General features: G+C 71.0%; 106 protein-coding genes (1 of these 106 cut by a window edge). 48 read left to right on the top strand and 58 right to left on the bottom strand.

Going from position 1 to position 113,425, the window contains the following annotated elements:
- The 3 genes from ACTWPW_RS15305 to sigE form a co-directional block, all read right to left on the bottom strand.
- Positions 1–1,541, bottom strand: partial view of a S1C family serine protease gene (locus tag ACTWPW_RS15305; RefSeq protein ID WP_375113431.1) — the 5' portion only. It extends 292 nt beyond the left edge of the window; 1,541 of the gene's 1,833 nt are visible here — the first part of the coding sequence; its start codon is at positions 1,539–1,541; the stop codon falls past the left edge of the window.
- Positions 1,542–1,706: 165 nt separating this feature from the next.
- Positions 1,707–2,234, bottom strand: coding sequence for an anti-sigma factor family protein (locus ACTWPW_RS15300; protein ID WP_375113430.1), 528 nt, complete (start codon positions 2,232–2,234; stop codon positions 1,707–1,709).
- Position 2,235: 1 nt separating this feature from the next.
- Complete coding sequence (gene sigE, locus ACTWPW_RS15295; RefSeq protein WP_364118717.1) at positions 2,236–2,868, bottom strand: RNA polymerase sigma factor SigE; 633 nt, start codon at positions 2,866–2,868, stop codon at positions 2,236–2,238.
- Between the two features lie 196 nt (positions 2,869–3,064).
- Between sigE and ACTWPW_RS15290 the strand changes: the two genes are divergently transcribed.
- Positions 3,065–3,703, top strand: a complete 639-nt coding sequence (locus ACTWPW_RS15290) for an O-methyltransferase (protein WP_375113429.1) — start codon at positions 3,065–3,067, stop codon at positions 3,701–3,703.
- A 40-nt stretch (positions 3,704–3,743) separates the two neighbouring features.
- On the opposite strand, the gene ACTWPW_RS15285 is transcribed toward ACTWPW_RS15290, so the two are convergent.
- Together ACTWPW_RS15285 and ACTWPW_RS15280 are read right to left on the bottom strand one after the other, a co-directional pair.
- Positions 3,744–5,147, bottom strand: coding sequence for a leucyl aminopeptidase (locus tag ACTWPW_RS15285; RefSeq protein WP_443169071.1), 1,404 nt, complete (start codon positions 5,145–5,147; stop codon positions 3,744–3,746).
- 77 nt (positions 5,148–5,224) lie between these two features.
- A complete protein-coding gene (locus ACTWPW_RS15280) occupies positions 5,225–5,392 on the bottom strand; it encodes a DUF3117 domain-containing protein (RefSeq protein WP_020545024.1) in 168 nt (55 codons plus the stop codon).
- 160 nt (positions 5,393–5,552) lie between these two features.
- Between ACTWPW_RS15280 and ACTWPW_RS15275 the strand changes: the two genes are divergently transcribed.
- Genes ACTWPW_RS15275 through ACTWPW_RS15265 form a run of 3 tightly spaced genes read left to right on the top strand, consistent with a single transcriptional unit; the run spans position 5,553 to position 9,418 of the window.
- Positions 5,553–6,350 (top strand): PaaX family transcriptional regulator, encoded by a 798-nt coding sequence (locus ACTWPW_RS15275; protein WP_375113427.1) that lies wholly within the window; start codon positions 5,553–5,555, stop codon positions 6,348–6,350.
- Positions 6,347–7,123 (top strand): enoyl-CoA hydratase-related protein, encoded by a 777-nt coding sequence (locus ACTWPW_RS15270; protein WP_375113426.1) that lies wholly within the window; start codon positions 6,347–6,349, stop codon positions 7,121–7,123. The genes ACTWPW_RS15275 and ACTWPW_RS15270 overlap by 4 nt, the downstream gene beginning before the upstream one ends.
- Positions 7,124–7,159: 36 nt before the next feature.
- Positions 7,160–9,418: a polysaccharide lyase 8 family protein gene (locus ACTWPW_RS15265; protein WP_443169070.1), complete on the top strand. Its 2,259-nt coding sequence runs from the start codon at positions 7,160–7,162 to the stop codon at positions 9,416–9,418.
- On the opposite strand, the gene ACTWPW_RS15260 is transcribed toward ACTWPW_RS15265, so the two are convergent.
- The 6 genes from ACTWPW_RS15260 to ACTWPW_RS15235 form a co-directional block, all read right to left on the bottom strand.
- Complete coding sequence (locus ACTWPW_RS15260; RefSeq protein ID WP_443169069.1) at positions 9,378–9,932, bottom strand: DNA-3-methyladenine glycosylase I; 555 nt, start codon at positions 9,930–9,932, stop codon at positions 9,378–9,380. The genes ACTWPW_RS15265 and ACTWPW_RS15260 overlap by 41 nt on opposite strands.
- Positions 9,929–10,561 carry a hypothetical protein gene (locus ACTWPW_RS15255; protein WP_375113423.1) on the bottom strand — a complete coding sequence of 211 codons (633 nt, stop codon included), beginning with the start codon at positions 10,559–10,561 and terminating at the stop codon, positions 9,929–9,931. The genes ACTWPW_RS15260 and ACTWPW_RS15255 overlap by 4 nt, the downstream gene beginning before the upstream one ends.
- 95 nt (positions 10,562–10,656) lie before the next feature.
- Positions 10,657–11,241 (bottom strand): LOG family protein, encoded by a 585-nt coding sequence (locus tag ACTWPW_RS15250; protein WP_375113422.1) that lies wholly within the window; start codon positions 11,239–11,241, stop codon positions 10,657–10,659.
- A gap of 11 nt (positions 11,242–11,252) precedes the next feature.
- Positions 11,253–12,050 (bottom strand): LOG family protein, encoded by a 798-nt coding sequence (locus tag ACTWPW_RS15245; protein ID WP_364118730.1) that lies wholly within the window; start codon positions 12,048–12,050, stop codon positions 11,253–11,255.
- A gap of 228 nt (positions 12,051–12,278) precedes the next feature.
- Positions 12,279–13,334, bottom strand: coding sequence for a succinyl-diaminopimelate desuccinylase (gene dapE / locus ACTWPW_RS15240; RefSeq protein ID WP_443169068.1), 1,056 nt, complete (start codon positions 13,332–13,334; stop codon positions 12,279–12,281).
- Positions 13,334–14,167, bottom strand: a complete 834-nt coding sequence (locus ACTWPW_RS15235) for a 2,3,4,5-tetrahydropyridine-2,6-dicarboxylate N-succinyltransferase (protein ID WP_443169067.1) — start codon at positions 14,165–14,167, stop codon at positions 13,334–13,336. The genes dapE and ACTWPW_RS15235 overlap by 1 nt, the downstream gene beginning before the upstream one ends.
- Between ACTWPW_RS15235 and ACTWPW_RS15230 the strand changes: the two genes are divergently transcribed.
- Complete coding sequence (locus tag ACTWPW_RS15230) at positions 14,166–15,017, top strand: hypothetical protein (RefSeq protein ID WP_443169066.1); 852 nt, start codon at positions 14,166–14,168, stop codon at positions 15,015–15,017. The genes ACTWPW_RS15235 and ACTWPW_RS15230 overlap by 2 nt on opposite strands.
- A 9-nt stretch (positions 15,018–15,026) precedes the next feature.
- Here the strand turns inward: ACTWPW_RS15230 and ACTWPW_RS15225 are convergent, their stop codons facing one another.
- The 3 genes from ACTWPW_RS15225 to fdxA all read right to left on the bottom strand — a co-directional run bounded on the left by ACTWPW_RS15225 (position 15,027) and on the right by fdxA (position 17,277).
- Positions 15,027–15,680, bottom strand: a complete 654-nt coding sequence (locus ACTWPW_RS15225) for a DUF4178 domain-containing protein (RefSeq protein WP_443169065.1) — start codon at positions 15,678–15,680, stop codon at positions 15,027–15,029.
- A gap of 92 nt (positions 15,681–15,772) precedes the next feature.
- Positions 15,773–16,843, bottom strand: coding sequence for a succinyldiaminopimelate transaminase (gene dapC / locus ACTWPW_RS15220; protein WP_443169064.1), 1,071 nt, complete (start codon positions 16,841–16,843; stop codon positions 15,773–15,775).
- 107 nt (positions 16,844–16,950) lie between these two features.
- Positions 16,951–17,277, bottom strand: a complete 327-nt coding sequence (gene fdxA / locus ACTWPW_RS15215; protein WP_354905819.1) for a ferredoxin — start codon at positions 17,275–17,277, stop codon at positions 16,951–16,953.
- Between the two features lie 105 nt (positions 17,278–17,382).
- On the opposite strand from fdxA, the gene ACTWPW_RS15210 reads away from it, so the two are divergent.
- The 9 genes from ACTWPW_RS15210 to ACTWPW_RS15170 all read left to right on the top strand — a co-directional run bounded on the left by ACTWPW_RS15210 (position 17,383) and on the right by ACTWPW_RS15170 (position 30,822).
- Positions 17,383–17,613, top strand: a complete 231-nt coding sequence (locus tag ACTWPW_RS15210; protein WP_443169063.1) for a putative acetyltransferase — start codon at positions 17,383–17,385, stop codon at positions 17,611–17,613.
- A 17-nt stretch (positions 17,614–17,630) separates the two neighbouring features.
- Complete coding sequence (locus ACTWPW_RS15205) at positions 17,631–18,701, top strand: ABC transporter substrate-binding protein (protein ID WP_375113416.1); 1,071 nt, start codon at positions 17,631–17,633, stop codon at positions 18,699–18,701.
- A 102-nt stretch (positions 18,702–18,803) separates the two neighbouring features.
- Positions 18,804–19,580, top strand: coding sequence for a class I SAM-dependent methyltransferase (locus ACTWPW_RS15200; protein ID WP_364118743.1), 777 nt, complete (start codon positions 18,804–18,806; stop codon positions 19,578–19,580).
- Between the two features lie 112 nt (positions 19,581–19,692).
- Positions 19,693–22,035, top strand: coding sequence for a hypothetical protein (locus tag ACTWPW_RS15195; RefSeq protein ID WP_443169062.1), 2,343 nt, complete (start codon positions 19,693–19,695; stop codon positions 22,033–22,035).
- 4 nt (positions 22,036–22,039) lie between these two features.
- The gene (locus tag ACTWPW_RS15190) at positions 22,040–23,860 is read left to right on the top strand and encodes a UvrD-helicase domain-containing protein (protein WP_443169061.1); all 1,821 of its coding nucleotides are present in this window, start codon (positions 22,040–22,042) and stop codon (positions 23,858–23,860) included.
- A 48-nt stretch (positions 23,861–23,908) separates the two neighbouring features.
- A complete protein-coding gene (locus ACTWPW_RS15185; protein ID WP_375113413.1) occupies positions 23,909–25,753 on the top strand; it encodes a sigma factor-like helix-turn-helix DNA-binding protein in 1,845 nt (614 codons plus the stop codon).
- Positions 25,754–25,773: 20 nt separating this feature from the next.
- Positions 25,774–27,144: a cysteine--tRNA ligase gene (cysS, locus tag ACTWPW_RS15180; protein WP_443169060.1), complete on the top strand. Its 1,371-nt coding sequence runs from the start codon at positions 25,774–25,776 to the stop codon at positions 27,142–27,144.
- An 81-nt stretch (positions 27,145–27,225) separates the two neighbouring features.
- On the top strand, positions 27,226–29,712 hold the full coding sequence (locus ACTWPW_RS15175) for a penicillin acylase family protein (protein ID WP_375113509.1): 2,487 nt from the start codon (positions 27,226–27,228) through the stop codon (positions 29,710–29,712).
- A 168-nt stretch (positions 29,713–29,880) separates the two neighbouring features.
- Complete coding sequence (locus ACTWPW_RS15170) at positions 29,881–30,822, top strand: hypothetical protein (protein ID WP_443169059.1); 942 nt, start codon at positions 29,881–29,883, stop codon at positions 30,820–30,822.
- On the opposite strand, the gene ACTWPW_RS15165 is transcribed toward ACTWPW_RS15170, so the two are convergent.
- Positions 30,774–31,196 carry a hypothetical protein gene (locus ACTWPW_RS15165; RefSeq protein WP_375113410.1) on the bottom strand — a complete coding sequence of 141 codons (423 nt, stop codon included), beginning with the start codon at positions 31,194–31,196 and terminating at the stop codon, positions 30,774–30,776. The genes ACTWPW_RS15170 and ACTWPW_RS15165 overlap by 49 nt on opposite strands.
- Before the next feature lie 75 nt (positions 31,197–31,271).
- Here ACTWPW_RS15165 and ACTWPW_RS15160 point away from each other — a divergent pair, with 75 nt between their 5' ends.
- On the top strand, positions 31,272–32,207 hold the full coding sequence (locus ACTWPW_RS15160; protein ID WP_443169058.1) for a hypothetical protein: 936 nt from the start codon (positions 31,272–31,274) through the stop codon (positions 32,205–32,207).
- Between the two features lie 179 nt (positions 32,208–32,386).
- On the opposite strand, the gene ACTWPW_RS15155 is transcribed toward ACTWPW_RS15160, so the two are convergent.
- From ACTWPW_RS15155 to mshB, 3 genes are read right to left on the bottom strand one after another with little or no spacing between them, the layout of a single operon-like run.
- Positions 32,387–32,881: a flavin reductase family protein gene (locus ACTWPW_RS15155; protein WP_375113408.1), complete on the bottom strand. Its 495-nt coding sequence runs from the start codon at positions 32,879–32,881 to the stop codon at positions 32,387–32,389.
- 17 nt (positions 32,882–32,898) lie between these two features.
- Positions 32,899–33,315 (bottom strand): DUF6113 family protein, encoded by a 417-nt coding sequence (locus tag ACTWPW_RS15150; RefSeq protein ID WP_375113407.1) that lies wholly within the window; start codon positions 33,313–33,315, stop codon positions 32,899–32,901.
- An 11-nt stretch (positions 33,316–33,326) separates the two neighbouring features.
- Positions 33,327–34,232, bottom strand: coding sequence for an N-acetyl-1-D-myo-inositol-2-amino-2-deoxy-alpha-D-glucopyranoside deacetylase (gene mshB / locus ACTWPW_RS15145; RefSeq protein WP_443169057.1), 906 nt, complete (start codon positions 34,230–34,232; stop codon positions 33,327–33,329).
- 33 nt (positions 34,233–34,265) lie between these two features.
- On the opposite strand from mshB, the gene ACTWPW_RS15140 reads away from it, so the two are divergent.
- On the top strand, positions 34,266–36,329 hold the full coding sequence (locus tag ACTWPW_RS15140) for a S9 family peptidase (RefSeq protein WP_375113405.1): 2,064 nt from the start codon (positions 34,266–34,268) through the stop codon (positions 36,327–36,329).
- 440 nt (positions 36,330–36,769) lie between these two features.
- A complete protein-coding gene (locus ACTWPW_RS15135) occupies positions 36,770–38,248 on the top strand; it encodes an alpha/beta fold hydrolase (RefSeq protein ID WP_443169056.1) in 1,479 nt (492 codons plus the stop codon).
- Positions 38,249–38,586: 338 nt separating this feature from the next.
- On the opposite strand, the gene ACTWPW_RS15130 is transcribed toward ACTWPW_RS15135, so the two are convergent.
- On the bottom strand, positions 38,587–39,030 hold the full coding sequence (locus ACTWPW_RS15130) for a MarR family winged helix-turn-helix transcriptional regulator (RefSeq protein ID WP_443169055.1): 444 nt from the start codon (positions 39,028–39,030) through the stop codon (positions 38,587–38,589).
- 177 nt (positions 39,031–39,207) lie between these two features.
- Between ACTWPW_RS15130 and ACTWPW_RS15125 the strand changes: the two genes are divergently transcribed.
- A complete protein-coding gene (locus ACTWPW_RS15125; RefSeq protein ID WP_443169054.1) occupies positions 39,208–39,972 on the top strand; it encodes an MBL fold metallo-hydrolase in 765 nt (254 codons plus the stop codon).
- A 204-nt stretch (positions 39,973–40,176) separates the two neighbouring features.
- On the opposite strand, the gene ACTWPW_RS15120 is transcribed toward ACTWPW_RS15125, so the two are convergent.
- From ACTWPW_RS15120 to ACTWPW_RS15105, 4 genes are all read right to left on the bottom strand, one after another.
- Positions 40,177–41,934: an ABC transporter ATP-binding protein gene (locus ACTWPW_RS15120; RefSeq protein ID WP_443169053.1), complete on the bottom strand. Its 1,758-nt coding sequence runs from the start codon at positions 41,932–41,934 to the stop codon at positions 40,177–40,179.
- A 7-nt stretch (positions 41,935–41,941) separates the two neighbouring features.
- Positions 41,942–42,214 carry a hypothetical protein gene (locus ACTWPW_RS15115; RefSeq protein ID WP_443169052.1) on the bottom strand — a complete coding sequence of 91 codons (273 nt, stop codon included), beginning with the start codon at positions 42,212–42,214 and terminating at the stop codon, positions 41,942–41,944.
- Positions 42,215–42,218: 4 nt separating this feature from the next.
- Positions 42,219–43,907, bottom strand: coding sequence for an ABC transporter transmembrane domain-containing protein (locus ACTWPW_RS15110; protein WP_443169051.1), 1,689 nt, complete (start codon positions 43,905–43,907; stop codon positions 42,219–42,221).
- Between the two features lie 66 nt (positions 43,908–43,973).
- Positions 43,974–45,140 (bottom strand): MFS transporter, encoded by a 1,167-nt coding sequence (locus ACTWPW_RS15105; RefSeq protein WP_443169050.1) that lies wholly within the window; start codon positions 45,138–45,140, stop codon positions 43,974–43,976.
- Positions 45,141–45,185: 45 nt separating this feature from the next.
- On the opposite strand from ACTWPW_RS15105, the gene ACTWPW_RS15100 reads away from it, so the two are divergent.
- The 6 genes from ACTWPW_RS15100 to ACTWPW_RS15075 all read left to right on the top strand — a co-directional run bounded on the left by ACTWPW_RS15100 (position 45,186) and on the right by ACTWPW_RS15075 (position 53,103).
- A complete protein-coding gene (locus ACTWPW_RS15100) occupies positions 45,186–48,677 on the top strand; it encodes a nitrate reductase subunit alpha (protein WP_443169049.1) in 3,492 nt (1,163 codons plus the stop codon).
- Positions 48,677–50,278 (top strand): nitrate reductase subunit beta, encoded by a 1,602-nt coding sequence (narH, locus tag ACTWPW_RS15095; protein ID WP_375113396.1) that lies wholly within the window; start codon positions 48,677–48,679, stop codon positions 50,276–50,278. Before ACTWPW_RS15100 ends, narH begins: the two co-directional genes overlap by 1 nt.
- Positions 50,275–50,829: a nitrate reductase molybdenum cofactor assembly chaperone gene (gene narJ / locus ACTWPW_RS15090; protein WP_375113395.1), complete on the top strand. Its 555-nt coding sequence runs from the start codon at positions 50,275–50,277 to the stop codon at positions 50,827–50,829. Before narH ends, narJ begins: the two co-directional genes overlap by 4 nt.
- Positions 50,826–51,557, top strand: a complete 732-nt coding sequence (gene narI / locus ACTWPW_RS15085) for a respiratory nitrate reductase subunit gamma (protein ID WP_375113394.1) — start codon at positions 50,826–50,828, stop codon at positions 51,555–51,557. The genes narJ and narI overlap by 4 nt, the downstream gene beginning before the upstream one ends.
- Positions 51,554–52,174 (top strand): phosphotransferase, encoded by a 621-nt coding sequence (locus ACTWPW_RS15080; RefSeq protein ID WP_364118787.1) that lies wholly within the window; start codon positions 51,554–51,556, stop codon positions 52,172–52,174. Before narI ends, ACTWPW_RS15080 begins: the two co-directional genes overlap by 4 nt.
- 125 nt (positions 52,175–52,299) lie before the next feature.
- On the top strand, positions 52,300–53,103 hold the full coding sequence (locus tag ACTWPW_RS15075; protein WP_443169048.1) for an SDR family oxidoreductase: 804 nt from the start codon (positions 52,300–52,302) through the stop codon (positions 53,101–53,103).
- Positions 53,104–53,192: 89 nt separating this feature from the next.
- Here ACTWPW_RS15075 and ACTWPW_RS15070 read toward each other — a convergent pair whose 3' ends face one another.
- From ACTWPW_RS15070 to ACTWPW_RS15045, 6 genes are all read right to left on the bottom strand, one after another.
- Entirely contained in the window at positions 53,193–53,861 is a 669-nt protein-coding gene (locus ACTWPW_RS15070; RefSeq protein WP_443169047.1) for a phosphotransferase, read from the bottom strand.
- Between the two features lie 9 nt (positions 53,862–53,870).
- Positions 53,871–54,407 (bottom strand): DUF305 domain-containing protein, encoded by a 537-nt coding sequence (locus ACTWPW_RS15065; RefSeq protein WP_443169046.1) that lies wholly within the window; start codon positions 54,405–54,407, stop codon positions 53,871–53,873.
- Positions 54,408–54,468: 61 nt separating this feature from the next.
- Positions 54,469–55,311, bottom strand: a complete 843-nt coding sequence (locus ACTWPW_RS15060; RefSeq protein WP_375113390.1) for a DUF1996 domain-containing protein — start codon at positions 55,309–55,311, stop codon at positions 54,469–54,471.
- A 17-nt stretch (positions 55,312–55,328) separates the two neighbouring features.
- Positions 55,329–57,038 (bottom strand): discoidin domain-containing protein, encoded by a 1,710-nt coding sequence (locus ACTWPW_RS15055; protein ID WP_443169045.1) that lies wholly within the window; start codon positions 57,036–57,038, stop codon positions 55,329–55,331.
- Between the two features lie 416 nt (positions 57,039–57,454).
- Complete coding sequence (locus ACTWPW_RS15050; RefSeq protein ID WP_443169044.1) at positions 57,455–58,642, bottom strand: RtcB family protein; 1,188 nt, start codon at positions 58,640–58,642, stop codon at positions 57,455–57,457.
- 184 nt (positions 58,643–58,826) lie between these two features.
- Positions 58,827–60,248 carry a DHA2 family efflux MFS transporter permease subunit gene (locus ACTWPW_RS15045; protein WP_443169043.1) on the bottom strand — a complete coding sequence of 474 codons (1,422 nt, stop codon included), beginning with the start codon at positions 60,246–60,248 and terminating at the stop codon, positions 58,827–58,829.
- Positions 60,249–60,328: 80 nt separating this feature from the next.
- On the opposite strand from ACTWPW_RS15045, the gene ACTWPW_RS15040 reads away from it, so the two are divergent.
- The 3 genes from ACTWPW_RS15040 (at position 60,329) to ACTWPW_RS15030 (ending at position 61,690) form a co-directional block, all read left to right on the top strand.
- A complete protein-coding gene (locus ACTWPW_RS15040) occupies positions 60,329–60,949 on the top strand; it encodes a TetR/AcrR family transcriptional regulator (protein WP_443169042.1) in 621 nt (206 codons plus the stop codon).
- Between the two features lie 88 nt (positions 60,950–61,037).
- On the top strand, positions 61,038–61,286 hold the full coding sequence (locus ACTWPW_RS15035) for a hypothetical protein (protein ID WP_375113385.1): 249 nt from the start codon (positions 61,038–61,040) through the stop codon (positions 61,284–61,286).
- Positions 61,283–61,690 carry a hypothetical protein gene (locus ACTWPW_RS15030; protein WP_364118813.1) on the top strand — a complete coding sequence of 136 codons (408 nt, stop codon included), beginning with the start codon at positions 61,283–61,285 and terminating at the stop codon, positions 61,688–61,690. Before ACTWPW_RS15035 ends, ACTWPW_RS15030 begins: the two co-directional genes overlap by 4 nt.
- Here ACTWPW_RS15030 and ACTWPW_RS15025 read toward each other — a convergent pair whose 3' ends face one another.
- The 3 genes from ACTWPW_RS15025 to ACTWPW_RS15015 form a co-directional block, all read right to left on the bottom strand.
- A complete protein-coding gene (locus ACTWPW_RS15025; RefSeq protein WP_443169041.1) occupies positions 61,691–62,872 on the bottom strand; it encodes a CU044_5270 family protein in 1,182 nt (393 codons plus the stop codon).
- Complete coding sequence (locus ACTWPW_RS15020; protein WP_443169040.1) at positions 62,869–63,483, bottom strand: RNA polymerase sigma factor; 615 nt, start codon at positions 63,481–63,483, stop codon at positions 62,869–62,871. The genes ACTWPW_RS15025 and ACTWPW_RS15020 overlap by 4 nt, the downstream gene beginning before the upstream one ends.
- Before the next feature lie 72 nt (positions 63,484–63,555).
- The gene (locus ACTWPW_RS15015) at positions 63,556–65,022 is read right to left on the bottom strand and encodes an AAA family ATPase (protein WP_443169039.1); all 1,467 of its coding nucleotides are present in this window, start codon (positions 65,020–65,022) and stop codon (positions 63,556–63,558) included.
- A 354-nt stretch (positions 65,023–65,376) separates the two neighbouring features.
- Between ACTWPW_RS15015 and ACTWPW_RS15010 the strand changes: the two genes are divergently transcribed.
- Positions 65,377–65,904 carry an NUDIX domain-containing protein gene (locus tag ACTWPW_RS15010; RefSeq protein WP_375113380.1) on the top strand — a complete coding sequence of 176 codons (528 nt, stop codon included), beginning with the start codon at positions 65,377–65,379 and terminating at the stop codon, positions 65,902–65,904.
- A 113-nt stretch (positions 65,905–66,017) separates the two neighbouring features.
- Here ACTWPW_RS15010 and ACTWPW_RS15005 read toward each other — a convergent pair whose 3' ends face one another.
- The 3 genes from ACTWPW_RS15005 to ACTWPW_RS14995 are packed head-to-tail and all read right to left on the bottom strand — an operon-like array spanning position 66,018 to position 69,435.
- Positions 66,018–66,758 (bottom strand): succinate dehydrogenase/fumarate reductase iron-sulfur subunit, encoded by a 741-nt coding sequence (locus tag ACTWPW_RS15005; RefSeq protein WP_375113379.1) that lies wholly within the window; start codon positions 66,756–66,758, stop codon positions 66,018–66,020.
- Positions 66,755–68,680, bottom strand: coding sequence for a fumarate reductase/succinate dehydrogenase flavoprotein subunit (locus ACTWPW_RS15000; protein WP_443169038.1), 1,926 nt, complete (start codon positions 68,678–68,680; stop codon positions 66,755–66,757). The genes ACTWPW_RS15005 and ACTWPW_RS15000 overlap by 4 nt, the downstream gene beginning before the upstream one ends.
- Positions 68,677–69,435 carry a succinate dehydrogenase cytochrome b subunit gene (locus ACTWPW_RS14995; RefSeq protein ID WP_364118834.1) on the bottom strand — a complete coding sequence of 253 codons (759 nt, stop codon included), beginning with the start codon at positions 69,433–69,435 and terminating at the stop codon, positions 68,677–68,679. Before ACTWPW_RS14995 ends, ACTWPW_RS15000 begins: the two co-directional genes overlap by 4 nt.
- Before the next feature lie 133 nt (positions 69,436–69,568).
- Here ACTWPW_RS14995 and ACTWPW_RS14990 point away from each other — a divergent pair, with 133 nt between their 5' ends.
- From ACTWPW_RS14990 to ACTWPW_RS14960, 7 genes are all read left to right on the top strand, one after another.
- Entirely contained in the window at positions 69,569–70,498 is a 930-nt protein-coding gene (locus ACTWPW_RS14990; RefSeq protein WP_443169037.1) for a LysR family transcriptional regulator, read from the top strand.
- Between the two features lie 30 nt (positions 70,499–70,528).
- Positions 70,529–71,665, top strand: a complete 1,137-nt coding sequence (locus ACTWPW_RS14985) for a PP2C family protein-serine/threonine phosphatase (RefSeq protein WP_375113376.1) — start codon at positions 70,529–70,531, stop codon at positions 71,663–71,665.
- Positions 71,662–72,804: a sensor histidine kinase gene (locus ACTWPW_RS14980; RefSeq protein WP_443169036.1), complete on the top strand. Its 1,143-nt coding sequence runs from the start codon at positions 71,662–71,664 to the stop codon at positions 72,802–72,804. The genes ACTWPW_RS14985 and ACTWPW_RS14980 overlap by 4 nt, the downstream gene beginning before the upstream one ends.
- Entirely contained in the window at positions 72,801–73,250 is a 450-nt protein-coding gene (locus tag ACTWPW_RS14975; protein WP_375113374.1) for a response regulator, read from the top strand. The genes ACTWPW_RS14980 and ACTWPW_RS14975 overlap by 4 nt, the downstream gene beginning before the upstream one ends.
- Before the next feature lie 191 nt (positions 73,251–73,441).
- Positions 73,442–74,227 (top strand): hypothetical protein, encoded by a 786-nt coding sequence (locus ACTWPW_RS14970; RefSeq protein WP_364118847.1) that lies wholly within the window; start codon positions 73,442–73,444, stop codon positions 74,225–74,227.
- A gap of 12 nt (positions 74,228–74,239) precedes the next feature.
- The gene (locus tag ACTWPW_RS14965; protein WP_364118850.1) at positions 74,240–76,141 is read left to right on the top strand and encodes a fumarate reductase/succinate dehydrogenase flavoprotein subunit; all 1,902 of its coding nucleotides are present in this window, start codon (positions 74,240–74,242) and stop codon (positions 76,139–76,141) included.
- Complete coding sequence (locus ACTWPW_RS14960) at positions 76,138–76,896, top strand: succinate dehydrogenase/fumarate reductase iron-sulfur subunit (RefSeq protein ID WP_364118853.1); 759 nt, start codon at positions 76,138–76,140, stop codon at positions 76,894–76,896. The genes ACTWPW_RS14965 and ACTWPW_RS14960 overlap by 4 nt, the downstream gene beginning before the upstream one ends.
- A gap of 53 nt (positions 76,897–76,949) precedes the next feature.
- On the opposite strand, the gene ACTWPW_RS14955 is transcribed toward ACTWPW_RS14960, so the two are convergent.
- The 11 genes from ACTWPW_RS14955 to ACTWPW_RS14905 form a co-directional block, all read right to left on the bottom strand.
- Complete coding sequence (locus tag ACTWPW_RS14955) at positions 76,950–78,293, bottom strand: hypothetical protein (RefSeq protein ID WP_443169035.1); 1,344 nt, start codon at positions 78,291–78,293, stop codon at positions 76,950–76,952.
- A gap of 98 nt (positions 78,294–78,391) precedes the next feature.
- Positions 78,392–79,735: a hypothetical protein gene (locus ACTWPW_RS14950; protein ID WP_443169034.1), complete on the bottom strand. Its 1,344-nt coding sequence runs from the start codon at positions 79,733–79,735 to the stop codon at positions 78,392–78,394.
- A gap of 64 nt (positions 79,736–79,799) precedes the next feature.
- Positions 79,800–80,195, bottom strand: a complete 396-nt coding sequence (locus ACTWPW_RS14945; protein ID WP_375113508.1) for a (deoxy)nucleoside triphosphate pyrophosphohydrolase — start codon at positions 80,193–80,195, stop codon at positions 79,800–79,802.
- Positions 80,196–80,200: 5 nt separating this feature from the next.
- Positions 80,201–81,295 carry a C40 family peptidase gene (locus ACTWPW_RS14940; protein ID WP_443169033.1) on the bottom strand — a complete coding sequence of 365 codons (1,095 nt, stop codon included), beginning with the start codon at positions 81,293–81,295 and terminating at the stop codon, positions 80,201–80,203.
- On the bottom strand, positions 81,292–81,918 hold the full coding sequence (locus tag ACTWPW_RS14935; RefSeq protein ID WP_375113370.1) for a hypothetical protein: 627 nt from the start codon (positions 81,916–81,918) through the stop codon (positions 81,292–81,294). Before ACTWPW_RS14935 ends, ACTWPW_RS14940 begins: the two co-directional genes overlap by 4 nt.
- A gap of 3 nt (positions 81,919–81,921) precedes the next feature.
- Positions 81,922–84,255 (bottom strand): type IV secretion system protein, encoded by a 2,334-nt coding sequence (locus ACTWPW_RS14930; protein WP_443169032.1) that lies wholly within the window; start codon positions 84,253–84,255, stop codon positions 81,922–81,924.
- The gene (locus ACTWPW_RS14925; RefSeq protein WP_375113368.1) at positions 84,252–86,729 is read right to left on the bottom strand and encodes an ATP-binding protein; all 2,478 of its coding nucleotides are present in this window, start codon (positions 86,727–86,729) and stop codon (positions 84,252–84,254) included. Before ACTWPW_RS14925 ends, ACTWPW_RS14930 begins: the two co-directional genes overlap by 4 nt.
- Positions 86,730–86,776: 47 nt before the next feature.
- Positions 86,777–89,815 (bottom strand): TcpE family conjugal transfer membrane protein, encoded by a 3,039-nt coding sequence (locus ACTWPW_RS14920; RefSeq protein ID WP_443169031.1) that lies wholly within the window; start codon positions 89,813–89,815, stop codon positions 86,777–86,779.
- A 54-nt stretch (positions 89,816–89,869) separates the two neighbouring features.
- Positions 89,870–90,115: a hypothetical protein gene (locus tag ACTWPW_RS14915; protein ID WP_245642445.1), complete on the bottom strand. Its 246-nt coding sequence runs from the start codon at positions 90,113–90,115 to the stop codon at positions 89,870–89,872.
- 81 nt (positions 90,116–90,196) lie between these two features.
- Complete coding sequence (locus ACTWPW_RS14910; RefSeq protein WP_375113366.1) at positions 90,197–90,964, bottom strand: conjugal transfer protein; 768 nt, start codon at positions 90,962–90,964, stop codon at positions 90,197–90,199.
- Positions 90,965–91,540: 576 nt separating this feature from the next.
- Positions 91,541–91,840 (bottom strand): hypothetical protein, encoded by a 300-nt coding sequence (locus ACTWPW_RS14905; RefSeq protein ID WP_375113365.1) that lies wholly within the window; start codon positions 91,838–91,840, stop codon positions 91,541–91,543.
- A 193-nt stretch (positions 91,841–92,033) separates the two neighbouring features.
- Here ACTWPW_RS14905 and ACTWPW_RS14900 point away from each other — a divergent pair, with 193 nt between their 5' ends.
- Positions 92,034–92,237, top strand: coding sequence for a hypothetical protein (locus ACTWPW_RS14900; RefSeq protein ID WP_375113364.1), 204 nt, complete (start codon positions 92,034–92,036; stop codon positions 92,235–92,237).
- A 64-nt stretch (positions 92,238–92,301) separates the two neighbouring features.
- On the opposite strand, the gene ychF is transcribed toward ACTWPW_RS14900, so the two are convergent.
- Both ychF and ACTWPW_RS14890 read right to left on the bottom strand, forming a co-directional pair.
- Entirely contained in the window at positions 92,302–93,378 is a 1,077-nt protein-coding gene (gene ychF / locus ACTWPW_RS14895; protein WP_364118885.1) for a redox-regulated ATPase YchF, read from the bottom strand.
- A gap of 11 nt (positions 93,379–93,389) precedes the next feature.
- Complete coding sequence (locus tag ACTWPW_RS14890) at positions 93,390–94,118, bottom strand: hypothetical protein (RefSeq protein ID WP_375113363.1); 729 nt, start codon at positions 94,116–94,118, stop codon at positions 93,390–93,392.
- Between the two features lie 96 nt (positions 94,119–94,214).
- Here ACTWPW_RS14890 and rmuC point away from each other — a divergent pair, with 96 nt between their 5' ends.
- Together rmuC and ACTWPW_RS14880 are read left to right on the top strand one after the other, a co-directional pair.
- Positions 94,215–95,471, top strand: coding sequence for a DNA recombination protein RmuC (gene rmuC / locus ACTWPW_RS14885; RefSeq protein ID WP_375113362.1), 1,257 nt, complete (start codon positions 94,215–94,217; stop codon positions 95,469–95,471).
- A gap of 14 nt (positions 95,472–95,485) precedes the next feature.
- Positions 95,486–95,998: a DUF6542 domain-containing protein gene (locus tag ACTWPW_RS14880; RefSeq protein WP_364118890.1), complete on the top strand. Its 513-nt coding sequence runs from the start codon at positions 95,486–95,488 to the stop codon at positions 95,996–95,998.
- Here the strand turns inward: ACTWPW_RS14880 and ACTWPW_RS14875 are convergent.
- Entirely contained in the window at positions 95,995–96,960 is a 966-nt protein-coding gene (locus tag ACTWPW_RS14875; RefSeq protein WP_364118893.1) for a 4-hydroxy-3-methylbut-2-enyl diphosphate reductase, read from the bottom strand. The genes ACTWPW_RS14880 and ACTWPW_RS14875 overlap by 4 nt on opposite strands.
- Before the next feature lie 101 nt (positions 96,961–97,061).
- On the opposite strand from ACTWPW_RS14875, the gene ACTWPW_RS14870 reads away from it, so the two are divergent.
- Genes ACTWPW_RS14870 through ACTWPW_RS14860 form a run of 3 tightly spaced genes read left to right on the top strand, consistent with a single transcriptional unit; the run spans position 97,062 to position 99,498 of the window.
- Positions 97,062–97,865, top strand: coding sequence for a hypothetical protein (locus tag ACTWPW_RS14870; protein WP_443169030.1), 804 nt, complete (start codon positions 97,062–97,064; stop codon positions 97,863–97,865).
- Positions 97,866–97,892: 27 nt separating this feature from the next.
- Positions 97,893–99,116 (top strand): exodeoxyribonuclease VII large subunit, encoded by a 1,224-nt coding sequence (xseA, locus tag ACTWPW_RS14865; protein WP_443169029.1) that lies wholly within the window; start codon positions 97,893–97,895, stop codon positions 99,114–99,116.
- Positions 99,117–99,141: 25 nt separating this feature from the next.
- On the top strand, positions 99,142–99,498 hold the full coding sequence (locus ACTWPW_RS14860; RefSeq protein WP_364118902.1) for a VOC family protein: 357 nt from the start codon (positions 99,142–99,144) through the stop codon (positions 99,496–99,498).
- Here the strand turns inward: ACTWPW_RS14860 and ACTWPW_RS14855 are convergent.
- Positions 99,495–100,094, bottom strand: coding sequence for a TetR/AcrR family transcriptional regulator (locus tag ACTWPW_RS14855; protein ID WP_443169028.1), 600 nt, complete (start codon positions 100,092–100,094; stop codon positions 99,495–99,497). The two genes, ACTWPW_RS14860 and ACTWPW_RS14855, sit on opposite strands and share 4 nt — an antisense overlap.
- 82 nt (positions 100,095–100,176) lie before the next feature.
- Here ACTWPW_RS14855 and ACTWPW_RS14850 point away from each other — a divergent pair, with 82 nt between their 5' ends.
- Positions 100,177–100,590, top strand: a complete 414-nt coding sequence (locus ACTWPW_RS14850) for a nitroreductase family deazaflavin-dependent oxidoreductase (protein WP_375113357.1) — start codon at positions 100,177–100,179, stop codon at positions 100,588–100,590.
- A gap of 44 nt (positions 100,591–100,634) precedes the next feature.
- Here the strand turns inward: ACTWPW_RS14850 and ACTWPW_RS14845 are convergent, their stop codons facing one another.
- From ACTWPW_RS14845 to ACTWPW_RS14835, 3 genes are all read right to left on the bottom strand, one after another.
- Positions 100,635–100,865, bottom strand: coding sequence for an exodeoxyribonuclease VII small subunit (locus ACTWPW_RS14845; protein WP_375113356.1), 231 nt, complete (start codon positions 100,863–100,865; stop codon positions 100,635–100,637).
- 129 nt (positions 100,866–100,994) lie between these two features.
- The gene (locus tag ACTWPW_RS14840; protein ID WP_375113355.1) at positions 100,995–101,525 is read right to left on the bottom strand and encodes a DUF4245 domain-containing protein; all 531 of its coding nucleotides are present in this window, start codon (positions 101,523–101,525) and stop codon (positions 100,995–100,997) included.
- A gap of 11 nt (positions 101,526–101,536) precedes the next feature.
- Complete coding sequence (locus tag ACTWPW_RS14835) at positions 101,537–102,145, bottom strand: TetR/AcrR family transcriptional regulator (protein WP_443169027.1); 609 nt, start codon at positions 102,143–102,145, stop codon at positions 101,537–101,539.
- A gap of 171 nt (positions 102,146–102,316) precedes the next feature.
- Between ACTWPW_RS14835 and glpX the strand changes: the two genes are divergently transcribed.
- A complete protein-coding gene (glpX, locus tag ACTWPW_RS14830; RefSeq protein WP_364118920.1) occupies positions 102,317–103,351 on the top strand; it encodes a class II fructose-bisphosphatase in 1,035 nt (344 codons plus the stop codon).
- Between the two features lie 40 nt (positions 103,352–103,391).
- On the opposite strand, the gene ACTWPW_RS14825 is transcribed toward glpX, so the two are convergent.
- A complete protein-coding gene (locus tag ACTWPW_RS14825) occupies positions 103,392–104,042 on the bottom strand; it encodes a DUF1707 SHOCT-like domain-containing protein (RefSeq protein WP_364118923.1) in 651 nt (216 codons plus the stop codon).
- 51 nt (positions 104,043–104,093) lie between these two features.
- On the opposite strand from ACTWPW_RS14825, the gene ACTWPW_RS14820 reads away from it, so the two are divergent.
- A complete protein-coding gene (locus ACTWPW_RS14820) occupies positions 104,094–104,306 on the top strand; it encodes a hypothetical protein (protein WP_443169026.1) in 213 nt (70 codons plus the stop codon).
- Between the two features lie 77 nt (positions 104,307–104,383).
- On the top strand, positions 104,384–105,052 hold the full coding sequence (locus ACTWPW_RS14815) for a DUF998 domain-containing protein (protein WP_375113353.1): 669 nt from the start codon (positions 104,384–104,386) through the stop codon (positions 105,050–105,052).
- Here ACTWPW_RS14815 and ACTWPW_RS14810 read toward each other — a convergent pair whose 3' ends face one another.
- On the bottom strand, positions 105,053–105,643 hold the full coding sequence (locus tag ACTWPW_RS14810; protein ID WP_443169025.1) for a TetR/AcrR family transcriptional regulator: 591 nt from the start codon (positions 105,641–105,643) through the stop codon (positions 105,053–105,055).
- A 93-nt stretch (positions 105,644–105,736) separates the two neighbouring features.
- Here ACTWPW_RS14810 and ACTWPW_RS14805 point away from each other — a divergent pair, with 93 nt between their 5' ends.
- The gene (locus tag ACTWPW_RS14805) at positions 105,737–106,909 is read left to right on the top strand and encodes an MFS transporter (RefSeq protein ID WP_443169024.1); all 1,173 of its coding nucleotides are present in this window, start codon (positions 105,737–105,739) and stop codon (positions 106,907–106,909) included.
- 34 nt (positions 106,910–106,943) lie between these two features.
- Here the strand turns inward: ACTWPW_RS14805 and ACTWPW_RS14800 are convergent, their stop codons facing one another.
- The 3 genes from ACTWPW_RS14800 to pdxR are packed head-to-tail and all read right to left on the bottom strand — an operon-like array spanning position 106,944 to position 110,242.
- Entirely contained in the window at positions 106,944–107,807 is an 864-nt protein-coding gene (locus tag ACTWPW_RS14800) for a Cgl0159 family (beta/alpha)8-fold protein (protein ID WP_375113350.1), read from the bottom strand.
- A 33-nt stretch (positions 107,808–107,840) separates the two neighbouring features.
- A complete protein-coding gene (locus ACTWPW_RS14795) occupies positions 107,841–108,779 on the bottom strand; it encodes a Gfo/Idh/MocA family protein (RefSeq protein ID WP_443169023.1) in 939 nt (312 codons plus the stop codon).
- A gap of 50 nt (positions 108,780–108,829) precedes the next feature.
- Positions 108,830–110,242, bottom strand: coding sequence for a MocR-like pyridoxine biosynthesis transcription factor PdxR (pdxR, locus tag ACTWPW_RS14790; protein ID WP_443169022.1), 1,413 nt, complete (start codon positions 110,240–110,242; stop codon positions 108,830–108,832).
- A 68-nt stretch (positions 110,243–110,310) separates the two neighbouring features.
- Here pdxR and ACTWPW_RS14785 point away from each other — a divergent pair, with 68 nt between their 5' ends.
- Both ACTWPW_RS14785 and ACTWPW_RS14780 read left to right on the top strand, forming a co-directional pair.
- Positions 110,311–111,186, top strand: a complete 876-nt coding sequence (locus ACTWPW_RS14785; RefSeq protein ID WP_375113347.1) for a DMT family transporter — start codon at positions 110,311–110,313, stop codon at positions 111,184–111,186.
- Between the two features lie 62 nt (positions 111,187–111,248).
- Positions 111,249–112,901 (top strand): fumarate hydratase, encoded by a 1,653-nt coding sequence (locus ACTWPW_RS14780; RefSeq protein WP_364118945.1) that lies wholly within the window; start codon positions 111,249–111,251, stop codon positions 112,899–112,901.
- Positions 112,902–113,425 lie beyond the last annotated feature (524 nt).

The following is a 113,425-nucleotide window of genomic DNA, read 5'->3' as shown; positions in this document are numbered from 1 at the left end:
ATGCCGATCTTGGGCCGCTTCGCCTTGCCGGTCGTGATCAGCTCCTCGGCCACCCGCCGCGTCTGGTTGACGGGGATCGCGAAGCCCAGGCCGATGCTGCCGCTCTGGCTGCTCATCGAGCGCCCGAGCGTGGCGATCGCCGAGTTCACCCCGACGACCTCGCCCCGGCCGTTCACCAGCGGCCCGCCGGAGTTGCCCGGGTTGATGGCGGCGTCCGTCTGGATGGCGCTGATGTAGGCGGGCTCCTCGGTGCTGGTGCCGGTGTCGTCGCCGGCGATGACCGGGCGGTTGAGCGAGCTGACGATGCCGGTCGTCACCGTGCCGGTCAGGCCCAGCGGGGAGCCGATGGCGATGACGGGGTCGCCGACCACGACCTGGTCGGAGTTGCCGAGGGTGATCTCCGGCGTGCCGAACGTCTCCTCCGGCTTCACCACGGCCAGGTCGGAGCCGGGGTCACGGCCGACGATGCGCGCCGAGGTGGTCTTGCGGTTGTTGAACATGATCCGGATCTCGCCGCCCTTGGCGGCCAGCGAGACCACGTGGTTGTTGGTGACCACGTAGCCGTTCTTGATCAGGAACCCGGAGCCCGACGCGCCCTCGGTGTTGCTGCCGTTGCCCACCTCCAGCGAGACCACGCTGGGCAGCACCCGCGAGGCCACGCCGGCCACCGAGTCGGGTGCCCGGTTGGTGGCGCCGGTCGGGAGCGGGCCGAGGCTGTAGGAGGGGTCGTTGCTGCCCGTCGGCTTCGTCAGCAGGTAGGTGCCGACGCTGCCGAGCAGCGAGGCCACCAGGGCGATGACCACGGCCATGGCGACCAGGAACCCGATGGAGGGCCCGCGCCTCAAAGCGCCCGAGCCCTGCGCGCCCGGAGGCGGCGGCGCCCAGCCCGCGCCCATGGGGAGGGCCTGGCGCGGCGGCGGTGGCGGCGGGGTCCCGCCGCCGTAGGAGGGCGGAGCGCCGAACGACGGCCCGTCGGAGGAGCCGCCGAGCGGCGGTCCCTCATAGGAGCGCGCCCCACCGTCCGGGGCGCCGAAGAACGGGCTGTCGTAGGAACGCGTGCCAGTGTCGGGCGGGCCGAACGACGGGCCGCTGTCGTACGAGCGCGGGCCCGTGTCGGAGGAACCGAACGACGGGCTGTTGTGGGAACGCGACCCCGTGTCGGGCGGGCCGAACGACGGGCCGCTGTCGAAGGAGCGCGGGCCCCCTTCCGGGGGGCCGAACGACGGGCTGTCGTAGGAGCGGGTCCCCGCCTCCGGCGAGCCGAAGGAGGGAGCGCCGTATTGGGGGCCGGTCTGGGCAGGATTGTCCTGGGCTCCGTACGAAGGGCCGCTCGGGGAGTCGTACGAACGCGGCTCGTACGGCGGCGTGCCGAAGACCTCGGGCCGGCCCGAAGGGTCGCCCCACGACGAGCCGAACGAGGCGGGCGGCTCGGGCCGCATGCCGTTCTGGTCGCCGTCCGCGGGCAGGAAGTCCGGCCGCCCCTGTGGCTCGGGGGAGTCCGACGTCGTGCGTCCTTCGGTGGGGCGCGTCTCGTCGGTCATCTAAGTCTCACCACTCCTTGGCTCGGCCACCGCAATCCTCGCTCTTGCGGCATACGAGGGCTATAAAGCTTTATCAGGACTTGTCTGTAACAATTCCCGAACCCAGATCGTATGCCCCGCGCGCCGCCGACTACGCCAACCGAGTGTCTCCGGCATACCGGGGGGTCAAGGCGTGGCGGTCGAAGGCGCGTTCGTAGGCGTAGTACGAGCCGGCTGCTGGAACAGTTCAACCGGTGGGGCCGGATTGTTCTGCCCCACGCCGCTCGCCGCGAAGAAGGTGCCGAGCGCCACGGCCGCGGAGACCATGCCGACCGCGACGTACGTCGTCCGCCGCCTAGCGCCACGACCAGGGCCCGAGGCTCCACCGATGGCGTCCCTGCGCGGGCGGTTGTCCAGCGGAGCGATGCTGTGCGGCCCAGGAATGGGCACTCCCCCGAACGTGCGCGTGGGGAAAGGGCGCTCCCTCGGCGGCAGCGGGCCCCCGGGCTCCGCCATCCGGAGCAGGGACATCGTCAGGTCCGCCGGCATCGCCGGTGTGTCGAGCGAGCGCAGGCGCGACTTCAGCGCCCGCACCGACTCGACCTCGCGCCTGCAGTCAGCGCAGAAAGTCAGATGGGCGAGCGCGCGCTCGCGTTCGGTGTGGTTGAGCTCTCCGTCGACGAGCGCGGAAACACGTTCTCCAAGATGAGCCATATCAGACTTCCTCCCCACGGATCACGGTCGGGGGGAGTTGGGTAGTACGGGGGGCCCGGTGGTCGAGCGCCTCCCGCAACTGCGCCCGGCCACGGTGAATACGGCTTCGGACCGTACCCAGCTTGACGCCGAGCGTGGCCGCGATCTCCTCGTAAGACAGGCCCTCGATGTCACACAGCACGATCGCGGCCCGGAACTCGGGGGCGAGTGCGTCGAGGGCGGCTTGGATGTCGGGCTCCAGGTGGGCGTCGTCGAACGCCTGCGCCGGAGAGGGCTCGCGGCCGCGAAGCCGCTCGGCGGCGTCGTCGGCGAGTCCCTCGAACCTGATGCGCTGCTTGCGCCGCGCCATGTCGAGGAACAGGTTCGTCGTGATCCGGTGCAGCCACCCCTCGAACGTGCCGGGGGTGTAGCTCGACAGCGACCTGAAAACCCGGACGAAGACCTCTTGGGTCAGGTCCTCGGCATCGTGGACATTGCCGGTCAGCCGGTAGGCCAGCCGATACACACGTGCGGAGTGTGTCCGCACCACTTCCTCCCATGTGGGAGGCGTCCAGTCGGACGACATCGGAGTATCGGTCTGGTGGTCGCTTTCGTCCACCAGAACTCCTCTCTCTGGGACCACCGCTACCGCCATAGTGCCTGGTTTCGTCCCTTCGTGCGCACTGCCTGCCTTCCGGACCGGCAAAGCCCGTTTAAACCTGCAACGCCTTAGGTCCCTCCTGAGTTCCCGTCCCGGCGTGTCTCCCCTAGGCTGCGATCGGTGGCAATGGCGTGTATGACGTGTTGCGACTGGTGCGAGCAACCAGAACGAAAGTGTGGGGAGGAGGCCGATGACCACTCCGGTGGAGGCCACTCTGGCCTATGCGGAGCAGTTCCATCACGAGGATGAGATCCTGCACGCGGCGCGGCAGCGCGGGCTGGAGATGGGGGCCACGCCCATCCTTCCCGGCGGCGGCGCGGCGTTGTGCTTCCTCGCCACCGCCGTCAACGCCAAGTCCGTCGTCGAGGTCGGCACGGGCTGCGGGGTCTCGGGGCTGTGGCTGCTGCGCGGCATGCGCGCGGACGGCACGCTGACGAGCGTCGACGTCGAGCCCGAGCACCAGCGGCTGGCCAGACAGGCGTTCGCGGAGGCCGGTTTCTCGGGCGGGCGGGTGCGCCTCATCTCGGGCCGCGCGCTCGACGTGCTGCCGCGGCTGTCGGACGGCGGCTACGACATGGTCTTCGCCGACGGCGCGAAGCAGGAATACGCCGACTACCTCGCCGAGGCAGTCCGCCTGCTGCGCGTGGGCGGCATCGTGGCCTTCGACAACATGTTGTGGCACCACCGCGTGGCCGACCCCACGCAGCGCGACACCGACACGGTGGCGCTGCGCGAGGTGGGCAAGCTGGTGCAGTCGGACGAGCGGCTGCGCTCGGTGCTCATGCCGCTCGGCGACGGCCTGCTGGCCGCGATCAAGGTCTCCGACTAGCGGCGGGGAGCCGGACGCGGGCGCGCCCAGCTCCCAGGGGCTAGCCGCGGGTGAGCCACTCCAGGAGCACGCGTACGCCGAACCCCGTGGCTCCCTTGCTCATCGTGCCCTCCTCCACGGTGCTGCGCCCGACGCCAGCGATGTCGAGGTGCGCCCACGGCCGATCCCCGGCGAACTCCCGCAGGAACAACGCCGCCGTGATCGACCCCGCCCCGAACCTGGACCCGGCCTCGACGTTGGCGAGGTCGGCGATCGACGACTCCAGCGCGGGCGTGTAGTCCTCGATCAGCGGCATCCGCCACAGCCGGTCGTCGGCGCTCTGCCCCGCCTCCACGAGCTGCTTGGCCAGCACGTCGTCGGAGGAGTAGACGGCGCCGACGTTGCGGCCGAGCGCCACCGTGATGGCCCCGGTGAGCGTGGCGATGTCCACGACGGCGTCGGGGCCGAGGACGGCGTCGGCGTAGGCCAGCGCGTCGGCCAGCACGAGCCGCCCCTCGGCGTCGGTGTTGAGCACCTCGACGGTGCGCCCGCCGTAGTGCTTGATGACGTCGCTGGGCCGCTGGGAGGTGCCCGAGGGCATGTTCTCGGCGGCGGCGATCAGCCCGGTGACGCGTACGGGCGCGCCCAGCGCCGCCAGCGCGCCCAGCACGGCGATGACGACCGCGCCGCCGGCCATGTCGGTCTTCTGGGTCTTCATGTTGTCGGTCGGCTTGAGCGACAGCCCGCCCGAGTCGAACGTGATGCCCTTGCCCACCAGCACCACGTGCCGGTCGGCCGGCTCGGCGGGTGTGTAGGAGAGCTGGATGAGCCGCGGCGGGCTGGCCGAGCCCCTGCCGACGGCGAGGATGCCGCCGAACCCGTCGGCCAGCAGCCGCTCCTCGTCCCAGACCTCCACCGGCAGGCCGACCTCGGCCGCGCGCTCGGCGAGCCAGGCCGGGTCCTTGACGGAGGACGGCGTGTTGGCCAGGTCACGGGCGAGCGCCACCGCGTGCGCGACGGTCTCCGCCCGCCGCACCTGCCCCTCGTCCGCCCCGGCGAACGCCAGCGCCCGCACGGCCTTCTTGCCGGCCTCGCCGATCCGGAACGTGTACGCGGCCAGCAGGGCGGCCTCCGCGAACGCGGTGACGTCGCCCTCGGGCACCGCCACGGTCAGCGTGTCCCGGCCCTTGGCCCGTCGGGTCAGCGCGGCGGCGGCCCTGCGCAGGGCACGCGGCGAGCCGTCGCCCACCCCGTACAGCAGGACCCGCCCGATGCCGCCGCCCCGCGCCACCGGGACCTCGACGATCTCTCCCGCCTCCCCCTTGGCCTCGTAGTGCGCGAGCAGGTCGGACACCGGCAGGTGCAGATCGACCGCGGGGCTGAGGTCGGAGGCGTAGGGTACGGCCAGCAGCTCGGCGTCGTCGGGAACCTCGGCGACCACCGACGCAGTGGTCTCAATGGGCACGGAACATCTCCTCAAACGTCAGCGACCCTGGCGCCGTGGTTACGCCAGGGTCGTGGATCAAGTTGTCTCGGGAGCTCTCAGCCGACGACGTTCTTCAACGCCTCGCCGAGCGCCTTTGCCTCGTCGGCGGAGATCTCCACGACGAGCCGGCCGCCACCCTCCAGGGGGACCCGCATGACAATGCCGCGCCCTTCCTTGGTGACCTCGAGCGGACCATCGCCGGTCCGCGGCTTCATCGCCGCCATGCGTGCATCCCTTCCTGCCTTGGGCTCCCGCGGCCCGCGATTTCCGACCTCCCGTGGGGGGTGGTCGGCGCATTCACGTCTTCTGTGATGTCCTATTCTCCCGCATCGAGAGCCCTCATGGGTAACGATCTCCTCCCAGAATGCGTTGTCGAGGCGTGCGATGACGTCCAAACTGGACTTCGTGCACGCTCGCGCCGCTCTGTTCGATCTCTATGGAGACCACCTGCGTTCGCGCGGTGGACAGGCGTCCGTCGCCTCTCTCGTACGCCTGATGAAGCCCCTCGAAATCGCCGCTCCGGCCGTCAGGACAGCGGTTTCACGCATGGTGCGGCAGGGGTGGTTGCGACCCGTGAGACTCCCTCAGGGAGCGGGTTACGGGCTGACGCCGAAATGCGTCAGGCGGCTGGATGAGGCCGCGCTGAGAATTTACCGAGCCGGAACGCTGACCTGGCACGGCCGCTGGCACGTGATCGTCTTCGAGCCGGTCAAGGAGCGGCCGCGCAGGGAGCGGCTCAGAGCCGATCTGACATTTCTCGGCTACGCGTCGTTGTCCGAAAGCACCTGGATCGGTCCACGCTCCTCGATCGAGCTGGACAACCTGCTGGAGAGCGAGGGCGTGCGGGCCGACAGGTTCGACGCGGCGCTGGAGGGCGACCCGCGCGAGCTGGTCGCCAGGGCATGGGATCTGACCGCCATCGGCGAGGCGTACGAGCACTGGCACGCCGAGGCTGTCACGCTGATCAGCACGCTGCCCGAGACGGCCCCGGCCGACCAGGTGTTCGCCACGCGGAGCCGGCTGGTGCACGGCTGGCGCAACTTCCTGTTCCGCGACCCCGGCCTGCCGCCCGAGCTGCTGCCCGCGGGCTGGCCGGGCGAGAAGGCCAGGGCCTACTTCGAGCAGGAGGCAGCCCGGCTGCTGCCCGCAGCCGCCGCGTTCGTCGACAGGGAGTTGATTTGATCCGCTATGACGTGGCCGACGCCGTCGCCACCATCACCCTCGACCGCCCCGACGCGATGAATTCGCTGACCGCCGAGACCAAGGAGGCCCTCTACGCCGCGCTGCGCCGGGCCGCGGCCGACCGCTCGGTCAGGGCCGTCCTGCTCACCGGCTCGGGCCGGGCCTTCTGCGCGGGCCAGGACCTGCGCGAGCACGCCGCGAACCTGGAGGCGGGCCGCGGCCTGGCCAACACCGTGCGCCAGCACTACAACCCGATCGTGGAGCTGATCAGCACCATGGCCAAGCCGGTGGTGGCCGCGGTCAACGGCGTGGCCGCGGGCGCGGGCGCGTCCCTGGCCTTCGCCTGCGACCTGCGGGTGGCCTCGGAGAAGGCCAAGTTCGCGCTGGCGTTCGCCGGCATCGGCCTGTCGCCCGACTCGGGCGCGTCGTGGACGCTGCAGCGCCTGGTGGGGCACGGCCGCGCCGCCGAGCTGATGCTGCTCGGCGAGCCGCTCGACGCGGCCCGCGCCCTGGAGCTGGGCCTGGTCACGCGCGTGGTGCCCGCCGACGACCTGCTGAAGACCGCCCACGACCTCGCCGTACGTCTCGCGCAGGGCCCGACCCTGGCCTACGCGGCCACCAAGCGGGCCCTGGCCTACGCCGCGACGCACGCGCTGCCCGACGCGCTGGCCCTCGAAGCCGACCTACAAGATGAATGCGTCGCGACCCATGACCACCAGAACGCCACCCGAGCGTTCCTGGCGAAAGAACTGCCAACCTTCGACGCTGAGTAACTGATCCATCACATCCGTATGGGTAAAGCTAGCGCCATGCGCCCATCCGACGCCCCGCGCCCGCCCGCCCCGCACGACTTCGAGGCTCTCCGCGCGACCGCCGTGACCCTGCTCACCGGAGGTGAGTTCGACGCCTCCGACCCGGTCTACGTCCGGCCGCTGGCCGCGCTGGGCGGACGGGCCGCGGAGTGGCTGGCCCAGATGGTGCCCGGCCTGATCTGGCCGGATCTGCCGCTCGAAGGGCGGCCGGGCAACGTCACCGGCAGTTACGGCCGCCTGCGCCTGATCGCCACCGCCTGGGCCACGGGCGGCACGGCCCAGCACGGCGACGACGCCGTGGTGGCGAAGGTGGTCGAGGCGCTCGACGTGCTCCACGAGCGCCACTACAACGCGGCGCTCCCCGAGACCGGCAACTGGTGGTTCTGGGAGATCGGCACGCCCGCCGAGCTGGCCCGCACGTGCGTCCTGCTCGGCGACCGGCTCGACGAGGGCAGGCTGGAGGCGTACCTGGGGGCGATCGACCGGTTCTGCCCCGACGCCGACCGCCGCGCCGGCTGGCCCGACGCCAGCGAGAGCGGCGCCAACCGGGCCGACAAGGCGGCCATCGTCGCCTTCCGCGGCGTGGCCGGGCGCAGCGCGGGCAAGCTGGCCCTGGCCCGCGACGGGCTGTCCGACGTGCGGGACGGCGGGCGGCACAGCGTGTTCGGGTACGCCGACTCCGGCGACGGCTTCTACCGCGACGGCTCGTTCATCCAGCACGGCGACCTCGCCTACACCGGCTCCTACGGGCTGTCCCTGCTCATCGCGGTCGCCGAGACCCTGGCGCTGCTGGACGGCTCGCCGTGGGAGGTGGACGATCCCGGGCGGCGGGTGGTGCTGGACGCGGTCGAGCGCTCCTTCGCGCCGTTCGTCCACGACGGGCTGCTCATGGACACCGTCAGGGGCCGGGCCGCCACCCGGCAGGCGTTCTCCGACAGCGTGGCCGGTCACGGCCTGATCGGGGCCGTGCTGCTGCTGGCGCAGAGCTCGCCGGAGCCGTACCGGAGCCGGTTCAGGGAGCTGGCCAAGTGCTGGATCGAGCGCGGCAGGGCCCGGCCCTACCTCGACCACGCGAACGTGCCGGAGACCCGGCGGGCGGTCGCGGTGCTGGACGACAAGACCCTGGAGGCCGCGCCCGGGCCCGTCGGGCACTTCGTGTTCCCCTGCATGGACCGGGTGGTGCACCGGCGGCCGGGCTGGTCCCTGGCCATCAGCCTGTCCTCGCAGCGGATCGCCGCCTACGAGGCGATCAACGGGGAGAACCTGCACGGCTGGTACACCGGCGACGGCATGACCTGTCTCTACGGCTCCGACCTGGGCCACTACGGGCAGGACTTCTGGCCGACGGTGGACCCGTACCGGCTGCCGGGGACCACGGTGGACACGCGCCGGCGCGAGGACCTCAGCTTCCGCGCCTACCGGCCGGCCAACGCGTGGGCGGGCGGCGTGGCGCTGGAGGGCCGGTACGGCGTCGCCGCCATGGAGCTCGTCGGCGACGGCGTCAGCCTGCGGGCCCGCAAGTCGTGGTTCTGCCTGGACTCGGCCGTGGTGGCGCTGGGCAGCGGCATCACCGGCTCCGACGGGCGCACGATCGAGACCGTGGTGGACAACCGGGCCACACCCGCGCGGCCGTACATGGGGGACGGGTGGGCGCACCTGCCGGGGGTGGGCGGTTACGTGTTCGACGGGGCCAGGATGCTCGTGGAGACGCGTACGGGCCGGTGGCGCGACATCAACGCGGGCGACGACACCGCGGGCGCCTTCGACCCCGTCACGCGGCCCTACGTGACGTTCTGGTTCGACCACGGCGTGGATCCCGTGGACGCCGGCTACAGCTACGTGCTGCTGCCGAACGCGACGCGGGAGCGGACGCGGTCGTTCCGGGGCAGCCGTCCGGTGCGGGTGCTGTCCAACACGGACCGGCTGCAGGCCGTGGAGACGCGCGGGCTGTTCGGGGCCACGTTCTGGGCGGCGGGCGGCATCGGGCTCGTCGAGGTGGACGCGCCGTGCATGGTGCTGCTGCGCCGGGCCCGCGAACGGCTCATCCTGGCCGTGGCCGACCCGAGCAGGACGGTGGACGTCGTGACGATCACGCTCGGCCGCGGCGCGCGCTGGGTGGCGCGGGCCGACGACACGGTGTCGGTGCGGACGGGGAAGGTGCCGGTCGTCACGGTCAAGCTCGGCGGGTCGCTGGGGCGCAGCCACAGCGTGGAGCTCACCTCGTTCGTGCCAGGCAACCCTCGATATGGTCGTTGACCAGGCCGATCGCCTGCATGAGCGCGTAGGCCGTGGTCGGGCCGACGAACTTGAAGCCGTGCTTCTTCAGCTCCTTGGCCAGCGCCTTCGAGCCGGGGGTGACGGCGGGCACGTCGGCCATCGTCTTCGGCACCGGCGCGTCGGGGTCGGCGTGTCGCCACACCAGGTCGGACAGGCCGCCGGGCAGGTCGAGCGCGGCCCGGGCGTTGGCCACGGCCGCCTCGATCTTGGCGCGGTTGCGGACGATCCCGGCGTCGCCGAGCAGGCGCTCCACGTCGTGCTCGGTGTACGCGGCGACCTTGGGGATCGAGAAGCCGTCGAAGGCGGCGCGGAAGTTCTCCCGCTTGCGCAGGATCGTCAGCCACGACAGGCCCGACTGGAACGCCTCCAGCGACACGCGCTCGAAGACCTCGTCGTCACCCCTGAGCGGGCGGCCCCACTCATCGTCGTGGTAGGCGATGTACATCGGGTCGGCCATGCCCGCCCAGGCGCAGCGGATCACCGGCTCGGTCACGCGCGATCGTCCCCGTCCTTGCCGAGGCTGGCGCGTACGGGCTCTTCCCCGGCCTCGCCGGCGGCCTTCCCTTCCCCGTCCCCGTCCTGCGAGAGCTCGGCGGTCTCCGAGGTCTCGGCGGGCTGCTCGGCGTCGGGCTGGGGCACGCGCCACTCCGGCTCCTCCGGCGGGTGCTTCATCTCCGCGCCGCCGTCCCAGGACACCGAGGCCCCGCTGGCGGACACGGGGTCGCCTGACTCCGGCAGCTCGCGGGACTCGGCCGGCGCCTCGGGCTCGTGCTCGGTGCGCGGCCCGGCCCCGGGCGCGGCGTAGATCTCCTGGCGCGCGTGCAGCCGGCTCGACAGCAGCTCGGAGACGCGCTGCTCCAGCACCGCGATCCGGGTGTCGCGCGCGCTGATGGCGCCCGCGGCCCGGCGCAGGGTCTCGTCGACGCTCTGCGTGTGGTAGCCGACCAGGTTGACCGGCAGTTGGAGCGCCATGAAGTCGACCGCCGTGAGCTGCCCGGCCTCGGGCAGGTCGAGCGGCGGCACGTCGGGCGGGAACTCGGTCAGCTCACCGCCCCTGCCCAGGGAGACCAGGACCACGCAGGCCAGGATGGCGAGGGCGGCGATGGCGAGTATGACCAGCACATTGGCATCGTACTCACATGGCGGACCGCGATGAGCGGTCCACCACAAGTAGCGCATTCCGCGCGTACCCTCTCCGGGCGCGGCCGCGGCGCAGGTCAGCCGGTGGCCTCGCCCAGCTCGGCGACGCTGGGACGCACCGGCTGCGCCCGCGATTCGAGGTGGGCGAACGCCTCATCGACGGTCGAGGTCCAGGAGATCGCGTCGAAGACGTCGGGGCGGGTGAAGCCCTCGTCGTACATGCCCGTGACCAGCTTCCTGAGCGGCTCGTACAGGCCCCAGGGGTCCAGCAGCACCAAGGGGCGGTCGTGGATGCCGAGCACCCGCGCCGTCCAGATCTCGAACAGCTCCTCCAGCGTCCCGATGCCGCCCGGCAGCACCAGGAAGGCGTCAGAGCGGGCGTCCATGATCCCCTTGCGCTCGCGCATGTCGGCCGTGACGACGAGCTCGTCGGACTCCTCGTCGGCCACTTCCATGTCCACCAGGACCTGGGGGATCACGCCGACCGTGTGACCGCCGGCGGCGCGGGCGGCCGAGGTGACGGCGCCCATGCACGAGACCGAGCCGCCGCCGCTCACCAGGGTGTGGCCCCGCTTGGCGAGCTCGGTGCCGACGCTCGCGGCCAGCTCGATGTATTTCCGGTCGATGGTGAGGCTCGAGGCGCAGAACACGCAGATATTCACGTCGGCAAAGCCTATTGGGGCTCCGCCGTCTGGACGGCGGTGGCCTCCTGCTCCTCCTCGCGCTGCCTGGAGCGGGCCAGGTCGGAGTCGACGATGATGCGTACGGCCTCGTCGGCGTCGTCGGTGACGGTGATCAGGTCGAGGTCCTGCGGGGCGATCTTCCCGGTGCTCAGCAGCGTGCCCTTGATCCAGTCGAGCAGCCCGCCCCAGAACTCCGTGCCCATCAGCACCACGGGGAAGGAGGTGACCTTGTGGGTCTGCACCAGCGTGAGCGCCTCGAACAGCTCGTCGAGCGTGCCGAAGCCGCCGGGCAGGGCGATGAAGCCGCAGGAGTATTTGACGAACATCGTCTTGCGCACGAAGAAGTAGCGGAACTCGATGCCGAGGTCGACGTAGTCGTTCATGCGCTGCTCGAAGGGCAGCTCGATGCCGAGCCCGACCGACACCGCGCCCTCGACCTCGCTCGCGCCCCGGTTGGCCGACTCCATGACGCCGGGCCCGCCGCCCGTGATCACGGCGTAGCCGGCCTCGGCCAGGCGCCGGCCGAGGCCGCGGCCCATCTCGTACTCGGCGGAGTCGGACGGGGTGCGGGCCGAGCCGAAGACGGTGACCGCCGGGGGCAGCTCGGCGAGCTGGCCGAAGCCCTCCACGAACTCCGCCTGGATGCGCAGCACCCGCCACGGGTCCATGTGCACCCAGTCGGAGGGACCCTGGCGGGCCAGCAGGCGCTGGTCGTGGGTGGAGGTGGGGACGAGGCTGCCACGCACGACTGCCTGACCCTGGCGGCGTTCCCGGCGTATCTGGTTCATGCGGATCACGCTAGCCTCTCTCGCACATGGCCGGTCCCCCGGCCCGGTCGAGCTCCTAGACTGCCCGGGGCGAGCGAAATCGCTGGTTACCCAGGCAGAACAGGGATCTAAAAAATCTTGAAAGAACCGTGGAACCGAATTTCGACTCCCCCGCGTCTAATCGGCGAGGGTGCTGCTCGGGACTGAAAGTGGTCTTCCCCGCCAAATGGCCGGCGAGGAAGGCCACTTTCATATTGTGAGCCAGTCCAGCATCGCCCGCTCGCTCTCCACGATCTTCGGCAGCGACACGTACTCGCCCTGCTGGTGCGCGAGATTCGGATCGCCGGGACCGTAGTTGACGGCGGGGACCCCCAGCGCGGAGAAGCGGGCGACGTCCGTCCAGCCCAGCTTGGCGCGCGGTGTGCCGCCGACCGCGGCGGTGAAGGCCGCCGCCACCGGATGCGTCAGCCCCGGCCGGGCCGCGGGCGCGGCGTCCACGAGGCTCACGGCGAACCCGTCGAACACCTCGCGTACGTGCTCCTCCGCCTCCTCGATCGACTGGTCGGGCGCGAAGCGGTAGTTGACGCTCACCACGCAGAGATCGGGGATGACGTTGCCCGCCACCCCGCCCCGCACGCCGACGGCGTTCAGCCCCTCGTGGTATTCGAGCCCGTCGACCACCGGCCGGCGCGGCTCGTAGGCGTTCAGCCGGGCCAGCACAGGCTCGATCCCGTGGATGGCGTTGACCCCGAACCACGACCTGGCGCTGTGGGCGCGCTTGCCGGTCACGGTGACCTCGGCCCGCAGCGTGCCCTGGCAGCCGCCCTCGATCACGCCGTCGGTGGGCTCCATCAGCACCGCGAAGTCGGCCGCCAGCCAGCCGGCGTGGTCCCTGGCGATCCGGGTGAGGCCGTTGCGCTCGGCCTCGACCTCCTCGCAGTCGTAGAAGACGTACGTGACGTCCCTGTTGGGCGCGGGCACCGTGGCCGCCAGCCTGAGCGCGACCGCCACGCCGGCCTTCATGTCGGAGGTGCCGCAGCCGTACAGCAGGTCGCCCTCCACCCGGCTGGGCAGGTTGCCGGCGACGGGGACGGTGTCGAGGTGCCCGGCGATCAGCACGCGCTCGGAGTGCCCCTGCTCGGTGCGGGCGACGACCGTCTCCCCCGATCTGGTCACCTTCAGGTGCGGCAGCGCCGCCAGCGCCCGCTCGACCTCGTCGGCCAGCGCCTTCTCGCCCCCGCTCACCGACTCGATGTCCACGATGGCGGCGGTCAGGTCGCGTACGTCCTGGGTCAGGTCAAGCATCAGGTGTTCACTCCGTGTTCGCGCAGCACCTCGTTGAGTGCCGCCTTGTCATGCCGCCGCCCCGGCTCCAGGCGCTTGATCACCAGCACGCACGGGAGGCCGAACGTGCCGCCGGGGAACTCCTTCTGCCGCGTGCCGCTCACCGCCACGCTCCACGCGGGCACCTGGCCGCGGGCCAGCTCCTCGCCTGTCTCGGCGTCGATCACCGGGATCGAGGCGGACAGGATCGTGCCGGCCCCGACGACCGCTCCCTGGCCGACCCGGGCACCCTCGACGATCATCGCCCGGCTGCCGATCAGCACGTCGTCCTCGACGACGACCGGCACGGCGTTGGGCGGCTCCAGCACGCCGCCGATCCCCACGCCGCCCGACAGGTGCACGTTCTTGCCGATCTGGGCGCAGGATCCGACCGTGGCCCAGGTGTCGACCATCGTGCCGGAGTCCACGTACGCGCCGATGTTCGTGAACGACGGCATCAGCACCACCCCCGGCGCCAGGTACGAGCCCCAGCGCGCGATCGCCCCCGGCACCACCCGCACGCCGTCGAAGGTGCTCTTCAGCGGGTGCCTGTCGTGGTGGTGGAAGTCGCCCACCTGGGAGCGGCCCATGCCGAGCACCCGGAAGCTGAGGAGGATGGCCCGCTTGGCCCGCTCGTCCACGACGACCTCGCCGCCCACCAGCCGGGCGGCCCTGGCCTCGCCCTTGTCGAGCAGGTCCACCGCGCCGGCCACCAGATGGCGGGCCTCGACGTCGGCCGGTGACAGCTCCGCGCGGCGCTCCCACAACTCGTCCACCACGGAGGGTATCGGTGACGAGGTGCTCACGTGACTCATGGCCACGGAGCTTATCCGGCCGGGTAGGTTTTTCAGGGTGCACCTGCGCTTCTCCCGTGGAGTCATCACCATCGCGATCATCGTCGTCGTGCTGGCCGTCGGCGTCTCCGTGGGCCTCTACCAGCTGCTGAAAAGGACGCCGCTGCGTGTTCCCGAGGCCTACTGCAGCGTGACGACCCCCGACGGTGTGCTGTCCCTGTTCCCGCATCAGGCGCAGATCGCGGCCACCATCGCGGCCGTCGCGGCGCGGCGCAAGCTGCCGGAGCGGGCCGTGGTGATCGCGTACGCGACGGCGATGCAGGAGTCGAAGCTGGAGAACGTCGGCTACGGCGACCGCGACTCGGTCGGGGTCTTCCAGCAGCGGGAGTCGCAGGGCTGGGGCACCAAGAAGCAGCTCATGGACCCGGTCTACGCCACGAACAAGTTCTTCGCCGCGCTGGTCAAGGTCAAGAACTACCGGAAGATCCCGCTGGCCGAGGCGGCGCAGGCGGTCCAGCGGTCGGCGGGCGGCTACGCGTACGCGCCGCACGAGTCGGACGCGAAACTCCTGGCGGCCGCCTTCACCGGGCGGGTGCCGCAGTCCGTGCACTGCTTCTATCCCTCGGACAAGACCCCCGCGCCGCAGCCGCGGACCGCCGAGGCGCGCAAGCAGCTCGCCAGGGCGCTGGGGAGCACGGCGATCACCACGACGAAGCGCGGGTGGCTGGTGGCGGCCTGGTGGGTGGCGCACGCGGAGAAATACGCGCTCAGCCGGGTCCAGTACAGCGGGGCGACCTGGTCCAACAACGTCGAGCTCGAAGGTTGGCAGAAGGGTGGCCAGGCCGGCAACCGCCAGGTGGAGCTGGCCTGACGGGGCCCTTCAGGACGCGCGGCGGACGATGGAGATGGAGCCGGGCGGGAGGGGCTGGGCGTAGCTGGCGGTCCAGGCGCTGCCCTGGATGCGTTCGAAGGACAGCAGCCGCCCGTCCGAGGCGCGGTAGTCGGCGAAGTCCAGCAGCCCCCTGTCGGGGTTGCCCGTGTCGCCCTCGCTCCTGAACGCGGCCGTGCCCCGCTCGATGGGGAAGAACTCCACGCCCTCCATGATCAGCATGCTCTTGGCCGGCACCATGCCCTGCGTCGGCACGTCGGTCCAGAGATGCACCTCAAGGTGTGGCGGGTTGCCGTCGCGCACCTCGACCGAGAGCCACTGGAAGCGCCGGGAGGCGTCCCTGAGCAGGAATTCGGTCCACTGCTGACCCTGCCAGGAGACGTACATGGCACCGAGCACCCGCGCGGGTGACCCGTGCACCTCGATCCGGTCGCCGACCCGGATCGTGCGCGGGTCGGTGTAGTCGGTGCCGGCCTGGCCCGGGGCGCTGACCGGCGCCGCCAGCGGGGTCTCGATGGGAGCGACCTCGGCCGGCGCGGTCGAGCGGCCCCTCCTGTCCTGCCGCAGGGTGGCCCAGAAGGCGCCCAGCAGCAGCAGGATGGTGGCGATGCCCAGCCCGAGAACGACCATGGAGGTCATGCTCATCGATCAGCTCGCTCCACTCGCGGTCTGCCTCGGCATAAGCCCTTATCGATTTATGCGTATCGAGCCCGCAAGGCGGGCTTTGACGGGCGATCCTACTGGAGCCGGCGCACCGCCGCACCGATCCGCTCATCAGTAGCGGTAACAGCGATGCGGATGTGCCGTCCACCTGCTGATCCGTAGAACTCTCCCGGCGCGACCAAAATGCCGATTTCGGAGAGTTTGCCTACCTGATCCCAGGCGCTCTGCCCGTTCGAGGCCCAGAGGTAGAGCCCGGCCGTCGAGTGGTCGATGCTCCACCCGGCCTTCTCCAGTGCCGGGCGCAGCAGGGCGCGGCGGGCGGAGTAGAGCTCGCGCTGCCGGTCGGCGTGCTCGTCGTCGCCGAGCGCGGCGGTCATCGCCGCCTGCACGGGCTGGGGCATGATCATGCCCGCGTGCTTGCGGGTCTCCAGCAGCCGCTTGACCAGGACGGGGTCGCCCGTCACGAACCCGGCGCGGTAGCCGGCCAGGTTGGAGCGCTTGGAGAGCGAGTGCACCGCGAGCAGCCCCTCGTGGGAGCCGCCGCAGACGTCGGGGTGCAGGATCGAGATCGGCTCCTCTTCCCAGCCGAGCTCGATGTAGCACTCGTCGGAGGCCACGACCGTGCCGCGTTCGCGGGCCCAGGCCACGACCTTGCGCAGGTGTTCGGGGGGCAGCACCCGGCCCGTGGGGTTGCCCGGGGAGTTGATCCAGATGAGGTCGACGTGCTCGGGGCCGAGCGCGAGCGTGCTGTCCGACGCCGTGCCCACCGCCCCGGCCAGCCGGGCGCCCACGTCGTAGGTGGGGTAGGCCAGCTCGGGGAAGACCACCCGCCCGGCGCCCAGGTAGGTGGGCAGCCAGGCGACGAACTCCTTGGAGCCGATCAGCGGGAGCACGTCCTGCTGGTCGACCGTGACGCCGTGCCTGCGGCTCAGCCACCCGGCGGCGGCCTCGCGCAGCGCCTTGGTGCCGTGGGTGAAGGGATAGCCGGGGCTGTCGGCCGCCCGCACGAGGGCGTCCTGGACGATCGGCGGCACGGGGTCGACCGGTGTGCCGATCGACAGGTCGACGATGCCGTCGGGGTGTGCCAGCGCGCGTGCTTTGTACGGCTCCAGCCGGTCCCAGGGGAAGTCAGGCAGCTTGTTCACGATTCTCCAGGGTGTCGCAGTGCCGTACCGGTGCGCGTGGGCACGCCGCGCGAACGGGGCGCATCCACCCGGATGCCCCCGTGCACGGACGGAGTGGCGCCAGTCCTCTAGTGCTCCTCGGCCTGCGGTGGCAGCGCCGCCACCACCGGGTGGTCCTTGTCGATCTTGCCGACCTTCGAGGCGCCACCCGGCGAGCCGAGGTCCTCGAAGAAGTCCACGTTCGCCTTGTAGAAGTCCTTCCACTGCTCGGGAAGGTCGTCCTCGTAGAAAATGGCCTCGACGGGGCACACAGGCTCACACGCGCCGCAGTCCACGCACTCGTCGGGGTGGATGTAAAGCATGCGCTCGCCCTCGTAGATGCAATCGACGGGGCATTCCTCGATGCACGCCTTGTCCAGGACGTCCACGCAAGGCTGCGCGATGACGTAGGTCACCTCGAGCTCCTTCTTCTCCGCACCATGGCATGACTCTGACCGCGGTTTGCTAGGCCCTAGTATTGCCGTGCTTGCCAGCTGGCCGAAACGGAGGGTGGCAAACTCGTGGCCGCACGCCTCGTCATCGCCATCACAAGCAAGGATATAGGGGCACGCATCACTACTCGTAGACGCGTGCCCGGCGGGTTTCGCGACGCGGTGGGAATCCTCGTGTCCTGGGCGGACGGAGTGCTCAAAGTTCGCAAAAGAGATGGCACCGTGGTGGAGATTCCCGAGGAGACACTCGTGGCCGCCAAGGTCGTTCCGGCCGCGCCTCCTCGACCTGGGCGTATGTAACAGTAAGTATTCGTTCTGTGACTGTACGTACCTGCGCCGCCGCAGCAGCCATCCTCGCCAGCGCCGGATGCGGCGCGTCGTCCACGGACTCCCGCACCTCGGAGGCCAAGAACCTGCCGCCGGTCAACGCCCAGGCGAGCTCGCTGAAGGCCGGCTTCGGCACCATGGACCGCCTCGCCGAGGCCGCCAAGCGGGAGGGCGAGCTCAACGTGATCGCCCTGCCTCGCGAATGGGCCAACTACGGCGAGATCATCGACACCTTCGCCGACAAATACGGGATCAAGGTCAACGAGCTGGAGCCCGGCGCCAGCAGCAAGCGGGAGCTGGACGCCGCCGCGCAACTCAAGCCCGACGTGTTCGACCTGACCATGGACATGGCCGTCTCCGGCGCCGACCGGTTCGCCCGGTACAAGGTGCAGGGCTGGCAGGACCTGCCCGACCACGTCAAGGACCCGTCCGGCGCCTGGTACGCCGCCTACGGCGGCTACATGTCCATCGGGTACGACCCGCGCAAGGTCAAGCCGCCGGCCTCCTTCGCGGACCTGCTCAAACCCGGCTACCAGGTCGCGCTCGACGGCGACCCGCTGCGCTCGGCGGCGGCGTTCGGGGGCGTCATGGCGGCCTCCATGCGCTCGGGGGTGCCGCAGCCGGAGCAGGGTGTGGCGCTGTTCGCCAAGCTCAAGCAGGCCGGGCAGCTCACCGACCTGGCCAAGGCCAACGTGGTCGTGGCCTGGGACCACCTGAACGCCGCCCGCAGCGCGCACCAGGCCGACGCCTGGAAGGTGACGATCCCCCGGGACTCGGCGCTCGGCGGCTATCACGTGCAGGCGATCAACAAGGCCGCCCCGCACCCGGCGGCGGCCCGGCTCTGGCAGGAGTTCCTGTTCTCCGACGAGGGCCAGAACCTGCTCCAGAAGGGCTACACCCGCCCGGCGCGCGGCGAGGCGATGCTCATGAAGGGCACGCTCGACGCCGAGCAGGCCGCGAAACTGCCCAAGGCACCCGGGCCTCCCGTGCTCATGACGATTCCGCAGGCAGACGCGGCGAAGGCGTACCTCAGGAAGGAGTGGGCCAAGAGCGTGGGATGAGTCCGAAGTGACTTGATATGTCGTAGGGACGATCAGGCTCTAAAGTGAACAGACAGCACGGCCACGGGGGCCCGACGTCTGATCGAATGTGAGCTGATCGTCTTGCGATACGACACACCGAGCTTGGAGCGGTGGAACAGTCGCGCCTACGACAGCAGTTTCGGCTACGTCTCCACGCAGGGCGCGCCGCTGGTCGACCTGCTCGACCCCCGGCCCGGCGAGCGCGTGCTCGACCTCGGCTGCGGCACCGGGGTGCTGACCGCCCAGATCGCCTTCAGGGGCGCGGACGTCCTCGGCATCGACGGCTCGGCCGCGATGATCGAGAAGGCGATCGCGCAGTACCCGGGCATGAACTTCATCGTCGGCGACGGGCACGACTTCACGGTCGTGAACCCGTACGACGCGGTCTTCTCCAACGCCGCGCTGCACTGGATGAGCCGCGATCCCGGCGCCGTGATCGCGAGCGTCCGCGAGGCTCTCACGCCTGGCGGGCGCTTCGTCGCGGAGATGGGCGGGGCCGGAAACTGTGCCGAGCTGACCACCGCGATGCTGACCGCCTGGCGCGAATACGGCCTGCGCGAACCCGAGCTGCCGTGGTACTTTCCCACGCCTGCCGAGTACGCCCGCCGCCTCGAGCAGGAGGGGTTCGTGGTCAGGTTGCTCGAATACTTCGACCGGCCGACCCCCCTGGACGAGTGCCCCGGCGGGGCCGCCGACTGGGTGCGCATGTTCGCCGGATCGGTGCTCGAAGGGCTCCCCCCGGAGATCGTTGAGCCCCTGCTCCACCGCGTCAACGAACTGGCCGCGCCCGCACTTCGCAGGGAGACTGGCTGGATGGCCGACTACGTGCGTCTACGCTTTGCCGCTGTTCGGCGTTGATGCGTCGGGCATGATGCGTAGGGCTGTTTTGCCGGACTATGGTCTGTTCCGTGGGCGGCGAGATTATGGCTGCACCGCTGCGGCGGCGTGAGGGGCTGGTGAACGGAACGGGATGAACTTCTGCCTGAGCGACCTCGTACCACCGTTGAGGTGGAGCGACGCGTCGACGATCACGCTACTCACCGGGCAGCCGGACCTGCCGGACGCATGGTGGCGCAGCCTGCCCATGCCGCTCGTCCTGACGGCGATCGGCCCCGAGTCGCTGGGCGAGCTGCTGACGGAGATCGCCCTGGAGCACTGGCCCGCGGCCGCGGTGGGCGACGTCCTGCCGGCACTGCACGTCCTTGACCCGGACGAGGCCGACGAGCCCGCCGTCGCGATCGCGCTCGACCGGGCGGGGTCGTGGGCCGGGCTGCTGGCGCTCACCAGCCGGGAGCTGGTGGACCAGCCCTTCATCCAGGCGCGGCCGGTGCTGAACACGCTGTTCTCGGCCGTCCTGGTACGTCTCGCGCACTCGCACGAGCATCCGCACGCGCACGCGCGCCCGCACGTCGCCACGCCCGTCCCGGTCACGCCGGAGGCCGCGGCGCCCGCCGTCGTTCGGGAGGCCGAGGCGCCCGCCGTCGCGCCGGCGCCGCTGGCCCACGAGCCCTTCGCGCACGAGCGGGCCGTGGAGGAGCAGGCCGTCCACGAGCGGGAACCCCAGGAGTACCCCGCGCAGGAGCCTTCCGCGCACGAGTCTCTGGCGCACGAGCCCCTCGACGAGGAGCCGGTCGCGCACGAGGCTTCCGCGCACGAGGGTCCCGCGGAGGAGCCTCTCGCGCAGGAGGCTCCCGCGGAGGAGGCTCCCGCGGAGGAGGCTCCCGCGGAGGAGGCTCCCGCGGAGGAGGCTGAGCCGGTCGCTGCGGCGCCGGAGCACGGGGGCGCGGGCGAGGAGCCCGCCTTGGAGTCCTTCGCCGTGCAGCACGCCGCTGAGGCCCCCGAGGAGCGCGACACCGCCCCGGAGGGCGAGCCGGACGAGGTCGCCGCGGCTCATGAGGACGTCCCCGCCCATGGGGACGTCCCCGCCCATGAGGAGACGCCGTCCGGCGAGGACGCGGCGCCGCACGGCGAGGTGCCGGAGGGCGCCGAGCGGGTCGTGGACGCCGATGCGGAACCGACGGCCGACGAGGCGCCCGAGCCGGAGCCCGAGCCCGTGCTGGACGCCGCCGATGAGCCCGCCCCCGAGCCGGCCGCCCAGGAGGCCGCCGAGCTCCAGGAGGCGGCGCTCCAGGAATCCGCACTCCAGGAATCCGCACTCCAGGAGGCCGCATTCCAGGAGGCCGAGGACGCGGACGAGGCCGCCGAGCGGGAGCCTGAGCACGACGAGCAGGAGCAGGAGCTGCCCGAGCTCATCGAGGCCGCGTTCGCCGGGCTCGACGACAAGAGCTGGGCCGTGGCGCAGAACCGGGTGTTCACCGACGAGCCCTCCGCCGTGGACCAGCTGGCCAAGCTCTTCGCCGTCCCCCCGGCCGAGATCGCCGCCACCGAGAACGAGCTGCGCACCCGTCTCGACCACTGGCTGGCCAGCGAGGAAGCGGCCCCGTACCGGGCGCATCTGGACGAGCTGGTCAGGACCCTCGGCCCGACGGCTCCCAAGGAGCAGCTGATCGGCGCGGCCGCCTGGCACAACGTGGAGATCCGCGCGCTGGAGGTCCCGGCCTGGCAGTTCGTGCTGGCGACCCTGGCCCCGTCCCCGCCGCCTGTCCAGCTGCCCCCGGTCCAGCTCCCGCCGCAGCCGCAACCGCAGCCGCCGGTGGAGCTGGTGCAGTCGGCGTTCGGCCCGGTGCAGTTGCCGCCGCCGCCTCCCCCGGGCCCGCCGCAGTTCCAGGCGTTCACCCCGGTCGCCCCGCCCGTCGGCGAGACCAACGGCGGGGCGCACGAGCCGGAGCAGCCGTACCAGCCGCTCAAGGACGTCTCCCAGACCAGGCGCTGCTTCCGGCAGCCCGACGGCCGATGGTGGTTGCGCATCGACGTGACGGCCGAGCAGCTGGCGGGTGGCGAGTGCGCACTGCCGACGGGGTTCGCGTCGTACCTGGGCCTGTCGCCGGGCGAGAGCAGGACGGTCAGGAGCGCCGCGGGCGAGCTGACGATGACCTGGCACGGCCGGCCGGTGCTGGAGTCCATCGAGCGCCTCCTCATGGACGTGGGCGCCAAGGAGGGCGGGCACCTGTTCCTGACGCTGTCGGACGAGGGGGTGCTGCGGGCCCGGCACCTCCCGGTCGCCGCCCAGGGAGCCGAGAAGATCACCAAGGCGCTGCGCCTGGTCGGCTACACGGCGCCGGGAGGCACCCGGGACCAGGCGGCGAGGGTGATCGCCACCAGGATCGGCATGACAGGCCCGGTCGCCCTGCCCGAACTGCTCGACAGGCTCCGCGAACGCGGGGACCGCGACCTGCTCGAACTGCTGGACTGAGCCGGTGCCGCGGCTCGCGATCGGCCCCGAGTTCCCCAGGGAGCTCAGCGCACTGGCCCAGCCGGTGCGCAGGGACACCGTGGTCGCGCTGCGCCGGTTCCTGCTGAACGTGTCCGGCGCCCCGCACCCCGAGCGGGTCAGGGGCGCCAGGGACCCGCGGGTCGCGACCCTGCGCCTGGCGGACGGGCACCGCGGGGTGGTGGTGCGGCAGCGGGACATGTACTGGTTGCGCACGGTGCTGCCGGACGCCGAGGCCTGGTCGTACGCCCGCCGCCACCGGTACGCCGTCAACCCCGCGATCGGCGTCGTCGAGGAGTGGGACGCCGCCGCCCTGGAGCGGGTGGAGCCCGCATTACGCAGGTCGGTGCGGCCCTCGCGGCTGTTCGACCCGATCTGCGACGGCGACCTGCTCGGGCTGGGCCTCGACGGGCACGCGCTGCCGCTGTTCCGGCTGATCACGACCGAGGCCGACGTCGCCGCGCTCGAACCGCTGCTCCCGCCGACCCAGTACGTCCCCCTGGCCGTGCTGGCCCGCGGCGGCACGCTGGCGGAGGCGTGGCGGGAGCTGGACGCCTGGCGCGCGTCCGACGAGGAGACCGGCCCGATCGACCCCGAGGACCTGTACGCGGCGCTGCGGCGCAGCCCGGACCGCGCGGTGTTCGTCCCCGACAAGGTGGCGCTCGACCGGGTGCTGCGGTCGCCGGACTGGTGCACGTTCCTGCACCCGCCGCAGCACCGGCTGGCCAGGGCCGCCAGGTACGAGCAGCCGGTCCTGGTCGTGGGCGGCGCGGGCACCGGCAAGACCGTCGTCGCCCTGCACCGGGCCGCCCACCTGGCCGCGCGCGGCGCCGGGCCCGTGCTGCTGGTGACGTTCTCGCAGAGCCTGGCCGAGGAGCTGTCGGCGAAGCTGGACCTGCTGATCGAGGACGAGGTCGTACGCAAGCGGGTCGAGGTGGACAACGCCGAACGCCTGGCCCTGCGGATCGTGGCCGACTCCGAGGGCCGCCGCCCGGTGCTGGTCGGCCCGGGGGCCCGCTCGCTGGCCCAGCTGACGGACGACGCGCTCCGGTTGTTGTCGATCTCGACGGGTGACCTGCTCGACGATGTGGATCCGGGGCTCAAGCCGTACCGTCACGTGGTTGTGGACGAGGCGCAGGACATCAGCCCGGCGCAGTGGCGGCTGCTGCGCGCGGCGGTGCCGCGAGCGCGCGACGACCTGTTCGTCGTCGGCGACCCGCACCAGCGCGTCACCGACACCCGGGTGGCGCTCGGCGCGGTCGGCATCCCCGCCGACCAGCACACGCTCGGGCTCTCCTACCGCCTGCCCCAGGAGCTGCTGTCCTTCGTCGTCCGCCTGCGCGGCGGCGGCCCTTCGACCGGCCTGGTCAGGGGCGCCACCGACATGTACGGCTTCAGCGCGACGCACAACGGCGAGCGGCCGGTCGTCAGGGCGTACGACACCGCGGAGGCGGAGCTGGCCGGGCTGCGCGCCACCGTCGACGCCTGGCTGGCCGACGGCGTGGCCCCCGGCGAGATGGCGGTCGGGGCCCGCAACCAGCGGCTGGTCCGCGACGCCAAGCGGGTGCTCGACGGGCTGGACGTGCGGGTGTCGACCTTCCAGCAGCTGAAGGGACTCGAGTTCGAGCGGGTGGCGCTCATCGGCGTGGCGGAGGGCGTGGTGCCCGAGCCGCCGCCGGAGGAACCGTACGCCCGGGCTCGTGCCCTGCAGCGTGAACGGAGCATACTGTTCGTCGCCTGCACCCGGGCCCGCTCGATGCTCTATATCTCCCATTCCGGAAGAGGCAGCCCGTTTCTACCCCTCTGATCACATAGTCTGAACTGCGGATATCTTCCCTTTGCCGGTTGGACCTCAATGAACCTCAGCCTGAGCGACCTCGCGCCACCCCTGCGCTGGACCCCCCCTGGTCAGATCGCGCCGATCGTGGAGGAGCCCCAGCTGCCCGAGGCCTGGTGGCAGGCGATCCCTCTCGACCGCGCGTGTGCCATCGTCGGGACGCAGACCGTGGCAGGCCGTCTGGCCGAACTGGCCGTGGCCTGCTGGGGACATCTGATGCTCGGCGACATCCTGCCGCTGCTGCGTTTCTCCGACCCCGCCGAGTCCGAGCGGACGCCGGAGAGCCTGGGCAAGGACGTGGTGCAGAAGCTGTTCAGCGGCGTGTTCGAACGGCTGCTCGAGCCCGTGCCCGAGTCCGTCCCCGCGCCGTCCCGGCCGGACCGGCCGCTGCCCGAGCTGATCGACGAGCTGTTCGGGGCATTGGACGACCGGCAGCGGGCCATCGCCCGCGACCGGCTGTACGCGACGCAGCGGGCCACGCTGGACGAGCTGGCCCAGCGGTTCTCGGTGACGCGGGAGCGGATCAGGCAGATCGAGCGCGACCTGCGCGACCACGTGGAGGCCTGGCTCGGCAAGCCCGAGGCGGCCGGCCTGGTGGCCCATGTGACGTGGCTACGCGGGCGGCTGGGCTCGGCGGTGCCGGCCGACGACCTGCAGGCCGCCGTGCCGTGGCACCGCGGCGAGCTGCGCACGCTGGGGATCCCGGCGTGGCGGTTCGTGCGTACGCTGCTGACCGGTTACGACCAGGCCGACGGGTGGCTCGTGGCGGGCGGGGCCGACGAGCTGAGGGAGAAGACCCGCCAGCTCTTCTCCGACGGGCCGCGCCCGCTCGGCGAGGCGGTGGCCATGGTGGCCCAGCTCGGCGTGCGCGAGGACGTGGCCGAGCGGTGGATCCTGGCCGTGCCGCAGCTGCGCGTGCTGGGCCAGCACGTGGTGCCGTGGCCGCGCAGCATCAACGAGAAGGCCGAGGCGGTGCTGGCGGTGGCGGGCACGCCGCTGTCGCCCGAGGAGATCCAGGAGCGCATCGGCGAGGACTACAGCCTGGTCGGCATCCGCAACCAGCTGACCGCCGACGAGCGCTTCCGCCGGGTCGACCGCAACAAGTACGGCCTGACCAGGTGGGGCGGCGACGAGTACCTGGGGATCAGGGAGATGATCGCCAGGGAGATCGAGCGGGCCGGCGGCGAGGCGTCGGTGAGCACGATCGTGACGAACCTGACCTCCCGCTACGACGTGAGCGAGAGCTCGGTCCGGGCCTACTCCGGCGGGCCCGGGTTCGAGCGCACGCAGCGGGGCTGGATCCGGGTGGCGGGCACGTCGCCGAGCGGTGAGGTGGAGCCGTACCAGCCGCGCAAGGACGTCTCGGAGACCCGGCGCAGCTTCCGCTCCCGCGACGGCCGCTGGTGGCACCGGGTGGACGTGAACGCCGAGCACCTGCGCGGCTCCGGGTCGCCGCTGCCGACGGGGTTCGCGGCGTACCTGGGGATGGCGCCCGGCGGGCAGCTCACGGCCTCCGCGCCCTCCGGCGACGTGGTGATCAGCTGGCACAACCAGCCCACCATGGGGTCGATCCGCAACGTGCTGGCGGACTACAAGGCGAACGAGGGCGACCACGTCTTCCTGACCGTGTCGGACGGCGGCGAGCTGCTGACCCGCTACCTGCCGGCCGCGCCCGTCGGGATGCCGCCCATCAACCGGGCGCTCTACCTGTTCGGCTACACCGCGCCCGTCAGCTCGGAGATCGAGGGGCTGCGGCTGATCGGCGCCAGGATCGGGCTGCCCGACACGGCCACCCGCGAGGAGATCCTCGGCAGGCTGCGCGAGCGCGGTGACCGGGACATACTCGGTTTCCTGGGCGGATGACGCCGGGCTAAGCTCGGGAGATGTTGCGGATCTACGACACGCGTGCCCGGCAGGTCGAGGAGATCGCCGCCGGGCGGGCGCTGCGGATGTACACGTGCGGGCCGACGGTCTATCGCCGCGCCCACGTGGGCAACCTGCGCACCTACCTGCTGTCCGACCTGATCAGACGGGTCCTGGAGCGACGGCGGGTGCGGGTCCTGGCCTGCCGGAACATCACCGACGTCGGCCATCTCGTCGACGACTCCTCCGACGACGAGGGCGAGGACAAGGTCCTTGCGCAGGCCAGGGCCGAGGGGCGTTCGCCGCTGGAGCTGGCGCGCTTCTACGAGGACGCCTTCACGAGCGACGCCGCCACGCTCAACCTGCGGCCGCCCGAGCACACGCCGCGGGCCAGCGAGACCGTCGACCTGATGATCGAGCTGATCGCCAAACTGATCGAGCGGGGGCACGCGTACACGGTGCCGGACGGGTCGGTGTTCTTCGACGTACGCACGTTCCCGACGTACGGCGAGATCTCCGGGAACCGCCTCGACGCCCTCAAGCCCGCCCACCGCATCGAGGCCGTCGACCCGCGCAAGCGCTTCCACGCCGACTGGGCCCTGTGGAAGCCCGGTGAGGGCGAGCTGACCTGGGAGACGCCGTGGGGGCGGGGGTTTCCCGGGTGGCACGTGGAGTGCTCGGCCATGTCGCTGCGCTTCCTCGGCCCGCGCTTCGACATCCACACCGGCGGGATCGACCTGCGCTTCCCGCACCACGAGGACGAGCGGGCCCAGTCCGACTCGGCGGCCGGGCACGAGGTGGTGCGGCACTGGGTGCACGGGGAGCACCTGCTGTTCGACGGGCGCAAGATGGCCAAGTCCACGGGGAACGTGGTGCTGCTGTCCGACGTGGCCGACGCCGGGCTCGACCCGCTGGCCGTGCGGATGGCGTTCCTGGAGCACCGCTACCGCCAGCAGCTGAACCTGACGTGGGACACGCTGCGCGCCGCCGACCGCACGGTGCGCAGGTGGCGGGCGCGGGTGGCCGAGTGGTCGGAGTCGGTCAGCGCGCCCCTGTCCCAGGCCCACGCCGAGCGGGTGGAGGCGGCCTTCGACGACGACCTGGACACCCCGGCGGCGCTGCGGATCCTGCGGGAGCTGGAGCGGGACGAGTCGGTGGCGCCCGGGGCCAAGTTCGAGACGTTCCTGCACCTCGACCAGGTGCTCGGCCTCGACCTGTCCACGGAGATCGGGAAGACGCCGGTGCTGCCGGCCGGGGCCGGGGAGCTGCTGGAGGCGCGGGCCCGGGCGCGGGAGGCGCACGACTGGGCGGCGGCGGACCGGCTGCGGGACGAGCTGGCCGAGCTGGGGGTGCGGGTGTCGGACACGCCGGAGGGTCAGACCTGGGTCTGAGCGGGACCGAGCAGTGATCGCGAACTGCCAGACTTGATGCCAGTTCGGCACAAGGAGGTGGCGGTGAGGCCCTATGCGTGGATGCCGTGGCCGTTGCGGTGGTTCGCTCGGGTGTTGACCGTCTTGGTCGCGCTGGCTCTCGTGCTGGCCGGGGTTCTCGTGTACACGGTCCGGAAGTCGTTCCCTCAGATGGACGGGTCGCTGCGGTTACCCGGGCTGACGGGGAGCGTGGAGATTTATCGTGATAAATCAGGAATTCCGCACATCTACGCCGACAGCTCGGCGGACCTGTTCATGGCGCAGGGGTTCGTCCACGCCCAGGACCGCTTCTACGAGATGGACTTCCGCCGCCACACGACCGCCGGACGCCTCTCCGAGCTGTTCGGCAAGGCCACGCTGGACAACGACAAGGCCCTGCGGACCATGGGCTGGCGCAGGGTGGCCGAGCAGGAGCTGCCCGAGCTGGCCAAGCAGACCCAGGACTACCTGAACGCGTACGCCAAGGGTGTGAACGCCTGGCTCAGCGCCAACCCGAACGCCTCCGACCGCAGCCTCGAATACTCGGTGCTGAAGCTCCAGGGCGGCGGCGGCACGCCGGAGAAGTGGACCGCGGTCGACTCCCTGGCCTGGCTGAAGGCCATGGCATGGGACCTGCGCTCCAACGTGGAGGACGAGATCGACCGCGCCCTCGCGCTGACCAAGCTGCCCAGGGAGCGGGTCGAGCAGCTCTACCCCGGCTACCCCTTCGACCGCCACCTCCCGATCGTCAACGAGGGCACTCTCGACCAGGGCCGCTTCAACCAGCGGGCCGAGCCCCGGCTTCCCGCGAACCAGGTACTCGCCCAGGCCGCCAAGACGCTGGCGGCCGTGCCGAGCACGATGAGCACCGCCGACCGCGACGGCGTCGGGTCGAACTCGTGGGTGATCTCCGGCGAGTACACCGCGGGCGGCAAGCCGCTCCTGGCCAACGACCCGCACCTGTCGGCGCAGATGCCGTCCGTCTGGTACCAGGCGGGGCTGCACTGCCGGAAGGTCACGGAGGAGTGCCCGTACGACGTGACCGGGTTCACCTTCTCCGGGGTGCCCGGGGTGATCATCGGGCACACGGACAAGATCGCGTGGGGGTTCACGAACCTGGGGCCCGACGTGGCCGACCTCTTCCTGGAGCAGGTGGAGGGGGACACGTACCTGTACAGGGGCGAGCGGATCCCGCTGGAGACCCGGCAGGAGCAGATCAAGGTGGCGGGCGGCGCCCCGGTCACGATCACGGTCAAGAGCACGCGGCACGGGCCGCTGGTCAACGAGGTGATCGGCAGCGTACGACCCAGCGGCGAGGCCAACGCGGTGGCGCTGCAGTGGACGGCGCTGACGCCCGGCCGGACGGCCGACGCCATCTTCGCGCTGAACCGGGCGGGCGACTGGGGGGAGTTCAAGGCCGCCGCGGCGCTGTTCGAGGTCCCCTCGCAGAACCTCATCTACGCGGACACAAGCGGCAAGATCGGCTACCAGGCTCCCGGGCGCATCCCCGTACGGGTGAACGGCGACGGTACCTTCCCGGTCCCCGGCTGGACGGGCGAGTACGACTGGCGGACCGCGCCCATCCCGTACGACCAGCTCCCCTCCGTCGAGGATCCGGCCGACGGCTTCATCGTCACGGCGAACAACGCCGTCATCGACCCGAACCGCTACCGGCCCCTGCTGACCAAGGACTGGTCGTACGGCTACCGCTCCGAGCGCATCCGCACCCTCGTCAAGGAAGCCATCAAGAAGGGCCCGATCGACGCGGCCGCGATGTCGCGGATCCAGCAGGACACCTACAACGGGTTCGCGGAGACGCTGGTCCCGGCCCTGATGCGGGTCGACCTGGCGGGTCCCGCCGGGCAGGCCAGGCAGCTGCTGAAGACGTGGGACCGGCGGCAGGACCTGGGCTCGGCCGCGGCGGCGTACTTCAACGCCGTCTGGCGCCAGGTGCTCGTGCTGACGTTCAACGACGACCTGCCGGAGTCGGCCCGGCCCACGGGCGGGGACCGCTGGTACGAGGTCGTCAGGCGGCTGCTGGAGGCCCCGGAGGACCCGTTCTGGGACGACGTCACCACCGCGAACCTCAAGGAGACCCGCGACGACATCCTGCGCCAGGCGATGGCCTCGGCGCACCAGGAGGTCGCCGACCTGCTGGGCGAGGACGTCAAGGCGTGGCGCTGGGGTGACCTGCACCGGTTGGAGCTGGTCAACGGCTCGCTCGGGACCTCGGGCATCGAGCCGGTCGAGGCGCTGTTCAACCGGGGGCCGCTCTCGGTGCCCGGTGGCAAGGACGCCGTGAACGCCACGGGTTGGAACGTTCAGACCGGCTACGAGATCACCGCCGTGCCGTCGATGCGCATGATCGTCGATCTCGGGGACCTGGACAAGTCGCGGTGGATCAACCTGACGGGCGCCTCTGGGCATGCCTTCCACGCCAACTACTGGGACCAGGCGGAGGTCTGGGCCAGGGGCGAGCTGCTGCCCATGTACTCGAAGGAGGAGTCGGTCAAGAAGGCGGCGGTGCACACGCTCAGGCTGGCCCCCTGACCGTACGACCGGGGTCACCGCCCGCCTTCAGGCTGTCTGCCTGCGGGTACGACCCGGGGTCGGTGCTCGGGCTCAGGCCGGTGCTCCTCAACCTACGACCAGAGTTGTAGTCGCGATCCAGACCCTCGTCCGACGCGCCCGCCGCGGCCCGGCTGCCAGCATGGCGCCATGAATCGCCTCTGGTATGCCGTCGGAGTCCTGCTGGTGCTCGCGGGCCTCGTTCACCTGGGCGTGTTCGTCGTGGACGGCGGGCCGTGGGAGGGCGCGGTGTCGTGGCGCAAGCCGTTCACGTTCGGCGTCTCGTTCGGGCTGAGCGTGCTGACGCTGACCTGGGTCGCCGGCTTCGTCCGGGTGCGCGCCCGCGCGTGGCTGGTGGGCGCGTTCGCGGTGGCCTCGACGGTGGAGGTGGCGCTGATCTCCCTCCAGGCATGGCGGGGCGTGCCATCGCACTTCAACATGGAGACCGCCTTCGACACAGCCGTCGCGAGGGGCCTGGCGGCGGGCGGCGGCGTCCTCATCGCCATCGCCGTCACCATGACCATCGCCGCCTTCCGCCCCAACCCCACCGCCAATCCCGCCTTCCGCCCCAACCCCGGCCGCTGGTCCGACAGTCGACTCGACGCCCGGTCCGAGCCCGGCCTGGGCCTCGTGCCGAGCATGCGATCGGCCGTGCGGGCGGGTTTCGCCACCCTCCTCGTCGCCGTGACCTTCGGGGGCATCATGATCGCGCGGGGAGTGGTGGAGGTCATGACAGGCCACCAGCGGCTCGCGTACACGGTGGCCGTGGCGCTGAAGCCCGCGCACGCGGTCTTCATGCACGGCGTCCTGCTCCTACCCGCCCTGGCCTGGCTCCTGGCCCACACGTCGCTCTCAGAGCCCCAGCGGCTGCGGATGGTGCGGCTGGCGACGTGGACCTACGTGACCTCAGCCACGGCCGTCTCGGCCCTCGCCGTGGCCGGCCTCACCCCCGTGTCCGCGTCCACCGCCTCGGTCCTCTGCGCCGGCGCCATTTCGGGCCTGGCCATCGCCACCCTCGTCCTGGGCCGGATCCAGCCCGCTGGTCAGCGATCGCTCCTCGGCCGCCGCCACCACACCGGCTGCCGGGGATAGCCGCCGTCATCCAGACCCGCGAGTCGCTCGAAGACGTTGTACGAAGCCTGATGGCCACAGACGATCACCGAGGCGAGCATGGCCGCCAGATAGAGCGGCAACATGGGCAGCCCGACGCACCACGCCCACTGCGTGGCGTGTCGCCCCTCATGGCGGATGAGCTGCTCGTCCAGCGAGTCTCTCCTGGTCAGGACGACGTTCCCGACCGTGAACGCCCCCGCGACGGGGAAGCGGTAGCGGTAGCCGAAGGCCAGGACGAGCCCGTTCGGACCGGGCTGCCTGGTCGCGCCACCGACGATCGCGATCAGCAAACCGAGCGGCGTCGAAAGATTGATGTAGTTCGCCGCACGCCGGAACCAGAAGCGCCTGTCCATGCGTCTCAGTCTTGACCAATCTTGACAAGTCGGAATAATGATCCCCGTCCTGAAATCTCCCACAAGAGCAGGATTATGAGATTCTCCATCCTGGGCGCGCTGCTCGGCACCGTTGCACTGGCAGGAGCCGGCGGAGTCGCGATCACCCAGACGTCAGCGACCGATCCCCTACGATTCACTGACACTCCTCTCAACGCGCGAGTGGCGTTAGCCGGCGACCCGACCACGTCGCCGCCCCCCACGACGTCGCCGTCCCCGACCGAGACCCCCACGCCGACGGCGAGCCCCACGAACGGGGAGTACACCGCCGAGACGCGGGTGGTCAAGAGAAGAGGCGTTTCCTATCTGAACGTCTCTGTCACCTACGAGGGAGCGGCCCTCTTCAACGTCAAGCAGAGGGTGTGCAAGAAGAGATCGTGCAAGACCGCGAGCGTGGAGCTCACGGTGCTCGGTGGCGAAGCAAGCACGACGGCCCGGCTGGGCTGGGGCACGTACAAGAAGAGAGGGCAGGCCGCCGCCGCCATGGCGCCCCTGCCGACCGTCACCGTACGAGAGACGGTCACGGTGACCGAACCAGGTCCCACGGTCACCGTCACTGAGCCCGGCCCGACGGTCACGGAGACGTTCACCTGTCAGCCCTTCGTGGAGCCGACGGACACCCTCCCGCCGTCCGAAGAACCCACCGGCACCGTGTCGCCGACCGAAACCGTTTCCCCGACTGTCTCCCCGACCGAGAGCGTGACACCCACCGTCACGGAGACCCCGACGCCCACGCCGACGGGCACCGTGACCGACACCCCGACGGAAACCCCGACCGACACCCCCACCGACCCTCCGACGGACACCGTGTCGCCCACGGTGACCCCCACGGAGATCCCCACCTGTCCGCCACCGTCCGAGGAGCCTCCCACGGAACTTCCCACGGAGACCCCGACGCCGACGGACACGAGCGTGCCGACCGAGACCCCGACGACCACACCGTCGGAAACGGTCACCCCTCCCGCGCAGTAAGCCCGGGACACGGCAGCTGATCGGGCCAGGCCAGGCGCCTGGCCCGATCCACGCCTGCCGCACAGCCTCGAACGGCCCTCCGACGGCCCTCCAGCGGCCCTACCGAGCCAGAGGGTCCGGCATGCGGCCGGCGGACCCGGCGCGACCAAGAGGGTCCTGCCGCAGTGGCCCGGCGCGGGTCAGAGGGACTTGTAGCGGCCCTCGTGATAGAGCAGCGGCGCCCCGTCCGCCGGAATGTCCAGCGCGGTCACCTCGCCCACCACGATCGAGTGGTCACCACCGTCGTGCACCGCCGACGTCGCGGCCTCCACGGTGGCGATCGCCCCGTCGAACAGCGCCACCCCCGACTCACCCCGATGGTGCGCCCACGTGGCGAGTTGCCCGTTCAGGGGGCGCCCCCGATGGGCGAAGAACCGCGAGGCGTCCTCCATCGAGGCGGGCAGCACCGACACCCCCCACACCCCGGCCTCCAGCACCGCGTCGTGGAACCGGGCCAGCTTCTCCGCGCAGAACAGCACGAGCAGCGGTTCGAGGGAGACGGAGGTGAAGGAGTTGACCGTCATCGCGTGGTCGACGTCGCCCAGCCTGGTCGTCACGATCGCGACTCCGGTGGCGAAGCGGCCGACGACCTTGCGGTATGTTCCCGGGTCCACGTGCCGCTCGATGGAATGCACCTAGCTACTTTATGCCGCTACGTCGGATTCTTCGGAGGGTACCCGTGCAGGAGCCATGATCCACCTCTTGACGAGGGCGAAAGCAGATAGGCCACGACGAGGCCCACCAACCCTCCGTACAGGTAGACATAACCGGCGGCGCCGTGGGCGATCACCAGGTCCCCCGCCTGGAGCTCCAGCGTGAACGGCATCGTCACCAGCAGCCACCCGAGCGCCGCCGCCATGGCCCCGAGCCGGGCGCGCATCAGCTTGCCCGCCCCCAGGCACACGCCGAACAGCACCAGCACCCAGACGACCGCCGAGCCCGGGATCGGCCCGGGCTGCCACACGGGATGCGTGAACCCGCCCACGATCCCCATGACGACGCCCAGGACGAACAGCATGCCGTACGCCGCCCCGGCCAGCGCCGACTCGGCCTGGCTGCGATGTTCCATGTCGTACGAGATTAGTGGATGCCCGCGAAGAGATCGTTCTCGCGGTTGTGCGGCTCACCGAGCCCCCCGGCCTCGACGGGCGGTCCGGGCACCGGCGGGCCGGGCACGCCGATGGCCAGCGTGTAGTGCTCGACGGCCAGCACCTCCTGGCCGATGTTGTTGGACAGCGCGAACCACGGCGCCTCCACGCTGATCTGGGTGGCGTGCGCGCGCATGGCCTCCAGCTTGTTCCCGATCCAGGGGCGGGCGTCGATCTCGGTGGTGATGTCCTCGTCCTCGCTGCCGAACTGCACGTCGTCGACGTTCTCGGTGATGAAGTCGACGTCGGCCTCCAGCAGCGCCTCCGCCGCGCGCCGCATGACGGACCTGGCGACCGCCGTGTGGTAGAACTTCGCGATCTGCCAGGGCTCGCCCTCGCCGAAGTCCGGTTTCGCGGCCAGCTCGAACGCTCTGCGCGAAACGCGGTGCGCCTGGATGTGGTCGGGGTGGCCGTAGAAGCCGTTGTCGTCGTACGTGACGAGGACCTGCGGGCGTACCTCGCGGATGACCTTGACCAGCTCGCCCGCCGCCTCGTCGAGGTCGGCGCGCCAGAACGCCTTCGGGTGCTCGTTGGTGGCCACCCCCATCATGCCGGAGTCCCGCCAGCGGCCGGGGCCGCCCAGGAAGCGGTGGTCCTCGACGCCGAGGGCCTGGCAGGCGGCGGCGAGCTCGCCGATCCGGTAGGGGCCCAGGGCGTCGTCCTGGTCGGCGGCCAGGTGCGCGAGGTCGCCGGGGATGATCTCCCCCTCCTCGCCCAGCGTGCAGGTCACGAGCGTGACGTGGGTGCCCTCCGCCACGTATTTCGCCATGGTCGCGCCGGTGCCGATCGACTCGTCGTCCGGGTGGGCGTGCACGAGCAGCAGCCGTCGATCAGTCATGCCCACGAGCGTAGCAATGGCAGGATTGAGGCCATGAGCGAGAGCTTCCCACGACTGTCTGCCAGGACCCGCCGGTTCACGCTGGGAGTGCCCAGAGGCTTCACGATCTCCCCGGACGGCGGCCGGGTGGTGTTCCTGCGGACGAAGTCGGGCACCGACCCGGTGACCTGCCTGTGGGAGCTCGACACGGAGACGCATGTCGAGCGCCTGGTCGTCGACCCGCGCACGCTGCACGCCTCCGAGGAGGACCTGCCGCCGGAGGAGCGGGCCAGGCGCGAGCGCAGCCGCGAGGCGGCCGGCGGCGTGGTCGCCTTCGCCGCCGACTCCGATCTGACCAGGGTCTGTTTCGCCCTGTCCGGCGGGCTCTACGTGATCGACCTGGCGGGCGGGGAAGCGCGCAGGCTCGACACGCCGGGTGCGGTCATCGATCCCCGGTTGTCCCCCGACGGGCGGCATGTCGCGTACGTCACGGGTGGCGCCCTGCGCGTCCAGGACCTGGGCTCGGGCGTGGATCGTGCGCTGGCCGAGCCGGAGTCGGAGACGGTGACGTACGGGCTGGCCGAGTTCATCGCCGCCGAGGAGATGGACCGGATGCGCGGCTACTGGTGGGCGCCGGAGAGCGACGCGCTCCTGGCCGAGCGCGCCGACGACGCCCCCGTGCACGTGTGGCACATCGCCGACCCGGCCAACCCCGATCGTCCGCCCGTGGCCCAGCGCTATCCGGCCGCCGGGACTCCCAACGCGGCCACCGAGCTGTTCGTGCTGGGGCTCGACGGGTCGCGGGTGGCGGTGCCGTACTCCGAGGAATACCTCGCCACGGCGGCCTGGGACTCCCACGCGCTGTCGATCGTGACGCTGACCCGCGACCAGCGGACGATGCGGCTGTTCACGGTCGATCCGGCGACGGGCGCGTCCACGCTGGTGCGCGAGGACACCGACCCCGCCTGGGTCGACATCACCGGCGGCGTGCCCGCGCACCTCGACGACGGTTCGCTGGTGTGGGTGGCCAACTCCGAGGGCGGTCACCGGCTGTTCGTGGGCGACCGCGCGGTCACGCCCCCGACGCTGCAGGTGCGGGCCGTGCTCGACGTCGACCACGACAGCGTGCTGTTCAGCGCGAGCGGCGACCCGACCGAGATCCACCTGTGGACCTGGGACGGGCATTCACTGCTGCCTGTCTCGACCCGTTCCGGGGTGTTCTCGGGGCGGATGTCGGGCGGGGTGGGCGTGCTCACCGAGCAGAGCCTCGACGCCGAGGGCGTCTCGACCACGGTCGTACGACGTGACGGCATGGCGGTGCCGATCCCGTCGTTCGCCGAGCGTCCCGGCCTCGACCTGCGGGTCTCGATCGGCCGTTCCGGCCGCCGCGAGCTGGCCACCGCCGTGGTGCTGCCTTCCTGGTACGAACAGGGGTCGGGCCGGCTGCCGGTGCTGATGGACCCGTACGGCGGGCCGCACGCGCAGCGGGTGCTCAACCGGCGCGGCGCGTTCCTGGAGAGCCAGTGGTTCGCCGAGCAGGGCTTCGCCGTCATCGTCGCCGACGGCCGCGGCACCCCCGGCCGGGGCACCGACTTCGAGCGCGCCGTGCTCAACGACCTCGCGACCCCCGCGCTCGACGACCAGATCGACGCCCTGCAAGGGGTGGCCGAGCAATATCCCGACGACCTCGACCTGACGCGGGTGGCCATCCGCGGCTGGTCGTTCGGCGGTTTCCTGGCCGCCCTCGCGGTGCTGCGCCGTCCCGACGTGTTCCACGCGGCGGTGGCGGGCGCGCCGGTGACGGACTGGCGCCTGTACGACACCTGCTACACGGAGCGCTACCTCGGCCACCCCGACCAGCAGCCGGAGGTCTATGAGAAGTCCTCGCTGTTCGCGGACGCGGCCAAGCTCGAACGCCCGTTGCTGCTGATCCACGGCCTGGCGGACGACAACGTCGTGGCCGCCCACACGCTCCGCCTGTCCTCGGCCCTCCTCGCGGCCGGGCGCGCGCACAGCGTGCTGCCGCTGTCGGGCGTGACCCACATGACGCCGCAGGAGGTCGTGGCGGAGAACCTGCTCCTGCTCCAGGTGGACTTCCTCAAGCGATCCCTGGGCTGAGCCCGCGGCCGTCAGAGGGCGGCGGGGCTTGCCGGAGACATCCACCGGCAACCCCGCCTTCCCTGCACCGCCCCGCACCGCCCATCCACCGGCATCGCCGGTCCACCCGGGTCCGCCGGTCCACCCGGACCGTCCGTCCACCCGGACCGTCCGTCCACCCGGACCGTCCGTCCACCCGCACCGCCCATCCACCCCCGCGCCGACGTCCACCCCCGCACCCGCCTTCCCGGCACCCCCCTTCACTCCCGCACCGGCGCCTGGGTCCCACTGCCGCGCCCGCAGGGACGGACATCCCATGGCGTTGGCCAAGCACCCGGGCACCACCGAACACCCGCGACCATCAAGCCACGGTCTGTCAACCCCTGGTCCGACCCGCCACCCCCGAAAACCAAACCCAGGTCCGACGCGATCCCACCACCAGCTCCGGCATCGTGAACGCCATGCCGAAGCCCCTCACTATCACCAAGCCCCTCACCATCACCAAGCTCCTCGCCGTCACCAAGCCCCTCACCATCGTCTTGGTCCTGCTCAGCGCAGCAGCCCTGAACCCCGCGCCGGCCGTAGCCGCAACCACAGGCCCTGCAACGCTCTCGCCATCCACCCTGAAATGGCAGCCATGCCCCAACGACAAGATCGGCATGGACTGCGCCGACCTCCAGGTCCCCGTGGACTGGCAGAAACCCACCGGCCGCAAGATCACCCTTAAGGTGGGCCGTCTGAAGGCGACCACCGGCACCTCAAAAGGCTCGGTCCTGGTGGCCTATGGCGGCCCCGGCGGCCCGGGCATCTCCCTGACCCAATCCCTCTCCGCCTGGTGGGCCGATCTGCGCCAAAAGCAGATGGACCTCATCACGTGGGACACCCGCGGCTACGGCAGCGAGCAGTTCCAAGGTCTCAGCACGGGCCTGCCGTGCACCTGGACCCGCATCCCCATCGCCGACTTCCCTAGGGACGACGCCGACTTCGGCCGCCTGTCCGACGCCAACCGAGGCTACGCCGAAGCCTGCCGCCTCAAGGACCCCGAGCTGTTCGCCAACATGAGCTCAGCCGACCAGGCCAGGGACATGGAGGCGATCAGGAAGGCCCTCGGCGAGGACAAGCTCAACTACTACGGCGCCTCCTACGCCGGCTTCTACGGCCAGGCCTACGCCCGCCTCTTCCCTGACCGGGTCCGCACGATGGTGCTCGACGGCACCTGGAACCACAGTGCCGCCGACTGGCGACGCGAGCTGGAGGAGACGGCCAAGATCAACGACCGGATGATGCGGCGCTTCTTCACCTGGTGCGCCTCCAACGCCTGCGCGGACGTGCCCGTACTCTGGCGTGCGCTCGTCGCCCAGGCCGACCGCACCCCGATTCCCACCACAACAGAAAACGTCGCCTACAAGGCCCGCGACCTCCAGTCCTTCGCCATAGCCCTCGCCCGCCAGGGGGCCCCGGCCTGGCCCAAGTTGGCGGGTGCGATCCGCAAGGCAAGCGAGGGCGACGCCTCCGACTTCGTCCCTGCTCGTGGCGGCCGCTACCCCGACCAGGCCACCGGCGTCACGGAATGCACTGACTGGCCCCGCTTCGCCAACCGCAAGGAAATGACCGCGTTGATCAGCCGCCTACGCAAGATCGCCCCCAACACGGGCACCGCCAACACCATCGCCGTAGGGACCCTCAACTGCATCGGCTGGCCGGTTCCGGTAACCAACCCACCCGCCGCCCTCCCCAAAAACCTGCCCCCATTGCTCGGAGCCGGTGCGTGGGGCGAGTCGGATGCGGTGGCCCGCGTGCTGTCCCAGGTGCCGGGCAGCGTCACCATCCACCACGACGGCCCCGGACACACCCTCTACGGAGTCAACACCTGCGCCCGCGACCACATCAACCGCTACTTCACCGACCGCACCCTGCCAGAACCAAAAACCCCGTGCTGACCCCCCGCAGACTCACCCACTGACCCCAAGACCCACACCACCAGTCCCGGAACCGACCCACCAACACCCACACCACCAGTCCCGGAACCGACCCACCAACACCCACACCACCAGTCCCGGAACGGCCAGCTCCGCCCCGGCACCATCCTGAGCTCGGAGATCGCCCACCAACACCCACACCCCTAGTGCAGGGACCACCGAACCTCCACCATCACCAAACCTGCACTGACAGAGGACGTGCCGGTATTAGGACCGGCGGACCGTGCCGATATTAGGGCCGGCGGACTGTGCCGATACTAGGACTGACTGACCTTGGACCAGCGGCGGGCCACCGCACCTCAATGCAATGCGCGCTGGAGCAACTCTTGCAGAGTGGTCTGCTCCTGCGGGGTGAGCCCGGCCATCGGCGAGCCCTCCGTGAGCTTCTCGATCAACCGCTCGCGGAGCGCGACACCCTCGGGAGTCAGGACGAGTTGCTTGGCCCGGCGGTCGGTCGGGTGCGGCCGGCGTTCGACGATGCCCTGCTCCTCCAGCCGGTCAACCACGAACGTGGCGTTGGACGGCTCGCATCCCATCCGATCGGCCAGGTCGCGCATGGTCAACGGCCCGGTGAGCTCGCGCAGCGCGGTCGCCTGGGGTGCGGTCAGGTCCAGTGCCGCCGCCCGTTCCCGGACGTGTCCCTCGATCTGTCTGGACAACGCGCTGACCAGCCCACACAGGTTCCGCTCGGCGATGGCCTGGGCCTCCGCTTCGGCAAGAGAACCCTCGAACGACGACGTCATACGGTCAGATTACCTCAAGTCATCATATTTGCAGCTTGAATAGTTCTAGTTGTAAGTTCCTCGCATGAGCACCTACGAAGAGCGCCTCACCCGCCCGTCCCCCATCCGGTCGCTCCAGCTGGGAGACCTCAATCTCAGCTACGTGCCCGATGGGGTGGTGAAGCTGAAGCCGTACGGGTGGCTGCCCGCCGCGACCGAGCGGGACTGGGAGGACAACGCCGCCTTCCTCGACGACGGAGGAAACCTGGTGGCCACGATCGGGGGGCTGCTCGTCGAGCACGGCGAGAGAGCTCTGATGATCGACGTCGGTGTGGGCCCCGTGTCGCTGCCCGACGATCCAGGCAATCCGCTGATCGGAGCCTGCGTGGGGGCGACCTGCTGGCCAACCTCGCCAAGCTCGGCCGCCGCCCGGAGGACATCGAAGCAGTGGCCTTCACCCACCTGCACATCGACCACCTGGGCTGGGCCTACCACCCCGCACCGGACAGGGACCGGCCCGCCTTCACCGGGGCCGACTACCTGTTCTCCGAGCCCGAATGGTCACAACGTCATTTGAGCACCGCACACGGCACGACTGAGGAGATGCTCGCCACGCTGGCGACCCGGGCGCGCACGGTCACGAACGGCGAGGAGATCTTCCCGGGGGTGCGCCTGCTGCTCACCCCGGGCCACACGGTCGGTCACGCGAGCTACACGATCGAGTCCGGCGGCCGGCGCCTGATCGCGTTCGGCGACGCCCTCCACTCCGCCGTCCAGATCCGCCACCCGGAGTGGTCGGCCGGCTCAGACCTGGACTCCGCCGAATCAGCCGTGCACCGGCGCCGGCTGGTCCAGGAACTGCAGGAACCGAACACGTTCGGCTTCGGCGTGCACTTCGCCGACGTGGCGTTCGGCCGCGTGGACACCACCGCCGACGGCCCAACGTGGCACCCCGTCGCCTGACCGCCCCCACCCCACTCCGTGGCCTGACCGCTCCGCCCCAATGGGCTGCCTCCCCACCCGTGGCCCGAGCGCCCCCGATCCCACTCCGTGGCCTGACCACTCCAACCCCCACCCCGTGGCCTGACCACGCCCACCCACCCCCGCCGCAACCCCTGGGTGAGGAGCGTGGTTGGGGATGGGTCAGGAGCGGATGAGGGTGACGTGTCAGGAGCGGGTGGGGGTTGGGGTGCCGTGCCAGCTGCCCCAGAGGGCCGCGTACGAGCCCCCCTCCGCCACCAGGTCCTCATGTGACCCCAGCTCGGTGATCCGCCCGTCCTCCACCACGGCCACCCGGTCGGCGTCGTGTGCCGTGTACAGGCGGTGCGCGATGGCGATCACCGTCCGGCCCTCCAGGACGGCGGCCAGTGAGCGTTCCAGGTGCCGGGCGGCCCGGGGGTCGATGAGCGAGGTGGCCTCGTCGAGCACCAGGGTGTGGGGGTCAGCGAGCACCAGGCGGGCGAGGGCGAGTTGCTGGGCCTGCGCGGGCGACACCGCGAGCCCGCCCGACCCCACCTCGGTCTCCAGCCCCGAGGGCAGCCCCCGCACCCAGTCCAGCGCGTCCACCGCCTCCAGCGCCTTCAGGACGGCGGTGTCGGAGGCGTCGGGACGGGCGATCAGCAGGTTGTCCCGCAGCGACCCCTTGAACACGTGGTGCTCCTGGGTGACCAGCGCGACGTGCCCGCGCAGGTCGTCCAGCGGCAGGTCCACCAGGGGCACCCCGCCCACGGTCACCGCCCCGGTACGCGGCCCGTGGATCCCGGCCAGCAACCGCCCCAGCGTGGACTTCCCGGCCCCCGACGGCCCCACCATGGCCAGCCGCTCACCGGGCTGGACGGTCAGCGACACGCCGTGCAGCACGTCCCGCCCCTCCCGGTACGCGTACCGGACCCCGGACGCCTCCAGCAGTTCCCCGGTGGGCCGCTCCGAAGAGGCCACCCGATCGTCGGGTACGTTGGCCACCCCCAGCAGCCGGGCCATCGAAGCCCCGCCCACCTGCAACTCGTCGATCCACATCAGGAACCGGTCCAGCGGGTCGATGAGCTGCTGCGCATAGAGCGTGGCGGTGGCCACCTGGGCGAGCGTCACCCAGTCACTGGCGTAGAACAGCCCGCCGACCAGCAGCGCGGCCACCACCGGGATCACGTAGCCCAGTTCGACGGCGGGATACCACCGGGTGCGGAGGCCGAGGGTGTACCGCTCGGCCGCGAACGACCGGGCGATGTCCCCGTCCGTACGCGCCCGCCGCCGCTCCCGCAGCCCCAGCGCCTCCACGGCCCGGGCGCCCTCGACGGTCTCGGCCAGGCCCTCGGTCACGTCGGCGTAGGCGGCGTTCTCGCGGAGGTAGCCGTCGCGCGCCCGTCGCAGGTACCTGCGGGTGGAGATGTAGATCACCGGCCCCGCCGCCAGCATCGGCAGCATGAGCAGCGGGCTGACCAGCAGCATCGCGCCGATCGTGATCACGAAGGTGACCATGGCGATCAGCGTCTCGGGCACGGCGTGCCGCACGGTGCGCGACAGCGCGTCCACGTCGCGGGAGGTCCTGGTGATGAGGTCACCGGACCCGGCCCGCTCGACGGTGGACAGCGGCAGGCCGAGCACCCGGTCCACGAACTCCTCGCGCAGCTCGGCGAGCACCTTCTCGCCCAGCCTGGCCGAGGCCAGCACGGCGTACCGCATGAGGACGCCCTGCAGCAGCAGGAACCCGCCGATGGCGGCGGCCACGACGGCGACGTTGACCTCGGCGCCGTACTGGACGTCCTGGACCAGCTCGCCGAGCTGCCACGGCACGACCAGCCCGGCGACGGCGGCCAGGCCGTGCAGGAGCAGGGTGAAGGCGAGCCGGCGCGGATATTTCAGGGTCAGCCGTCTGGCGTAGGCACGCACTTGTTTCCGGTCGGCGACCGGCAGGATCTCACGGGCCATGGCTCTCTCAGTCCTCCGCCGAACAGTCAGAGGCGGTCACCACGAAGCCCACCGCCGGGAAGCCAGGGGCGGTCGCGAAGAAACCCGCCCCCGCGAAGTCAGTGGCGGTCGCGAAGAAACCCGCCCCCGCGAAGTCAGTGGCGGTCTCGACGAAACCCGCCCCCGTGAAGGCGGGGGCGGTCTCGACGAAACCCACCCCAGGGAAGTGAGGGGTCACGACGGAACCGCCCACCGCGAGGGCGGCGTGGGTCATCAGGTCGGTCCTCACCGCGCGGGTCATCACGTCAGTCCTCCCCGCGCGTCACGGTCGCCGCGTATTCGGGCGAACTGTCCAGCAACTGCCGATGAGTCCCCTCCGCCAGCACCCGCCCGCCCTCGACATAGATCACATGCTCGGCCCGATCGAGCACCAACGGGCTGGTCGTGCAGATCATGGTGGTCTGGCCGGCGCGGGCCTTGACCAGCCGCTCGGCGATGCGGGCCTCGCTGTGGGCGTCGACGGCGCTGGTCGGCTCGACCAGGATGAGCACCTCCGGGTCGGCCAGCAACGCCCTGGCCAGGCGCAGCCGCTGCTGCTGCCCGCCGGAGAACTCCCGCCCCGCCTCGGCCACCTGGGCGTCGAGCCCCTCGGGCAGGGCCTCGACGATGTCGGTGGCGCAGGCGGCGTGCAGGGCGTCGCGGATCTGGTCGCCGTCGGCCTTCCCGCGTACGTCCAGCTCGTCGCGGAGCCGGCCGTTGAACAGCCGGGCCCCGTTGTCGGCGACCAGGATCCGGGAGCGGACCTGATCGAGCGGCAGCGTACGCAGCTCCTCGGCGCCGAAGGTGACGTCGCCGTCGGCGTAGCGGCCGAGGCGGTCGGCGATGGCGATGGCCTCCTCGGGGGTGCCGGCGGCGACGGCGGTGAGCGAGCCGGGTTGGAGCGTGACACCGCTGTACGAGTCGCGCAGCACTCCGCCCTCGCTGCCCCCCGTGCCGCCGGTGATCTCGGGCTCGATGGACAGGATCCGGATCACCCGCCCGGCCGCGACATGGCCCTTGGTGAGCTTGTCGGCGGCCTCGGTGAGCGTGCGCATGGGCCCGATGAGGAACACCGCGTACAGGTAGAAGGCGACGAGCTGCCCGGTGGGGATCTCACCGGCGACGGCGAAGGTGGCGCCGACGCCGGTGACGATCGCGATGAGCAGCCCCGGCAGCACGATCTGGGCGCCTTCGAGCACCGACTCGACCCCGGCGACCCGCACCCCGGCCCGGCGCACGCGCTGCGACTCTTCACGGTAGCGCTCGGAGAACACCTGCTCCCCGCCGATCCCGCGCAGCACCCGCAGCCCGGCCACGATGTCGGCGGCCCTGGTGGACAGCTCGCCGGACAGCTCGCGCTGCGTGCGCTGCCGTCCGTGCAGCGGCCGCAGCAGCGGGCCGACGGCGAGGGCCATGAGCGGCACCCCGAACAGCACCAGCAGTCCGAGCGGCAGCGAGGTGGAGATGAGGATCACGGTGACGGTGACGATGGCCACGATCGCGCCGGTGCCGCGCAGCAGGATGTCCATGGAGCTGCCGATGTGGGCGATGTCGGAGTTGCCGACGCTGACGACCTCGCCGGTCGAGAGCCGTTTCGGCAGCGTGGCGCCGAGCCTGGTGGCCTGGCGGGCGGTGAGCTGCACGGTGCGGTAGGCGGCGGCCAGCCAGTTGTAGACGGCCATCCGGTGCCGCATGACCCCGGTGAACGCCTGGATCAGGCCGAGCCCGAACAGGATCGCCGCCCACAGCCACAGCGCCCCGGTGTCCTTGGCGGTGACGGCCTCGATGCCCTTCCCCAGCACGGCCGGCATCAGGGCCTGCACCAGCCACCACAGGGTGGCGAAGCCGATGCCCGCAAGAAGGGATGACGCCTGCCGCCCCGCGTTCCACCACAGGAAACGAAGAGGGCTGCGTATGTCGGGCACGCCGGGATCGGCTTCAGGAAGGGAGCGCATAGCCTGACAACCTTGACAAGGCACCCCCCGGCCCGGCAAACCATTTTCCCTGAACACGGGCCACCCCTACAGCGTCCGGAATGCCCGCAGCGTGTACACCAGCGCCACCGCCGCCGTCCCCGCCAGCAACAGGTAACCAATCGTGTACGCCCCGGTGGCCGTGTACACCGCCCCCATCACCAGTGGCGGGAAGTATCCCCCGAGCCCGCCGGCCGCCCCCACCAGCCCGGTCACCGTCCCCACCCTGGACGCCTCGACCAGCCGGGCCACCAACGCGAACACCCCGCCCGTGCCCAGCCCCAGGAAGAACGCCATGAGCACGAAGCTCACCCCGGCGGGCACCTCGACCGGCGGCTTGAACGCCAGCACGAGCGCCATCAGCACGGTGCCGCCGAACGAGATCAGCAGCACCCTGACCGCCCCGATCCGGTCGGAGAGCGTGCCGCCGAGCGGCCTGGACAGCACGGCCGCGATCGAGAACCCGGCCGTGCGCAGCCCGGCGTCGGTCTGGACGAAGTGGTAGACGTTCTGCAGCAGCGTCGGCAGGTACGTGGAGAAGGCCACGAACCCGCCGAACGCCACCGCGTACAGGAAGGCGCACTGCCAGGTCGCCTTGATCTTCGTGGCCGCCCGCATCCTGGGCAGGGCGGGGGAGGTCGCGGGCGACCAGGCGGGCGAGTCCCGGCTGCCGCCCATCATGATCACACCCATCAGCGCCAGCATCGCCGCCATGAGGATGTGCGCGGCCGGCCGCCCGAACTCCTCGACCACGCGCGGCGTGAAGAACGCCGACAGCGCCGTGCCGCCCATGCCCGCCCCGAACACGCCGGTGGCGAAACCCCGCCGGGCGGGCTCGTACCAGGCGTTCACGAACGGGATCCCGATCGCGAACGACGTGCCGGGGATGCCCAGCAGGAACCCCCAGAACAGCAGCCAGCCGTACGAGTCCGACCAGCCGACGAACAGGACCGGCACGATCGACACGAAACAGATGATCGCGAACATGCGCCGCCCGCCGAGCCTGTCGGCCAGCACCCCCACCGGGATCCGCCCCAGCGAGCCGACCAGCACCGGGATCGCCACCAGCAGCGATGTCTGCGTCGGCGACAGGCCCAGTTGCCTGCTGTAGCTCCCTGACAGGGGCCCGATGAGGTTCCAGGCCCAGAACGTCACGGCGAACGCCGCCGTGGCCAGAGCCAGGTTCCGCACCTGACCTTTACGAAGCTCAGACATACACCCTGTGTAACAGGTGGTCACCTTCTGTGATGAAGTGGGGGTATGAGCGCCGAGGACGTCCTGCTGAAGACCGGCCGCTTCCTGCGCAGATCGACGACCAGCGGCGACCTGCACACCCTTTTCCTGAAGGGCGGCACGGAAGGCGACGCCTTCTACCGTGACCGCTGGAGCCACGACAAGGTGGTCCGCTCCACGCACGGCGTGAACTGCACGGGCTCGTGCTCGTGGAAGGTGTACGTCAAGGACGGCATCATCACGTGGGAGACCCAGGAGACCGACTATCCGAGCGTCGGCCCCGACCGCCCCGAGTACGAGCCGCGCGGCTGCCCGCGCGGCGCCGCCTTCTCCTGGTACACCTACTCGCCGACCCGGATCCGCTACCCGTACGCGCGGGGTGTCCTGGTCGAGATGTACGCGGAGGCGAAGGAACGCCTCGGCGACCCGGTGGCCGCCTGGGCCGAGATCACCACAGATCCCGACAAGAGGGCGAAGTACCAGAGCGCCAGAGGCCACGGCGGCCTCGTCCGCGTCAGCTGGGACCTGGCCACCGAGCTGGTCGCCGCCGCCCACGTCCACACCATCAGGACCTACGGCCCCGACCGGATCGCCGGGTTCTCCCCCATCCCGGCCATGTCGATGGTCTCCCACGCCACCGGCGCCAGGTTCGTGTCCCTGATCGGCGGCACGATGCTGTCCTTCTACGACTGGTACGCCGACCTCCCGGTGGCCTCCCCGCAGGTGTTCGGCGACCAGACGGACGTGCCGGAGTCGGCGGACTGGTGGGACGCCGCGTACCTGATGATGTGGGGCTCCAACGTCCCGGTCACCCGCACCCCGGACGCCCACTGGATGGCCGAGGCCCGCTACCGGGGCCAGAAGGTCGTGGTGATCTCCCCCGACTACAACGACGCGGCCAAGTTCGCCGACGAGTTCCTCTCCGTGGGCCCCGGCACGGACGGGGCGCTGGCCATGGCGATGGGGCACGTGCTGCTGAAGGAGTTCTTCGTCGACCGGGAGACCCCCTACTTCGCCGACTACGTCAAGCGCTTCACCGACCTGCCGTTCCTGGTCACGCTGGAGCGGCACGGGGACGCGTACGTGCCCGGCAGCTTCCTCACGGCCAGGGATCTGGGCTCGGAGGAGGAGGCGGCCGAGTATAAGACCGTCCTCATGGCGGAGACCGGCGAGCCCGTGGTCCCGAACGGCTCGGCCGGCTTCCGCTGGACGGACTCCGGCCTGGGCCGCTGGAACCTGAACCTCGACTCGCCCCCGAAGCTCACCCTCTACGGGGCCGAGGCGGCGGAGGTCCTGCTCCCCCGCTTCGACGGCGGCCATTCGGTGCGCAGAGGCGTCCCCGTCCACCGGATCGCCGGCCGGACGGTCACGACGGTCTACGACCTCCTCCTGGCCCAGTACGGCGTGCACCGCCCCGGCCTGCCCGGCACCTGGCCCACCGGCTACGACGACCCGGCGGAGCCCTACACGCCCGCCTGGCAGGAGCCCATCACCGGTGTGCCGGCCGGACGGGCGGTGAAGATCGTCAGGGAGTTCGCCAGGACGGCTGAGGCGACCCGGGGCAGGTGCATGATCATCCTGGGCGCCGGCGCCGCCCAGTGGTTCCACAGCGACACGATCTACCGGGCCTTCCTGTCGCTCCTCGTCCTGACCGGCTGCCAGGGCCGCAACGGCGGCGGCTGGGCCCATTACGTCGGCCAGGAGAAGTGCCGCCCGCTGGCCGGCTGGTCCCTGCTGGCGGGCGCCCTCGACTGGGCACGGCCACCGAGGCAGGTCCCCGGGACCATGTACTGGTACCTGCACACCGACCAGTGGCGCTACGACCACTTCGACGCCGGCGAGCTGACCAGCCCCCTGGCCAGGGGCGCGTTCCGGGGCAAGCACACGGCCGACCTGGTGACGGAGTCGATCCGCAACGGCTGGATGCCGATGGCGCCCGCCTTCGACCGCAACCCCCTGGAGCTGGGCGACGCCGACGACCCCGTCGCGTACACCCGGGCCGAGCTCGCGGCGGGCCGGCTCAGGCACGCGGCGGAGGACCCGGACGACCCGCGCAACTGGCCCCGCGTGCTGACCCTCTGGCGCTCGAACCTGCTGGGCTCCTCCGCCAAGGGCAACGAGTATTTCCTGCACCACCTCCTCGGCACGGCCTCCAACCTGCGGCACCCCGACCCCGACGCGCCGGTGGGCAAGCTGGACCTCCTCCTGACCCTGGACTTCCGGATGACCAGCTCCACGGTCTTCTCCGACGTCGTGCTGCCCGCCGCCACCTGGTACGAGAAGTACGACCTGTCCTCCACGGACATGCACCCGTTCGTGCACGCCTTCAACCCGGCCATCAACCCGCCCTGGGAGACGAGGACCGACTTCGCCGCCTTCCACGCCATCGCCCGCGCCTTCAGCGACCTCGCCAAGAAGCACCTGGGCGTCCGCAGGGACGTGGTGGCGCTCGCGCACCAGCACGACACCCCCGGCGAGCTCGCCGGTGACCGGGGCCCCGACCTCAAGGTGGTCGAACGCGACTACGGCGCGACGGCGGAGAAGCTGGCCGCCCTGGGCCCGCTCACGGAGAAGCTGGGCATCCCGGTCAAGGGCGTGACGTTCCTGCCCGACGAGGAGGTGACCTGGCTGGGCGAGTGCTGCGGCCTGGTGCCGCGCGGCGCGGCCAAGGGCCGGCCGGAGCTCGACACCGAGAGCAAGGCGTGCGAGACGATCCTCGCGCTGTCGGGGGTGAGCAACGGCCGGCTGGCCGTGCAGGGCTTCCGGCAGCTCGCCCGGCGCACGGGTGCGAACCTCGACGGTCTGGCGCACGAGGGGCACCGCATCGTCTTCGGCGACACCCAGGCCAGGCCCACCCACGTCGCCACCAGCCCCGAATGGTCGGGCAAGGAGTCGCACGACCGCCGCTACTCCCCCTTCACGATCAACGTCGAGCACGGCAAGCCCTGGCACACGCTGACCGGCCGCATGCACTTCTTCCTCGACCACGAGTGGATGCACGAGTACGGCGAGGCGCTCCCCGTCTACCGCCCCCCGCTGGACCTGGCCGCGCTGTACGGCGAGAGCGGCACCCTGCGCTACCTGACCCCGCACAGCAAGTGGTCGATCCACTCGGAGTACCAGGACAACCTCCTCATGCTCTCCCTCTCCAGAGGCGGCCCGACGATCTGGATGTCCACCGAGGACGCCGCCGGCCTGGGGATCGCGGACAACGACTGGGTGGAGGCGGTCAACCGCAACGGCGTGGTCGTGGCCAGGGCCGTCGTCTCGCACCGCATGCCGAAGGGCACCGTCTACATGCACCACGCCCAGGACCGCCTGATCGACGTGCCGAAGTCGGAGGCCACGGGTCTCAGGGGCGGCATCCACAACGCCCTGACCAGGGTCCTCATCAAGCCCACCCACATGATCGGCGGCCACGCCCAGCTGTCGTACGCCTTCAACTACCTGGGTCCCACGGGCAACCAGCGCGACGAGATCACCACCATCCGGCGCAGATCACAGGAGGTGCGGTACTGATGAAGCCGATGGCCCAGATCGCCATGGTGATGAACCTCGACAAGTGCATCGGCTGCCACACGTGCTCGGTCACCTGCAAGCAGACGTGGACCAACCGGCCCGGTGTCGAGTACGTCTGGTTCAACAACGTCGAGACCCGCCCCGGCCAGGGCTATCCCCGGCGCTACGAGGACCAGGAGCGCTGGCGGGGCGGCTGGGAGCTGACCCGCCGGGGCGCGCTGAAGCCGAGGGCGGGAGGCCGCCTGCGCAAGCTGCTGAGCATCTTCGCCAACCCCCTGATGCCCTCCATCCAGGACTACTACGAGCCCTGGACCTACGACTACGAGAACCTCACCACGGCCCCGCTGTCCGGCGACGTCCCCGTGGCGCCGCCCCGGTCCCTGATCAGCGGCGAGCCGGTGAAGATCGGCTGGAGCTCCAACTGGGACGACAACCTGGGCGGCGACCCGAGCCCCGACCCGGTGCTGGCGAAGGTGTCGGACCAGGTCAAGTTGGACTTCGAGCAGGCGTACATGTTCTACCTGCCGCGCATCTGCGAGCACTGCCTCAACCCGTCGTGCGTGGCCTCCTGCCCGTCCGGGGCGCTGTACAAGCGGTCCGAGGACGGCATCGTGCTGGTCGACCAGGACCGGTGCCGGGGCTGGCGGATGTGCGTGACGGGGTGCCCGTACAAGAAGGTGTACTTCAACCACAAGACCGGCAAGGCCGAGAAGTGCACGTTCTGCTACCCGCGCGTGGAGGTGGGGCTGCCCACGGTCTGCTCGGAGACCTGCGTGGGCCGCCTGCGCTACCTGGGCGTCCTGCTGTACGACGCCGACCGGGTCACCGAGGCCGCCTCGGTGACCGACGAGCACGACCTGTACGAGGCGCAGCTCGACCTCTTCATCGACCCGCACGGCCCCGAGGCCGAGGCCGCCGGCCTGCCCGCCGACTGGCTGGAGGCCGCCCGCAGGTCGCCCGTCTACGACCTGATCAAGAAATACCGGATAGCGCTGCCGCTGCACCCGGAATACCGCACGCTGCCCATGGTCTGGTACGTCCCGCCGCTCTCCCCCGTCGTGGACGCCCTGTCCACCACCGGCCACGACGGCGAGGACGCGGACAACCTGTTCGCCGCCATCGAGTCGCTGCGCATCCCCATCGACTACCTGGCCGAGCTGTTCACCGCCGGGGACCCCGCGCCCGTGACCGCCGCGCTGCGCCGCCTGGCCGCGATGCGCTCGTACATGCGGGCGGTCAACCTCGGCGAGCGACCGGTCCTGCCGGACGCCGGCCTGTCCGAGGAGGAGCTGCGCGCCATGTACCGCCTGCTGGCCCTGGCCAAGTACGACGAGCGCTACGTGATCCCGACCGCCTACGGCAACCCGCCGGGTGTCGTGGAGGAGGGCGGCTGCAGCCTCGACTACGACGGGGGGCCGGGCATGCAGGGCCCGTTCGGCGAGGCGTCCGGCAAGCCGGCCCCGGTCTCGATCGAGAGCTTCCACGGCCTGAAGGAGCGCCAGACCAGCGACGAGATCACCCGCGACCGGGTGAACCTGCTCAACTGGGACGGCCGCGGCACCCCGGCGGGCCTGTTCCCACCAAGGAGGAAGAAGTCATGACCCAGGCCGTCGTCTGGCAGGCCGCCGCCCACCTGCTCGCCTATCCCGACGAGCGCTTCTGGCGCCGCCTGCCGCTCATCAAGGAGGCCGCCGAGCCGCACTTCGGCACGTTCCTCGGGCTCGTCTCCGGCCTGGGCCCCGGCGAGCTGGCCGCGCACTACGTGGACACGTTCGACCTGCAGCGGCGCTGCTGCCTCTACCTGACCTACTACACCGACGGCGACACCCGCCGCCGCGGCGAGTCGCTGGCCGCGCTGAAGAGCCGCTACCGGGCGGCGGGCTGGGAGCTGATGGACGACGAGCTGCCGGACTTCCTCCCGGTGCTGCTGGAGTTCGCCGCCGTCGACCCCTCGGGCGCCGAGCTGCTGGTGGAGCACCGGGCCGGGCTCGAACTGCTGCTCACCGCCCTGACCGAGCGCGACTCGCCGTACCGGCACGTGATCGGCACGGTGTGCGCGGCCCTGCCGCCCATCAGCGCCGCGGACCGGGCGAAGGCCGCCCGCCTGGCGGCCGCCGGGCCGCCGGCCGAGAGCGTGGGAGGCTACCTGTGACCTGGGTCGAGAGCGCGCTGTGGGTGGTCGCGCCGTATCTCACCCTGGTCATCTTCGTGGGCGGGCTGATCTGGCGTTACAAGTACGACAAGTTCGGCTGGACCACCCGCTCCTCCCAGCTCTACGAGAGCCCGCTGCTGCGCGTGGCCAGCCCGCTGTTCCACTACGGCCTGCTGTTCGTGATCGTCGGCCACGTGACGGGCCTGCTCATCCCGATCGCCTGGACCGACGCCGTCGGCGTGTCCAACGACGCCTACCACCTCAACGCGCTCATCTGGGGCGGCCTGGCCGGCGTGGTCACCCTGGTGGCGCTGGGCCTGCTGATCTACCGCCGCCGCACCCAGGGCCCCGTGTTCCTGGCGACCACGGTCAACGACAAGGTGATGTACCTGGTGCTGGCCGGGTCCATCGTCGCGGGCGTGGTGACGACGGTGGCGGGGTTCGTACCGAGCGAGGTCAGCTATCGCACCACGGTCGCGCCCTGGTTCCGCGGGATCTTCGTCCTGCAGCCGGACGCCGAGGCGATGGCTCGCGCGAGCGATCTTTACAAGGTGCACACACTCATCGGGATGATGCTGTTCGTACTTTTCCCGTTCAGCCGCTTGGTGCACGCGCTTTCCGCACCGTTGGGCTATTTGTTCCGCCCTTACATCGTGTATCGGAGCCGTCCGGATGGCGTGCCGAGGCGCCCGGGAGGGGTCCGGGTACGCCAGAATCGACCCTTGTGAAGCACGGGTACACCAACAGCACATTCGGCGACGGCGCCCTGGTCGTGAAGTGCTACCAGGGTCCCGAGGCGGCGTTCAGGCTGAGCACGGAGAGCCGATACCTGCGCCGCCTGCGCGGCCGTCTCCCGGTCCCCCGCGTCCACCAGGTCACCGCCACCAGCCTGACCACCCGTTTCGTGGACGGCTCCCACGGCCAGGACCTCCTGGACGAGGGGCGGGCGGTGGAGGTGTTCACCGAGTGCGGGCGCATGCTGTCGCGCATCCACCGGCTCGGCATCGTGCACGGCGACTACGGCCCGCAGAACATGCTGTTCAACCCGGCCACGTTCGAGACCATCGCGATCCTCGACTGGGAGTGGGCCCACCCAGGCCGGCCGGTCGAGGACCTGGCCTGGCTGGAGTGGATCGTCCGCAGCCACCACCCCGAGCACGTGCCGCTGCTGTCGCACTTCTTCACCGCGTACGCCGAGCCCGTCCCCGCCTGGCCGGAGCGCCAGGCGGCCATGGTGGCGCGCTGCCGCGACCTGCTCGACTTCTGCGCCCGGTGGGAGCCGGGCGGGGGCGGCGAGAAGCTCTGGCGCGAGCGCCTCGACGCCACGGCCGCCTGGACCGAATAGTCCCCGTCCGTCCCCGTCCGTCCCCGTCCGTCAGCGTCCGTCCCCCTTCGGTCCGCGTCGGTCCGCCTCCGCGCCCTCCCGCGCCCTTGACCGGTTCTGTCGGTGTCCTTTGCTTGACTCGGGGCATGACCGATCAGGTGATCCTTGTCCTCGGCGCCACGGGCTCCACCGGCCGTCGCGTGGCCGACCTGCTGCGAGCTGCCGGCCACCCCGTGCGCGCCGCCTCCAGGAGCGGCGAGACCAGGTTCGACTGGTCCGCGCCCGACACGTGGGAGGCCGCCGTGACCGGCGCGTCGGCCCTCTACCTGATGGCCCCCGACGGCACCCCGGTCGATCCGGCGTTCGTGTCCCTGGCCGTGGAGCGGGGCGTCGAGCGGATCGTGCTGCTGTCCAGCGGGAGCATCGAGACCATGGGCGACGAGCGCCTCCTGGCCGCCGAGCGCACGGTCCGCGGCTGCGGCGCCGCGTGGACGATCCTGCGGCCGAGCTGGTTCGACCAGAACTTCGACGAGGGCTTCTTCCGACCGGCGATCATGGCGGGCGAGCTGATGCTGCCGCTCGGCGACGTGGGCCAGGCGTTCGTCGACGCGGGCGACATCGCGGCCGTGGCCGTGGCGGCCCTCACGGGGAAGGGCCACGAGGGGCGCTCCTACGAGGTCACCGGGCCGCGCTCGCTGCCGTTCGAGGAGGCCGTGCGGATCGTCGGCCGGGCGGCCGGGCGCGAGGTGCGCTATCTGGGCGGCGACGAGGACTACATCGCGGCCAACGGCTTCTCCGGGGAGTCGATCCAGGCGGCCAAGGCGTTCGCGGCCCTGCGCGCCGTCGGCGACCAGCCGGTCGCGGAGACGGTGAGCCAGGTGACGGGCCGCCCGCCCAAGTCCTTCGAGACCTACGCCGAGCAGGCCGCCGCCGCCGGCGCCTGGCGCTGACCCGGGCCCTGGCTCGCCGCCTGACGCTGACCCCGGCCCGGCTCACCGCCTGGCGGTGACCTCCGCTCACCTCCTGGCGCCGACCCGGCTCACCGGAGCTGCCTGACCAGCTCCACCGCCTCGCCCAGCAGCCCCGCTTCGCGCTCGGTGAGCCCCTGGTCCTCGTCGCGGCGCGCCTTGACCCGGTCGAGCGGCTCGCCCACGTCCAGGTCGCCGCCCAGCTCGGCCGCCAGCGCGACGAGCGTCGACCGCGCCGTGGGCGCGAACGCGAACTCCGGGTCCACGGCCACCTGCGCGAGGATCAGCGCCGACATCGCGTTGTCCAGCGCGGGCGGCCCCTCTCCGGCGTTGCACCAGTCGATCACCACCGGGCCGCTCGCCGTCAGCATCACGTTGTCCGGATGCAGGTCCAGGTGCAGGATCCGGTCGGCGGGGTCCGACGACTCCATGGCCGGGATCTCGTGCAGCCGCCGCAGCAGCCGCGCCTGGATCGCACCGGCCTCCTCGGGCGTGAGCTCCCCGTCGACCACGGCCCGCAACATCGTCGGCCCGGACAGCCGCCCCATCACCAGGTCCGTGGCGTCGCCCTCATCGGGATAGACCTCGGGAACGGGATAGCCGTGCCCGGCCACGTACGCCATGACCGCCGCCTCCCCCGCGGTGTCGGTCTCCCTCCGGTAGCGGCGTAACACGCGCCCGCCCCCGATCGCGTACACGTCCGCGCTGCGCCCCGTCCCCACCAGCTCCCCGAGCTCCATGAGCCCAACCTACGCGGCGATCCGCTCCAGCTCGGCGCGTTCGGCGGCGTGCTCGCGAGCCATCGCGTCGGCCAGCTCCCGCACCTCGGCGGCGCCGCCCGAGCTCCGCTCGCCGTCGGCGACCAGCACGAGCTGATCCAGGTACGCCCGGAGCAGCTCGGTGAACCGCCGGTCGAAGCCGCGGCCCCGCGACCCCTCCAGCGCCTTCAGCTCCTCGGCCGTGGGCATGCCCGGCATGTCGTGCTGGGCGTGCGGGTTCTCACCGGTCACCCGGGCCCGGACGAGCAGCGCGCGCAGCCGTCCGCGCCCCGCCTCGTGCGCCCTGCCCAGCCGTGCCGCCAGCTCGCCCAGCGGCCGTTCGGCCGCACGCTCGGGGGCGAGCGCGAGGAGGGGCAGCGCGCGCGTGTGCAGCGCGTCGGCGAGTTGCAACCAGGCCACGTCGGTCGTGCTGAACCCGGGGCCGGCGGCGGGCGTGGCGACGGGCTCGACGGCAGCCGAGCAACCCGCCAGGACCAGGACCAGAATCGGCAGCAGGCATCGCAGCACCGGCACTCCCCGGGGCCAGGTCCGGGCGGGAGCGGCCTCCCGCCCGGACAGCGGACAGGATCTACGACGGGCGCCCGTCGGCGCCGCACTTGATGATCGGGCGGATGCAGTCCCGCACCCGGCGCTCCATCTCGGCCACCGGCCAGGCGTTGAAGAAGTCGCCGTGCATCGTGAACCCGCCTCCCGACGACAGCCGGAAGTGTGAGGGGTCACCGCTCACCGGGTAGCGGATCACCTGCCGCAACTTCGGCACCGGCACGGGATGCGTGCTCGGGCACGCCCCTGCCACCGGGTAGGCCATGTGGCTCTTGTGGTCGGCGGAGTCCAGGTCCCGCCCGTTCCAGCACTGCGGGAAGTCCAGGTACGACTCCAGCATCGTCCCCGACGGGCAGTTCACGAAGTCCTTGGAGGCCCCCACGTGCCCGGCGTGCAGGCAGGACCAGCGGGAGATGGTCGTGCTGTCGGGTCCGGTCGCCCTGGCGTTGCCCGCCACGATCCGCAGCCCCAGGGGCAGGGGCTGGATCCTGGCGATGATGTCGTCACGCACCCCCTCGCCGAGGTAGTAGAAGGTGACGATGGCCGGCTCGACGGGCGCGCCGTCCCGGTAGAGGGTCGGCACCCAGTACGACGACTTGTCCACGGCCGGGTTGCAGTTGGTGGCGCCGTTCAGCAGGTCGTTGAGCTGGGTGTGGGCGTTGGTGACCCGGCTGCCGAAGAAGCTGTGCATGTGCGAGGCGCCGGGCAGCCCGGGGAAGACGATCGGGTCGTCGGGCAGCCGGTGGCTGAACGGGCAGTCGGCGAGGAACTCCGCCACCCGTACGGGCTCGGCCACCGCCGGGCGCGGGGCCACGGCGAACGTCGCGAGCAACACGGACAGCAGGGCGATGAGACGTGAGGCGAGCATGGCGGCTCCCTTGGTGATCATTGGTAGACCCGCACGTAGTCGACGAGCATCCGGGACGGGAACGGCGTGGCCGTGTTGGGCGGGCCCGGCCAGTCACCGCCGACCGCGAGGTTGAGGATGAGGTAGAAGGGGTGGTCGAAGATCCAGGGGCCGCGCGTCTGCTCCACCTGGTCCTTGCTGAGCGTGAACACCGTCCGGCCGTCCAGCGTGTAGACGATGCCCTTGCTGTCCCAGTGGGCGGCCCAGACGTGGAAGTCGTCGGAGTAGTCGGCGCCGTTCGGCAGCGTGTACGGCGACCCGATGCCCCCGCCGCCGTTGTACGCGGGCGCGTGGACCGTCGAGTACGACGTCTTCACGTCCTTGCCGAGGACCTCCATGATGTCGATCTCGCCGTTGTACGGCCACGGCCGCCCGGTCAGGAAGTCCGCCCCCATCATCCAGAACGCCGGCCAGAGCCCGTTGCCCTTGGGTACCTTGATCCGGGCCTCGACCCGGCCGTAGGTGAAGTGGAACTTCGTGCCGGTGTTCATCCTGGCGGAGGTGTACTGGCAGGTGGTGCTGCCGGTCAGCGGGTCGGGCGGGCAGGCGGACCCGGGGGTGGCCTGCTTGCGCGCCTCCATGACCAGGTGGCCCTGGCCGTCCATGGAGGCGTTGTCGTGGTTGGTGTAGTACTCCAGCTCGTTGTTCGGCCCCGTGCCCGGGTCCGCCCGCCACTTGGCGGCGTCGGGCTTGCTGCCGGACGGGCCGTTGAACTCGTCGCTCCACACCAGGGCCGGCGGGTTCGCGGGGTCCTTCGGCGGGGCCGGCGGGTCGGTCGGGTCGCCCCCGGTGCCGTACACCTGGAACTCCCACAGGCTGTAGCCGTAGGCGGTGGCGCGCTGGGTGCCGTACATGCGGACGTACCTGCCGGTGCCGGTCACGCTCAGCGTCTGCTTGAACCCGCTGCCGCTGGTCGTGTTGTAGACGGTCGTCCAGTTGTTCGCGTCGTTGGACACCTGGAGCTGGTACGACCTGGCGTAGGCCGGGTCCCACTGCAGGACGACCTTGCTGATCTGCGCGGTCGCGCCGAGGTCCACGTAGATCCAGCCCGGGTCCGTCCAGGCGGCGGTGGCCCACCGGCTGGCCGGGTCCAGGTCGAACGCCCTGGCCGGGGTGCACTCCCAGCAGTTGCCGTCGTGCTGGGAGCTGGAGGCGACGCCGGGCTTGTTGTAGGACAGCAGCCGCTCGCCGCCGGAGCTGCCGCCGGTCCCGTACACCTTGAACTCCCAGAGGCTGTAGCCGTACTGGGTGGCGCGCTGGGTGCCGTGGACGCGGACGTACCGGCCGCTGCCCGAGACGGTCAGGGTCTGGTTGCCGCCGGTCGCGGTGGTCGTGGAGTGGAGGGTGGTCCAGGACGTGCCGTTGGCGGACACCTGCACCTGGAAGGCGGTGGCGTACGCGGCCTCCCAGCTCAGCTCGACCTGGCTGACGGCGACGGTGGAGCCGAGGTCCACCTGGATCCACTGCGGATCGGAGAAGGCGCTCGACCAGCGGGTGCCCGCGTCGCCGTCCACGGCGGCGGAGGCGGGGAAGGCGGCGTTCTCGGCGGAGGAGGCGGTGGCGGGTTTGCCCTGGGACAGCAGGGGGTCGGCGGCGCGGGCGGGCAGCACCGCCACCAGCGACATGGCGAACATGAGGGCGACGAGCGTCGCCAGGCGGCGTAAACCTGGGCTGCGGGGTGGACTCACGACGTCTCCGTCAAACTGGAGGGATGGTTCGAGGGAGCGCTCCCTGAGATGGAGACTGCTCGCGTCCCCAACCTCTGTCAAGGTCTGGGTTAACCCTCCGGAAACCTCCTCGACGCATCAGAGAGCGCTCTCTTAACGCCTCCTCGACCCCCGCCGTTCGCCCTGACCGGCCACGATGCGCGCGAGGACGACGAAACGCCCTCACCCCTCCCCGGCGCCCGAGAAACCCCGGATTCCACCCCGTCTTGACTCTCCCCCGTCCCTCGGCTCACCCTTCTGCGGGAGCGCTCTCTCAGCACGGAGGAGGCAGGTGAACCGTCCGACGCCGGAGGCGGCACCCGGGCCGGGTTCGACCGCGGCCCGGGCACCCCCGTACTCCTCCCGGCCGAGCGTGATCGTGCGGAAGGGGCGGCTGGTCAGCCCTTGATGCAGATGAGCTGCCGCAGGTGAGCGACCACCTGCACCAGATCCCGCTGCGCCGCCATCACGGACTCCAGGTCCTTGTACGCCCCCGGAATCTCGTCGATCACCCCGGGGTCCTTGCGGCACTCCACACCCGCGGTCTGCTCCTGCAGGTCCTTGACCGTGAACGTCTTCTTGGCCTTGTTCCTGCTCATCTTCCGCCCCGCGCCGTGCGAGGCCGAGTTGAAGGCCGCGCTGTTGCCCAGGCCCTTGACGATGTACGTGCCGGTGGCCATCGAGCCCGGGATGATCCCCAGCTCACCGCTGCCCGCCCGGATCGCGCCCTTCCGGGTGACCAGCACGTCGACCCCGTCGTACCGCTCCTCGGCCACGTAGTTGTGGTGGCAGGAGATGGGCTGCTCGAACGCGATGTTCGGCAGGTGACGCCGCAGCACGTCGCACACCAGGCCCATCATGAGCGCGCGGTTGCGCCGCGCGTAGTCCTGGGCCCAGAACAGGTCGCGCCGGTAAGCGTCCATCTCCGACGTACGGCCGAGGAACACCGCCAGGTCGCGGTCCACCAGCCCCTGGTTGTGCGCCAGCCCGCGGGCCACCCCGATGTGGTGCTCCGCCAGCTCCTTGCCGATGTTGCGCGAGCCCGAGTGCAGCACCACCCAGACCCAGCCCTCGTCGTCCGCGCACACCTCGAGGAAGTGGTTGCCCCCGCCGAGCGTGCCCATCTGCACCTCGGCCCGCTCGCGCCGCGCCATCACGGCCGGCGCCAGGTCGTCGAAGCGCTTCCAGAAGTCCGCCCACCCGGCCGTGTTCAGCCCCTGCACCTGGCCGGGGTCGACCGGCCGCTTGTGGTGCCCGAACCCGACCGGCACCGCCTGCTCGAGCTTCCCGCGCAGGTAGGCCAGGTTGTCGGGGAGCCGCGAAGCCTGGTACGAGGTCTTCACGGCCGTCATCCCGCACCCGATGTCCACGCCGACCGCCGCCGGCGACACCGCGTCCTTCATCGCGATGACCGAGCCCACCGTCGCGCCCTTGCCGTGGTGCACGTCCGGCATGACGGCGACACCGTGGACCCACTCCAGGTTCGCCACGTTGCGAAGCTGCTGCATCGCCTGCGGATCGACCGCCTCCGGCTCCGCCCACATCCTCAGGGGCCGCCGGGTTCCGGTCACCTCGTTGTACGTCATCCTGTATCGCCTCCCTCCCGGTCACATCCCGAACGCGATCTATCACGCCAGAATCCCCATACCCACCGCAACCGAATTAGCCCGCCCGTATTGGACCTGTGTCCGGGCCGACCAGCTCCAGCGTGCGCTCGTGCAGCCGCCCGGCCGATGCCCTGGTCGACCGGCCCGTCGTTGATCCCAATCTTCAGGGGTTCCGCACGAGCTCTTCGTCACGTACGGCCGGCGGCGCCCCCTCCCTGCCCGGCAGCAGCGGGACGAGGGCCAGGACGATCAGGTTGGTGGCGACGGCGATCCAGAAGACCCCGCGCAGCCCGCCGATCGTGCCGGCCGCGGTCTGCACGACGAGCGTGACCAGGGCGACGCCGAGCGCCGCGCCGAGCTGGTTGAGCATGTAGAGCACGGAGCTGCCCTGCGCCACCAGAGGCCCGGGGAGCGTGCGGTAGAGGGAGCCCATCGTCGGGGCGCTGAAGCAGCCGCTGCCCAGCCCGAACGTGAGCGCCGCCAGCGCCGGCCACACCTCCGGCGTGTCGGGCCCGATCCGCGTCAGGGCGAGCACGCTCACGACCGCCACGACCGCGCCCCCGGCGGCCAGGCCACGCGCCCCGAGCCGGTCCGAGAGCCGCCCGGCCAGCGGCATGGCGATGGAGCCGCCGAGCCCCAGCGGGGCCATGAGCAGCCCGGCGGCCAGCACGTCGAGCCCGTGCGCCTGCTGGTAGTACAGCGGCAGCGCGAACAGCCCGGCGAACAGGCCCATGCCGCCGAGCCCCATGATGGTGACGCTCGCGCTGAACCCCCGGTTGCGGAACAACCGCAGGTCGATCAGCGGTGTACGGCGGCCGCGCAGCGCGTGAACGGCGTACCCGATCAGCAGCACGGCCCCCAGCCCGAGCGGCGTCATCGCCTGCCACGCCCCCGGCGTCCCCTGCTCGGCCGTCTGCGACAGCGCCAGCACGACGCCCGCGAACCCGGGCCCGAGCAGCGCCAGTCCCACCACGTCCAGCCGCGCGGATCCCCGCTCGACGGGCTCGTCGGCGGGAATCACCCGCAGGGCGAGCACCAGGGCCACGACGCCGACGGCCACGCTGATCAGGAACATCGCCCGCCACGTCAGCGCCCCGAGAATCGCCCCGCCCGCGATCGGCCCGAGCACCGGCCCCAGCGACAGCACGACGCCCATCAGCCCCATCACCCGGCCGGCCCGCCGGGGCCCGGCGGCGCGGGCGAGCAGGATCAGCACGAGCGGATCGAGCAGCCCCGCGCCCACCCCCTGCACCACCCGGAAGGCGATCAGGCTGCCGACGTTCCAGGCCAGCCCGGCGGCCAGCGAACCCGCCAGGAACAGCAGCAGTCCCGCGACCCAGAGCCGCTTGCCGCCGTACCGGTCGACGGCCCAGGTGGTGAACGGGATGGTGGCGGTCACGGCGAGCAGGAATCCGGTGGACGCCCAGCCGATGGTGCTGAGCGAGGTGTCGAAGGCCGTGGCCAGGGTGCCGGTGGCGACGGCGGCCATGGTGCTGTTGAGGATCCCCAGCAGCCCGCCGAGCAGGACCACGGCGATCGTGGCCAGCAACCGCCGATCCAGCCGATCGTCAGTATCTGAACTCATGGGTTCAACATATTTACCCGTCTCGTTCGCACGCAACCTATGCCGTACAGACATTTGAACCCGTGAGTACAATCGGAGCCATGACCACCACGCGGGGACGGATCGACAAGCGGCAGGCGATCCTGGACGGCGCGTTCACCGTGTTCGCCCGGCAGGGCTACGCCCAGGCGTGCGTGCAGGACATCGCCCGTGAGGCGGGCGTGGCGAAGCCGACGGTGTACAACCACATGACCGACAAGGCCACCCTGTTCAGGCACGCCATGGAGGCCGCGGCGCGGACCTCGCTCGACGAGCGGGTCGCCGCCCTGGAGCCGCTCTCCATCCCCGGCGACGACCTGCGCGCCACGCTGGAGGAGGTGGCGTACGCGCTGCTCCGCCTGCACACCGACGGCCGCTCGTGCGCGCTGCGCCGGCTCCTCTACTCGGAGATCACCCACTTCCCCGACATCCTGGACATCGTCAAGGAGAGCGGCCCCGACCGCCTCAACCAGGCGCTGGCCGACCGGCTGGCCCGGCTCGCGCTCGCCGGCCGCCTGCGCACCACGGAGCCCGACCTCGCGGCCGAACAGTTCATGGCCCTGCTCCTCGGCCCCCTGGAGGCCCGCTCCCAGATGGGCACCCGGCAACTGGCGGACGAGGAGTTGCGGGCCATGGCGAACGCCGCCGTGGAGACGTTCGCCCGGGCGTGGATCGTGTCCTGACCAACCCGCACCCAACCGAACACGCATGGCGCAATGCGGCCGACAAGACCCCTTGTCGATGGTAGGCAAGGGATATAGTCTGCCGGGTGTGGTGGAACGAGACGACTACGCGGCCATCCGTGATCGGATCATCCGGCTCTCCCACCTCCATGGCTTGCGCTGCGACTGGGCGGAAACGACGAAGCGACAGCGATTCCTCCTGCTATGGGATGCCGAGGGCCGCGTCGCGGCCCGGGCGATCGTCCCGCTGTACCCAGGGGAGACCCCGCACCTGGTGGACTCCCTCGAACAGGGGCTCGCTCACCTGTTCGGCGACGAATGGCTGGAGGATCGATGACCGCAGACCGCGTTGACGTCCACGTCACCATGGCCGGCAACCTGTGGCTGGCCAAGGTGGACGGCGTGGCCGGCGGCATGTCCGCCCGTACGCTCAAGGAGCTGCACGGCGACGTCGCCGAGGGGCTCCCGTTCCTGTTCGCCGACCGCGCCCAGCCGCCCGCGCCGGTCTACCACTACGCCCTGCCGGGCCTGTCGGAGCAGGACCTCGACGACTTCGCCGCCCTCCAGCGCCAGGCGGCCGCGATCGCCGAGGACTACACCCGGACGCTGAAGAAGCGGGTCAAGCACATGCACGAGCTGGGCCTGTCCGACGGGGACATCGGCGAGCTGCTCGGGCTGACGAAGCAGCGCATCCAGCAGATCCGGACGAACGCCAACGACGAGGCTCGCCAGAGCGGCTGATCAGGAGCTCTCCGGGGCGCTGTCGGTCCATCCGGCCTCGATCAGCACGGTGGAGTTCCAGACCGCGCCCGGCTCGAACCCGGCCTGCGGCCCGCCCGGCTTCACCACCACGTTCTCACCGGCCAGGGGCTGCCCGGTCGCCTCGTCGAAGACCAGCCGGTTCTCGTAGACCCCGCCACCCCTCGGGCTCTCCTCCACGGACACGGCCGTGCCCTGCCGTCCTTCGGCGTCGGTCACGTTCTCGGTCACCTTCACCTCGTCGAGCTCGGCCAGCATGCGGAACGCCGCCCCGCGCACCTCGGGCGTCACCGGCATGTCCATGATCAGCCCCATGCTGACCCTGAACAGCCAGGCGTCGCCCGACATCTCCTCGCCGGTGGACTCGGTCCCGTGCCCCTCGTAGGAGGCCAACAGCCACTTCTTCAGCCTGCGGGGATCGCTCGGGAGCCCCCGGAGGTCCTTCATGGTGACGTTCCGCCCGAGCCAGAACACCTTGTCGCCGTCCACCAGCGGGCTGTGGCTCGTCGTGACCTTCCCCGGAGAGGTGGACAGCGGGATGGTGCCGTACTTGGCCGTTCCGCGCCCCTTGCCCGGTACGACCGCCTCGAACGCGGCCGGTGACCCCGCCCGCTCCCAGGCCTTCCGATCCTCCTCGGTGGCGGGCTCCGCGCCGAGCGACTGGCTGCGCGACCACTGCTCGCCCCCGGTGGCGCTGGGCGTCCACCCCTCGCTGCGGTCCCGCTGCACGACCAGGTAGCCGCCGCCCTCGACCGTGTACAGGTTCCTGCTCACCGACACGCTGTGCCAGTAGGCCCCGCTCCCCTCGTCCTGCCGGGCCGCCTTCTCGGCCGCCGCCAGCAGCACCTCCCGGGCCGACAACGTCACCCGGGGCGCCGTCGTACCGCTGGGGCCGGCGCTCGCCACGACGCCCTGCCCGCCGGGGGCGCGCGGCGTCGCCGGCACGGTCCCGTTCCCCGACACGACCACCACCGCCGCCGTCACGGCGGCCGCCGCCCCCGCCAGCCCCAGCCCCCACGCCGGCCGCACGGCCTTCCGCCGCCTCCGTCCTTCCCTGGACCCCGACATGGCGCGCGCCAGCTCCAGGGCCCTGGTGCTCTCATCCACCGGCCGGTCACCGAGATGCGCGGGCCTGGCCGCCCGAAGTTCGTCGATGGGGTTCATGACCACTCCTCGCTGAGATTCCGCACGTGGGGCATGGACGGCGTTTCCGCGACTCTCGCGCGTTCGGCTGCTCCGGGCATGCCGGGGGATTCCGGCCGCCGCCCGCCGCGCCGTCCCCGAGCCGGCCCCGGATCCGAAACCGCCTCCATGGCCTGCCTGAGCCGCTTGCGAGCCCGGTGCAACCGCACCCGGTACGCCGCCGACGAGCACCCGATCACCCGGGCCGCCTCCTTGGGCGACAGTCCGTGCCAGGCGACGAGGACGAGGATCTCCCGGTCGTCCTCCGGCAGCGCGGCCAGTGCCCGCAGCACGCCGAGTCGCTCGGTGACCTGATCGGCCACGTCCCCCTCGGTCCAGGCCCGCAGCTCGGCGGCGAGCGCCTCCCGCCGGACCTCCGCACGCACGCTGTCACGCAGCACGTTCCTGGCGACGCCGAGCAACCACGGCAGCGCCGGCTCGGGCACGTCGTCCAGCCGCCGCCAGGCGATCGCGAACGTCTCGCTCACCACCTCGTCCGCGACCTGCCGCCCCGCGCGACTGACCACGTAGGCCCACACGCGTTGCCGGCATTCGTCGTACATGCCGGTGAACCGGTGCGCATCATCCGTCACCGCCCAGCCCCTTCGTTCGGGATGCGTTCTTCTGACACCAGGAAGTGGTCCGAGCCCTCCTGTTGTTACGCATCAACCGAAATTTCGTGGCACTGCCACCGGCTCTTGCCCACCGACCAGTGACGGCAGATCCATCAGCAGCACGTCTCCCCTCCGCCGCGCCGCGTCGAGGAGGTCCGGCTGGAAACCTTCCGTCGAGAACAGCGCCAGTACGGCCGACCCCGTGTCGTGCCCGTGTTCCGCCAGCAGCTCCTTGAGCCGCTCCAGTCGCTGGAGATCCGCCATGGTCCGCCGGGTGACCGTCGCCTTGGCCTCGCCGATGACGCTGATGACCGCCCGCCCCGCCCTCTTGTCCAGGGCGACGACGTCGATCTCGTGCTTGGCCTGCCCCTTCCTGTCGTTGACCACGGTTGCCGTGACCATGCCCGCGTTCCCCCGGAGAGCCGGATCAGCCTGCCCCCGGAGCCATTCCCTGGCGCAGAGCTCGAAGTGCGGCCCCAGGATGCCCGCGACAAAGGCCGGCCGCGAACGCCGCCACGCCTCCGCCGCCTGTCCCGTGTCCACGAGATCGCGCTGCGGCACGGTGATCAGATTGTGGAAGCGCACGATGGGATCGACCACGGTGATCACCGGGCGCCGCTCCCACAGGGGGTCGGTGTCGTACCTCAGATATCCGGCGCTCACCAGCCCGTCGATGGGCCGTGTCAGCGACGTACGCGGCTGCTCCAGCAGCCCGCCGATCTTCGCCGGACTGGTGGCCCCGTTCGCGACCGCATTGATGATCGCGTAGTGCAACGCACTGCCGGTGAACTTGGGGTCCTCCCGCAACAGGTATTCGGCCTCGCTGCCGGAGAAGAGCGCCTGCCTCGGGTCCAGGACGGTGCCTGGTACCCAGTCGTCCACGTCGGCGACGGTCCGCGGGGGCGGGACATTGGCCAGGTTCCGATAGCCGGGAGAACCGCCGAGGATCGCGTGCACGCGCAGGGCCGTGGCCGGGTCGTCGATCCCCCAATGCCTGGCCGTGGTCCTCACATCGAACGGTTGCAGGCGCAGGTCGAGCGCAGCCCGGCCGCGCAGGGCCTTGGTGCCGGAGAGCAGCTCGTTCATCACCGACATGGCCGAACCACAAACGATCACACGCCCGCCCGGCACGCCCTGGCCGGCCTGGGACTGGTCATAGAGCAGCTGAAGCAGCCCGGGAAGCTCGGGCGAGTGAGCCATCCAGTACGGCAACTCGTCGATGACGAGGACCCCCGGCGCCTTCCCGCCACGGCCGGACGTCAACTCGATGGCCGTCGCGAGGAGAGATTCCCAGCCCGCGTCGGTGATCAGCTCGCCCGGCACCCCCGCGTATCGGGCGATCTCCGCCGCCAGCCGTCGCCGCGCGGCGACCACGCCCTCCTCCGCGACAGCCGAGACGTAGAGCCCGCCGGCGGTTTCCGCGAGTGCCCGGAGCAGGAAACTCTTGCCCACCCGCCGCCGCCCCGAGACGACGCCGAGGCGAAGATGCGGGTCCGGATGCTGGATGAATTGGGTCAAAGCAGCCCACTCGGCTCCCCGGGACAACACTCGCTGCGGCTTCTGCACTGGCGTCACCTAACTTGTATGTTTCCGAGCATACTAATTAGGTTTCAACGCGCCACGCCAGTCGCCTCAGCACTCCGCACTCCACTAGCATCGGTAGCGGCAATGTCACGCTGGGTGATGGCGGTCAGGGCTTCCGTTCGATCCGTCAAAGCGGCCTTCCACGGGCGACAACTCTGACGGCTGGGTCTGGTGAACGGCGCCCTGGCCGCCTTCCTCCCCTTGAGCCCCCACCCGGCCTGGGCCGATCGGTCAGTTCCCACCTTGTAGCGTGGTGCCGGTCCAGGAGTCCACCCAGGGAGCAGCCGCATGCGCTGGCAGGTCCACTCGGAAGAACCGCTCTACACCGATCGCTGGCTGGATGTCCGCATGGCGGATGTGGAGCTTCCGGACGGAAGGCACCTCGATCACCGGCTCATCCGGACCGCACCCGGAGCCGGTGCCGTCGTCACCGACGAGCAGAACCGGGTGCTGCTGATCTGGCGGCATCGCTTCATCACCGACACCTGGGGCTGGGAGGTCCCGATCGGGAAGGTCGAGGAGGGTGAGGAGCCGATGGAGGCCGCCGCGCGCGAGGTCGAGGAGGAGACCGGGTGGCGGCCCGGGCCCTTGCGTCCGTTGCTCTACACCCAGCCGAACAACGGCATCTCCGACTCCGAGCACTACATCTTTCGCGCTGACAGCGCTCAGCACATCGGGCCGCCCACGGACACCTGGGAGGCGGAGCGTGTGGAGTGGGTCTCTCTGAGGGAGATCCGCCGGTTGATCGACAAGCGGGACATCGTGGGTGGGACCAGCATGAACGCGCTGCTCTACCTGCTCAGTGAGGCGGGCTGAGCGTTCGCCGGGCGACAGCCCGGCCCGCCCCGCGCGAAGCGCTCCACAGGCGAAGCCCTTCGCGCCCGGGGCGGGTCCAGACCGGTGAACCACCGAGACCCCGGCTCACCTGCCTACTTGGCGTTCGCCTTCAGGTAGTCGCTGTTCATCTGGGCGATCGTGTCCAGCGGGATCCCCTTCGGGCACACCGCCGTGCACTCGCCGGTGTTCGTGCAGCCGCCGAACCCCTCCGCGTCCATCTGGTCCACCATCGCCTTGGCGCGCGACAGCCGCTCCGGCTGGCCCTGGGGCAGCAGGCTCAGGTGGGTGATCTTGGCGGCGGTGAAGAGGGAGGCCGAGCCGTTCGGGCAGGCCGCGACGCAGGCGCCGCAGCCGATGCACGTCGCCGCGTCGAAGGCCGCGTCCGCGTCCTCCTTGCGTACGGGGACGCTGTGGGCGTCCGGGGCCGAGCCGGCCGGGACCGAGACGAAGCCGCCCGCCTGGATGATGCGGTCGAACGCGCTGCGGTCCACCACCAGGTCCTTGACGACCGGGAACGGGGCCGCGCGCCACGGCTCGATGGTGATCTCGGCGCCATCCTCGAAGTGGCGCATGTGGAGCTGGCAGGTCGTGGTGGCGCGCTGCTCGCCGTGGGCGACGCCGTTGATGACCATGCCGCACATGCCGCAGATGCCCTCACGGCAGTCGTGGTCGAAGGCGATCGGGTCGTCGCCGTCCAGGATGAGCCGCTCGTTGAGGACGTCCAGCATCTCCAGGAAGGACATGTCCGGGGAGACGTCCTCCACCTTGTACGTCACCATGCGTCCCGCGTCCGAGGGGCCGCTCTGCCGCCAAACGCGCAGGGTCAAGTTCACTTGTAGCTCCGCTGGGTCATCTTGACGTACTCGTACTCGAGCGCTTCCTTGTGCAGCACCGGCCCGTTCTCGCCGCCGTACTCCCACGCCGAGACGAGCGCGAAGTTCTCGTCGTCGCGCAGCGCCTCGCCGTCGGAGTCCTGGGACTCGGCGCGGAAGTGGCCGCCGCAGGACTCGGTACGGACCAGGGCGTCCAGGCACATGAGCTCGGCCAGGTCGAAGAAGTCGGCGACGCGGCCGGCCTTCTCCAGGACCTGGTTGAGCTCCTCCGCGGTGCCGCTCACCTTGACGTTCTCCCAGAACTCCGCGCGCAGCTCGGGGATGCGCTCCAGCGCCTTGCGCAGCGACTCCTCGGTGCGCTCCATGCCGCAGTAGTCCCACATGAGCTTGCCCAGCTCGCGGTGGAAGGAGTCGGGCGTGCGGGTGCCGTTCACGGACAGGAGGCGGTCGATCTTGTTGCGGACCTTGATCTCGGCCTGAGCCACGGCCTCCTCGTCCACGTCGCCGAAGGGACCGGCGGCCAGGTAGTCGCCGAGGGTGGTCGGAAGCACGAAATATCCGTCGGCCAGACCCTGCATCAGCGCCGACGCGCCGAGGCGGTTGGCGCCGTGGTCGGAGAAGTTGGCCTCACCGATGACGAACAGGCCGGGGATCGTGGACTGCAGGTCGTAGTCCACCCACAGCCCGCCCATCGTGTAGTGGACGGCGGGGTAGATGCGCATCGGTACGTCGTACGGGTTCTCGCCCGTGATGCGCTCGTACATCTCGAACAGGTTGCCGTACTTCTTCTCCACGGCGTCGCGGCCGAGGCGGTTGATGGCGTCCCGGAAGTCGAGGTAGACCCCGAGCCCGCCGGGGCCCACGCCGCGACCCTCGTCGCAGACGTTCTTGGCGGCGCGGGAGGCGATGTCGCGGGGCACCAGGTTGCCGAAGGCCGGGTAGATCCGCTCCAGGTAGTAGTCGCGCTCCTCCTCCGGGATGTCCCCGGGGGCGCGGTCGTCGTTCTTGCGCAGCGGCACCCAGACGCGGCCGTCGTTGCGCAGCGACTCGGACATGAGCGTGAGCTTCGACTGGTACTCGCCCGACACCGGGATGCACGTCGGGTGGATCTGCGTGTAGCAGGGGTTGGCGAAGTACGCCCCGCGCTCGTGGGCCCGCCAGATGGCCGTCGTGTTGCAGCCCTTGGCGTTCGTGGACAGGAAGAACACGTTGCCGTAGCCACCGGTGGCCAGCACCACGGCGTCGGCCAGGTGGCGCTCGATCTCGCCGGTCACCATGTCGCGCACGATGACGCCGCGCGCCCGCCCGTCGGAGATGATCAGGTCGAGCATCTCGTGCCGGGTGTGCATCTCCACGGTCCCGGCCGCGATCTGCCGCTCCAGCGCCTGGTACGCCCCTAGCAGGAGCTGCTGGCCCGTCTGGCCGCGGGCGTAGAACGTACGCGAGACCTGGGCGCCGCCGAACGAGCGTGTGTCCAGCAGGCCGCCGTACTCCCGGGCGAACGGCACGCCCTGCGCCACGGCCTGGTCGATGATGTTCACCGAGACCTGGGCGAGGCGGTAGACGTTCGACTCGCGGGCGCGGAAGTCGCCGCCCTTCACGGTGTCGTAGAAGAGGCGGTAGATGCTGTCGCCGTCGCCGCGGTAGTTCTTGGCGGCGTTGATCCCGCCCTGCGCGGCGATGGAGTGCGCCCGGCGCGGCGTGTCCTGGTAGCAGAACGACTTGACGTTGTAGCCCAGCTCGCCCAGCGTCGCGGCGGCGGAACCGCCCGCCAGGCCCGTGCCCACCACGATCACGTTGAGCTTGCGCTTGTTCGCCGGGTTGACCAGCTTGGCGGCGAACTTGCGCTTTTCCCAGCGCTCCTCGATCGGACCGGCCGGAGCCTTGGTGTCCTGGATCTCGGGGCCTTCGGTGTACTTCACTTGACAACTCCGAACGTGATCGCGAGGGGCGGGGCCAGGAAGCCGATCACCAGGGCCGCGGAGACCAGCGTGGCCGACACGCGAAGGACCTGGTTACGGTTGCGGTTGGCCCAGCCGAGCGTCTGGAAGGCGCTCCAGATGCCGTGCCGCAGGTGCAGGCCGACCATGACGACGGCCACGAAGTAGATCAGCGTGACCCACCACCGGGACGCGTCGAACCCGGCGATCATCCGGTCGGCGGGGGCGGAGTCGAAGCCCTTGGGGTTGACGACGCCGAAGGTCAGGTCGAGCAGGTGCCAGACCACGAAGAGCACGATGGTCACGCCGCCCCATCGCATGATGTGCGTGGCGTAGCCGTTCGCCTGCGACTTCTTGGCCACGTACTTCACGGGCCTGGCCTTGCCCGCGCGGCGGGACAGCGAGATCGCGGCCCACATGTGCAGGAGGACCGCGGCCACGAGGCCGATCTCCAGGATCGTCAGCACGGTGCGGTACGGCGCGATCGGCTCCAGCAGCGTGCGCAGCGCGTGGGCGTACTCGTTGAAGGAGTCACGGCCGAAGAAGATCTTGAGGTTGCCGAGCATATGAAGGACGAGGAAGCCCACCATCACGGCGCCCGTGACGGCCATGACGACTTTCTTGCCGTTCGACGAGGTCAGGAACCCGCCGGGCTTCTTCCGCGGTGCGGCCTTCTGAGCCTTCTTGGGGGAGGTAACAGGCGCGGTGGCGGCACCGCGCTCTATCGTGGCAGTCACGTCTTCAGACGCTAGGTATCCAGCATTGATCCGTCCAAGTCATGACGGGCCTGGTTTCGATAGCTACAGGCTATGATGTGGGTAGGCGCGGCTTTATCACCGGCTTACGCCGTGCCGGTGCGAGGAAAATCACATGCAGTTGCAGCAGCTCGCGTACTTCTTGGCGGTCGCGGAGGCCAGGCACTTCACCCAGGCGGCCGAGCGCATGCGGGTCGCGCAGCCGTCGCTCAGCAAGCAGATCAAGGCGCTGGAGGACGACCTCGGCGCGCGCCTGTTCTCGCGGGCACGCGGCAACGTCACGCTGACGGCCGCCGGTGAGGCGCTGCTCCCGCTCGCCCGCCGCATCCTGGCCGACGCCGACACCGCCCGGGAGGAGGTGGCCCAGCTCGCCGGGCTGCGCCGCGGCCGGGTGCGCCTGGGGGCCACGCCCTCGCTCTGCGCCGGGCTGCTGGCCGACGCGCTGGCCCGCTTCCACCGGGCGTACCCGGGGATCGAGCTGCTGGTGGAGGAGGGCGGCTCGCGGGATCTGGTCAAGGCGCTGGCCCGGGGCCAGCTCGACCTGTCGCTGATCATCATGCCGCTGCAGAGCGACGACCCCTCGCTGGTGACCGAGGAGATCCTGCGCGAGAACCTCGTGGTCGTCTCGCCCTCGCACGAGCAGATCAAGGGCCCCTACCTGCGCATCGAGGACCTGCGGGGCAGGTCGATGGTGATGTTCAGGCGCGGTTACGACCTGCGGGAGGCGACGCTGGCGGCGTGCCGGCAGGTGGGGTTCGAGCCGAGGTTCGCGGTGCAGGGCGGGGAGATGGACGCGGTGCTGCGGTTCGTGGAGGCGGGGCTGGGGGTGGCCGTGGTGCCGTCGATGGTGCTCGACGGGCGGCCGGGGCTGCTGGGCACGCCGCTCGCGCCACCGGGGCTCAGCCGTACGATCGCGCTGGCCCACCGCAAGGACGTCGACCCGACCAGGGCCGCGCAGGCGTTCCGGGAGACCTTGCTGTCCTTCGTCGTGGAAGCCGGGCACGAGGGCACGCTTCCACAAGGGGTAGAGCTCATCGCAGAATGAGCAACAACGGCTCCAACTCCCCGAAGAGGCGTGTTGACGGCAAATCTCTCAGAAACGCTGACGCTGCTCCTCATCGAGGACGATGACGGCGACGCCTTCCTCGTCGAGGAGCTGCTCAAGCAGGCCGAGGCCCCGCCCAAGATCTTCCGGGCCCGGACCCTGCGTGAGGCCAGGGCGAAGCTGACCTCCCAGATCCAGTGCGTCCTCGTGGACCTCTCGCTGCCCGACGCCAGCCGCCTGGAGGCGCTGGAGGCGGTGCTGGCGGTGGCGCCGCACACGGCCGTGCTGGTCCTCACCGGGCTCAGGGACGTCCACGTGGCCCTCGCGGCCGTGCAGTCGGGTGCGCAGGACTACCTGGTCAAGGGCGACGTGGACGCGCGGCTGCTGGCCAGGTCCATCAGCTACGCCATGGAGCGCAAACGGGCCGACCTGGCCCAGCTCAAGCTCGTCCAGGCGGAGCTGACGGCCAAGGAGACCGCCAGGCTGGAGAGCGCCCTGCTCCCCGAGCCCCTCCTGCGTACGACGTCGATCGAGCACGTGACCCGCTACCTCCCCGGCAGCGGCGGCACGCTGGCCGGCGACTTCTTCGACACCGTGCAGACGCCGGACGGCTCGGTGCACCTCGTGATCGGCGACGTGTGCGGGCACGGCCCCGACGAGGCCGCGCTCGGGGTGGCGCTGCGCATCGCCTGGCGCACCCTGGTGCTGGCGGGCGAGACGAGCGACACGCTGCTGCGCACGCTCGACCTCCTGCTGCGCGCCGAGCGCCAGGCTCCCGAGATCTTCACCACGCTGTGCACGGCCACGATCACCCCCGACCTGGGGCACGCCAGGATGCGCGTGGTCGGGCACCCGCCGCCCGTGCTGGTGCGCGACGGCGTCGTGCAGGTGGTGGACGGCGCGCCGTCGGGGCCGCCGCTCGGGATCTTCCCGGACGCGGAGTGGTCGGTGATCGACGTGCCGCTGGGCGACGAGTGGTCGATGATGCTCTACACCGACGGCCTGATCGAGGCGGCCGTGGGCGGCCCCAGCGAGCTGCTCGGCGTGGACGGCCTGCTCGATCTGGTACGCGAGCACGGCGCCATCGACCTTGACCGGCTCATCAGGCATGTGGGCACACTGAGCGACGATCTCGCCGTGGTCATGGTAAGGAAGAGGAGAGCATGAGCATTCACCCGCTTCCTCCTCCGAAGGAGCCGACCGGGCTGGGCAGGCTCCCTGTCGCCCGCTGGTTCCTGCTGATCGGTGCGCTGGCCGGCGTCATCTTCGTGGCCGGGGTCGTGGTCGTCATGGTGATGAGCGCCCGGACCGCCGAGCTCAACCCGGAGCCGGCGGTGGCCTCGCAGCTCGACCGGCTGATCGTGGCCCTGACCGTGCTGTTCACGCTGCTGCTCGGCTGCGCCGTCGGGCTGGCGGTCATCGTGCGCTACGCCGTGCTGAAGCCGATCGACCAGCTCACCGAGCAGGTGCGCGCGGTCGCCGGCGGCGACTTCGACCGCGACCTGCACGTCGACCGGCCGTCGGAGCTGGCCGAGCTGTCCAGCCACATCGACTCCATGCGCGCCCGCATCCTGTCGGCCTGGCGCCTGGCCACCGACCAGACCGAGGAGCTGCGCAGGTCGAATGGGGAGCTGGAGCAGTTCGCGTACGTGGCCAGCCACGACCTCCAGGAGCCGCTGCGCAAGGTGGCCAGCTTCACGCAGATGTTGGACCAGCGCTACGGCTCGCAGCTCGACGAGCGGGCCAGGCAGTACATGCACTACGCGGTCGACGGCGCCAAGCGCATGCAACTGCTGATCAACGACCTGCTCGACTTCTCCAGGGTCGGCCGGGTCACCGGCGAGAAGGGCGTGACCGAGTCGGGCGCGGCGCTGGACCGGGCGCTGGACAACATCTCCGCCACGATCGAGGACAGCGGTGCCACCGTCACCCGGGACGACCTGCCCCGGGTCAAAGGCAACGAGCTGCAGCTCACCCAGCTCTTCCAGAACCTGGTGGAGAACGCCGTCAAGTTCCGCTCCGAGGAGCCCCCGCGCATCCACATCGGGGTCAGGCGGGACGGCGACATGTGGGAGTTCAGCTGCTCGGACAACGGCATCGGGGTCGAGCCCAAGTACGCCGACCGCATTTTCCTGATCTTCCAGCGCCTGCATCCGCGCGACGTGTACCCGGGGACCGGCATCGGACTGGCCCTCTGCCGGAAGATCGTCGAATACCACGGCGGTCAGTTGTGGCTCGACGGGGAGACCGACGGCCAGGGCTCGACGTTCCGGTGGACGCTACCCGCGGCGGGAGACGAACGATGAACGGATGGCGACCGATCGAAGTGCTCCTGGTGGAGGACGACCAGGGGGACATCTTGCTCACCAAGGAGGCGTTCGACTACAACAAGGTGCGAAACCGGCTCAACGTGGTCAACGACGGCGAGCAGGCGATGGCGTTCCTGCGGCGGGAAGGCGACTTCGCCGACGCGCCGCGGCCCGACCTGATCCTGCTCGACCTCAACCTGCCCAGGATGAGCGGCATGGAGGTGCTGCGGGAGGTGAAGGCAGACCCGGAGTTGCGCACGATCCCCGTGGTGATCCTGACGACCTCGGAGGCGGAGGAGGACATCCTCCACAGCTACCGGCTCCATGCCAACGCTTATGTGTCCAAGCCGGTGGATTTTGAGCAATTTATCCGGGTTGTCCGGCAAATCGATGATTTTTTCGTGACTGTGGTTAAGTTGCCGGTCCAGGGGCAGCGCCTCTGACGCACGTACGTGACAGGAATCACAGCTGGTCCTCGAAAAAGTGAGTGATCCCGCTCACAAATTTCGATCCTGTCGTCGTAACGTATCCCCCACCAACGCGCGCCTGAGCGATACCGCCGATGAGCGCGCCCAGCGAAACGAAACCACGGACCCCCTGCGCGAAGGGTCCGCGGGAGGTGGAGAGGTCCGCGATGACCCAGACGACGCCCGACGCTCCGGTCCGAAGGCAGCGTGCGCAAGTCAAGGTGCGCACCCTGCGAACAGACAGATGGTGGCTGGTCCCGCTCGTGACATTCCTCGGGCTCAGCTCATTCCTGGTCTACGGTGTATGGGCGATCATCGACGGCAGCTATTTCGTCGATCCCTACATCGCCCCCTTCTCATCACCCTGCCTGGCCACGTCGTGCCCCGAGGGGGCCCGGCTGTTCGGGTGGGCGCCGGTCGGCGACTGGTACACCCTGTCGCCGGGGCTGCTGATCCTCGGTCTGCCCGGCGGATTCCGGCTGACCTGCTACTACTACCGCAAGTCCTACTACCGCTCGTTCTGGCTGTCCCCGCCGGCCTGCGCCGTGCAGGAGCCGCACGGCAAGTACACCGGTGAGCGGCGCTTCCCGCTGATCATCCAGAACGTCCACCGGTACTTCTTCTACGCGGCCATCGTGATCGGCCTCATCCTGGCCTACGACGCCGTCCTGGCGCTCATCCACAAGCCGCTGGGCCTGGGCACCTGGATCCTGATCCTGAACGCCGTGCTGATCAACGCCTACACGCTGTCGTGCCACTCCTGCAGGCACATCACGGCGGGCCGGCTCAACCACTTCTCCCGTCACCCGCTGCGGTACCGGGCCTGGACGTTCGTGTCCAAGCTCAACGCCAAGCACCAACCCCTCGCGTGGGCCTCGATGTTCTCGGTCATGGGCGCCGACCTGTACGTCCGCCTGGTGGCCAAGGGCATCATCGCCTTCCCGTACGCGTAAGGACAGCTTTCAGTGGAAAACACGCACAACACAGAGCGCCACGAGTACGACGTCGTCGTCATCGGCGCGGGCGGCGCCGGCCTGCGGGCCGCGATCGAGGCCCGCCAGCAGGGCAAGAGGACGGCGATCGTCTGCAAGTCGCTCTTCGGCAAGGCGCACACGGTCATGGCCGAGGGCGGCGCGGCCGCCGCGATGGGCAACGTCAACCCCGACGACAACTGGATGGTGCACTTCCGTGACACCATGCGGGGCGGCAAGTTCCTCAACAACTGGCGGATGGCCGAGCTGCACGCCAAGGAGGCTCCCGACCGGGTGTGGGAGCTGGAGGCCTGGGGCGCGCTGTTCGACCGCACCAAGGACGGCAAGATCAGCCAGCGGAACTTCGGCGGGCACGAGTACCCACGGCTCGCACACGTGGGCGACCGTACCGGGCTGGAGCTCATCCGCACGCTGCAGCAGCGCGTCGTGGCGCTCCAGCAGGAGGACTACGAGACGCACGGCGACTACGAGGCCTACATCAAGGTCTTCGCCGAGTGCACGGTCACGCGGCTGCTCAAGGACGGCGACGCGATCTCCGGGGCGTTCGGCTACTGGCGCGAGTCCGGGAACTTCATCCTCTTCGACGCCCCCGCCGTGGTCCTGGCCACCGGCGGCATCGGCAAGTCGTACGTCGTCACCTCCAACTCCTGGGAGTACACCGGCGACGGCCACGCCCTGGCCCTCCTCGCCGGCGCGAACCTGATCAACATGGAGTTCATCCAGTTCCACCCCACGGGGATGGTCTGGCCGCCGTCCGTGCGCGGCATCCTCGTCACCGAGTCCGTCCGCGGTGACGGCGGCGTGCTGCGCAACTCCGAGGGCAAGCGCTTCATGTTCGACTACATCCCCGAGGTGTTCAAGGACAAGTACGCCACCACGGAGGAAGAGGGCGACCGCTGGTACACCGACCAGGCCAACAACCGGCGCCCGCCGGAGCTGCTGCCGCGTGACGAGGTGGCCCGCGCGATCAACGCCGAGGTGAAGGCCGGTCGCGGCTCGCCCCAGGGCGGCGTCTTCCTCGACGTCTCCACCCGGCTGCCCGCCGAGGAGATCAAGAAGCGGCTGCCGTCGATGCACCACCAGTTCAAGGAGCTGGCCGACGTCGACATCACCGCCGAGCCCATGCAGGTGGGCCCGACCTGCCACTACATCATGGGCGGCGTCGAGGTGGACGCCGACAGCGGCGCGGCGGCGGTGCCCGGGCTGTTCGCGGCCGGCGAGGTGTCCGGCGGCATGCACGGCTCGAACCGGCTGGGCGGCAACTCGCTGTCCGACCTGCTGGTGTTCGGGCGCCGGGCGGGCGCGGGCGCGGCGGCGTACGTGGACGGCCTGCCCGCCAGGCCGAAGGTGCTGCCGGAGCAGGTGGAATCGGCCCGGGAAGAGGCCCTGGAGCCCCTGGGCCGCAGCGGCGAGAACCCCTACGAGGTCCACCACGAGCTCCAGCGCACGATGAACGACCTGGTCGGCATCATCCGCAAGGCCGAGGAGGTCTCCGAGGCCCTGGGCGTCGTGGAGAAACTCAAGGAGCGCGTGCGCATGGTCGGGGCGGCCGGCTCGGCCGTCTACAACCCCGGCTGGCACCTCGCGATCGACCTGCGCAACATGGTGCTGGTCTCCGAGTGCGTGGCCCGCGCCGCGCTGCTGCGCGAGGAGAGCCGCGGCGGGCACACCCGCGACGACTTCCCGGGGATGAACCCGGACTGGCGCCGCAAGCTGCTCGTCTGCTCCACCGAGGACGGCTCCACCGTCACCGTCGAGGAGAAGGTCCAGCCGTCCATGCGCGGTGACCTGATCACCCTGTTCGACCGGGACGAGCTGAAGAAGTACCTCACCGACGAAGAGATGGCCGAGTTCGACGGGATAGCGAAGTCATGAGCTACAAGGCAAAGTTCAAGGTCTGGCGCGGTGAGGGCGGCGAGGGCGGTCTCGAGGACTTCACCGTGGAGGTGAACGAGGGCGAGGTCGTCCTCGACATCATCCACCGCCTGCAGGCCACCCAGGCGCCCGACCTGGCGGTGCGGTGGAACTGCAAGGCGGGCAAGTGCGGCTCGTGCAGCATGGAGATCAACGGCAAGCCGCGGCTGGGCTGCATGACCCGCATGTCCACCTTCGAGGAGGACGAGACCATCACGGTCACGCCGATGCGGACGTTCCCGGTCATCAAGGACCTCGTCACCGACGTCTCGTACAACTACCAGAAGGCCAGGGAGGTCCCCTCCTTCACGCCGCCGAGCGGTGTGCGGCCCGGCGAATACCGGATGAAGCAGGTCGACGTCGAGCGGTCCCAGGAGTTCCGCAAGTGCATCGAATGCTTCATGTGCAACAACGTCTGCCACGTGATCCGCGACCATGAGGAGAACAAGAGCAACTTCTCCGGTCCCCGCTTCCTCATGCGGATCGCCGAGCTGGACATGCACCCGTACGACGTGGCGGACCGTCAGGAGGCGGCCCAGCAGGAGCACGGGCTCGGTTACTGCAACATCACCAAGTGCTGCACCGAGGTCTGCCCCGAGCACATCAAGATCACTGACAACGCGCTGATCCCGATGAAGGAGCGCGTGGTCGACCGCAAGTACGACCCGCTGGTGTGGCTGGGCAACAAGATCTTCAAGCGCGGCGCCACCAAGTAGGCCGGACACGACGAAAGGCGGGGGCCGGGAATCCGGCCCCCGCCTTTCGTCTTTCAGCGCTTCTTCCGGCCGAACCGCTTGCGCTTGGCGTCCGGCATCTCCTTGGTCGGCTCCTGCTCCTGCCCGGCGCTCTCCTGGTCGGGCATCAGGGGCATCAGGGGCATCTGGGGAGGCAGCGGCTGGACCGCGGTCACGTCCCCGTCGGCCGGCAGGTACGGCGGCGGCTCGTAGCCGTCCGGCGGACCCTCGGGCCCATGCTCGGAGTCCCTGGATGCCGCCGGCTCGAACAGCGAGCCCGGCCGCTGCTGCCACGGCTCCGAGTCGCCCGCCTCGGCGGCCGAGGCCGGGCCGAGCGGCTGCTCCACGTCGCCGTCGTACGGGCCAGCGCCGCCCGGCGGGATGTCCGTCGGGGGCTCCGCCGCCGGGATCAGCGGCTCGAACGGGTCGCGCTCGCGGGACCTGGGCGGCTCGCTGTAGGAGTCGAACTCGTCGGGGTGCAGCACCACGGGCTCCTGAGGGGGCTCCGCGGGCGGGTACGGCTCCTGCACGTACCCCTGGGGCGGGTACGGGTGGTTCGGGTCCTGGTAGCCGTACTGGGGCGGGCCGCCCGGGTAGGTCTGCACCGGCACGAAGCTGATGATGGGCGCGTACGCCGTGCCGCCCGGATAGCCGGGAGCCGGGAATGCCGCCGTGGCGTAACCGGGCCCCGCCGGATATCCGCCACCCGGAGGCACGTCCGGCCGGCCCGCGTGCGGACCCGCCTTCCGCACGGCCGCGGCGTGGGCCATCCGGCGCAGCCGCCCCTCGAAGATGAGGACGGCGAAGAGCGCGAGCAGGACCAGCACCAGCGCGGGGATGCTGAGCTTCTGCGTCAGCGTGCGCTGGTCGAACTCCGGCGCCGCGTTACGCAGCTCCAGCGGCACCTCGTCGGAGGAGGCGGACTCCGTCTGGCTCGGCGGCGGGGTGGTGGTCGTCTCGGGCGCGATGGTCGGCATCTCGACGGACGCCTCGGTCGTGGGCGAGGTGACGGGTGTCGCCGGCGGAACCTCGGCGCTCTGCGTGGGCAGGGGCTGCGGGTTCTGCGTGGGGGTGGTCTGCGGGACGCTCGCGGGGGCCGAGGTGGTCTTCGTCGGGGTCGGCGCCTTCGAGGTCTTGGTCGGGGTCGCGGTGACGGTCTTGGTGACGGTCGTCTCCGGCTGTCCGTCCTCCGGTTCGGGCGACGGCGACCCTAAGGTGGTGGTGACCGTGATGGTGGTCTGCGGCGTGGTCTCGCACTCCACCTCGACGTCACAGGGTTCGACGGGCGGGTCGAACGCCACGGAGGCGCTCGCGCTCTGCACGATGAACGGCGTCGCTCCGGCGCCCGCCAGTCCGAGCGCCAGGACGATAGCGGACACGGCTGTCGCTCGCGTGCGTGCCACCGGTGCCCTCCGCGAAGTCCCGGAACCAAGGTCAAGGGAATACTAGCCGGGTAAAAGTAACAGTAAAGACGGAATTACAACACCTTTCTACGGTTACGGCGCCGTTGTACCGTGACAACCAGCCACAGGCTCCCCATCAGCACGCCGATGCTCCCGGCGACCATGGGCAACGCCCTCGGGCCATCGATGGGGCTGACCCATCCGACAGGGTGAACAGCCCTCGCGGACACGGCCACCTCCCACGGAAGCGGCGCCTCCCCACCCGCCGCGCCGGCTTGGAACGAGGCAACCGGCCCCGGCGACGCGACCACGGGCCCTCCGGGCGCCGGCGTGGGCCCGCTCGACGCGACCCCGGTGGCGCTGGGCAGGGCGAGCGGGGCCTGCGTGGCCTGCGGCGCCGCCGTACTGGCAGCGGTGCTCGGAGTGGCGCCGGCGAGGACCTGCGGCACGACCTCCGGCAGCGTCACCTCTGCAGCGGGAGCCTCAGCCACCGACTGCCGCTCCTCCGCCTTGTCCCGGCTCTCCGTCGTCTCGGCCCGGCTCTCCGCAGCCTCGGCCCGGCTCTTCCCGCTCTTACCGGCCTCGCCCCGGCTCCGCGCACCCTCAGCCCGGGTCCCCACGACCTCCGCTGAGCCTTCCGCATCCACCACTGGGCTCTTCACATCCGCAGCCCGGCTCTTCGTCCGCTCGGCGGGCCGCAGGAGTCGCGCCGGGCCGCTGAACGTCGCCGCGTCCCCCGTGATCGCCTGCCTGACCCGTACGGCGGTGGTCCGGCTCATGGTCGTCGGCCCCTCGCCCCCGGTGCCCCGCATCCTGGCCACCGCCGCGAGCACCACCTCCCGAGCCCCAGCAGGCGCCTTCAGCGTGACGTCCACGGCCCGCTCACCGGCGACCTCCCCGAGCGCGCACACCCGCGCCCCCGGCAGCACCGCCCCGGCCGGAACCGTGCCGGTCGAAACCGTGCCAATCGGAGCCGGGCCAATCGGAGCCGGGCCAATCGGAGCCGTGCCGGCCGCAGCCGAGCCCTTTGCGGCGGCCAGCGCCCGCACGGCCAGCGCCCCGGCCGCGACGGCACCCGGGCTCGAAGCCCTCGCCATCGCCGCACCCGCGTCGGAAGGCGGCGCCACGGCGTCCCTCGCGGGCGCACCGCTCGCCGACGGACTCGGCCCCGCCGACGGCAGGCAGGACACCTCCGACAACGCCTCCACCGGATCGGCCGCCACCGCCACCCTGGCGCCGCTGGCCATCCCGTTCAGCCGCACCCGGAACCGCTGCACGTCCCCGGTCCTGACCCACTTCCCCACACTGTCGGCCCCGTTCACCCGCTCGAGGACCAGCGACACCCCGGCCGCCGCCACGGGCACGGACGGCACCGCCACCACGACCAACGTCCCGGCGACGATCCAGCCACGCCGCATCACTCCAACTCCCCCGCCGCGACAAATTACGCCTAGTAACCATTGTGTCACAGAGAGGGATGTCCTAATCCCGTTGGAGCAGATTCTCCACGGTCTTCATGATGGGCAGGTCGGCTCCCAGCCAGTCGACGTCGAAGTAGTCGCCGGGGCCGAGCCAGCGCAGCGCCAGGTGCTCCTTGGCCTGCGGGGTGCCCGAGGCCAGGGAGCAGAGCCAGACGCGCATGACGTACCCCTCGGCCAGCGGCCAGTCCTCGCCCACGCGTTCGCCCACGGCGATCTCCACGCCGAGCTCCTCGCGGCACTCCCGGACGAGCGCCGCCTCCTCGCTCTCCCCGGGATCCACCTTGCCGCCGGGGAACTCCCAGCCGCCCGCCAGCGCGGCGGGCTGGGCGCGCTGGGCGGCGAGCACCCGGCCACCAGGGGCGACGATCACCGCGGCCACGACCACGACCGGATTCATTGAGCTCATAGGGCAGGATTCTGCAGCTTCTTGAGTTGTTCGAGCACGTCGGGGTTCTGCAGGGGACGGGTGAAGCCCACGCGGTTGGTACGCGCCTGGTAGCTCGTGACCTTGATCGGCCCGCACAGCCGGCACCGCGCTTCCAGCATCTTGCCCTTGGAGACCACCAGCCCCACGTGGCCGGGGTTGTTCGCGGAGGTGCCCGGGCCGGAGTTGAAGAACACCAGGTCACCCGGCTGCTCCTGGCCCGCTAACACCTTCACCCCGAACGGCCACTGCCCGAACGTCGTACGCGGGATCGACAGCCCCGCCGCCCGGTAGGCCGCGAAGATGACCCCCGAGCAGTCGAACGAGTCGGGCCCCGTGCCACCCCACAGGTACGGCTTGCCACGCTGCGCCAGCGCGAACTCCAGGATCTTGGCCACGACGTCGTTGGGGGCCGCCTCGACCAGCGGCTCGTCGCAGTCCTCCGACGCCTGCGGCGGCACCTTCACCGCGCCGGACTTGGCGTATTTCCTGGCGATCTCCTCGACCTGGTCGACGTACCACCAGGCCCGGTTGTAGACGAACAGCGCCTGCCGCACGTTCTCGGGGGCGCCGTTGCGCTTGAGCATCCTGGCGGCGCCCAGGATGGCGTCGGCCGGGTTGTAGACGTCGCCCACGCCGTCACCGTCACCGTCGGAGGCGTACCCGTTGTACGTGGACGACATCGGGATCCTGGCCTTGCCGCCCCACGTGGAGATCAGGAACTGCATCGGCCCGGCCGCGCCCGCGTAGTTGGTGCCGCTCTTGACGCCCGGCAGGTCGGACCGGCCGTGGTCGGTCTCGCGCTTGCCCACGGCGGCCAGGATGTTCCACTGGACGCCGATCTTCTTGCCGTGCTCCTTGTACAGGTCCAGGTATTCGGCGGGGATGTCGGACGCGGCGGAGTCGGAGGCCTCCTCCACCTGGGCCGTGTCCTGGCAGTCGACGGTGGTGCCGCCGTTGCTCAGAAAGGACGGCATGGACATCAGCAACAGCGGTGACACGATGACCGCCACCAGGAGCAACATCCCGGCGAGGCCGATCACCAGGGCTAGGCGCGCTCGTGAGAGTTTCACCCGAGGGGGTCTCCCTCCTGACCTTCGGTGGACGGCCTGATGTCGTAGATCCGCCAGTCGGACACGACCTGGCTGACGGTGACCGCGTACTCCTCGGTGACCTGCTTGTTGCCGCTCCTGGCGGTGACCTGCCTGGTCCCGGCGATCAGGAAGACGACGGAGGACTTCTCGATCTGCCTGATCTCCTTCAGCCTGGCCGTGGCCGTGGAGACGATCTGGTCGTTGCGGTTCTGCTCGACGGTGCCCGCCGAGGTCATCGTCCTGGTCAGCTCGTTGCCGAGCTCGGGCGTCGCGAACACCTTCAGCCGGCCCGCGTACGCCGCGGGGTCCTCGTCGTAGCGGAAGGTGCCGTACGCGGCGGTGAACCGTTCGGCCAGGTCCGCCGCCGCGGCGAGCTGCTCCTTCTGCATCGGCAGGTAGGAGTAGACGTCGAACGGCGCCGCGCTCGCGGTCGCCAGCGGTGTGCTCGACGCGATGGCGGAGGCGGTGGTCCGGATCGCCTGCGGCTCGGGCTCGGCCTGGTCGGACGAGTCCGGCCACATGGTCAGGTAGATGCCGACCGCGGCGATGACCACGACGATGGCGGCGAAGGCCACCCCCCGCCTGTCACCTGGCTGCGCCATGTATCAGTCCTTGTCCGGGTTGTTCGGCTTGAGCCAGAAGGGCACCGAAGGGCTGTCGCCTCCGGAGCCGCCGCCGTTGCCGCTGCTGCGCAGCCAGAGCGGCGGCGCCTCCGAGGTGCGGGAGGACGGCTCGTCGGAGCCGAAGATCCGGGGGCCGGACGAGGTGCCGCCGCCGGACCGGGACCCGCCGCCGCCCGAGCGGGACGAGCCGCCGAACAGGCCGCCGCCGGAGCCACGCGAGCCGTTCGACCCCCTGGAGCCGCCGGATCCGCCCGATCCGCCCGATCCGCCGCCGAACAGCCCGCCGCCCGAGCCGCGCGAGCGCGTCCCGCCGGTACGCGAGCCGCCACCAGAGCCGCCGCCCGAGCCGCCGAAGCGCGAGCCGCGCGAACCGTTGGAGGCCGGGGTGCGCGAGCCACCGCCCGAGCCGCCCCCCGAACCACCACGCCGGGCCCAGCCGCCACCGGACGCGCCGCCGAACCAGCCACCGCCCGAGCCGCCGCCCGAGCCACCGGAACCGCCCGCGCCCGCCGCGGCGCCCGAGCCGCCGGTCCTGGGGCCTCCCGCCGCGGCACCCCTGGTGCGGGTGGGCGCGCCCAGGTTGAGCGGGGGCGCGGTGCCCCTGCGCGGTTCGAGCGGAGCCCGGCCGGCCGCCTTGCCGCCCTGCTGGTCGGTGTCGAGGGGCGCGGCCGTGGCCGGGAGCCGGGCACCGGATGCGGCGCCCTCGCCCTCCTCGCCGCGCACGCGTACCTGCCCGCTCGCCGCCGCCGTGGCCGCCGCTCCCGCCGGGTTGGCCGCGCCGGCCGCCCTGATGAGCGGCTCGGCCTTGCGCAGGCCCCAGCGGCCGATCCGGGCCGAGGCGACCGGCGGCAGCGCGCCCGCCGACCGCTCCAGCACCGACGAACTCGCGGCCTCGCCGAGCATCCGCGTGGCGACCGTGTGGCCGCTCATCGAGGCGAACAGGTGCTGGAACGGGCGCCGGTAGAAGAACACCGCGATCGTCAGCAGGGCCATGAACAGCACCTGCATGCCCCATGGCATCGCCGTGGAGATGATGAGCGCGTACCCGTACACCAGGACGCTCAGCACGATCGTCAGCACGGCCTGTCTCAGCAGCGTGCCGATGAGCATCTCCACCCAGCGCATGGCGACGATCCGCCCGCTACCCGGATGCACGCCGATCAGCAGGAAGATCGGCCCGAGGATGAGCAGCAGCAGGAAGCCCACCTTCAGCACCAGCAGCGACACCGCCACCAGGAAGATGAGCGTCCCGGCCACCAGCGCGGCGATGAACGCGCCGACGGCCACGCCGAGCCGGTTGGACCAGTCTCTGCCGGAGAAGGTGGCGTAGCGGGGGTCGTTCCTGAGCTTGTCGGCCAGCGCGGCGTACTCGGACTGGCGGGCCCCCACGTCGGGAGCCGGCTGCCCGGCCACGACCTGTGGCACCGACTGCCACTCCAGCACCTTGCGGCCCCAGTCGCGGACGATGGGCTGCGCGGGGTCGGCGGTGCCGAACTGGCCCACCAGCCACGGCTTGCAGACCAGCGTGGACCACAGGGCGTCGGCGTTCTGGTCGACCCCCGGCGTGCCGGTCTGGCCGTAGCCGCCCGCCTTGACCTGCGGGTTGGCCTCGCCGGGCGGCGGCAGGCAGGAGGCACCGCCGGCGCCGGGCAGGCCGGAGAAGGCCGAGTTGACGACCTCGCCGGTCTTGTCGGTGATGACCTTGCCCAGGCCGGTGAAGTCGCCGGGACGGCTGAAGAACCAGACCGCCACGGTGACCGCCAGGACCATCCAGATCACGCCCTCGGCGGTCGTGGTGGCCCGCTTGCGGATCAGCCCGTACCAGGCCAGCCAGATCGCGCCCAGGATGACGATGGGGCGGAGGTAGGGCCAGTACATGGCGTTGGACAGGTTCGTGATGATGTCGTCGACGACGTCCTTGATGGACTGGAGCGGTCCTTCCGTCGCCGCCGCCTGGTACGTGGTGATCGTCAGCCGGTCGACCGCCTTGGCCGCGGTGAAGATGCCGTTGGCCCACATGTTGCCGAGCACGGCCACGTAGTCGGAGCAGGTCAGCTCGTGCGTGTGCCAGAACTGGCCGCTCATGCCGAACTGGCCGTAGTTGGTGGCCGGGGCCTGCGGGGCGGCCGCCGTGGCCGGTGCCTGGATGAGGCCGTCGACGCCGCTGCCGACCATCTCGGGCGACAGGGGGCCCGACAGGTCACAGGGGGCCGCGGCGACCGGCGTGGACACCGCTCCCAGCACGAGCGGCACCACCAGGACGCCGGTGACGAGCGCGAGAACCAGCGCGAGTCGTCGGGATAGCCGGATCTTCATGACCGTACCTCCTGCGCTCTGCCCACGCCCCCTTGAAGATCATCATGCCCGGCGCCGTCGGGTTTGTCGTGTGTCGGGTTCGTGTCGAGCCAGCGGAGAAGTTCCTCGGAGACCAGGTCTACTCCGATCCGGCCCGCCCTGCCATCCAGATCGCGGAATACGCATTCGCCGTTGCCCAGCGAGCGCAGCACGGCCTTGTGCTCTTCCGACGGCTCCACCCCGAGCAGGGACATGACGTGGTCCACTTCCACCCGTTCCGTGGACCTGAACGCGAAGACGGACGACAGGCAGTTGGTCACCTGCTCGTTCAGCAGGTCGCCCGCGTTCTGCGAGACCAGCACCAGAGCGGTGTTGCGGGAGCGGCCCATCCGGCTGACCTCCGGCACCAGCTTGGCGCCCTCGGGCGTGGAGGTGATCGCCCACGCCTCGTCCAGGAAGATCGCCTTGGGGGCGCGCCGGTCGAGGCCGTTCATCAGCCTGCGCGCGAACTGGGACACCAGGTAGAGCAGCGCCACCGACAGCCGCTGCTCGTAGGAGTAGTCCTCCCTGGTCGTGGCCACGTCGGGCAGCGTCAGGCCGCCCAGCGTGAACACCGTCGTCCAGCCCTCGCTGTCGATCTGGTCGCCGCCGGAAGGGTCGAAGCAGAGCCGGGCCAGGCGCATCTCCGACATCGAGCGCAGCACCGCGCCCAGGTTCTTCGACGCGGGGTCCTCGGACTGCTCCAGGAAGTCCACGACCTTGCCGAGCGAGGGGTCCGCGCCGTTCGACACGGCCGCCACCGCCTGGATCATCGCCGACTCGCGCTCCTCCGACATGCGGGGCAGCAGCAGGCGGAGCGTCTCGGTGGCCATGGTCTTCTTGGCCGCGATGTCGTCGCCGAACGAGAACGGGTCCAGCAGCCCGGGAGCGGCCGAGCCGAGCGGGATGACCCGCGCCCGGCGCCCCCGCTTCTCCAGCAGCTGCACCAGCGACTCCGCGTCGCCCTTCGGGTCGATCACCGCGACGGTCACGCCGCGCAGCGCCATCTGGTAGATCATCAGCAGCGCGAGCGTGGTCTTGCCGCCGCCCGGCTCGCCGGTGATCGCGATGGCGGTCGGCCGGTTGCGGGTGGCCGCCACCAGCGGGTCGAAGTGCACGATGCTGCGGGCCCTGCCGACGGTCTCACCGATGTACGGGCCGAGCCAGCCCTCGCTGCCGTCGCCCAGCCGGTCGCCGAGGTCGACGGTGGCCGTGGCCATGCCGCCGGCGATCGTCCGCAGGGGCTGGCGCTGGGCGTAGGCGTTGACGCGTACCTTCTCGCCCGGCAGCGCCTCGCAGAACAGCGAGAACTGGTCGCCGGTCGAGTTGACCACGTCGATGCCCATGTCGCGGTAGTGCTCGACCACGGCCTCCACCCGCTGCACGCAGATCTCCTCCGTCGGGGCCGACACGATCAGGCGGTGCCAGCCGTACACGAAGGGCAGCCGCTCCTTCGTGATGCCGTGCTCCAGCATCCGGGCCGCGTCGATCTGCTCGGCCAGCGCCAGCGGCGCCTCCGCCCCGGCCTCGCGGATGTGGTGATCCATGTCGCGGGCGTGCGCCAGCTTGCGCGCCACGTCCTTCGACGCCTTGACCGGCGGGATCAGCCGCATGCGCGAGGAGACCTCCACCGGGAACGGCAGCTGGTCCGCGAAGTGCAGCCACGGCTCGCCGTCGGGGAACGGCATCAGGTCGGGGAAGCGCGCGAACGACAGGTGGGCCACGTACGAGTCGCCCTGCGGCTGCACGATCCGCAACAACGACCTGCCGTTGTGGATCTCACCCTCGACCAGCGACTCGATCTCTCCCCTGCCCCAGCGCCGCCTCGGGCTCGCCGACCTCGGCGGGTCGCCGAGCGCGCCCGCGGCCGAGTGCTGGAACAACCACGCCACCTCGACGGAGGTGGCGTGACGGGCGTAGAGAGCGCTCGATGCGAGCGCTCGCCCGAGGCGTTCCGCCTGCTCGGTCCATCGCCCGATCTCGCTGTCGGGTACGTGGTCGTCCTCCATCCCCAGCGCCTTCTCCGTCTTCTGGTAGAAGCCGAAGAGCTGGGAGAGCACGCCGCTGCCGAGCTGCTTGCCGCGCGGGCCGAGCCGCACGCCGAGGTAGACCTCCTTGGACCAGAAGTCCTTGGCCCAGACGTGCCGGTACATCTCCTCCAGGTAGTCGCGCCAGCCAGGCCCCTCGTCGGACGTGGCGTTCAGCGCCATGGCCCACTCCGCCGCGGGGTACGTGCGGTGCGCGACCCTCAGGTGGACCTCGGCGTCGGGCATCCTGATCGCGGCCAGCGCGATCGTGATGTTGGTGGCCAGCGCCTCGCGCTCCTCAGGCGTGACGAACTCGTAGCTGACCGTCGGGAGCCGGAAATACGCCCATGCGCAGGTGTCCGTGAGCAGGATGCGGTCGTCGAAGTAGCGGACCGCGAGGCGCTGGCGCGCTCGAGACGCCCTGCTCATGCCGCCCCCTCGGCGCATGAACGGGCCAGACCTGCTCGCTTGTTCACTTATCGCTCACCGATTCTCGTGCCCGGGGGGTCACTCGCCAACTCCTCTTCGCTCGGTCGTACGGTCTGTGCCGCGAAGCCCGCGACCACGACACCGGCGAGGGCGAGGTAGGCCCGCCGCCCGGCCGCGCGCAACTGCCCGGGATCGACGACCTCCGCGCCGCCGGGCGCCAGGTCGTCCTCCCAGGGGACCCTGACGATGGCCCGGCACCTGCCTCTGGCCACCGACTCCGCCTGCTCGACGTCGGTCATGGAGCGCCTGCTGACGCCGTTGACCACCATCACCGCCCGCCTGCGCAGCTCCGCGCAGCCGTGCCCGTCGAGCCACTCGTACGTCATCGCCACCGCCTCCGATGCCTCCTCGCTCGCCGGGACCACCAGGACGAGCTGGTCCGCGTACGGCAGCAACCGGGCCGCCAGGGCGGCGGCCGGGTCGATGACGGCCAGCTTGTAGTGGCGGTCGAGCAGGCGCATGGATTCGCCGAGCCGGTGGTCGGAGAAGAAGGACCGGTCCGCCAGGCGCTGCTCGGCGCCCGCGTCGGTGTCCGCGCTGATCACCTCGAGCCCCGAGGCGGTCCGCGTGGTGTACCCCCGCATCGTGAGATAGCCGCTGACCCGGTCGAGCCCCGACAGCAACGAGGTCAGGGTCTCGGGGGTCTCCGGCTGGATCTTGCTGGTCAGGGTGCCGCCGCCGGTGTTGGCGTCGACGGCCACGACCCTGTCGTCACGGTATTGGGCGAAGGTGTGGCCGAGCATGAGCGCCGTGGTGCTCTGACCGGCGCCGCCGGTGCACCCCAGCACGACGACCCGGCGACCGCCGCTGAACACGCCCCGGGCCCTGGCCTCGTCGATCTCGGACCCGTCGGTACGCACCCCGCCACCGCCGACGACGACCTGCGCGATACGCCGCCACCCGCCGGAGTCCCGCCCGACGACGGACTCGACCCTCCGCACCCGCCCTTCCCCGGGCCTGGGGACCGGAACCGGCGTGACGATCTCCCCGGGGTCATCCGGCTCGTTCAGCGGCCGGCCGACCCCCTCGGCCGCCACCTCGAGCTTCGGCGCCTCCCGCCCTTCACCACGGTCACCCGCCCGCCCGCTCCCCACCGACGGCACCCCGCGCCCCCGCCCAGCCGGGGTCGCCCCACGCTTCCCCACGGCCGGGGTCGTCTCGCGCTTCTCCACTTCTGGAGTTGCCTCGCGCTTCTCCACGGCCGGAGTTGCCTCGCGCCCACCTGCGCGCCCAGGCGCCTCGCGGTCGTCACCGGTCGGAGACGCTCCCCGCTCGGGCACAGCGGGGGTCGCTCGCCGCTCGCTCACGGCCGGAGGCACCTGCGCCTCAGCCGGCGCATCGGCCGACTCGTCAGGCACCGCACGATCATGCGCAGACGCATCGCGATCTCCCGCCGCCGTCGCGCTACCAGCGCCCGCAGCACCGCCGTCGCCCGCCGCCGCAGCACTGCCGTCGCCCGCAGCACCGCCATCGCCCGCTGTCGTGGTGCTACCGCTGCCCACTGTCGGGGCGGAGCCGGCACTCGTCGCCGGTTCCGGCCCCAGAGCGGCGTCGGTCACCTCACCCCCCGCCGCAGCGGGCGCCTGCTGCACGACGTCCTGCGGGTCGTCACCCGAGGCGCCCGGCGTGCGGCTCGCAGCCCCCGCCTGAGCGTCTCCCGGTGGGCGCCCGTTCCCCGGAACGTCCTCGGGGGTCTGGTTTCGGCGGGTCCCGGGACGGGGCAGGGGCTTGGCGTCCGGGTTGAGCGGCGGCCAGACCCGCTGCGCGCCCGACAGCACCAGCCCGGGGGCGAGCCTCGGCGGCTGCCCCTTCCTGTGCTGGTCCCGGGCGACCTCGTCCTGGGGCCGCTCCCCTTCCCTGCGCACGCCACCCTCGGCCCGCCCAGCCGTACCGGCCGGGGCGTCGGCACTCGCCGCGAGCCGCCGCAACCGCCGCAGCGCCTCGGTGTCGATGGGCTTGCCCGCGGCGGGCTTGCGGCTCTCGGTCGTCCTGATCGGCACGCTCGCCTCACGCGCGGCCAGAGCCTCGGCGCTCATCTCCCCATGCGCGGTCCCGACCTCCGGCGCGCCCTGCGCCCCGGCAGCGGCCTCCCGGCCCGCGCGCGCCCGACCGCCCGCCTCGCGATCCGCCTCCGAACGGTCGGCCACCTCGCGGCCGGCGGCCGAACGGTCGGCCGGATCGCGGGCGGGCAGTGCACGGCCGCCGATCGCCTCCCGTACGACTGCCTCATGGCCCGCGTCGACCGGCCGCACGGTCTCCCTGTCGCGCACGGCAGGCTCGCGTTCGGCCGTCGCCGATCCCGGGGCCGACGCGGATGCCGGCACCGGCGGAGTCACCGTGCCGGTCGGCTCGTCGTGGAGCGCCACCGGCTGCTCCCGACGCCGCCCAGGAGCCCCTGAGAGCCCCTCCTCGCGCCGTACCGGCCCCGCCGGGGATCCGGCGGCCTGATGCCGGGTCCGGGCTCTGAGAGCGGGCGCTGCGCCGCGCCGGGCGCCCCAGCCCGTACGGGCGGGCGGCTCCGCCACGGGCGCCTGCGATGCCGCGGCCGCCGCGGCGGCGACGGCGGGACGCACCTGCCGGGGCCCGGTGATCCGCTGCCCCTCGCGCCCGCGCTGCTGCCGGCGGGCCTTGCGCGGCGCCTTCGACTTGGCCCGCGCCGGCGTCGTGCGCCAGACGCGGCCGGAGAACGTGACGGCCTCGGGCTCCGACGTGGGCGCCAGGCGGTACCACGCCTTCGGCTGGCCCAGGTAGCGGAGATGGGATTCCAGCAGTTCGGTCAGCCGCTTGCCCTCGATGACGGGACGGGTGGACAACCACGTCACGATGCCCGGCGGCACCAGGAACAGCACGTGCCAGGGCATCTCCACCGGCACGCCCACCAGGACCAGCAGGAGCGACCACGGGACGAACACCCCGACGAAAACGCCGATCCAGACGATCGGCAGCGGCATCGGCAGCCGTAGGTCGTACAGCTTGTAGAGCCGCTTCTCTATCCGCCAGATGTTCGTGTACGTGGGCAGGTCCACGCGGTCCTCCTCTCCACCCGCTCGTACATGACCGCCGCGGAGCGGTCTCAACCCTTACCTGATGCCCAGTGCGCCCGCGATCGCCTTCGCCGTCACCTCGATGATGTTGGGAACGTAGAAGATCACTCCGATGGCCACGGCCAGGATCAGGAACTGCACGAACCGCGTGATCTCGCGGGTGAAGAGGAAGAAGAGCGCGACCACGGAGACGACGACGAGGAACAACGGGGCGAAGAACGCGCGCAGGAAGTCGGCGAGCCCTCCGGTGTCAATGCCGGTCGACGTCGGTGTCGGCGTCATTTCGATCAAGGTGAACACTATGGTCTTCAAGGTCACTTCTCGTCCTCCCGGGGGGTACCGATCAGCAGCGCGGCCGTGCTTCTATCCAACGACCCGGCCGGCGCCGCGGATGTCGGCGACGAACCACTTGTCGCCCTGCTTTTCGACGGTCAGGCGGTAGACCTGCTCCAGCGTGCCGCCGACCGCCGTGGGGTCGGTGGTGCTGGGAGTGGGCGCGGCGTCGCCGTTCCGCACGGCCCACACCACGACCGCCTGGATCTCTCGGGTGGCACCCCCCACAGGCACCACGACTTCCTTGAGCTGTGAGAAGGCGAACGCGCCGCCGAAGCTGGGCAGGCTCTTGCCCGCGGCGACATAGCGCTGCAGCCCGGCGGCGTCGCCGGACGCGTAGTCCTTGAAGAAGCCCTCCAGCTGTGGTTTGAGCTCGGCCGCGGCCGCGTCGTCCGTCTCCGGCCGGGCGACCTGGGGGAGGTCGGCCGGGGGCGGCGCGGGCAGGATCGCCGGGCTGCCCGCCACGACGAAGCGCCCGCCGGCGTCGCCGGCGTAGTAGATCGGCACCGAGAGCATCATCCTGCGCGGACCCGACTGGAACGCCACGCGCACCACGGCGTTGTGGTCGTCGGTCGGCTCGATGTCGTACGGCTGGATCGCGACGGCCGCCATCTGGCCGTAGCCGTCCCAGCCCAGCTGCGGATCCATGCCCTCGGCCAGGAACGCCGCCAGTTTGTTCGACCTGCTGGCCGCGTCTTCCGGGTTGAAATTGAGATAGACCCCGGCGAACTGCGCGGCGAAAGCCATGCCGCGGTCTGCGGGGAACCCCTTGTCCGCCTGCACGGCGCCATTGGACATTGCAGGCTCTTGCTGGGTAAACCGCTCAAATGGGGCACGAATCCCATTCACCACGATAACCACAATAAGCGCCCAGAGAATGATGCGGCCGGTCCACACCAGCCACCGTCCGCCGCCACCCGACCAGCCGCCGCGCCGCGGCCGGCGGGGCGGCGGCGCGTCGAAGTCAGCCGTGTCCAGGGTTGCGGAAAGCCCGGGCCCGTCAGCGATCCGAGGATCGTGCTGGACGGTAGACCTACGAGCCATCACGCCTCCGCTCGCGCCGATCCCCCCGGCTGGCGCGGTGTCGTCCGTTGCCGATCCCCATCATCCGCGGTGAAGTAGTCACCCTATCCGGTCTCCGCCATTGTTCCAGGAAAGCCACGCCCATGCTGCGGCATGACCGTCCTGACGGCAAACCGGGCCCGCATGACAGGCCACAGTGCCGATTCCTGTCAATTCCCGGTGGAATCGGCTTCTGACCAGGCCAGACGCCTAAAATCGCATAGCGGGACGGCCATGGATTCCTGTCCAAAACAGGCATGGACTGTCGCGACCTGCGGATTCGGCATGGATCGCGAGCAGAGGGGGTCCAGGTCAGGCCGGCTCCGGGTCCTGGGAGGAGCGCGCCTGGCGCCTGCTGTGCAGATCGACGACCGTGGGCCGGACCGCCCGCTCCAGCGAGCCGCGCAGATCGGCCAGCATCTCGGCGGGCTCGCGCTCCCGCATCCGCGTCGCCATCTCGTTCCGCTCGTCGACCTTCCTGCGGAGGTACGCCTCGCGGTTGACGCGCAGGCCGTACATGAGCTCGACCCTGATGAGGGCGAGCTCCTCCTCGAGGCTGATGCCGGCGAGCGTGGGCGCCGGGCGTCGTTTCCGGATGATGCGACGGATCATGAGGGCCTCCCGAGTCAGCGTGAACGCCGTGACGATTCGACGCGCGGGGGCCCAAAGTGGTTGACGCATCAGTTGTCCCCGGAACAAACGTCCAGTCGTCCCCGGGAATCAGACCTCTAAGGGTGCTTCGCCGCCGGTCGCCGTCGGTAACCTACCGTAGCGAAGGTTCGCTCTACGTGATTGGACACAGGACATGCGACGAATCGCCGCGGCTCTCGCGCCCGCCGCTCTGCTCACCGCGTACGCCCTCGCCGCAGTCTCTCCCGCCCTCGCCGCGCCCGCCTGGGTGACCGCCGGCGAGTGCACCGACGACGGCGGCACCGTCACGCCGGTCGGCGAGGGCATGGCCATCTGCCGCGGCGGCACGTGGGACCAGCAGCTCGTCCACGCCGGCTGAGAGGGGAACGGGAGCGCGCGGCCGAAAAAGCTCCGGCCGCGCCCCACTTGCCGCGAACGCCTGCTCAGACGTTGAAGCGGAACTCCACCACGTCCCCGTCGCGCATGACGTAGTCCTTGCCCTCGACGCGGGCCTTGCCGGCCGAGCGGGCGTTGGCGATGGAACCGGCCTCGACCAGCTCCTCGAAGGAGACGACCTCGGCCTTGATGAAGCCGCGCTGGAAGTCGGTGTGGATCACGCCGGCCGCCTCGGGCGCCGTGGCGCCCTTCCGGATCGTCCAGGCCCTGGTCTCCTTCGGCCCGGCCGTCAGGTAGGTCTGCAGGCCCAGCGTCTCGAAGCCGACCCTGGCGAGCTGGCGCAGGCCCGACTCCTCCTGCCCGACCGACTGCAGCAGCTCCAGCGCCTCGTCCTCGTCGAGCTCGACCAGCTCCGACTCGATCTTGGCGTCGAGGAAGACCGCCTCGGCCGGGGCGACCAGCGTGGACAGCTGCTCCCTGAGCGCCGAGTCGATCAGCTCGTCGGCGTCGAGGTTGAACACGTACAGGAACGGCTTGGCCGTCAGCAGGTGGAGCTCGCGCAGCTCGTCGCGGTCGAGGCCGCTCTCGAAGATGGTCTTGCCGGTCTCCAGGACGGCCAGCGCGGCCTCTGTGGCCTCCAGCGCGGCCTTCTTGTCCTTGTTGTTGCGCGCCTCCTTCTGCAGGCGCGGGATGGCCTTCTCGACCGTCTGCAGGTCGGCCATGATCAGCTCGGTGTTGATGGTCTCGATGTCGCGCTTGGGGGAGATCTCGCCGTCCACGTGGGTGACGTCGGGATCGCCGAAGACCCGGATCACCTGGCAGATCGCGTCGGTGTCGCGGATGTTGGCGAGGAACTGGTTGCCCCTGCCCTGCCCCTCCGAAGCGCCCTTGACCAGGCCCGCGATGTCGACGAACTCGACCTTGGCGGGCAGGATGCGGGCCGAGCCGAAGATCTCGGCCAGCACGGGGAGCCGGTCGTCGGGCACGCCGACGATGCCCACGTTGGGCTCGATGGTGGCGAACGGGTAGTTCGCCGCGAGCGCGTTGCCGGTCTTGGTCAGCGCGTTGAAGAGCGTGGACTTACCGACATTGGGCAGGCCGACGATGCCAATCGAGAGACTCACGGAGAGCGAGTTTACTTGCTGAGCACGTACAGACAGGTCACCGGACGGTAGCCACCGTCGGCGCGCAGGTAGCGGCGCGAGCTCGGCGGGCAGTCCCCGGGCGCGGCCTCGAACGACAGCACCCTGGCCCAGGCGTGCGGGGAGTCGCAGGGCACCCTGGTGACGGCGGACCTGGCGATCACGTCGGTGGCGGGCTCGGCGACGCACGCGCCCCGGTCGAGCACCTGGCCGCCCCGGCCCAGGCAGATCACGTGGGAGTCGCCGTCGAGGGTGTCCAGGGTGCCTGCGGGGCATCCGGTGGCGGCCGGGACGATCGCGACCGCCCTGCCGTACCAGCCGGGCCGGGCGCAGGCCCGTTCGCGGCCGTCGAGCGTGACGCAGTCGCCCGGCCTGAGCAGGCCGCCGCCTCCTCCGGGGGCGCCGGGGTGCGGGTCCAGGAAGTTGCGTACGCAGGCCGTACGGCCCCCGCCGACCCGCAGGACGGCGTCGGTGTCCAGCGGGCAGTCGCCGGGCCCCGGCGGGTCGGGGGCCAGCCCCACCACCTCGGACTCCCCGTCGTTGCACTCGATCAGCGCGTAGCCGCCCGTGACGCACGCGCCGGGCGACCAGCGCAGCACCGGCCGGACCCCGGCCCCGGCTCCGGACCCGTCCCCTGACCCGGCTATGACGGCGCCGGCCAGCGCGACCAGGGCGACCGCCACGGCGGCGCCGGCGGCGGCCAGCTTCGGTAGCGTGTCCATCCCAGTACTCTGAGTGACAGCGCATATGCCGCACAAGCGGAACGCCCAAGCGTGTCGGGAAGAGCCGCGCCCCGAAGTCCTGCAATCATCGATGGAGTGGACGTCGTCTCGCTTCTCATAGGTCTCGCCGTCGGGCTGGTCATCGGGTTCCTCGTGGCCAGGACGCGGGCGGCGGTGCGGGTGGCGGAGGCCGACGCGCGTGCCAGGTCGTCCGCCGAGAAGCTGGTCTACGTCGAGGAGCAGCTCACCGAGCGCTTCCAGGCCCTGTCCACGCGCGCGCTCGACGTCAACAACGTACGTTTCCTGGAGCTGGCCGAGACCAGGCTGGCGGCCAGCCGCGCCGAGGCCACCGGCGACCTGGAGCAGCGCAGGCAGGCCGTCGAGCACCTGGTGGAGCCGCTGAAGGACGCGCTCGCCCGGGTCGAGGCGCAGCTTCGCGACACCGAGTCGGGCCAGCGGGCGGCGCGGGCCGAGCTGGTCAAGCAGATGGAGTTCGTCCGGCAGAGCCACGAGCAGCTCCGCTCCCAGACCACCGCCCTGGTCAGGGCCCTGCAGCGGCCCGAGGCGCGCGGCCGGTGGGGCGAGCTGCAGCTCCGCAGGGTCGCCGAGATCGCCGGCATGCAGCGCCACTGCGACTTCGACGAGCAGGTCACCGAGGGCTCCATGCGGCCCGACATGGTCGTCAGGCTGGCCGGGGGCAAGAACATCGTGGTCGACTCCAAGGTCTCGCTGGCGGCCTACCTGGAGGCCGCCGAGGCGTCGGACGAGTCGCTGGCCTCCGTCCGCCTCGACGCGCACGCCCGGCACGTGCGCGAGCACATCGACCGGCTGGCGGCCAAGGCCTACTGGCAGGGGTTCAACCCGTCGCCGGAGTTCGTGGTGCTGTTCATCCCCGGTGAGGCGTTCCTGGCGCCGGCCCTCGAACGCGATCCCGGGCTGCTCGAATACGCCATGACGCGGCGCGTGCACATCGCCACGCCCACGACGCTGATCACGATGCTGCGCACCGCGCACTACGCCTGGCAGCAGGCCGCGCTGAGCGAGAACGCGCGGGCGGTATTCGAGCTGGGCAAGGAGCTGTACGAGCGGCTGTCGTCCCTGGGCCGCAACGTCGACTCGCTGGGCAGGGCGCTGACCCGGGCCGTGGAGGCGTACAACAAGTCGGTCGGGTCGCTCGAAAGCCGCGTCCTGGTCACCGCGCGCAAGCTGCACGATCTGGGCGTCGTCGACGGCGATCTCGACTCCCCCGAGATGCTCGAAGCGCTGCCCAGACCCCTGGCCTCCCCCGAACTGCTCGAAACCTCATCTCTGATTTCCCACGCGAACGGTAAGTTGGCCAACGGGTCACAGTAAACGGGGGAGGCCGAGTGGGTGAGAAAGGCAGGCGTTCTGCCGTCAGGTTGACGGCGCGCGGCGCCATCGCGCTCGCCCTGGTGGCCACCCTGGCGGGCTATGTGCTGACGGCCGTGCTCGACGTCGACCACGTCGTGGGCGCGGCGTTCGTGCTGTCGAGCCTGCTCGGCGCCCTGCTGGTCAACCGGCGCGAGCTGCTGTCGCTGGTGGTGACGCCGCCGCTGGTGTTCTTCTGCGCCACGCTGTTCGTCGAGCTCGGGCGGGCTTTCGGATCGGTGTCGATCGTGCAGTCGCTGGCGCTGGGGCTCTACACGTCACTGACGCGGGGCGCGCCGTGGTTGTTCGCGGGCTCGGCGATCGTGCTGGGCGTGGCGTGGCGGCGGGGGCTCCGCGACAACGTACGCGAGCTGCGCGAAGAGCTGAAGGCGGGCGCGGCGGAGGTGCCGCGCCCGCGCCAGCCGTTCGTACCCGAACCGGAGGGCTATTTCGAGCCCAAGGTCTACGGCACCCCGCGCGGGGAGGACTAGGAGACGCGCAGGTCCTTGCGCAGCTCGTGGGGCAGGGCGAAGCGCATGCTCTCCTGCACCGGCTCGACCTCGCTCACATCGCCGAACCCGTGCTTGGCCAGCCGCGCCAGCACCTCGTCGACCAGCTCTTCCGGCACGGAGGCACCGCTGGTCACACCGACCGTGGTGACGCCGTCGAGCCACTCGTCGCGGATGAACTCGGCGTTGTCGACCAGGTAGGACGCCTGCGCGCCGTAGTCCTTGGCCACCTCGACCAGCCGCTTGGAGTTGGAGGAGTTTTCCGAGCCGACCACGATCACGAGCTCCGACTCGGCGGCGATCTCCTTGACCGCCACCTGACGGTTCTGCGTGGCGTAGCAGATGTCGTCGCTGGGCGGGTCGATCAGCGTGGGGAAGCGCTCCTTGAGCCGGGCGACGGTCTCGGTGGTCTCGTCGACCGACAGCGTGGTCTGCGACAGCCACACCAGCCGGCTCGGGTCCTTCACCTGCACCTTGTCGACCGAGTCGAGACCGTCGACGAGCTGGATGTGGTCGGGGGCCTCACCGGAGGTGCCCTCGACCTCCTCGTGACCCTCGTGCCCGATCAGCAGGATGTCGTAGTCCTTCGCGGCGAACCGCTTCGCCTCGTTGTGCACCTTTGTTACCAGCGGGCAGGTGGCGTCGATGGTGCGCAGATGACGCTGCCTGGCCTCCTCGTGCACGGCCGGGGACACTCCATGGGCGGAGAACACGACGATCTCCCCCTCCGGCACCTCCTCGGTCTCCTCGACGAAGATGGCGCCCCTGGCCTCGAGCGTCTTGACGACGTGGGTGTTGTGAACGATCTGCTTACGAACGTAGATCGGCGCGCCGTACTGCTCCAGAGCCTTCTCGACCGCTACCACGGCTCGATCGACTCCGGCACAGTAGCCCCGTGGCTTGGCGACGAGGACTCGGCGGGAAGTGGGGGTCTGGGGCTCCATACTTTCTATGCTACGTGGAGCGGCCTCCTGGCCCGCGCGTGCGTGGTTGCCCGCGGTTTGCCAGACTAGCCGTCCAATACTGACCTCCCAGGGAGACGTACATGTCCCTTAGCGACGTGATACGCAACATCGCAAGAACCGTCACCAACAAGGACGAGCTGAAGGAGAAGGCGAAGGACCTGCCCCTGCTCGTCGTCCAGACCACGCTCAGCGCCGCGGGCCAGGCGCTGCTGCTCGTGGACCGCATGAAGAACTCCATCAAGGGCCTCGGCCGCAAGGAGGAGGAGCGCGAGGAGGTCCACGACTCCCGTCCCTCCGCCGCCGAGCAGGTGGCCGTCGCCCCGGCGGAGGCCGAGGAGGACAAGCCGGAGCGCAAGGAGCCGGTCATCTTCGCGCCGCGGCCCGGCACCGCCGAGCCCAACGGCGTCGCCAGGACCAAGCCCGACCCGGTCATCTTCGCGCCGGCGGGCAAGGCCGAGCCGGTGACCGTCGCCGAGCCGGAGACGGAGGCCGCCCCCAAGGCCGAGTCCGCCACCAAGACCGCCCCCAAGCCCGCAGCCAAGCCCGCCCCCGAACCGGCCCCCGAGCCCGCCCCCGCTCCCGAGGCCGCCCCCAAGGCCGCGGAGCCGGTGGCCGCGCCCGAGCCGGCGCCCGCGCCCGAGCCCGCCGCGGCCACGGCGGAGCCCACCCGGGCGCCCGAGCCGGCCGCCCCCGCGGCCGTGGATCTGACCGAGCCGCTGCCCGGCTACTCCGAGCTCACCGTCGCCTCGCTGCGCGCCAGGATGCGCGGCAAGTCCGCCGAGCAGATCGGCGACTACCTGGCGTACGAGCGGGCGACGACGGCGCGGCCCGAGGTCATCCGGATGTTCGAGAACCGCCTCGCCAAGCTCCAGGCCGGGGAATAAGTCACACCGAACCCGTAGTCTTCCGCCATGACCTCGAAGACCACGCCCGAGTCTCCCCTGCCGATCCGCACGGTCCTGCAGATGGTGGGCGGCTGGATCGGCAGACTCGGCACGGTCTGGGTCGAGGGCCAGATCACCGACCTGAGCGCGCGTGGCGGCACGGTGTACATGACCCTGCGCGACCCGGTCGCCAACGTGTCCGCCAGGGTCACAGCCCCGCGTGGCGTCTACGAGGCGACCGAGCCGCGACCGTCCGACGGCGCGAGGGTCGTGGTGCACGTCAAGCCCGACTTCTGGGTCAACAGGGGCTCGTTCGCCTTCACCGCGCTGGAGATGCGCCCGGTCGGCGTGGGCGAGCTGCTGGTCCGGCTGGAGCGGCTCAGGAAGCTGCTGGCCGCCGAGGGGCTGTTCAACGCCGACAGGAAGCGGCGGCTGCCGTTCCTGCCGGGCACGATCGGGCTCGTCTGCGGCCGCGACTCGGCGGCCGAGCGTGACGTGCTGGAGAACTCCCGCCGGCGCTGGCCCGCCGTGCGGTTCAAGGTCGAGGAAGTGGCCGTGCAGGGGCCGTACGCGGTGGCCGAGGTCACCGAGGCGCTGCGCAAGCTCGACGCCGACTCCGCGGTGGAGGTGATCGTCGTCGCCCGCGGCGGCGGCTCGCTGGAGGACCTCCTGCCGTTCTCCGACGAGACGCTCGTCCGCGCGGTGGCCGCCTGCCGCACCCCCGTGGTGAGCGCGATCGGCCACGAGCAGGACAGCCCGCTGCTCGACCTGGTGGCCGACGTGCGCGCGTCCACCCCCACCGACGCGGCCAAGAAGGTCGTGCCCGACGTGGGCGAGCAGCTCACGCTGGTGCGCCAGCTCCGCGACCGGGGCCGCAGGGTGGTGAGCGGCTGGCTCGACCGGGAGATGTCCTGGCTGACGTCCGTGCGTTCGCGGCCCTCGCTGGCCGATCCCGTACGCGAGCTGGAGCGCCGGGCCGAGCAGGCCGAGGCGCTGCGCGACCGGGCCAGGCGCTCGTTGTCCGGCTCCCTCGACCGCGCCGCCGACGACCTCGCCCACCTGCGCGCCCGCCTCGTCTCCCTGTCCCCGGCGGCCACGCTGGAGCGCGGCTACGCCATCGTGCAACATCCCTCCGGCGAGGTCGTACGCCTGGCGAAAGACGTCTCCCCCGGCACCGTGCTGACGATCCGCCTGACCGACGACCGCCTGACCGTGCGCGCGGAGGAGCCGGGCGAAACCGGGGGCGAGTGACCGGCCCGAGGTCTACCGTCGGCCCATGAGAGGACTCACCCAGGTCGCCCAGCACGCCGACGACCTCGACAGGGCCACCGCCTTCTACCGCGACGTGCTGGGCCTGCGGCACATCGCCACCTACCGGCCGCCCGGGCTGGCCTTCTTCGACCTCGACGGCGTACGCCTGCTGATCGAGAAGAGCGCCCCCTCGGCCGTGCTCTACCTCGCCTCCGACGACCTCGAGGCGGACGTGGCCCGGTTACGGGCCAACGAGGTCGCGATCGTCGAGGAGCCGCATCTGATCTTCACCGACGACGGCACGTTCGGCACGCCGGGCAAGGAGATCCGGATGGCCGCGTTCCGGGACTCGGAGGGCAACCTGCTCTGCCTCATGACCTAACCGGCGACGGCCTCGGCCAGGGTGGTGAGGCCGGACTTGATCTCCTCGACCGTCATGCCGCGCTCCTCCCGCTGGAAGGCGATCAGGCAGGCGTTGACCGGCGCGAGGAGGGCGTCGGCCAGGTAGCGGGCGTCGACCTCCGGGCAGGCCTGCGCGATCAGGGTGGCCAGGTGGATGTGGTGGACGCGGTACGGCCCGCTGAACCGGTTCGTCTTGCCGCCCTTCTCCAGCACCAGGAACAACTCCTGCTGCGCCACGATCCGATCGATCAGCGCGTGCAGGAAGGCGACGATCCGCTCGCCCGCGGGGGCGCCGGGGCCGAGCGGCGGCGGCCCGGCGAAGAAGGCGGACTGGAACTGCCGCTCCCGCTCGTCGATCAGGGCCAGGACCAGCCCCGCGCGGTCGCCGAAGCGCCGGTAGACCGTGCCGACGCCGACACCGGCGACGCGGGCGACCTCATCGAGTGACAGGCCCTCGGCGCCGCTCTCGGCGATCATCTTCGCCGCCACCTCGATGATCTTCTGCCGGTTCCGTGCGGCATCGGCCCGTTCGGGCTGGGGTTGCCCGATGACGGGCAGGGATCGACGTCCACGCACGCCGCCGAGCATATCCCTGGCAAACGGAGAACTCTCCGATTAGACTCCAACCGGAGAGTTCTCCGATTTTGAGGAGCCGAGAATGCCCAACGAGTTCAACCAGCAGATCATCGACGAGTTCCGCGCCAACGAGGGCCGGGTCGGCGGCATGTTCGAGGGCTCCCCGCTGGTGCTGCTGACGACCACGGGAGCCAGAAGCGGCAAGCCCACGACCACGCCGGTGATGTATCTCGCGGACGGCGACCGTTACGTGATCATCGCTTCCAACGCCGGCGCCGACAACCACCCCGCGTGGTACCACAACCTGCGCGCCACCCCCGAGGCGAGGGTCGAGGTGGGGACGGAGGAGTTCGGGGTCAAGGCCGAGTTCGTCGAGGGCGAGGAGCGCGATGAGCTCTACGCCCGGATGGTGGCGCTGGCCCCCGGATTCGCCGAGTACGAGGCCAAGACCACCCGTCGCATCCCGGTGGTGGCCCTGCTCAGAACGGCCGCCTGACCGCTCCTCCGGAGACCTGGCACGCCGCCGGAGGAACCGAGGGCCTAGAAGGGCGCGTCGTCGGAGGTGCCGGGCTCGGAGCGGCGGGCCATGGCGGCGGCCAGCTTGACCCTGGCTCCCTGGAGCCACTCCTCGCAGACGGCCGCCAGCTTCTCCCCGCGCTCCCAGAGCTCGATCGACTGCTCCAGGGTGAGCCCGCCGGTCTCCAGGCGGCGCACCACCTCGGTCAGCTCCTCGCGGGCCTGCTCGTATGAGGGTGCCTTCTCGTCTGCCACGCCAACCACCCTAGACGCGCCGGCAGACAACCTCGGCCTCCGCACGCGCGCCTCAGCCGTCCGGAGCACGTCCGGAGCACGCCTCCGGACGGGTGCTCAGCCCTCCGGCCGCTGCTGGAGAGGTGGCCGTCAGCCCTTCGGGCGCTGCTGGAGCCGGCCCGCCAGCTCACCCAGCTCGGCCCAGTCGGCCGTGCCGGTGACGACCAGCGTCACGTCGGGCAGCACGCGCACCAGCGAGCGCTGGTTCTTGTCCTCGCGGAAGCGCTGCTCCCAGGCGACCCCGCCGACCTGCAGCGTGCCCGTGGCCTTGTCGGTGTTGGCCATGCGGCTGGCGAACCCGGCCGCCGGCTGCTCGTTGCTCTGCACGAACATCGCGTGCTCCCGCTGGGCCGTGGCGAACCCGAGGTAGAGGACCTGCGCGCCGTTCTCGCCCTTGGCGATGCGGTTGCTGTTGGGCACCCAGCCGGCCGGGTCGCCCTGGGGGGCCCACACGCCGTACGGCACCGAGTGGCCGAAGTTCGCGACGGTGATCGAGTAGTCGAGCCGCGGGATGTGCTCATCCCGGCTCTGCGGGGTGACCAGCAGGAACAGCCCGGCCCCCGCGAGGCACACGAACAGGGCTACCGCGTAGCCGTACAGACCTTGGGTGAACCGTCGCACAGTTGGCGAGGTTACCCACTGGAGGGACCGGTCGCCGAAGCGGCCGGGCGGATCTGGCCGATGATGGCGAGCACCTCCTCGGCCAGGCCGCGATCGCCCGAGAGCGCGACCTCGGACACGGCCGCCGCCAGCGCCCCCGTGATCACCACGACGAGCGCCTTCTCATCCTCGAACAGCGCCGCGTTGCGCTGCGCCCACTTGCGCAGCCGGTCTCGCATGATCACCTCGAAGCCGGGCGGCCCGTCGCCGCGCAGGAACAGCGCGGCGACCTCGCGCTCCTCAAGGCAGCCGTCGAGGTAGGCGCGGGCGGCGCTGACGAACACGTGCATCGGGTCGCTCTCGCCGGAGGCGCGGGCCGCGCGGGCGGCGAGCTTGGTCCGCTGCGTCTGCCTGGCCTGGAACTCCTCCCACAGCGTGAGGTAGAGATCGGCCTTGCCGGAGAAGTGGTGGTAGAGGCTCCCCACGCTCGCGTCGGCCCTGGCCACCACGTCCGTCACGCCCGCCTCGGCGAATCCCTTGGAGATGAAGACCTCCTGGGCCGCGGCCAGAAGAGAGCTGCGCGTGGCGGCCCCACGCTCGGACGTACGCGGCTGGGCGACCACGTTCTCCACATCGCTCATACGGGATCTCCTCCACGGCGGGGCGCCACGCTCCATGTTGGAGGCAAGATCCTTGGCGCGCACAGCGTATAGCGCAAAATCCGTTCTTCCCCTAGCAGATTATCCCCCTCTGGCCGGGAAGAGACCGGCAACTACGATCGACGTAGATGTCCCACAAGGAGGCCAGCCATCATGTCCGACCAGACTTCCGTGCCGCCGGCGCTCGCGACGAGCGAGCACGCCCCCGATCGCAACCTTGCGCTGGAGCTCGTCCGCGTCACGGAGGCGGCCGCGATGGCGGCGGCCAGGTGGGTCGGCCGGGGTGACAAGAACGGCGCGGACGGCGCGGCGGTGAACGCCATGCGCCAGTTGATCAGCACGGTCTCGATGAACGGCGTGGTCGTCATCGGCGAGGGCGAGAAGGACCACGCGCCGATGTTGTACAACGGCGAGCAGGTCGGCGACGGCAGCGGCCCCGACTGCGACGTCGCGGTGGACCCCATTGACGGCACCCGGCTGACGGCGCTCGGCATGCCCGACGCGGTCTCGGTGATCGCGGTGAGCGAGCGCGGCTCGATGTACGACCCGTCGGCCGTGTTCTACATGGAGAAGCTCGTCACCGGCCCGGAGGCGGCCGACGCGGTGGACATCGAGGCCCCAGTGGCGGTGAACATCAACGCGGTCGCCCGGGCCAAGCACTGCTCGCCGTCCGACGTGACCGTGGTCGTGCTCGACCGGCCCCGGCACGAGCGGCTGGTCAAGGAGATCAGGGAGACGGGCGCGCGCATCAAGTTCATCACCGACGGCGACGTGGCCGGCGCGATCATGGCGGCCCGCGCGGGCACCGGCATCGACCTGATGCTGGGCATCGGCGGCACGCCCGAGGGCATCGTGGCCGCGTGCGCGCTCAAGTGCCTGGGCGGCGTGATCCAGGGCAGGCTGTGGCCGCGCGACGACGCCGAGCGCGCCAAGGCCGTCGACGCCGGGCACGACCTCGGGCAGGTGCTCACCACGAACGACCTGGTCAGGTCCGACGACGTGTTCTTCGCGGCGACCGGCATCACGCAGGGCGAGCTCATGCAGGGCGTACGGTTCCGCGCCGGATCGGCGATGACGCAGTCGCTGGTGATGCGCGGCCGGTCGGGCACGATCCGCAAGATCGAGAGCGAGCACCAGCTCTGGAAGCTGCGCGCGTACAGCGCGATCAACTTCGACACGGCCGGCTGAGCCGCCGCCCGGCCGGCAGGAGAGAGCCGGGCACAGGAGATCAGCGGCGGCGCTTGCGGCGGGGTGGCTCCTTGACCTTGACCTCGCCCGCGAAGTTCGTGGTGCGCACCTCCACCACGGGCGCCCCCGGCTCGGTCGGCTGCTTGGTCAGGCGGACCGTCTTGTCCTTGGCCACCCTGATCACCTCCAGCCCCTCCGGCACGCGGATCTCCAGCCCGCCGAAGACCAGGGTGGCGTTGATGATGATCCGCCGGTTCTGCAGGATCGCGTCGCTGAAGTCCAGCTTGGTCGTGCCGAACATGGCCGTCACGCCGAGCTCGGCCGGCACCACCCAGCGCCCCCCGCGCTGCTCCTTCTTGAAGATGGCCGAGACCGGCCGGCCGTCGAGGTTGAGCGGCTGCTGCTCGGCGGGCAGCAGGTCGGTGGTCAGCGCGGCCAGCTCACCGAGCGTGCGCGCGGCGTAGAGCACCCCGAGCCGCTCCTCCAGCTCCTCCAGCGTGATCCGCCCGTCGGCGTGCGCGTCCTGCAGCACCTGGGCGATGCGTTCGCGGTCGGCGTCGGACGCGCGCAGCTCGTGCGGCTGCGGTATGTCGTTCGGCGCCGGAGGGCGGCGGGCTTGCACCCACTCCTCCGCCAGCCGCTCCCCGACTTCCTGCAGCTTCGGCAACCACGATCCCGCGCGTTCGTTCACACTTCTGACGATATCTGGCGCTCGCCCTGTTCGCTCGTGCCGAATGGGCCGATGTCAGCGGATTCTGGCCAGCAGTCCGGCGATCTTCTCCGCGAGTTCCGCGTTCACCTCGGCGTGGCGGTTGAGCAACCGGTACCACATCCCGCCGAAGACGAGGTAGACGGCCAGTTCCAGGCCCGCGTCCGCGCGCAGGCGTACGACCTGGATGCCAGGAAGCGGCTGCGGCGGCTCAGCGACGACCTCATCCGTCGCGCGCTGACCTGAACACCCTGTTTTCTAAGGATTTTCTTAGGAATCCATCCCCGCGCACGGCCGTTGTTCCCGGCAAAGGGGAGGTGTGCGTGCATCAACCGGCGCGATGGGGTCTCGGCGCGGCAGGCGCGGGCGTAGCGGTGATCCTCGGCCTGGAGCTGTCGAGTCTCGACGAGATGAACCCGCTCAGGCGGACCATCAGCGAGCACGGCCTCGGTCCCGACGGCTGGCTCTTCGGTCTCGGGGTGGGCCTGCTGGCGGCGGGGTCGGTGGCCATCGGGGTGTCGCTGGCCCGCAAGAGGCTGGCCGGGATCTTCGGCACGCTCGCGCTCATGGGGTGGAGCGTCGGGCTGTTCCTGACCGCCTGGTTCGAGAAGCACGACTGGTCGGTCGGGCCGAGCACGAGCGGCAGCATCCACCGGGTGGGCAGCTTCGTGGCCTTCCTGTGCCTGCCGCTGGCGGCGGTCGTCATCGCCCGGCCCTGGCGGCACCGGGAGCGGTCCCGGGCCACGCTGCTGGCGTTCGGGTTCGGGATCTGCTCGGTGTTGTGGGTGGTGGGCATCGGCGCGGTGATGCTGGTCGGGGCCGGCAACGGGCTGCCGTGGTATCGGGTCATGCCGCTCGGGCTGGTCGAACGCGGCCTGGCCGTCACCGAGGTCGCGGCGCTGCTGGCGCTCGGCGTGTGGGCGGCCGCGCGGCGGCTGAACGTGGCGGAGCCGGCGCGCGAGGAGGCCCCCGCCGAGCAGCCCGCCGGATAGCTAGGGCCGCAGCAGGGCGATCAGGTCGTCGACGTATCCCCTGAAGACGGCCGCCATGTCCACCCGCTCCGGATCGATGAGCCACTGCGTCTGCAGGCCGTCCATCATCGCGATCAGCCGGTCGGCGTGCGCCTCGGCGTCGAGCCCGGCCCTGAGCTCGCCGCGCTCGGCGCCCCTGCGCAGCGCCGCCGCCACGTTCGCGCGCAGCCGCCGGTAGCGGCGCCTGGCCCAGTCGTGCCCGGGGTGGCCGGGGGTCACGGCCTCGCCGCTGATCACGGAGAAGAGCTGCACCAAACCCGGCACGCGGGAGTTGTGCTCCACCACGCCGACCAGGGCCCGCAGCGCGTCGATCCCGCCCTCCGGCGCGAGGTCGAACTTGCGTGTGTCGAGCTCGTCCCGGTAGTCCAGCACCGCGATGAGCAGCAGCTCCTTGGTCCTGAAGTGGTGCAGCAGCCCGGCCTGGGACAGCTCGGCGCGCTCGGCGATGCGGGCCAGCGACGCGCCGCGGTAGCCGTTCTCGGCGAACTCCAGCAGCGCGGTGGCCAGGATGCGCTCCCTGCGCGCCGCGCCGGACGCGTAGCCCCGTTTCACTCCCGGCAGCCTATCCGGGTGCTGGCGGAGGGCGTCTGGCAGCCGCTAACCTGACCGCGCCTCACGTTTGATTCCCCCGATCAGGAGGCCGCCGTGCCGTCCTTGCGTGATCGCCAGACCCGGGTCGCCGCCTTCTTCGTCTTCGGCGTGCAGGGCCTGTCCTTTGCCACTCTGCTCATCCAGGTCGCGAACCTGCAAGCCAAGCACGAGCTCGACGAGGGCACCCTCACGTTGCTGCTGCTGATCGTGCCCGTGTTCGCGGGCGTCGGCAGCGTGGCGGCGGGCGCGTTCGCCGCTCGGCTGGGGAGCAGGCTGCTGCTGCGCGTCGCGCAGCCGATGGTGGCCGTCGCCGTGGTCCTCGCCGGCCTCGCGCCGAACGTGCCGCTGCTGGTGCCGGTGCTGCTGCTGTTCGGGGTGGCGGTGGGCGCGGTGGACGCGGGCATGAACATGCAGGGCGTGGCGGTCGAGCGCAGGTACGGCGTCCAGGTGCTGAACGGGTTCCACTGCGTGTGGAGCGTGTTCAGCATGGCCGGCGCGCTGTGGGCCTCGGCGGCGGCCGACCTGCCGCTCCCGGTGGTCATGGCCGTCCCCATGGTCTTCGCCGTGGCCGGCTCGATCTACGCCGGGCCGAAGCTGTGCTCGCCGAAGGAGGAGAAGGTCGAGACGGCGACCGTGACCGCGGGCAGGTTCCCGTGGCGGCCGATCCTCCCGCTCTGCCTGGCCATGGGCTTCCTGTACGTCGGCGACGCCGCCGTCTCCAACTTCAACACGGTGTTCATGAAGGACGTGCTGGCGGCCGGCCCGAGGGTGATCCCGCTGGCCTACGTCGCGTACCAGGCGACCACCCTGGCCGTCAGGCTCGGCGGCGACTTCGCCGTCCGCCGGTACGGCCCCGCCGTCATCGTCAGGATCGGCGGCCTGATCGCCACCCTCGGCTTCCTGGGCGTCGTCGTGGCCCCCAACCAGTTCCTGGGCATCGTCGCGTTCGGCCTGACCGGGGTGGGGCTGTCGGTGGTGGCGCCGCAGTCGTTCTCGGCGGCGGGCCGGCTGGACCCGGCGGGCACCGGCGTGGCCATCGCCAGGGTGAACCTCTTCAACTACGTCGGCTTCATCGTGGGCGCGGCCCTGGTGGGCGGCATCGCGGACGCCGCGGGCATGCGGATCGCGTTCGCCGCGCCGCTGGTGCTGGCCGCCGCGATCATCGTGCTGGCCCCGGGCTTCGCGCCGAAGCGGGCGGCGGCCACCACTGATCAGGCGGCCACCTGATCCGGCTCCAGCCGATTATGCGGGTTCCAGCCGATCAGGCGGGCTCCAGCAGGGCGACCGCCGCGTCCACGGCCGCCGCCACGTCGTCGTCCGGCGGGTAGAGCAGGGCTCGCCCCGCCACCAGCCCGCACACCCCGGGTAGCCGCAGCGCCTTGCGCCACGCGGCGTGGGCCACGTCGGGCGTGTCGCCGGGATCGCCGCCGAGCAGCAGGACCGGCAGCGTGGTGGCGTGCAGGACCCGCTCCATGTCGGGCACCACCGGGATCTTCAGCCAGGTGCGCGCCGAGGTGGCCCCCAGCCCCTGGGCGACGTTGACGGCCCGGATCACGCCGTCGGGCGACAGATCGTGACCCGCCCGGCTCGACCAGAACGGCTCCACCATCGCCACCAGCCCGTCGCCGGCCAGCTCGGTGATCGCCCGGCCGCAGGACTCCAGCGTCGCGGCGGTGCCGGGCTCGTCGAGCGCGATCCGGCAGAGCATCTTGCCCCCGTCCAGCCGCATCCGGGCGATGGCCCCGGCGTCGTACGCCGTGAACCGGTCGTCGAACTCGAACACCGCCCCCTGCAACCCGCCCCGGTTCATCGACCCGATGACGATGAGGTCGTCGAGCGCCCCGAGCAGCAGCAGGTCCTCGACCACGTCGGGGGTGGCCAGCAGGCCGTCCACGCCGGGGCGGCGCAGCGCGACCATCAGCCGGTCGAGCAGCTCGACCCGGCTCCCCATGGCCAGCGGCCGGCCCCCCACGCCCAGCGCGCCCCGGGCCGGATGGTCGGCGGCGATGATCATGAGCTGGCCGCGCGGGCCGAACAGCGGCCGGCGCCGCCGTACCGCCGCCGCCTCCGCGATGCGCTCGGGGAACCTCGCCCTGACCTGGCGCAGCTCGCGATAGTCAGCCACCCTGCGGCGCTCCGTCCGGGCATGTGCGAACCCTCATCGCCGTACCTCCGCTACCTCGACCGGACGGTGCTCGCGCAGGGACAGGTCGGCGGCCTCGGCCACGTACAGGGCCTCCAGCGCGTCCTCGATCGAGCACGGGCTCCGGTCGCTGGTCAGGAAGGCGTCGATCTCGTCGCGGTAGGCGGTCTCGAAGCGGGTGACGAAGTCCGGCCAGGGCTCGTCGGAGCGGGGCGCGTCCTCCGTCGTGTGGAGGGGGGCGCGCGAGCTGAGGCCGACCGCCTGCGTGCGTTCGGTGCCCGCCAGTTCCATGCGCACGTCGTACCCGCCGCCGTTGTAGCGCGAGCCCTGGAGGGTGGCCAGCGTGCCGTCGTCCAGCGTCAGGAGCGCGGCGCTGGTGTCCACGTCGCCCGCCGCCGCGAAGAACGCGGCGCCCCGGTTGGCGCCCTTCGCGTAGACCGACACCACCTCGCGGCCGGTCACCCAGCGCAGGATGTCGAAGTCGTGGATGTGGCAGTCGCGGAAGATGCCGCCGGACAGCGGGATGTACTCGGCGGGCGGCGGGGCCGGATCGGCCGTCACCAGGTGCACGCGGTGCAGCTCGCCCAGCTCCCCCGCGCGCAGCGCCGTCGCCGCCGCCACGTAGCCGGGGTCGAACCTGCGCTGGAACCCGATCTGCACCCGGTTGCCGGCGCTCGACTCCAGCACCTTCACGGTGTCGGCCACCGTGCCGGCCACCGGTTTCTCGCAGAAGGCCGGGATGCCCCGCTCGCACGCCTTGACGATGAGCTCCGCGTGGGTGCTGGTCGGCGTGGCGATCACCACGGCGTCCGCCTCGAACGCGTCCCCGGGCCTCCCGTACGGCGACGTGCGTACGGGATCGGCCACGATCAGCTCGTCCACCAGGGGATGCGCGGCCAGGGTCGCGGCGTGGAAGGCTCCGATCCGGCCCAGACCCAGCAGTCCCACACGCATGGCGCCTCCAATTCGGGATCCGGCTTTCTTTCTAAGCGAGCGTTTCTCCCTCAGTCAACAATTTGTCCTGACATTCGGACCTTTAAGCCTCGGACAGCCTCGGCCGCCTTGTGCGCGGGCAGCCGCGCGAACCCCACCACCACGGCCGGCGGCCCCGCCGCGTCCCGCATCGGCCCCACCGGCTCGGCGGACACGCCCAGCTCCTGCGCGACCCGGACCGTACGCGACTCGTCCCACCGCCCCGGCAGCTCCAGGTACACGTGCAGCCCCGCCTCGATCCCCTTGACCCGGACCTCCGGCAACTCCTCGGCCAGCGCCTTGACCAGGGCGTCCCGGCGGCGACGGTATTCCCTGCGCATGCGCCGCAGATGCTTGTCGTAGCCGCCGGTGCGCAGGAAATGGGCCAGCGCGTACTGCTCGATGACCGGGGAGCCCAGATCCAGCTCGCCCCGCGCCCTGCGGACCGCCTCGGCCAGGTCGGGCGGCGCCGCCACCCAGCCCAGCCGCAGGCCGGGCGCCAGCGCCTTGCTCACGCTGCCCGAGAGGATCACCCGGTCGGGCGCCAGCCCCTGCAGGCAGCCGACAGGGTCGCGGTCGAAACGGAACTCGGCGTCGTAGTCGTCCTCCAGGATCGCGCGGTTGCCCGCGTAGACCCACTCCATCAGCGCGGCCCGGCGCGGCGGCGAGAGCACCACCCCGGTCGGGAACTGGTGCGCGGGCGTCACCAGGACGGCGTCCCCGCTCAGCTTGCGCACGTCCAGCCCCTGCTCGTCCACCGGCACCGGCACGAGGTGCGCGCCCGCCCGCCGCAGCAGCGGCACCTGGCGGTGGCTGGTCGGGTCCTCGACGGCCAGCCGGAGCGGGCGCTGCTGGGTCAGCACGTGCAGGACCAGGCTCAGCCCCTGCGCCACGCCGCCGACGATGACGAGGTTCTCCGGGCGCACATCGGCGGCCCTGACCCGCCTGAGGTAGCCGGCCAGCTCTTCGCGCAGCTCAGGCACGCCGCCGGGGTCCCCGTAATCGAGGGCGTCGGAGGGTACGGTGGTCAGGACGTGCCTGACGGCCGCCAGCCAGCGTTCACGGGGGAAGTGGCTGAGGTCCGGGGAGGTGGGGCGATGACCGTAGTACGGAGCGCACACAGGGGTGTTCGGCGACCGGCGGGCCGGCTTGGGCCGGACCGGCACCGGGTTGCGCGGCCTGGAGTTGGCCCGCGCGGCGTTCTTGGGGGTGACCTGGGTGCCCACGCCCACCCGCGAGACCAGGAAACCCTCGGCGACGAGCTGCTCGTACGCCTCCACCACGACGCCCCTGGAGACCTGGAGGTCGGTGGCCAGGTCGCGGGTGGCGGGCAGGCGGGTGCCGGGGGTGAGCCGCCCGCCCCGGATGGAGTCGCGCAGCTCAGACGCGATCTGCCCGGCGATTCCCCCCTTATCGCGATTTATCTTGATATGGAGGTCAGCCATATTGGTCCTGTCTTCTGGCGGGACATTGGACTGTTTGCGGGAACCATTGTCTCCCTAGCATCCTTCGCATGAGAAACGGAATCGTGGGGGCCGCCGCGGCCATGTTCCTCGTCGGAACGCTGGCCGGCGTCGCCGGGCTCGTTGACTCGTATCCCATATACGGCGGACAGGCTGTTCGGTATCTCGTCGCTTCGGTCATCCTGCTTGTCATAACGCGAGCGCTGGGCCTGCGGTTCGTGCGACTCGCTCCGCGCGACCTGCTCTGCCTGGCCGGGCTGACGCTGCTCGGCCTGGTCGTCTTCAACGTGGCCGTGGTCGAGTCCACCCGCGCCTCCGGGCCCGCGCTGGTCGGGACCGTGCTGGGCACCGTGCCGCTGGCGCTCGCGCTGGCCGGCGGGCGCCCCGCGCCCCGGCTGCTGCTCGGCGCCGGCGTGGTGGTGACCGGGGCGACGCTGGCAACAGGGCTCGGCAGCGGCACGACCGAGAGCCTGCTGTGGGCCCTCGCGGCGCTCGTCGGCGAGGTGAGCTTCTCCCTGCTGGCCATCCCGCTGCTGCCCAAGCTGGGGCCGATCAGGGTCTCGGCGTACTCGACGGCGCTGGCCGTGCCCATGCTGGCCGTGGTGGGGCTGGTCACCGAGGGGGCGGGCATGTTCAGGACGCCGACGGTCCCGGAGGTGCTCGGGTTCACGTATCTGGCGATCGTGGTCACGGTGATCGCGTTCTTCCTCTGGTACAGCTCGCTGCCCAAGCTGGGCCCGGGCCGGGCGGGGCTGTTCGCGGGGCTCATCCCGGTGGCGGCCATCGTCACGGGGGCGGTGCTCGGGGTCGCGATGCCGACCGCGTACGACCTGCTGGGCGCCGGACTGGTCGTCGTCGGCATCCTGGTCGGCCTCAGCGCCGAACGCTCGAGCGCGAAGGCGGCCGTCAGACCGTCGGAGGCCTGACGGGGTCGGTCCACCGGTCACTCCCGAGGCGCGTAATCTCTTGGAGGACCGAAAGGATGGACATGGGCGAGTTCGACTACACCGACCTGCTTCCGCTTGGAGCCGACGAGACGGAATACCGGCTGATCACATCGGAGGGGGTGCGGAAGGTCGAAGCGGCTGGGCGTACGTTTCTCGAGGTCGAGCCGGAGGCGCTGCGGCTGCTGACCGAGACGGCCGTCCATGACATCTCCCACTACCTGCGCGCCTCGCACCTCGCCCAGCTCCGGAAGATCGTCGACGACCCCGAGTCCAGCGGCAACGACCGCTTCGTCGCCCTCGACCTGCTGAAGAACGCCTCCATCTCGGCCGGCGGCGTGCTGCCGATGTGCCAGGACACCGGCACCGCCATCGTCATGGGCAAGCGCGGCCGCCACGTGCTGACCGACGGGCTCGACGCCGAGCACATCTCGCGCGGCGTGTACGACGCCTACACCAAGCTCAACCTCCGCTACTCCCAGATGGCCCCGCTCACCATGTGGGAGGAGAAGAACACCGGCAGCAACCTGCCGGCCCAGGTCGAGCTGTACGCCGAGGACCCCCACGGGCACCCCGACGAGTACAAACTGCTGTTCATGGCCAAGGGCGGCGGCTCGGCCAACAAGTCGTTCCTGTACCAGGAGACCAAGGCCGTGCTCAACGAGAAGCGCATGCTGGCCTTCCTGGAGGAGAAGATCCGCTCGCTGGGCACCGCGGCCTGCCCGCCGTACCACCTGGCCATCGTCGTGGGCGGCACCTCCGCCGAATACGCGCTCAAGACCGCCAAATACGCCAGCGCCCGCTACCTCGACTCCATCCCCACCGAGGGGTCGGCGTCCGGGCACGGCTTCAGGGACCTGGAGATGGAGGCCAAGGTCTTCGAGCTGACGCAGAAGCTGGGCATCGGGGCGCAGTTCGGCGGCAAATACTTCTGCCACGACGTACGCGTCATCCGCCTCCCCCGGCACGGCGCCTCCTGCCCGGTGGCCATCGCCGTGTCCTGCTCGGCCGACCGCCAGGCACTGGCCAAGATCACCCCCGAGGGCGTGTTCCTGGAGAAGCTGGAGACCGACCCGGCCCGCTTCCTGCCCGAGACGACCGACGAACACCTCTCGGACGACGTCATCCAGGTCGACCTCAACCGGCCCATGCCCGAGATCCTCGCCCAGCTGACGAAATATCCCGTCAAGACCCGCCTCTCCCTCACCGGCCCCCTCGTCGTCGCCCGCGACATCGCCCACGCCAAGATCGCCGAGCTCCTCGACAACGGCGGCGAGATGCCGCAATACCTCAAGGACCACGCCGTCTACTACGCCGGACCGGCCAAGACCCCCGAGGGCTACGCCTCCGGCTCCTTCGGCCCGACGACGGCCGGGCGCATGGACTCGTACGTCGGGCGCTTCCAGGCGGCGGGCGGCTCGATGGTGATGCTGGCCAAGGGCAACCGCTCCAAGCAGGTCACGGAGGCCTGTCAGCAGCACGGCGGCTTCTACCTGGGCTCCATCGGCGGCCCCGCGGCCCGGCTGGCGCAGGACTGCATCAAGAAGGTGGAGGTGCTCGAATACCCCGAGCTGGGGATGGAAGCGGTGTGGAAGATCGAGGTCGTGGACTTTCCCGCGTTCATCGTCGTGGACGACAAGGGTGACGACTTCTTCACCGACAGGACCGGCCCGGTCCTGTCCATCGGCCGCCGCTGACCCCCGGCTCTCCAGGAGAGCCTGCGCACACCCCGACACCCTGCGCCCCTCCCCGCCGACGGCCCCCGACTGACACCGCTCGTGGCACGGCCGGGCCGGCGCGCGCCTGCCCGGCTGCTTCTGCCCGCCGGCCCGGCCACGCCTCCGTGCGTCCGCACGCGGGCCGCCGGGTCAGGCGACACGAAAACGCCTCGCAGGCGAGCGGAGGCTACTGAGCAGACGCGAACGCGGGCCGGGCCCGTGAACGGCCTGGCCCCGCCGACCCGCCTGCCCCCGCCGCCAGCGCGCCCGCCTTCGCCTTCTGCGCCCTCAGCTTGCGATTTAAGCAGGTCCGGGCATCGGTGCAGGTGCGTCCAGATCGCGCCCGATGTTGTGGCATATCACCATGTAACGGGATGTACCGGAATGTGACTGCCGCGCTACGGCGTGTCGTGTCAGTCGGGAGCGGCCACCGCCTTCATCTTCGGTGTTGAGAAGACGCCGGAGAAGAGGGGTGGCCGCAGATGTTCACTATTGCAGGCGCG

This window comes from Nonomuraea sp. KM90 (assembly GCF_052246675.1).
Lineage (GTDB): Bacteria > Actinomycetota > Actinomycetes > Streptosporangiales > Streptosporangiaceae > Nonomuraea.
This window is presented reverse-complemented; position numbering and strand designations above follow the sequence as displayed.

What these genes read in the sequence shown, in the direction of transcription:
- ACTWPW_RS15280 (WP_020545024.1), bottom strand. Translation starts at nt 5,392, where the DNA reads ATGGCGGCGATGAAGCCGCGGACCGGCGATGGTCCGCTCGAGGTCACC.
- xseA (WP_443169029.1), top strand. Translation starts at nt 97,893, where the DNA reads ATGACCTCGAAGACCACGCCCGAGTCTCCCCTGCCGATCCGCACGGTC.
- ACTWPW_RS15115 (WP_443169052.1), bottom strand. Translation starts at nt 42,214, where the DNA reads ATGACCCGCGCGGTGAGGACCGACCTGATGACCCACGCCGCCCTCGCG.
- dapE (WP_443169068.1), bottom strand. Translation starts at nt 13,334, where the DNA reads ATGCTTGACCTGACCCAGGACGTACGCGACCTGACCGCCGCCATCGTG.
- ACTWPW_RS14935 (WP_375113370.1), bottom strand. Translation starts at nt 81,918, where the DNA reads ATGGCGCAGCCAGGTGACAGGCGGGGGGTGGCCTTCGCCGCCATCGTC.
- ACTWPW_RS15160 (WP_443169058.1), top strand. Translation starts at nt 31,272, where the DNA reads ATGAGATTCTCCATCCTGGGCGCGCTGCTCGGCACCGTTGCACTGGCA.
- glpX (WP_364118920.1), top strand. Translation starts at nt 102,317, where the DNA reads ATGTCCGACCAGACTTCCGTGCCGCCGGCGCTCGCGACGAGCGAGCAC.
- ACTWPW_RS14915 (WP_245642445.1), bottom strand. Translation starts at nt 90,115, where the DNA reads ATGACGCCGACACCGACGTCGACCGGCATTGACACCGGAGGGCTCGCC.
- ACTWPW_RS15040 (WP_443169042.1), top strand. Translation starts at nt 60,329, where the DNA reads ATGACCACCACGCGGGGACGGATCGACAAGCGGCAGGCGATCCTGGAC.
- ACTWPW_RS14870 (WP_443169030.1), top strand. Translation starts at nt 97,062, where the DNA reads ATGTCCCTTAGCGACGTGATACGCAACATCGCAAGAACCGTCACCAAC.
- ACTWPW_RS15175 (WP_375113509.1), top strand. Translation starts at nt 27,226, where the DNA reads ATGCCGTGGCCGTTGCGGTGGTTCGCTCGGGTGTTGACCGTCTTGGTC.
- ACTWPW_RS15135 (WP_443169056.1), top strand. Translation starts at nt 36,770, where the DNA reads ATGCCGAAGCCCCTCACTATCACCAAGCCCCTCACCATCACCAAGCTC.
- ACTWPW_RS14960 (WP_364118853.1), top strand. Translation starts at nt 76,138, where the DNA reads ATGAGCTACAAGGCAAAGTTCAAGGTCTGGCGCGGTGAGGGCGGCGAG.
- cysS (WP_443169060.1), top strand. Translation starts at nt 25,774, where the DNA reads ATGTTGCGGATCTACGACACGCGTGCCCGGCAGGTCGAGGAGATCGCC.
- ACTWPW_RS14900 (WP_375113364.1), top strand. Translation starts at nt 92,034, where the DNA reads ATGCGACGAATCGCCGCGGCTCTCGCGCCCGCCGCTCTGCTCACCGCG.
- ACTWPW_RS15130 (WP_443169055.1), bottom strand. Translation starts at nt 39,030, where the DNA reads ATGACGTCGTCGTTCGAGGGTTCTCTTGCCGAAGCGGAGGCCCAGGCC.
- ACTWPW_RS14875 (WP_364118893.1), bottom strand. Translation starts at nt 96,960, where the DNA reads ATGGAGCCCCAGACCCCCACTTCCCGCCGAGTCCTCGTCGCCAAGCCA.
- ACTWPW_RS14860 (WP_364118902.1), top strand. Translation starts at nt 99,142, where the DNA reads ATGAGAGGACTCACCCAGGTCGCCCAGCACGCCGACGACCTCGACAGG.
- ACTWPW_RS14990 (WP_443169037.1), top strand. Translation starts at nt 69,569, where the DNA reads ATGCAGTTGCAGCAGCTCGCGTACTTCTTGGCGGTCGCGGAGGCCAGG.
- ACTWPW_RS14780 (WP_364118945.1), top strand. Translation starts at nt 111,249, where the DNA reads ATGGGCGAGTTCGACTACACCGACCTGCTTCCGCTTGGAGCCGACGAG.
- ACTWPW_RS14925 (WP_375113368.1), bottom strand. Translation starts at nt 86,729, where the DNA reads ATGAGCAGGGCGTCTCGAGCGCGCCAGCGCCTCGCGGTCCGCTACTTC.
- ACTWPW_RS15030 (WP_364118813.1), top strand. Translation starts at nt 61,283, where the DNA reads ATGACCGCAGACCGCGTTGACGTCCACGTCACCATGGCCGGCAACCTG.
- ACTWPW_RS15235 (WP_443169067.1), bottom strand. Translation starts at nt 14,167, where the DNA reads ATGAGTCACGTGAGCACCTCGTCACCGATACCCTCCGTGGTGGACGAG.
- ACTWPW_RS15025 (WP_443169041.1), bottom strand. Translation starts at nt 62,872, where the DNA reads ATGAACCCCATCGACGAACTTCGGGCGGCCAGGCCCGCGCATCTCGGT.
- ACTWPW_RS14975 (WP_375113374.1), top strand. Translation starts at nt 72,801, where the DNA reads ATGAACGGATGGCGACCGATCGAAGTGCTCCTGGTGGAGGACGACCAG.
- ACTWPW_RS14890 (WP_375113363.1), bottom strand. Translation starts at nt 94,118, where the DNA reads ATGGACACGCTACCGAAGCTGGCCGCCGCCGGCGCCGCCGTGGCGGTC.
- narJ (WP_375113395.1), top strand. Translation starts at nt 50,275, where the DNA reads ATGACCCAGGCCGTCGTCTGGCAGGCCGCCGCCCACCTGCTCGCCTAT.
- ACTWPW_RS15075 (WP_443169048.1), top strand. Translation starts at nt 52,300, where the DNA reads ATGACCGATCAGGTGATCCTTGTCCTCGGCGCCACGGGCTCCACCGGC.
- ACTWPW_RS15070 (WP_443169047.1), bottom strand. Translation starts at nt 53,861, where the DNA reads ATGGAGCTCGGGGAGCTGGTGGGGACGGGGCGCAGCGCGGACGTGTAC.
- ACTWPW_RS15275 (WP_375113427.1), top strand. Translation starts at nt 5,553, where the DNA reads ATGACGTCCAAACTGGACTTCGTGCACGCTCGCGCCGCTCTGTTCGAT.
- ACTWPW_RS15100 (WP_443169049.1), top strand. Translation starts at nt 45,186, where the DNA reads ATGAGCGCCGAGGACGTCCTGCTGAAGACCGGCCGCTTCCTGCGCAGA.
- mshB (WP_443169057.1), bottom strand. Translation starts at nt 34,232, where the DNA reads ATGACTGATCGACGGCTGCTGCTCGTGCACGCCCACCCGGACGACGAG.
- ACTWPW_RS15120 (WP_443169053.1), bottom strand. Translation starts at nt 41,934, where the DNA reads ATGGCCCGTGAGATCCTGCCGGTCGCCGACCGGAAACAAGTGCGTGCC.
- ACTWPW_RS15195 (WP_443169062.1), top strand. Translation starts at nt 19,693, where the DNA reads ATGAACTTCTGCCTGAGCGACCTCGTACCACCGTTGAGGTGGAGCGAC.
- ACTWPW_RS14850 (WP_375113357.1), top strand. Translation starts at nt 100,177, where the DNA reads ATGCCCAACGAGTTCAACCAGCAGATCATCGACGAGTTCCGCGCCAAC.
- ACTWPW_RS15105 (WP_443169050.1), bottom strand. Translation starts at nt 45,140, where the DNA reads ATGTCTGAGCTTCGTAAAGGTCAGGTGCGGAACCTGGCTCTGGCCACG.
- ACTWPW_RS15140 (WP_375113405.1), top strand. Translation starts at nt 34,266, where the DNA reads ATGAGCGAGAGCTTCCCACGACTGTCTGCCAGGACCCGCCGGTTCACG.
- ACTWPW_RS15110 (WP_443169051.1), bottom strand. Translation starts at nt 43,907, where the DNA reads ATGCGCTCCCTTCCTGAAGCCGATCCCGGCGTGCCCGACATACGCAGC.
- ACTWPW_RS15300 (WP_375113430.1), bottom strand. Translation starts at nt 2,234, where the DNA reads ATGGCTCATCTTGGAGAACGTGTTTCCGCGCTCGTCGACGGAGAGCTC.
- ACTWPW_RS15050 (WP_443169044.1), bottom strand. Translation starts at nt 58,642, where the DNA reads ATGACGTACAACGAGGTGACCGGAACCCGGCGGCCCCTGAGGATGTGG.
- ACTWPW_RS14930 (WP_443169032.1), bottom strand. Translation starts at nt 84,255, where the DNA reads ATGAAGATCCGGCTATCCCGACGACTCGCGCTGGTTCTCGCGCTCGTC.
- ACTWPW_RS14950 (WP_443169034.1), bottom strand. Translation starts at nt 79,735, where the DNA reads ATGCGGCGTGGCTGGATCGTCGCCGGGACGTTGGTCGTGGTGGCGGTG.
- ACTWPW_RS14910 (WP_375113366.1), bottom strand. Translation starts at nt 90,964, where the DNA reads ATGTCCAATGGCGCCGTGCAGGCGGACAAGGGGTTCCCCGCAGACCGC.
- ACTWPW_RS15230 (WP_443169066.1), top strand. Translation starts at nt 14,166, where the DNA reads ATGGCCACGGAGCTTATCCGGCCGGGTAGGTTTTTCAGGGTGCACCTG.
- ACTWPW_RS14795 (WP_443169023.1), bottom strand. Translation starts at nt 108,779, where the DNA reads ATGCGTGTGGGACTGCTGGGTCTGGGCCGGATCGGAGCCTTCCACGCC.
- ACTWPW_RS14835 (WP_443169027.1), bottom strand. Translation starts at nt 102,145, where the DNA reads ATGAGCGATGTGGAGAACGTGGTCGCCCAGCCGCGTACGTCCGAGCGT.
- pdxR (WP_443169022.1), bottom strand. Translation starts at nt 110,242, where the DNA reads ATGGCTGACCTCCATATCAAGATAAATCGCGATAAGGGGGGAATCGCC.
- sigE (WP_364118717.1), bottom strand. Translation starts at nt 2,868, where the DNA reads ATGGCGGTAGCGGTGGTCCCAGAGAGAGGAGTTCTGGTGGACGAAAGC.
- ACTWPW_RS14945 (WP_375113508.1), bottom strand. Translation starts at nt 80,195, where the DNA reads ATGAATCCGGTCGTGGTCGTGGCCGCGGTGATCGTCGCCCCTGGTGGC.
- narH (WP_375113396.1), top strand. Translation starts at nt 48,677, where the DNA reads ATGAAGCCGATGGCCCAGATCGCCATGGTGATGAACCTCGACAAGTGC.
- ACTWPW_RS15045 (WP_443169043.1), bottom strand. Translation starts at nt 60,248, where the DNA reads ATGAGTTCAGATACTGACGATCGGCTGGATCGGCGGTTGCTGGCCACG.
- ACTWPW_RS15150 (WP_375113407.1), bottom strand. Translation starts at nt 33,315, where the DNA reads ATGGAACATCGCAGCCAGGCCGAGTCGGCGCTGGCCGGGGCGGCGTAC.
- ACTWPW_RS15165 (WP_375113410.1), bottom strand. Translation starts at nt 31,196, where the DNA reads ATGGACAGGCGCTTCTGGTTCCGGCGTGCGGCGAACTACATCAATCTT.
- ACTWPW_RS14785 (WP_375113347.1), top strand. Translation starts at nt 110,311, where the DNA reads ATGAGAAACGGAATCGTGGGGGCCGCCGCGGCCATGTTCCTCGTCGGA.
- ACTWPW_RS15060 (WP_375113390.1), bottom strand. Translation starts at nt 55,311, where the DNA reads ATGCTCGCCTCACGTCTCATCGCCCTGCTGTCCGTGTTGCTCGCGACG.
- ACTWPW_RS15290 (WP_375113429.1), top strand. Translation starts at nt 3,065, where the DNA reads ATGACCACTCCGGTGGAGGCCACTCTGGCCTATGCGGAGCAGTTCCAT.
- ACTWPW_RS14970 (WP_364118847.1), top strand. Translation starts at nt 73,442, where the DNA reads ATGACCCAGACGACGCCCGACGCTCCGGTCCGAAGGCAGCGTGCGCAA.
- ACTWPW_RS15185 (WP_375113413.1), top strand. Translation starts at nt 23,909, where the DNA reads ATGAACCTCAGCCTGAGCGACCTCGCGCCACCCCTGCGCTGGACCCCC.
- ACTWPW_RS15010 (WP_375113380.1), top strand. Translation starts at nt 65,377, where the DNA reads ATGCGCTGGCAGGTCCACTCGGAAGAACCGCTCTACACCGATCGCTGG.
- ACTWPW_RS14820 (WP_443169026.1), top strand. Translation starts at nt 104,094, where the DNA reads ATGTCAGCGGATTCTGGCCAGCAGTCCGGCGATCTTCTCCGCGAGTTC.
- ACTWPW_RS15225 (WP_443169065.1), bottom strand. Translation starts at nt 15,680, where the DNA reads ATGAGCATGACCTCCATGGTCGTTCTCGGGCTGGGCATCGCCACCATC.
- ACTWPW_RS14905 (WP_375113365.1), bottom strand. Translation starts at nt 91,840, where the DNA reads ATGATCCGTCGCATCATCCGGAAACGACGCCCGGCGCCCACGCTCGCC.
- ACTWPW_RS15265 (WP_443169070.1), top strand. Translation starts at nt 7,160, where the DNA reads ATGCGCCCATCCGACGCCCCGCGCCCGCCCGCCCCGCACGACTTCGAG.
- ACTWPW_RS15245 (WP_364118730.1), bottom strand. Translation starts at nt 12,050, where the DNA reads ATGAACCAGATACGCCGGGAACGCCGCCAGGGTCAGGCAGTCGTGCGT.
- ACTWPW_RS14980 (WP_443169036.1), top strand. Translation starts at nt 71,662, where the DNA reads ATGAGCATTCACCCGCTTCCTCCTCCGAAGGAGCCGACCGGGCTGGGC.
- ACTWPW_RS15170 (WP_443169059.1), top strand. Translation starts at nt 29,881, where the DNA reads ATGAATCGCCTCTGGTATGCCGTCGGAGTCCTGCTGGTGCTCGCGGGC.